The organism is Streptomyces sp. D2-8 (genome assembly GCF_023184515.1).
Lineage (GTDB): Bacteria > Actinomycetota > Actinomycetes > Streptomycetales > Streptomycetaceae > Streptomyces.
In genome coordinates this window covers 1-111,795 of record NZ_JAAHBP010000013.1, presented here as the reverse complement: position 1 = coordinate 111,795, position 111,795 = coordinate 1, and the positions used below count along the sequence as shown (strand labels likewise).

Annotated in this window: 107 protein-coding genes, 2 rRNA genes and 7 pseudogenes; 45 read left to right on the top strand and 71 right to left on the bottom strand. The window is 70.4% G+C overall.

Features of this window, described 5'->3' with window-relative positions; genetic code table 11:
* Window positions 1-527: 527 nt before the first annotated feature.
* From G3I77_RS23120 to G3I77_RS23110, 3 genes are all read left to right on the top strand, one after another.
* Complete coding sequence (locus tag G3I77_RS23120) at window positions 528-761, top strand: hypothetical protein (RefSeq protein ID WP_248506736.1); 234 nt, start codon at window positions 528-530, stop codon at window positions 759-761.
* A gap of 347 nt (window positions 762-1,108) precedes the next feature.
* Window positions 1,109-2,056, top strand: a complete 948-nt coding sequence (locus tag G3I77_RS23115; RefSeq protein ID WP_248506734.1) for a hypothetical protein — start codon at window positions 1,109-1,111, stop codon at window positions 2,054-2,056.
* A gap of 140 nt (window positions 2,057-2,196) precedes the next feature.
* Window positions 2,197-3,210, top strand: a complete 1,014-nt coding sequence (locus tag G3I77_RS23110) for a hypothetical protein (protein WP_248506732.1) — start codon at window positions 2,197-2,199, stop codon at window positions 3,208-3,210.
* Between the two features lie 91 nt (window positions 3,211-3,301).
* On the opposite strand, the gene G3I77_RS23105 is transcribed toward G3I77_RS23110, so the two are convergent.
* The 6 genes and pseudogenes from G3I77_RS23105 to G3I77_RS23085 form a co-directional block, all read right to left on the bottom strand.
* Window positions 3,302-4,204, bottom strand: a complete 903-nt coding sequence (locus G3I77_RS23105) for a hypothetical protein (protein ID WP_248506730.1) — start codon at window positions 4,202-4,204, stop codon at window positions 3,302-3,304.
* A gap of 20 nt (window positions 4,205-4,224) precedes the next feature.
* Window positions 4,225-4,935 (bottom strand): hypothetical protein, encoded by a 711-nt coding sequence (locus tag G3I77_RS23100; protein WP_248506728.1) that lies wholly within the window; start codon window positions 4,933-4,935, stop codon window positions 4,225-4,227.
* Entirely contained in the window at window positions 4,935-6,044 is a 1,110-nt protein-coding gene (locus G3I77_RS23095; RefSeq protein WP_248506726.1) for a hypothetical protein, read from the bottom strand. The genes G3I77_RS23100 and G3I77_RS23095 overlap by 1 nt, the downstream gene beginning before the upstream one ends.
* 55 nt (window positions 6,045-6,099) lie before the next feature.
* Window positions 6,100-6,243, bottom strand: a pseudogene (locus G3I77_RS41255) (hypothetical protein); the annotation flags it as partial.
* Between the two features lie 2 nt (window positions 6,244-6,245).
* Window positions 6,246-6,560 carry a hypothetical protein gene (locus tag G3I77_RS23090; RefSeq protein ID WP_248506724.1) on the bottom strand — a complete coding sequence of 105 codons (315 nt, stop codon included), beginning with the start codon at window positions 6,558-6,560 and terminating at the stop codon, window positions 6,246-6,248.
* Window positions 6,561-6,697: 137 nt separating this feature from the next.
* On the bottom strand, window positions 6,698-7,000 hold the full coding sequence (locus tag G3I77_RS23085; protein WP_248506722.1) for a WXG100 family type VII secretion target: 303 nt from the start codon (window positions 6,998-7,000) through the stop codon (window positions 6,698-6,700).
* A gap of 378 nt (window positions 7,001-7,378) precedes the next feature.
* Between G3I77_RS23085 and G3I77_RS23080 the strand changes: the two genes are divergently transcribed.
* The gene (locus G3I77_RS23080; RefSeq protein WP_248506720.1) at window positions 7,379-12,013 is read left to right on the top strand and encodes an FtsK/SpoIIIE domain-containing protein; all 4,635 of its coding nucleotides are present in this window, start codon (window positions 7,379-7,381) and stop codon (window positions 12,011-12,013) included.
* A gap of 221 nt (window positions 12,014-12,234) precedes the next feature.
* Here the strand turns inward: G3I77_RS23080 and G3I77_RS23075 are convergent, their stop codons facing one another.
* Both G3I77_RS23075 and G3I77_RS23070 read right to left on the bottom strand, forming a co-directional pair.
* Window positions 12,235-13,962, bottom strand: a complete 1,728-nt coding sequence (locus G3I77_RS23075) for a serine/threonine-protein kinase (RefSeq protein ID WP_248506718.1) — start codon at window positions 13,960-13,962, stop codon at window positions 12,235-12,237.
* A gap of 93 nt (window positions 13,963-14,055) precedes the next feature.
* Window positions 14,056-14,904 carry a menaquinone biosynthesis protein gene (locus G3I77_RS23070; RefSeq protein WP_248506716.1) on the bottom strand — a complete coding sequence of 283 codons (849 nt, stop codon included), beginning with the start codon at window positions 14,902-14,904 and terminating at the stop codon, window positions 14,056-14,058.
* A 320-nt stretch (window positions 14,905-15,224) separates the two neighbouring features.
* On the opposite strand from G3I77_RS23070, the gene G3I77_RS23065 reads away from it, so the two are divergent.
* The 4 genes from G3I77_RS23065 to G3I77_RS23050 all read left to right on the top strand — a co-directional run bounded on the left by G3I77_RS23065 (window position 15,225) and on the right by G3I77_RS23050 (window position 17,182).
* Entirely contained in the window at window positions 15,225-15,428 is a 204-nt protein-coding gene (locus tag G3I77_RS23065; RefSeq protein ID WP_004984723.1) for a cold-shock protein, read from the top strand.
* Between the two features lie 110 nt (window positions 15,429-15,538).
* Entirely contained in the window at window positions 15,539-15,811 is a 273-nt protein-coding gene (locus G3I77_RS23060) for a hypothetical protein (RefSeq protein WP_248506714.1), read from the top strand.
* Window positions 15,812-15,822: 11 nt separating this feature from the next.
* On the top strand, window positions 15,823-16,485 hold the full coding sequence (locus tag G3I77_RS23055; RefSeq protein ID WP_248506712.1) for a class I SAM-dependent methyltransferase: 663 nt from the start codon (window positions 15,823-15,825) through the stop codon (window positions 16,483-16,485).
* Between the two features lie 184 nt (window positions 16,486-16,669).
* Complete coding sequence (locus tag G3I77_RS23050) at window positions 16,670-17,182, top strand: hypothetical protein (protein WP_308311411.1); 513 nt, start codon at window positions 16,670-16,672, stop codon at window positions 17,180-17,182.
* A 112-nt stretch (window positions 17,183-17,294) separates the two neighbouring features.
* Here the strand turns inward: G3I77_RS23050 and G3I77_RS23045 are convergent.
* From G3I77_RS23045 to G3I77_RS23025, 5 genes and pseudogenes are all read right to left on the bottom strand, one after another.
* A pseudogene (locus G3I77_RS23045) lies at window positions 17,295-17,423 on the bottom strand (IS630 family transposase); the annotation flags it as partial.
* Window positions 17,424-17,582: 159 nt separating this feature from the next.
* On the bottom strand, window positions 17,583-19,364 hold the full coding sequence (kstD, locus tag G3I77_RS23040; RefSeq protein ID WP_248506708.1) for a 3-oxosteroid 1-dehydrogenase: 1,782 nt from the start codon (window positions 19,362-19,364) through the stop codon (window positions 17,583-17,585).
* Window positions 19,365-19,459: 95 nt separating this feature from the next.
* Window positions 19,460-20,581 carry a sugar ABC transporter substrate-binding protein gene (locus tag G3I77_RS23035; RefSeq protein WP_248506706.1) on the bottom strand — a complete coding sequence of 374 codons (1,122 nt, stop codon included), beginning with the start codon at window positions 20,579-20,581 and terminating at the stop codon, window positions 19,460-19,462.
* A 107-nt stretch (window positions 20,582-20,688) separates the two neighbouring features.
* Window positions 20,689-22,608, bottom strand: coding sequence for an AMP-dependent synthetase/ligase (locus G3I77_RS23030; protein ID WP_248506704.1), 1,920 nt, complete (start codon window positions 22,606-22,608; stop codon window positions 20,689-20,691).
* Window positions 22,609-22,836: 228 nt separating this feature from the next.
* A complete protein-coding gene (locus tag G3I77_RS23025; RefSeq protein WP_248506702.1) occupies window positions 22,837-24,126 on the bottom strand; it encodes an acetyl-CoA C-acetyltransferase in 1,290 nt (429 codons plus the stop codon).
* 107 nt (window positions 24,127-24,233) lie between these two features.
* On the opposite strand from G3I77_RS23025, the gene G3I77_RS23020 reads away from it, so the two are divergent.
* Both G3I77_RS23020 and G3I77_RS23015 read left to right on the top strand, forming a co-directional pair.
* Window positions 24,234-25,538 carry a 3-oxoacyl-ACP reductase gene (locus G3I77_RS23020; RefSeq protein WP_248506700.1) on the top strand — a complete coding sequence of 435 codons (1,305 nt, stop codon included), beginning with the start codon at window positions 24,234-24,236 and terminating at the stop codon, window positions 25,536-25,538.
* Window positions 25,538-26,389 (top strand): MaoC/PaaZ C-terminal domain-containing protein, encoded by an 852-nt coding sequence (locus G3I77_RS23015; protein ID WP_248506698.1) that lies wholly within the window; start codon window positions 25,538-25,540, stop codon window positions 26,387-26,389. The genes G3I77_RS23020 and G3I77_RS23015 overlap by 1 nt, the downstream gene beginning before the upstream one ends.
* Here the strand turns inward: G3I77_RS23015 and G3I77_RS23010 are convergent.
* The 9 genes from G3I77_RS23010 to G3I77_RS22975 form a co-directional block, all read right to left on the bottom strand.
* Window positions 26,377-27,042 carry a TetR/AcrR family transcriptional regulator gene (locus tag G3I77_RS23010; protein ID WP_248506696.1) on the bottom strand — a complete coding sequence of 222 codons (666 nt, stop codon included), beginning with the start codon at window positions 27,040-27,042 and terminating at the stop codon, window positions 26,377-26,379. The genes G3I77_RS23015 and G3I77_RS23010 overlap by 13 nt on opposite strands.
* A gap of 95 nt (window positions 27,043-27,137) precedes the next feature.
* Window positions 27,138-28,448: a dicarboxylate/amino acid:cation symporter gene (locus tag G3I77_RS23005; protein ID WP_248506694.1), complete on the bottom strand. Its 1,311-nt coding sequence runs from the start codon at window positions 28,446-28,448 to the stop codon at window positions 27,138-27,140.
* 67 nt (window positions 28,449-28,515) lie between these two features.
* Complete coding sequence (locus tag G3I77_RS41250; protein WP_374386294.1) at window positions 28,516-28,617, bottom strand: putative leader peptide; 102 nt, start codon at window positions 28,615-28,617, stop codon at window positions 28,516-28,518.
* A 140-nt stretch (window positions 28,618-28,757) separates the two neighbouring features.
* A complete protein-coding gene (locus G3I77_RS23000) occupies window positions 28,758-29,057 on the bottom strand; it encodes a DUF4229 domain-containing protein (protein ID WP_248506692.1) in 300 nt (99 codons plus the stop codon).
* Between the two features lie 92 nt (window positions 29,058-29,149).
* Window positions 29,150-29,674 (bottom strand): GNAT family N-acetyltransferase, encoded by a 525-nt coding sequence (locus G3I77_RS22995; RefSeq protein ID WP_248506691.1) that lies wholly within the window; start codon window positions 29,672-29,674, stop codon window positions 29,150-29,152.
* A gap of 16 nt (window positions 29,675-29,690) precedes the next feature.
* Entirely contained in the window at window positions 29,691-30,341 is a 651-nt protein-coding gene (locus G3I77_RS22990) for a UdgX family uracil-DNA binding protein (protein WP_248506690.1), read from the bottom strand.
* A 102-nt stretch (window positions 30,342-30,443) separates the two neighbouring features.
* On the bottom strand, window positions 30,444-31,607 hold the full coding sequence (gene mqnE, locus G3I77_RS22985) for an aminofutalosine synthase MqnE (protein WP_248506689.1): 1,164 nt from the start codon (window positions 31,605-31,607) through the stop codon (window positions 30,444-30,446).
* 82 nt (window positions 31,608-31,689) lie between these two features.
* Window positions 31,690-32,145 carry an Lrp/AsnC family transcriptional regulator gene (locus G3I77_RS22980; protein ID WP_248506688.1) on the bottom strand — a complete coding sequence of 152 codons (456 nt, stop codon included), beginning with the start codon at window positions 32,143-32,145 and terminating at the stop codon, window positions 31,690-31,692.
* 57 nt (window positions 32,146-32,202) lie between these two features.
* Window positions 32,203-32,886: a UbiX family flavin prenyltransferase gene (locus G3I77_RS22975; protein ID WP_248506687.1), complete on the bottom strand. Its 684-nt coding sequence runs from the start codon at window positions 32,884-32,886 to the stop codon at window positions 32,203-32,205.
* A gap of 91 nt (window positions 32,887-32,977) precedes the next feature.
* On the opposite strand from G3I77_RS22975, the gene G3I77_RS22970 reads away from it, so the two are divergent.
* Window positions 32,978-33,586 carry a rhomboid family intramembrane serine protease gene (locus G3I77_RS22970; protein WP_248506683.1) on the top strand — a complete coding sequence of 203 codons (609 nt, stop codon included), beginning with the start codon at window positions 32,978-32,980 and terminating at the stop codon, window positions 33,584-33,586.
* On the opposite strand, the gene mqnP is transcribed toward G3I77_RS22970, so the two are convergent.
* Together mqnP and G3I77_RS22960 are read right to left on the bottom strand one after the other, a co-directional pair.
* Window positions 33,587-34,489, bottom strand: coding sequence for a menaquinone biosynthesis prenyltransferase MqnP (gene mqnP, locus G3I77_RS22965; RefSeq protein WP_248506680.1), 903 nt, complete (start codon window positions 34,487-34,489; stop codon window positions 33,587-33,589).
* On the bottom strand, window positions 34,486-35,937 hold the full coding sequence (locus tag G3I77_RS22960) for a menaquinone biosynthesis decarboxylase (protein WP_248506677.1): 1,452 nt from the start codon (window positions 35,935-35,937) through the stop codon (window positions 34,486-34,488). Before G3I77_RS22960 ends, mqnP begins: the two co-directional genes overlap by 4 nt.
* A gap of 67 nt (window positions 35,938-36,004) precedes the next feature.
* On the opposite strand from G3I77_RS22960, the gene G3I77_RS22955 reads away from it, so the two are divergent.
* Both G3I77_RS22955 and G3I77_RS41245 read left to right on the top strand, forming a co-directional pair.
* Window positions 36,005-36,316, top strand: a complete 312-nt coding sequence (locus G3I77_RS22955) for a PLD nuclease N-terminal domain-containing protein (protein WP_248506674.1) — start codon at window positions 36,005-36,007, stop codon at window positions 36,314-36,316.
* Between the two features lie 166 nt (window positions 36,317-36,482).
* On the top strand, window positions 36,483-36,608 hold the full coding sequence (locus G3I77_RS41245) for a hypothetical protein (protein WP_374386280.1): 126 nt from the start codon (window positions 36,483-36,485) through the stop codon (window positions 36,606-36,608).
* 3 nt (window positions 36,609-36,611) lie between these two features.
* On the opposite strand, the gene G3I77_RS22945 is transcribed toward G3I77_RS41245, so the two are convergent.
* The 4 genes and pseudogenes from G3I77_RS22945 to G3I77_RS22935 form a co-directional block, all read right to left on the bottom strand.
* A complete protein-coding gene (locus tag G3I77_RS22945; RefSeq protein WP_248506672.1) occupies window positions 36,612-37,526 on the bottom strand; it encodes a S41 family peptidase in 915 nt (304 codons plus the stop codon).
* Between the two features lie 403 nt (window positions 37,527-37,929).
* Window positions 37,930-38,013 (bottom strand): DUF397 domain-containing protein, encoded by an 84-nt coding sequence (locus G3I77_RS41240; RefSeq protein WP_374386421.1) that lies wholly within the window; start codon window positions 38,011-38,013, stop codon window positions 37,930-37,932.
* Between the two features lie 943 nt (window positions 38,014-38,956).
* The gene (locus G3I77_RS22940; protein ID WP_248506670.1) at window positions 38,957-39,148 is read right to left on the bottom strand and encodes a DUF397 domain-containing protein; all 192 of its coding nucleotides are present in this window, start codon (window positions 39,146-39,148) and stop codon (window positions 38,957-38,959) included.
* Between the two features lie 82 nt (window positions 39,149-39,230).
* Window positions 39,231-39,443, bottom strand: a pseudogene (locus G3I77_RS22935) (Scr1 family TA system antitoxin-like transcriptional regulator); the annotation flags it as partial.
* A 179-nt stretch (window positions 39,444-39,622) separates the two neighbouring features.
* Between G3I77_RS22935 and G3I77_RS22930 the strand changes: the two are divergent.
* Window positions 39,623-39,919, top strand: coding sequence for a hypothetical protein (locus tag G3I77_RS22930; protein ID WP_248506668.1), 297 nt, complete (start codon window positions 39,623-39,625; stop codon window positions 39,917-39,919).
* 51 nt (window positions 39,920-39,970) lie between these two features.
* Here G3I77_RS22930 and uvrA read toward each other — a convergent pair whose 3' ends face one another.
* Window positions 39,971-42,463, bottom strand: a complete 2,493-nt coding sequence (gene uvrA, locus G3I77_RS22925; protein WP_248506666.1) for an excinuclease ABC subunit UvrA — start codon at window positions 42,461-42,463, stop codon at window positions 39,971-39,973.
* 81 nt (window positions 42,464-42,544) lie between these two features.
* Here uvrA and G3I77_RS22920 point away from each other — a divergent pair, with 81 nt between their 5' ends.
* The 3 genes from G3I77_RS22920 to G3I77_RS22910 all read left to right on the top strand — a co-directional run bounded on the left by G3I77_RS22920 (window position 42,545) and on the right by G3I77_RS22910 (window position 45,426).
* Complete coding sequence (locus G3I77_RS22920) at window positions 42,545-43,309, top strand: MerR family transcriptional regulator (RefSeq protein ID WP_248506664.1); 765 nt, start codon at window positions 42,545-42,547, stop codon at window positions 43,307-43,309.
* Window positions 43,310-43,432: 123 nt separating this feature from the next.
* A complete protein-coding gene (locus G3I77_RS22915; protein WP_248506662.1) occupies window positions 43,433-43,882 on the top strand; it encodes a nucleoside deaminase in 450 nt (149 codons plus the stop codon).
* A 146-nt stretch (window positions 43,883-44,028) separates the two neighbouring features.
* The gene (locus G3I77_RS22910; protein ID WP_248506661.1) at window positions 44,029-45,426 is read left to right on the top strand and encodes a condensation domain-containing protein; all 1,398 of its coding nucleotides are present in this window, start codon (window positions 44,029-44,031) and stop codon (window positions 45,424-45,426) included.
* Window positions 45,427-45,488: 62 nt separating this feature from the next.
* On the opposite strand, the gene ccsB is transcribed toward G3I77_RS22910, so the two are convergent.
* The 7 genes from ccsB to hemL form a co-directional block, all read right to left on the bottom strand.
* Window positions 45,489-46,568, bottom strand: coding sequence for a c-type cytochrome biogenesis protein CcsB (gene ccsB / locus G3I77_RS22905; RefSeq protein ID WP_248506660.1), 1,080 nt, complete (start codon window positions 46,566-46,568; stop codon window positions 45,489-45,491).
* A complete protein-coding gene (locus tag G3I77_RS22900) occupies window positions 46,565-48,307 on the bottom strand; it encodes a cytochrome c biogenesis protein ResB (protein ID WP_248506659.1) in 1,743 nt (580 codons plus the stop codon). Before G3I77_RS22900 ends, ccsB begins: the two co-directional genes overlap by 4 nt.
* Window positions 48,308-48,310: 3 nt before the next feature.
* Complete coding sequence (locus tag G3I77_RS22895; protein WP_248506658.1) at window positions 48,311-49,084, bottom strand: cytochrome c biogenesis protein CcdA; 774 nt, start codon at window positions 49,082-49,084, stop codon at window positions 48,311-48,313.
* A gap of 13 nt (window positions 49,085-49,097) precedes the next feature.
* Window positions 49,098-49,748, bottom strand: coding sequence for a TlpA disulfide reductase family protein (locus G3I77_RS22890; protein WP_248506657.1), 651 nt, complete (start codon window positions 49,746-49,748; stop codon window positions 49,098-49,100).
* A gap of 66 nt (window positions 49,749-49,814) precedes the next feature.
* Entirely contained in the window at window positions 49,815-51,110 is a 1,296-nt protein-coding gene (locus G3I77_RS22885) for a hypothetical protein (protein ID WP_248506655.1), read from the bottom strand.
* Between the two features lie 170 nt (window positions 51,111-51,280).
* Window positions 51,281-51,979, bottom strand: a complete 699-nt coding sequence (locus tag G3I77_RS22880; protein ID WP_248506652.1) for a histidine phosphatase family protein — start codon at window positions 51,977-51,979, stop codon at window positions 51,281-51,283.
* A complete protein-coding gene (hemL, locus tag G3I77_RS22875) occupies window positions 51,976-53,292 on the bottom strand; it encodes a glutamate-1-semialdehyde 2,1-aminomutase (protein ID WP_248506650.1) in 1,317 nt (438 codons plus the stop codon). The genes G3I77_RS22880 and hemL overlap by 4 nt, the downstream gene beginning before the upstream one ends.
* 198 nt (window positions 53,293-53,490) lie before the next feature.
* Between hemL and G3I77_RS40910 the strand changes: the two genes are divergently transcribed.
* Complete coding sequence (locus G3I77_RS40910) at window positions 53,491-53,811, top strand: hypothetical protein (protein WP_248506648.1); 321 nt, start codon at window positions 53,491-53,493, stop codon at window positions 53,809-53,811.
* Complete coding sequence (locus tag G3I77_RS22865; RefSeq protein WP_003974483.1) at window positions 53,802-54,239, top strand: hypothetical protein; 438 nt, start codon at window positions 53,802-53,804, stop codon at window positions 54,237-54,239. The genes G3I77_RS40910 and G3I77_RS22865 overlap by 10 nt, the downstream gene beginning before the upstream one ends.
* A gap of 168 nt (window positions 54,240-54,407) precedes the next feature.
* Here the strand turns inward: G3I77_RS22865 and G3I77_RS22860 are convergent, their stop codons facing one another.
* From G3I77_RS22860 to G3I77_RS22850, 3 genes are read right to left on the bottom strand one after another with little or no spacing between them, the layout of a single operon-like run.
* Window positions 54,408-55,472: an ArsO family NAD(P)H-dependent flavin-containing monooxygenase gene (locus G3I77_RS22860; protein WP_248506645.1), complete on the bottom strand. Its 1,065-nt coding sequence runs from the start codon at window positions 55,470-55,472 to the stop codon at window positions 54,408-54,410.
* Window positions 55,469-56,581, bottom strand: coding sequence for an ACR3 family arsenite efflux transporter (arsB, locus tag G3I77_RS22855; protein ID WP_248506643.1), 1,113 nt, complete (start codon window positions 56,579-56,581; stop codon window positions 55,469-55,471). The genes G3I77_RS22860 and arsB overlap by 4 nt, the downstream gene beginning before the upstream one ends.
* Window positions 56,578-56,886 carry a helix-turn-helix transcriptional regulator gene (locus G3I77_RS22850; RefSeq protein WP_248506642.1) on the bottom strand — a complete coding sequence of 103 codons (309 nt, stop codon included), beginning with the start codon at window positions 56,884-56,886 and terminating at the stop codon, window positions 56,578-56,580. The genes arsB and G3I77_RS22850 overlap by 4 nt, the downstream gene beginning before the upstream one ends.
* Before the next feature lie 222 nt (window positions 56,887-57,108).
* Between G3I77_RS22850 and G3I77_RS22845 the strand changes: the two genes are divergently transcribed.
* Window positions 57,109-57,528: an arsenate reductase ArsC gene (locus G3I77_RS22845; protein WP_248506641.1), complete on the top strand. Its 420-nt coding sequence runs from the start codon at window positions 57,109-57,111 to the stop codon at window positions 57,526-57,528.
* Between the two features lie 224 nt (window positions 57,529-57,752).
* On the opposite strand, the gene G3I77_RS22840 is transcribed toward G3I77_RS22845, so the two are convergent.
* The 4 genes from G3I77_RS22840 to G3I77_RS22825 form a co-directional block, all read right to left on the bottom strand.
* Window positions 57,753-58,085: a DUF6087 family protein gene (locus tag G3I77_RS22840; RefSeq protein WP_248506640.1), complete on the bottom strand. Its 333-nt coding sequence runs from the start codon at window positions 58,083-58,085 to the stop codon at window positions 57,753-57,755.
* A 64-nt stretch (window positions 58,086-58,149) separates the two neighbouring features.
* The gene (locus G3I77_RS22835) at window positions 58,150-59,409 is read right to left on the bottom strand and encodes a transposase (protein ID WP_248506639.1); all 1,260 of its coding nucleotides are present in this window, start codon (window positions 59,407-59,409) and stop codon (window positions 58,150-58,152) included.
* 294 nt (window positions 59,410-59,703) lie between these two features.
* Window positions 59,704-60,162, bottom strand: coding sequence for an ArsI/CadI family heavy metal resistance metalloenzyme (locus tag G3I77_RS22830; RefSeq protein ID WP_248506638.1), 459 nt, complete (start codon window positions 60,160-60,162; stop codon window positions 59,704-59,706).
* Window positions 60,163-60,188: 26 nt separating this feature from the next.
* A complete protein-coding gene (locus tag G3I77_RS22825; protein WP_374386418.1) occupies window positions 60,189-61,562 on the bottom strand; it encodes an FAD-dependent oxidoreductase in 1,374 nt (457 codons plus the stop codon).
* Window positions 61,563-61,714: 152 nt separating this feature from the next.
* Between G3I77_RS22825 and G3I77_RS22820 the strand changes: the two genes are divergently transcribed.
* Complete coding sequence (locus G3I77_RS22820; RefSeq protein ID WP_248506635.1) at window positions 61,715-62,092, top strand: helix-turn-helix transcriptional regulator; 378 nt, start codon at window positions 61,715-61,717, stop codon at window positions 62,090-62,092.
* Between the two features lie 7 nt (window positions 62,093-62,099).
* Here G3I77_RS22820 and G3I77_RS22815 read toward each other — a convergent pair whose 3' ends face one another.
* Window positions 62,100-63,173, bottom strand: a complete 1,074-nt coding sequence (locus G3I77_RS22815) for a LacI family DNA-binding transcriptional regulator (RefSeq protein WP_248506999.1) — start codon at window positions 63,171-63,173, stop codon at window positions 62,100-62,102.
* Between the two features lie 303 nt (window positions 63,174-63,476).
* Between G3I77_RS22815 and G3I77_RS22810 the strand changes: the two genes are divergently transcribed.
* From G3I77_RS22810 to G3I77_RS22785, 6 genes are all read left to right on the top strand, one after another.
* Window positions 63,477-64,760, top strand: coding sequence for an ABC transporter substrate-binding protein (locus G3I77_RS22810; RefSeq protein ID WP_248506633.1), 1,284 nt, complete (start codon window positions 63,477-63,479; stop codon window positions 64,758-64,760).
* A gap of 11 nt (window positions 64,761-64,771) precedes the next feature.
* The gene (locus tag G3I77_RS22805; protein ID WP_248506631.1) at window positions 64,772-65,776 is read left to right on the top strand and encodes a carbohydrate ABC transporter permease; all 1,005 of its coding nucleotides are present in this window, start codon (window positions 64,772-64,774) and stop codon (window positions 65,774-65,776) included.
* On the top strand, window positions 65,773-66,609 hold the full coding sequence (locus tag G3I77_RS22800) for a carbohydrate ABC transporter permease (protein ID WP_248506629.1): 837 nt from the start codon (window positions 65,773-65,775) through the stop codon (window positions 66,607-66,609). The genes G3I77_RS22805 and G3I77_RS22800 overlap by 4 nt, the downstream gene beginning before the upstream one ends.
* A gap of 22 nt (window positions 66,610-66,631) precedes the next feature.
* On the top strand, window positions 66,632-68,272 hold the full coding sequence (locus G3I77_RS22795) for a glycoside hydrolase family 13 protein (protein WP_248506626.1): 1,641 nt from the start codon (window positions 66,632-66,634) through the stop codon (window positions 68,270-68,272).
* 307 nt (window positions 68,273-68,579) lie between these two features.
* Window positions 68,580-68,999 carry a hypothetical protein gene (locus G3I77_RS22790; protein WP_248506624.1) on the top strand — a complete coding sequence of 140 codons (420 nt, stop codon included), beginning with the start codon at window positions 68,580-68,582 and terminating at the stop codon, window positions 68,997-68,999.
* A 5-nt stretch (window positions 69,000-69,004) separates the two neighbouring features.
* Window positions 69,005-69,436: a PPOX class F420-dependent oxidoreductase gene (locus tag G3I77_RS22785; protein ID WP_248506622.1), complete on the top strand. Its 432-nt coding sequence runs from the start codon at window positions 69,005-69,007 to the stop codon at window positions 69,434-69,436.
* Here the strand turns inward: G3I77_RS22785 and G3I77_RS22780 are convergent.
* Window positions 69,433-70,848, bottom strand: coding sequence for a HAMP domain-containing sensor histidine kinase (locus G3I77_RS22780; RefSeq protein WP_248506620.1), 1,416 nt, complete (start codon window positions 70,846-70,848; stop codon window positions 69,433-69,435). The genes G3I77_RS22785 and G3I77_RS22780 overlap by 4 nt on opposite strands.
* Window positions 70,849-71,568, bottom strand: coding sequence for a response regulator transcription factor (locus G3I77_RS22775; RefSeq protein WP_248506618.1), 720 nt, complete (start codon window positions 71,566-71,568; stop codon window positions 70,849-70,851).
* Window positions 71,569-71,611: 43 nt separating this feature from the next.
* Between G3I77_RS22775 and G3I77_RS22770 the strand changes: the two genes are divergently transcribed.
* Window positions 71,612-72,379, top strand: a complete 768-nt coding sequence (locus G3I77_RS22770; RefSeq protein WP_248506615.1) for a helix-turn-helix domain-containing protein — start codon at window positions 71,612-71,614, stop codon at window positions 72,377-72,379.
* A gap of 36 nt (window positions 72,380-72,415) precedes the next feature.
* Here the strand turns inward: G3I77_RS22770 and G3I77_RS22765 are convergent, their stop codons facing one another.
* Window positions 72,416-72,691, bottom strand: coding sequence for a zinc-binding dehydrogenase (locus G3I77_RS22765; protein ID WP_248506996.1), 276 nt, complete (start codon window positions 72,689-72,691; stop codon window positions 72,416-72,418).
* Between G3I77_RS22765 and G3I77_RS22760 the strand changes: the two are divergent.
* Both G3I77_RS22760 and G3I77_RS22755 read left to right on the top strand, forming a co-directional pair.
* A pseudogene (locus G3I77_RS22760) lies at window positions 72,638-72,796 on the top strand (transcriptional regulator); the annotation flags it as partial. The gene G3I77_RS22765 and the pseudogene G3I77_RS22760 overlap by 54 nt on opposite strands.
* A gap of 37 nt (window positions 72,797-72,833) precedes the next feature.
* Entirely contained in the window at window positions 72,834-73,169 is a 336-nt protein-coding gene (locus tag G3I77_RS22755) for a YnfA family protein (protein WP_248506613.1), read from the top strand.
* Window positions 73,170-73,186: 17 nt separating this feature from the next.
* Here the strand turns inward: G3I77_RS22755 and G3I77_RS22750 are convergent, their stop codons facing one another.
* Window positions 73,187-73,621: an ester cyclase gene (locus G3I77_RS22750; protein ID WP_248506608.1), complete on the bottom strand. Its 435-nt coding sequence runs from the start codon at window positions 73,619-73,621 to the stop codon at window positions 73,187-73,189.
* 122 nt (window positions 73,622-73,743) lie between these two features.
* Here G3I77_RS22750 and G3I77_RS22745 point away from each other — a divergent pair, with 122 nt between their 5' ends.
* Window positions 73,744-74,520 (top strand): SDR family NAD(P)-dependent oxidoreductase, encoded by a 777-nt coding sequence (locus G3I77_RS22745; RefSeq protein WP_248506607.1) that lies wholly within the window; start codon window positions 73,744-73,746, stop codon window positions 74,518-74,520.
* A 10-nt stretch (window positions 74,521-74,530) separates the two neighbouring features.
* Here G3I77_RS22745 and G3I77_RS22740 read toward each other — a convergent pair whose 3' ends face one another.
* A complete protein-coding gene (locus G3I77_RS22740) occupies window positions 74,531-75,724 on the bottom strand; it encodes an RtcB family protein (RefSeq protein WP_248506606.1) in 1,194 nt (397 codons plus the stop codon).
* Between the two features lie 171 nt (window positions 75,725-75,895).
* On the opposite strand from G3I77_RS22740, the gene G3I77_RS22735 reads away from it, so the two are divergent.
* Both G3I77_RS22735 and G3I77_RS22730 read left to right on the top strand, forming a co-directional pair.
* The gene (locus G3I77_RS22735; RefSeq protein ID WP_248506605.1) at window positions 75,896-76,714 is read left to right on the top strand and encodes a DUF3558 domain-containing protein; all 819 of its coding nucleotides are present in this window, start codon (window positions 75,896-75,898) and stop codon (window positions 76,712-76,714) included.
* 134 nt (window positions 76,715-76,848) lie between these two features.
* On the top strand, window positions 76,849-77,727 hold the full coding sequence (locus tag G3I77_RS22730) for a DUF3558 family protein (protein WP_248506604.1): 879 nt from the start codon (window positions 76,849-76,851) through the stop codon (window positions 77,725-77,727).
* Between the two features lie 327 nt (window positions 77,728-78,054).
* On the opposite strand, the gene G3I77_RS22725 is transcribed toward G3I77_RS22730, so the two are convergent.
* Window positions 78,055-78,951, bottom strand: coding sequence for an MFS transporter (locus G3I77_RS22725; protein ID WP_248506603.1), 897 nt, complete (start codon window positions 78,949-78,951; stop codon window positions 78,055-78,057).
* Window positions 78,952-78,978: 27 nt separating this feature from the next.
* Between G3I77_RS22725 and G3I77_RS22720 the strand changes: the two are divergent.
* The 4 genes and pseudogenes from G3I77_RS22720 to G3I77_RS40905 all read left to right on the top strand — a co-directional run.
* A pseudogene (locus G3I77_RS22720) lies at window positions 78,979-79,425 on the top strand (ATP-binding cassette domain-containing protein); the annotation flags it as partial.
* Between the two features lie 159 nt (window positions 79,426-79,584).
* On the top strand, window positions 79,585-80,874 hold the full coding sequence (locus G3I77_RS22715) for a DUF2637 domain-containing protein (RefSeq protein ID WP_248506602.1): 1,290 nt from the start codon (window positions 79,585-79,587) through the stop codon (window positions 80,872-80,874).
* A 74-nt stretch (window positions 80,875-80,948) separates the two neighbouring features.
* Window positions 80,949-81,689, top strand: a complete 741-nt coding sequence (locus G3I77_RS22710; protein ID WP_248506601.1) for a hypothetical protein — start codon at window positions 80,949-80,951, stop codon at window positions 81,687-81,689.
* Window positions 81,686-82,504: pseudogene (locus tag G3I77_RS40905) on the top strand (class I SAM-dependent methyltransferase); the annotation flags it as partial. The gene G3I77_RS22710 and the pseudogene G3I77_RS40905, both read left to right, overlap by 4 nt.
* A gap of 328 nt (window positions 82,505-82,832) precedes the next feature.
* Here G3I77_RS40905 and lysS read toward each other — a convergent pair.
* Window positions 82,833-84,605: a lysine--tRNA ligase gene (lysS, locus tag G3I77_RS22700; protein ID WP_248506600.1), complete on the bottom strand. Its 1,773-nt coding sequence runs from the start codon at window positions 84,603-84,605 to the stop codon at window positions 82,833-82,835.
* 149 nt (window positions 84,606-84,754) lie between these two features.
* On the opposite strand from lysS, the gene argS reads away from it, so the two are divergent.
* Window positions 84,755-86,518: an arginine--tRNA ligase gene (argS, locus tag G3I77_RS22695; RefSeq protein WP_248506599.1), complete on the top strand. Its 1,764-nt coding sequence runs from the start codon at window positions 84,755-84,757 to the stop codon at window positions 86,516-86,518.
* Between the two features lie 79 nt (window positions 86,519-86,597).
* On the opposite strand, the gene G3I77_RS22690 is transcribed toward argS, so the two are convergent.
* A complete protein-coding gene (locus tag G3I77_RS22690) occupies window positions 86,598-87,098 on the bottom strand; it encodes a DinB family protein (protein ID WP_248506598.1) in 501 nt (166 codons plus the stop codon).
* A gap of 69 nt (window positions 87,099-87,167) precedes the next feature.
* On the opposite strand from G3I77_RS22690, the gene G3I77_RS22685 reads away from it, so the two are divergent.
* Window positions 87,168-87,953, top strand: a complete 786-nt coding sequence (locus G3I77_RS22685) for a DUF4253 domain-containing protein (protein ID WP_248506597.1) — start codon at window positions 87,168-87,170, stop codon at window positions 87,951-87,953.
* A gap of 103 nt (window positions 87,954-88,056) precedes the next feature.
* On the opposite strand, the pseudogene G3I77_RS22680 reads toward G3I77_RS22685, so the two are convergent.
* Together G3I77_RS22680 and G3I77_RS22675 are read right to left on the bottom strand one after the other, a co-directional pair.
* Window positions 88,057-88,395 (bottom strand): annotated as a pseudogene (locus G3I77_RS22680) (PLP-dependent aminotransferase family protein); the annotation flags it as partial.
* Window positions 88,396-88,514: 119 nt separating this feature from the next.
* Window positions 88,515-89,417, bottom strand: coding sequence for an SAM-dependent methyltransferase (locus G3I77_RS22675; RefSeq protein WP_248506595.1), 903 nt, complete (start codon window positions 89,415-89,417; stop codon window positions 88,515-88,517).
* 86 nt (window positions 89,418-89,503) lie between these two features.
* Here G3I77_RS22675 and G3I77_RS22670 point away from each other — a divergent pair, with 86 nt between their 5' ends.
* Entirely contained in the window at window positions 89,504-89,860 is a 357-nt protein-coding gene (locus G3I77_RS22670; RefSeq protein WP_248506593.1) for a hypothetical protein, read from the top strand.
* A 16-nt stretch (window positions 89,861-89,876) separates the two neighbouring features.
* Here the strand turns inward: G3I77_RS22670 and G3I77_RS22665 are convergent, their stop codons facing one another.
* On the bottom strand, window positions 89,877-91,274 hold the full coding sequence (locus tag G3I77_RS22665; RefSeq protein WP_248506591.1) for a helix-turn-helix transcriptional regulator: 1,398 nt from the start codon (window positions 91,272-91,274) through the stop codon (window positions 89,877-89,879).
* Between the two features lie 228 nt (window positions 91,275-91,502).
* Here G3I77_RS22665 and G3I77_RS22660 point away from each other — a divergent pair, with 228 nt between their 5' ends.
* The gene (locus G3I77_RS22660; protein ID WP_248506589.1) at window positions 91,503-92,213 is read left to right on the top strand and encodes a DUF4232 domain-containing protein; all 711 of its coding nucleotides are present in this window, start codon (window positions 91,503-91,505) and stop codon (window positions 92,211-92,213) included.
* 12 nt (window positions 92,214-92,225) lie between these two features.
* On the opposite strand, the gene hemB is transcribed toward G3I77_RS22660, so the two are convergent.
* Window positions 92,226-93,224 carry a porphobilinogen synthase gene (gene hemB, locus G3I77_RS22655; protein ID WP_248506587.1) on the bottom strand — a complete coding sequence of 333 codons (999 nt, stop codon included), beginning with the start codon at window positions 93,222-93,224 and terminating at the stop codon, window positions 92,226-92,228.
* Window positions 93,225-93,416: 192 nt separating this feature from the next.
* Here hemB and G3I77_RS22650 point away from each other — a divergent pair, with 192 nt between their 5' ends.
* Window positions 93,417-94,805 carry an FAD-binding oxidoreductase gene (locus G3I77_RS22650; protein WP_248506584.1) on the top strand — a complete coding sequence of 463 codons (1,389 nt, stop codon included), beginning with the start codon at window positions 93,417-93,419 and terminating at the stop codon, window positions 94,803-94,805.
* Window positions 94,806-94,832: 27 nt separating this feature from the next.
* On the opposite strand, the gene G3I77_RS22645 is transcribed toward G3I77_RS22650, so the two are convergent.
* The 5 genes from G3I77_RS22645 to G3I77_RS22625 all read right to left on the bottom strand — a co-directional run bounded on the left by G3I77_RS22645 (window position 94,833) and on the right by G3I77_RS22625 (window position 100,612).
* Window positions 94,833-96,539 (bottom strand): bifunctional uroporphyrinogen-III C-methyltransferase/uroporphyrinogen-III synthase, encoded by a 1,707-nt coding sequence (locus G3I77_RS22645; RefSeq protein WP_248506582.1) that lies wholly within the window; start codon window positions 96,537-96,539, stop codon window positions 94,833-94,835.
* A complete protein-coding gene (hemC, locus tag G3I77_RS22640; RefSeq protein ID WP_248506580.1) occupies window positions 96,536-97,495 on the bottom strand; it encodes a hydroxymethylbilane synthase in 960 nt (319 codons plus the stop codon). Before hemC ends, G3I77_RS22645 begins: the two co-directional genes overlap by 4 nt.
* Entirely contained in the window at window positions 97,492-99,258 is a 1,767-nt protein-coding gene (locus tag G3I77_RS22635) for a glutamyl-tRNA reductase (protein ID WP_248506578.1), read from the bottom strand. The genes hemC and G3I77_RS22635 overlap by 4 nt, the downstream gene beginning before the upstream one ends.
* Entirely contained in the window at window positions 99,255-100,019 is a 765-nt protein-coding gene (locus G3I77_RS22630) for a redox-sensing transcriptional repressor Rex (RefSeq protein ID WP_248506576.1), read from the bottom strand. The genes G3I77_RS22635 and G3I77_RS22630 overlap by 4 nt, the downstream gene beginning before the upstream one ends.
* A 314-nt stretch (window positions 100,020-100,333) precedes the next feature.
* On the bottom strand, window positions 100,334-100,612 hold the full coding sequence (locus tag G3I77_RS22625) for a glutaredoxin family protein (protein WP_248506574.1): 279 nt from the start codon (window positions 100,610-100,612) through the stop codon (window positions 100,334-100,336).
* Between the two features lie 162 nt (window positions 100,613-100,774).
* Here G3I77_RS22625 and G3I77_RS22620 point away from each other — a divergent pair, with 162 nt between their 5' ends.
* The 3 genes from G3I77_RS22620 to G3I77_RS22610 all read left to right on the top strand — a co-directional run bounded on the left by G3I77_RS22620 (window position 100,775) and on the right by G3I77_RS22610 (window position 104,293).
* Window positions 100,775-101,692, top strand: a complete 918-nt coding sequence (locus G3I77_RS22620) for an HAD family phosphatase (RefSeq protein WP_248506571.1) — start codon at window positions 100,775-100,777, stop codon at window positions 101,690-101,692.
* Window positions 101,693-102,041: 349 nt separating this feature from the next.
* The gene (locus G3I77_RS22615; RefSeq protein ID WP_030840376.1) at window positions 102,042-102,812 is read left to right on the top strand and encodes an ECF subfamily RNA polymerase sigma factor, BldN family; all 771 of its coding nucleotides are present in this window, start codon (window positions 102,042-102,044) and stop codon (window positions 102,810-102,812) included.
* 236 nt (window positions 102,813-103,048) lie between these two features.
* The gene (locus G3I77_RS22610; RefSeq protein WP_248506569.1) at window positions 103,049-104,293 is read left to right on the top strand and encodes a DUF5667 domain-containing protein; all 1,245 of its coding nucleotides are present in this window, start codon (window positions 103,049-103,051) and stop codon (window positions 104,291-104,293) included.
* Window positions 104,294-104,395: 102 nt separating this feature from the next.
* Here G3I77_RS22610 and G3I77_RS22605 read toward each other — a convergent pair whose 3' ends face one another.
* From G3I77_RS22605 to G3I77_RS22560, 10 genes are all read right to left on the bottom strand, one after another.
* Window positions 104,396-105,451, bottom strand: a complete 1,056-nt coding sequence (locus G3I77_RS22605) for a 1-acyl-sn-glycerol-3-phosphate acyltransferase (protein ID WP_248506567.1) — start codon at window positions 105,449-105,451, stop codon at window positions 104,396-104,398.
* Window positions 105,452-105,465: 14 nt separating this feature from the next.
* Window positions 105,466-106,527, bottom strand: coding sequence for an NAD-dependent epimerase/dehydratase family protein (locus tag G3I77_RS22600; RefSeq protein ID WP_248506565.1), 1,062 nt, complete (start codon window positions 106,525-106,527; stop codon window positions 105,466-105,468).
* A gap of 201 nt (window positions 106,528-106,728) precedes the next feature.
* Entirely contained in the window at window positions 106,729-106,827 is a 99-nt protein-coding gene (locus tag G3I77_RS22595) for a 30S ribosomal protein bS22 (RefSeq protein WP_003948845.1), read from the bottom strand.
* Between the two features lie 154 nt (window positions 106,828-106,981).
* Window positions 106,982-107,194, bottom strand: a complete 213-nt coding sequence (locus G3I77_RS22590; RefSeq protein ID WP_004984898.1) for a helix-turn-helix domain-containing protein — start codon at window positions 107,192-107,194, stop codon at window positions 106,982-106,984.
* 129 nt (window positions 107,195-107,323) lie between these two features.
* Window positions 107,324-108,139: a phosphatase gene (locus G3I77_RS22585; protein ID WP_248506562.1), complete on the bottom strand. Its 816-nt coding sequence runs from the start codon at window positions 108,137-108,139 to the stop codon at window positions 107,324-107,326.
* A gap of 223 nt (window positions 108,140-108,362) precedes the next feature.
* On the bottom strand, window positions 108,363-109,535 hold the full coding sequence (locus tag G3I77_RS22580) for an acetoin utilization protein AcuC (protein ID WP_248506560.1): 1,173 nt from the start codon (window positions 109,533-109,535) through the stop codon (window positions 108,363-108,365).
* Window positions 109,486-110,706 carry an MFS transporter gene (locus G3I77_RS22575; RefSeq protein ID WP_248506558.1) on the bottom strand — a complete coding sequence of 407 codons (1,221 nt, stop codon included), beginning with the start codon at window positions 110,704-110,706 and terminating at the stop codon, window positions 109,486-109,488. The genes G3I77_RS22580 and G3I77_RS22575 overlap by 50 nt, the downstream gene beginning before the upstream one ends.
* 88 nt (window positions 110,707-110,794) lie before the next feature.
* The gene (locus G3I77_RS22570) at window positions 110,795-111,439 is read right to left on the bottom strand and encodes an HAD family phosphatase (RefSeq protein ID WP_248506556.1); all 645 of its coding nucleotides are present in this window, start codon (window positions 111,437-111,439) and stop codon (window positions 110,795-110,797) included.
* Window positions 111,440-111,501: 62 nt separating this feature from the next.
* Window positions 111,502-111,618, bottom strand: a 5S ribosomal RNA gene (gene rrf / locus G3I77_RS22565).
* 72 nt (window positions 111,619-111,690) lie between these two features.
* Window positions 111,691-111,795 (bottom strand): 23S ribosomal RNA (locus tag G3I77_RS22560); the annotation flags it as partial.

Genomic DNA, 111,795 nt, shown 5'->3' with positions numbered 1-111,795 from the left:
GCTGGGATCGCGTCGTGTCGAGTACGTCGTCCTCGTACCTGGCGATCAGGGCCGCTGGGTCGGCGTCGTCTTCTCCACACTCGGGGCGGGTGACCCCGAGGGCGAGATTGCCGACCTCTTTGTGGAACTGTTCGACGCGATGATGAGCACCTATCGTTGGAGTCGTTCATGAGCTGGCCATATGTGGACTACGACACTGACCCGTGGAGAGAATCCCGGATTCATGGGAGGGAACCCCTGGAAGGGGCCACGGGAATGGGGTGGCTATATGTCCGAAGCATGGTGGGGCGACAGCGACTTCAAGCCGAGCCGCAAGGGCCTCAAGGGCCTGGCCGCCACCCTGCAAGCCTGCTCGGAACAGTTCCCGCGAAGTCACCCCGGCTTCGACGTCTACCTCCACCTGCCGGACCCTCGCCTCATGCCGCTCCCTGTCTACGTCGCCTCCGTCGAGGCGGAGGACGATCGCGACGAGACCTTGCCGGGAACTGGTCGCCACGGACGATCCGGCCCTCGTGGAGGAGCCGGTTATGGAGAACTTCACCACCGAGGCTCTCGGTACCGGCCTGCGGTCCCTGCGCGACACTCAGACGGAGGAGAACTGCACGATCGTCGCGGGTGTGCGCTACGCCTGGCGCAGCCAGGAGGCGGGCTGCGACGTGGTGGTCATCGTCGCAGCCCCGGACCCGCGCCGGGTACTTGGTGCCATGGACGACATCGATGCTTTCGTCGAGCGGATCACTGTGACGGCCGGCTCGGGCTGACTGTCCCTCTGGTCCGGCCCCACACAACTTGTACCTGCCCGAGATGCCGAGAACCGCACCCGGACCGGCGTCGGCGACGACGTCCCGAACCGCACCTTCGGAATCACCTGCGGGCTGCCGTCCAGGCAGCCGGAGGTGCCCTGTACACGCCCACCGCTGCACGCATGCCGAGCCCTCGGCGGCGAAAGACGGAACGGCTCCCAGGGCACCACCGTCACGCATACGCTTCCTGCTGGCCCACCGGCTGGAGTTCCGGCAGGGAACCTGCCGACGGACGCCCTGTACTGGGCAGTCCGCCCGTCTCGACGGGCCGCATTCCGGCGCTGATCATCGTATCGTTACGCCGCATGTGGCCAGGAAAGCAGCCGCCTGAGGGCGGGCAGGAACCGCAGCAGCAGCCGTCGAATCCGTATCTGCAGCCCGGATACCATCAGCCGAGCCCATTCCAGCAGCCGCAGGCGTCGAACGCGCCCCCGCCCCAGGCCGGAATGCCGGTTCCTCGGCCGCCGAGCGGCGGGCGGAGCCGCAGCACCATCGTCGCCGCCATCGCGGCAACAGCCGTCGTAGCAGCGGCGATCGCAACCGGCTTCGTCCTACTCGGCAGCGGTGAGAACGACCGGGCAGGCACCGACCCCACCAAGGCAACTTCCCCGCCGGCGAGTCCGGACAACTCTCGGGACATGGACACCGTGGCCGCCACGGTCAAGGGCTGGCAGGTGGTGGTGAACCCGAGCCAGGGAATCGCGTTCGACGTGCCACCGCAGTGGGCGCGCCAGTCCACTGACTGGGTCACGTATGTCTCCGAGAACGACGACCCGGAAGACACCCCACTGATCGGTATGCGCGCCCCCGCGTACTTGAAGGAACAATGGTGCTCCTCGGACGAGGACAAGGACGGCACCGTGGAGCACACGCCGTTGGCCGTCGCAGGTTCCAGGGGCAACAACGGCGCTCGGAGTAGCGAGGAGATCGCCGGCTCCGACCCCGAGACCTGGGTGTACGGGCAATTCACCCAACCCGACAAGACCAAGGTGAGACCGGGCGAGGTGGAGCCGTTCACCACGAACTCCGGCATCAAGGGGAGCCTGGGAGCCGCCTGGTCCGTGGACGTGAAGAAGACGCAGAAGTGTTCGACGGACGGCAAGGCATGGACCTTCGCCTTCAAGAACACCCAAGGAGACCTGACTTCCTGGTCGTTCTTCGGCGCCAAGGGCGTGTCCGACGAGGTACCGGAAGCGACGGTACGGAAGATCGCCGCCACCGTACGGCTCTACAAGGTCTCGTCGGGTTCCTGACAGCGAGCAACACCAGGAACGGAATGGGATGGAGACCAGCAGCTCAGAACAACACCGTTGAGTAGTCGCGCCCGAAGGCTGCGGAGAAGTCGAGCTCGCGACCTGAGCGCCGCCCTCTGAGCGACGACTGCCCCGATGCCGTGGTGCTTTCAGGAACGCCACCCATCCGAACACGAGCAGGTGAGTATCGTCTGCAGCTCAGCCGGATCACGTCAGAGCGTGACGAGCGCGCCTCGCACTGGGCCGACAAAATCCGCGATGAACTCGATGACGCCATCGAGGACAGCTTCTGGGACGACGCCAAGGGCTGGCTCCACGACAACGCCGATCTCTTCAAGACGATCGGTGACCTGGTGGGAGACCTGAGCGGCATCCTGGGCATGCTGGCCATCATCACCATGCCTTTCCCGCCCCTGGGCGCCATCTTTGCCACGGCTGCGGCTGTGACCAGCGGTATCGCCCTGCTCAGCCACCTGATGGCCAAGGCAGGCGGGGCCGACGTCAGTTGGTTCAACGTTGGCCTTGACGCTCTCGGGGCTATTCCAGGCATCAGCGCGTTCGCCAAGGGGGTCAAGGCCGCCGACGGCGCGGCCGCGGTAGCGCGGGCGGCGCAACTTGGCAGAGGGACCCGTGGCGTCACGACGATCGGGCGGAACATCGTCGGTTTGGGCGACAACGTCGCGGGAGCCGTGAACTACACCTTCAAGGGTAAGAACATCGGATTGTGGGGCCTCAAGCACGGCGGCCTGATCAAGGCCGAGGGTCTCATGGGACGTATGACGCTGGTCGCCGAGCAGACCGTCCACAAGGGCCAGTGGGCCGGCACCCGCATAATCAACCTGGCTGGTGGAAACCGCTGGTCAATCGACCCGATGAGCAACCTGGGACGTGGCATCGACGCAGGCATCAAGATCGCTCCGAAGCTGGTGTCGATCCCCACGCACATCGGCGAGCTCATGGGCGTGTCCCCGACCACCCTAACGGCCCTGAGCTGCCCGGCTCTTCCCCTTCCCTCTCTTGCGAAGGCGTCGTACCGCGCCCCGATGCGGGGGTCGGCTCCCGTGTCGTCGGCCTGTCTTCGCACCCGCCCTCCCTTTTCTCGCCGCTGTGCCTCACGACCGCGTGATCTCACCGTCGCCGGGGCAGGGACGTAGAACGCAACGGTCGTGAGCAAAGGGGAGGCGCGATCCGTTCCTGTCGACCTCTTCGGCCTGTCCGCCGTGTTCGCCCCGTCCACAGCGCGACTCAGTCGTGCGGCACCTCCTCGACGACGCTCTCCTTGAAGCGCCAAGCCCCCCGGTTGCCCACCGCCTCCGCACGCAGACCCGTTTCCCAGGCAATCCGTGCCGCCCGGCCGTGCGTCAGGTCGGGGTATTCCTCCGGGGCCACCTTGATGTAGCCACGCCGGTCGGCCGGGTACGTCCGCAGGGCCTGGCGTAGTTTCTCCTCCTGCTCCGCCTGGGTGGAGTGGTCACCCGTCACGGTCTTGTACACCTTCCGCAGCCGGCCGGGCCCCTTCTGTTCGTCCCGGCGTCTCGCGGCGTCCGATCCTCGCCATGTCATCCAACCGACGGAACCGATCGCGGCAAGAGCGAAAGCACCCGCACCGACTACGTCACCCGTCGCGTCAGCCTGCCCCGGAGTCTGAGGACGGAGCTCTCCCTTGGGATCCTCAATCACGGTGAGCACCCGGCCGACATCGTAAAGGTCCGAGGTTGTTTCCATTTCTGGCCCCGGGACCCGAGTACCGTCCTGCCGCTCCAGCGTGTAGTAAGAGTTACGGCCCTTGCGTCCCTGGGGCGGGTCCAGTCGTTCCTTGACGACGGTGGCCGTGATCTCGATGCCCCGATACTGGAGCGTGAGATCATCGCGCGCTACACCGGTGACATATGCGGAGAGCACGGAAGTGAAGGCGATGAACAGGGCCGCGTACAGGCTGGACTGACCGACCCCCAGTTTCTCGATGAGGATGATCAGAACGACTCCGTGTGCAATCCACAGAGGCACCTGGACAACAGGACCGAAGTGATCCGCCAGCAGAAACATCCCTGCGATGTCAGCGAGCACGTAACAGCCGATACCGACCGCCAAAGGAATTCGATACCGTGCGCGTATGCCTCGCGCCTCGCCATTCACATCGGCGCTCATACCTGCCTCCCCATCACTTCTCACTCCGGTCCGTCGGGCTGCGAGCGGTTGTCATCGACGGTTTCCTCTGCCGAAATCGACTTCATGATGCCGCTGAGCACGTCGAGGTACTCGTCCCAATGATCGACGTCCTGGCTCATGAAGATGAAGAGGGCGGAGCCAGGGCTGGTTTTCAACGGCAGACAGACCTGCATCTGTCGGACCTTGACGGGGATGGCGTCGCCGTCCAAGCCGAAAAGTACGCCGGGCATCTGCAGATCCTGCTCGTATATGCAGATGGCGGCGATCCCGTACGGAAGCATGACGAGCCCAACCTCTGCGTCCGGGTACATGTCACGCCATTGGACGGCTGTCCGCTTGGCCGTACCTCGCCGGTCCTGGTGTGGCGGGCCCACGTCCGGCCTCTCGATCAGCACGCACAGTGTGCCCTGAGAGAGCTCCCCGTCGTGCATACGCAGGAAACAGCTCGAGACGTGCTCGGCTCCTGCCCCGATCATTGTCTGCAGGATGTACTCGCCTGAAACGATGAGGCTGAGTTTCTGCTCCGGTGTCGCGGTTGCGAAGATCGGGTCGACTGCGTCAACCATCCTCAGCATGCGCGCCTCAGCATCCTCATTCAGGTCGAACTCCATGAACCCTGGGGGAAGATCGAACCAAAGATCAGCGACGCCGGCCGAGGATGCGCCGGTCTCAGGCGACTCGGAGTTGATCTCCGCTTCTCGGGATACCATCAGTCCGTCAACTCCCACGCGCCAAGACCGACGGCGCTGGCAACAGCGACGACTCCTCCGAACTTGCCATTGCTGTGGCCCGTAGCGATATTGGCTACTCCTGTGCCCCAAGTAGCGGCGTCGTACCTACCGGTACTCGTCTCATAGGCGTTGATTGCGGTCGGCGCCGTCCACGCCACTTGCGCGGCAGCCTGAATGCCTTCCGTGGCCGTCAAGGCAGCACCCCGCGAAACCCCCAGCTTGCTGGCGGCTGCCATTACGGGCTTGTCAATTACACGAAGTACCGGATCCGCCTCTTTCGCCAGCCTCTTTGTCGCAGCAACGGCCGTCTTGATGCCGACTCTGCTGCCCGTGGTGACGCCTCCAGCCGCTCGCGCGGCCTTGTAGCCCGCCCACGCCCCGCCGGCACCGGGGATCATGCCGAGGGCGTCGCCACCCAACGTAAGCCAGTTGCCGATGTTCTGGCCGGTGGGCGGAAAGAGGCCGCTCACACCGTAGGCCGCCGCGTGCGCGAAGAACGCGACCGCGCTCAGCCCGACAGCCAACGGAGCGAGCACCGGGCAGAAGATGGCAATGACACCGACAACGGAGGCCGCGACGGTGATCCAGTCCGCGTGTGCCTTGATCCAGTTGCCGATGTCGGAGAGGAGCTCCCTCACCTGGCCCGGAAGGTCCGCGAGCGCCTTGCCCAGGCTCTCGAGCGCGTCCCCGAGCTTGTCCCATATGCCAGGCTCATCAGGAGCGATGTTCATGGCGCTCTTCAGGCGCTCGGCTATCTGCTTGCCGTACTCCCGGTAATCGCCCGCCATGCTGCGGCCCTTACGGCGAAATTCCTCCAGCTCGAGTTCCTTGGAGTTCACCGCACGATTGGCGTCCTGGACCTTGTCCTTGTGGTCCTGCGCACCCTTGGTGTCACCGTCGGCGCCCTTGAGTTTGTCGGCCTTGCTGTGCGCCTTGCTCAGCGCATCGTCTGCCTCCGCCGCCTGGGTCTCCAGCCGCCGCGCGTCCCTCTGTTTGCGCTCCATGTAGTCCGCCCAGTCCTCCAGAGCCGCGGCGGCCTTGGAGAACGAGTCGCGCGCATCGTCCATGCGCGGGCGGGCGGAACTCATCGTCGAACTTCTCACGGAAGGCTTCGGCTGCCTTCCCCTTCCAGTCGCCGACCCCCGTGCCATGCAGGACCTGACTGATCTCATCGAGCGCTTTCGCGGTCCTGCGAACCGACTTGGCCACGTCGTCGGCCACTGTGTGATCACCAGGGCAGGGCACGAATCCCAGACCGGGGAAGTCTTCCAGCTTCGCTTCGGCCATGACTACTTCCCACCCCCCTTGCCGCCTTTGCCCTGGTTCCGGTTCGCTTCAGCAAGTTCGTGATCCAGCTCCTCGAAGGCCTCCTTCACTTTGAGCAGAGCCTTCGACGCCTTCTGTGAGAACTTCGTCAGCTGCTTGATCCCGTAGGACCACTCGTCGCCGAATTCATCCATGCGCTTGGCGAGTTCAGGCACCCCCATCGCGTCACCGGTGACATTCTCCATGTCCCGGCCGGGCTTCTTCATCAAATGCGCTACGTGGTCGAGGTTGCCCCGAACTCGCATCAACACTTCATAGTCGGCCGACAAATCACTCATGTTCCCCCCGTTGTACCGCTTCTCAACACCTGGCGAACCGTACGCGGATGCACCGCATCATCGACTCTTGCGCCAGTGCGGACGGTGCGGCGAGAGCCGAGGCTCCCCGCCACACCGCCCACGACCTCAGCAGAACGTCACTTGCTCCGAGCCTGCTTCGCCAGCTCCTCGTCGATCTGCTCGAACTTGTCCGCGGCCATGGTCAGGTAGTCGCCCATGCCGTCCAGACCGTCCAGCGTGTCCTTCGAACCCTTCACGAACTCGTCGAAGTTCTCGTCGAACGCCTTGGACGAGCTCTTCGTGACGTAGCCCGACTCCACAAGGTTGCTGATGTACTTGCGGAGGCCGTCGAGCTTCTCGTGAAGCTTTTCCTTCTCCTTCACGACATGCTTGGCTGCATCCCGCATGTCCTGATATGTGACATCAAGGTCCTTGGCCATGAAGCTGCTCCCTCTCACAACGCCGCAGGGCCAACCCCCGTGGCTCCCTGTTTGCGGACTCATCGGCCCGGAAGCCGAGTTGTCGGCCGCACGTGGCAGCCGGTGTGATCGTCCGCTCTTGCGTCAGCAGCTTACGGGTGTGGCCTGTGGTGCCCCATACCCGGCTTGTGAACGAGCCGTCATGAAAGCGTGCACACCATTGCCATTGGAAACATCACGGCGCCTCCCCATTGCCCCGCCGCCGGACCGAACGGATATCGTCCCTAACGGCTGTGACCCGCGTGACTGAAGCGATCAGCACAGCAGCGATCAGCACAGCGGACGCAGCAACAGACACCACAGCGGCCGACCGGCCCAGTGGCACGGGGAGGACAAGTCGTGCGCCTGACTCTGACCGTCGTCGACCCGTACGGCGGTGGCACCGCCGACGTGGTGCTCGATGCCGATCCTGAGTCCACCGTGGGGGACATCGCGCAGGAGCTGGCCAAGCAGGTGGGGCACAGCGGGGCGCAGGTCATCCCGCTCGGGCAGCACCGGCACGCGCCGGCCAACAACGCACCCCTCGTGTACGTGGACGGGTACGCCGTCGATCCCCACGCCACCGTCGTCGGCTCGCCCCTGCGCGAGGGTGCCGTCGTCAGTCTGCAGGATCCCTCCGGGTGTCTTCCGGGGGAGCCGACCGGGCTCGTCGAGCTGCGAGTCGTCGGCGGGCCCGCGGCCGGGTTCGTGCACCGGCTCGGCGTCGGGCGTTACGACATCGGCAGCGGGGCGGCGTCGTACGTCCGGATCGACGATCCCGAGGTCGACGCCCGGGCCCTCACCCTCTCCGTCGCCACCGACGGCACCTGCCAGGTCGCCGTGCACATGGACAAGGAACACGTCACCCTCGACGGCACCTCCCTCGCAGAGAAGGAAGAGGACGAGCCGAGCGGCAAGAAGAGCGGCAAGAAGAAGGACCAGGAGAAGAAGGAAGAGAAGAAGGACGGTCCCACCGAGTGGCCCCTCGGCGCTCAGATCGCCGTCGGCAACACCCTTCTCGAACTCATCCGGTACACCCCTCCGAACGCCGCCCTCAAGTGGTCCGACGACGGCGTCGGTCTCGACTACAACCGCCCCCCGCGGCTGCGTCCGCCCGAGCGGCAGACCAACTTCCGGCTGCCGTCGCCGCCCCGTGAGTACGAGGCCAGGCCGCTGCCCTGGCTGATGGCGCTCACGCCGCTGGTCGGTGCCGTCGTGTCGGTGATGATCTTCCAGCGCTGGTACTACCTGATCATGGCGGGCCTCAGCCCGATCCTGCTCTTCGCCAACTACTACAACGACAAGAAGCACGGGCGTAAGTCGCACGCCAAGCAGGTCAAGGAGTACGAGGAGCAGAAGGAGCGGATCGAGAAGGACGCCCAGGACGCGCTCGTCGCCGAGCGGAACGACCGGCGGCAGGCCATACCCGACCCGGCGACCGTGCTCGCCCTCGGAACCGGGCCCCGTACCCGCCTGTGGGAGCGGCGGCGCACCGACCGCGACCACCTTCTGATCCGTTTCGGGACCGGGCAGTTGCCCTCCGAGGTGGTGCTCGACGACCCCGAGCAGGACGACCACCGCCGCCAGGTGACCTGGAAGATCGAGGACGCCCCGGTCGCGCTGCACCTGCGCGCCCTCGGTGTCGTCGGCATGGCAGGGCCCGGCGACTCCGCCCGTTCCCTCGGGCGCTGGGCCGTCGCGCAGACCGCGGCGCTGCACAGCCCGATGGACGTGCAGTTCTACGTGCTGAGCGACAACGCCGCGCAGGAGTCCTGGGACTGGGTGCGCTGGCTGCCGCACGCCCGGCCGTCCGGCGGGCAGGACGTCAACGCGCTCATCGGGACCGACGCCGAGACCGTGGGCGCCCGCATCGGCGAGCTGACGCAGATCCTCGACGCGCGCAAGAAGGCCGCCGAGCAGAACAAGTCGCAGGGCGGTTCGAGCTTCAGCGACCCCGACATCGTCGTCGTGTGGGACGGGTCGCGGCGGCTGCGGTCCCTTCCCGGCGTCGTACGGCTGCTGCGCGAAGGCCCGTCCGTGTCCATGTTCGCCATCTGCCTGGACGCCGAGGAACGGTTCCTGCCCGGCGAGTGCCAGGCGTACGTCGTGGCCGAGCCGAAGGCCGAGGAGTACGATCCGGCCGCCCAGCAGGTGCAGCAGTCCCCGCAGGTCGCCGGCGGATTCCCCTCCTTCCAGGCCTGGCACACCACCGCGCTCCAGCCTGAACAGGCCGAACGTCAGGAGCAGTTGCGGCTGCGCGTCGAGGAGGCCGGTGCGGAGCGCCTGAAGGACGTACGGCCGGACTTCGTCTCCGCCGCCTGGTGTCTGCGGCTGGCACGGTCGCTGTCGCCGCTGCGGGACATCAGCGGCGAGACCGAGGACTCGGCGCTCCCGGGTTCGAGCCGGCTGCTGGACGTGCTGCAGCTGGAGCCGCCGACCAGTGACGCGATCGTCGCCCGCTGGCGGATGGGCGGGCAGTCGACGCTGGCCGTCATCGGTGAGTCGTACGACGGGCCGTTCGGCCTCGACATCCGCAAGGACGGTCCGCACGGTCTGATCGCCGGTACGACCGGTTCGGGTAAGTCGGAGCTGCTGCAGACCATCGTGGCGGCGCTGGCGGTGGCGAACACGCCCGAGAACATGACGTTCGTGCTGGTCGACTACAAGGGTGGCGCGGCCTTCAAGGACTGTGTGCACCTGCCGCACACCGTCGGTATGGTCACCGACCTCGACGCCCACCTCGTGGAGCGGGCCCTGGAGTCGCTGGGTGCGGAGCTGCACCGGCGCGAGCACATTCTGGCCGCCGCCGACGCCAAGGACATCGAGGACTACCAGGACCTGGTACGCCGGGATCCGTCGCACCAGCCGGTGCCCCGACTGCTCATCGTCATCGACGAGTTCGCCTCGATGGTGCGTGACCTGCCCGACTTCGTCACGGGGCTCGTGAACATCGCCCAGCGTGGTCGTTCCCTCGGCATTCACCTGCTGCTGGCCACACAGCGCCCGTCGGGTGTCGTCTCGCCCGAGATCCGCGCCAACACCAACCTCCGTATCGCGCTGCGTGTGACGGACGGCGGTGAGTCGTCGGACGTCATCGACTCGCCCGAGGCCGGCCACATCTCCAAGAACACCCCGGGTCGCGCGTACGCCCGGCTCGGGCACGCCTCCCTGGTGCCCTTCCAGTCCGGCCGCGTCGGTGGCCGCCGGCCCGGCGCCGCCGACCCTGCCGTGCTGATGCCCTGGGTGGGCCCGCTGACCTGGGAGGACCTGGGCCGGGCGGCGCTGGTCAAGCCGAAGGCCGAGTCCCGTGAGGACGAGGAGATCACGGACCTGAAGGTCCTCGTCGACACCATCCGCGACGCCAACAGCTCCCTCGGCATCCCGCCGCAGCACAGCCCGTGGCTGCCCGCCCTGGACGAGACGCTGCTGCTGGACGACGTGGAGCTGCCCGCGTTCGCCGGTGGCCCCGGCAAGCTGCCGCCGGCCCCGTACGGCATCGAGGACCTGCCCGCGAGCCAGTCGCGCCGCCCGGTCGCCGTGGACTTCTCCACCTTCGGCCACCTCATGATCGGCGGTGCCCCGCGCAGCGGCCGCTCCCAGGTGCTGCGCACCCTCGCCGGTTCCATCGCCCGTACGCACTCCATCGCCGACGTGCACCTCTACGGCATCGACTGCGGCAACGGTGCGCTCAACGCGCTGACGCGGCTGCCGCACTGCGGTGCGGTCGTGGGCCGCAACCAGACCGAGCGGGTCGTGCGGCTGGTCAACCGGCTCAAGGGCGAGATGGGCCGCCGCCAGGACGCACTGGCGGAGAAGGGCTTCGCGGACATCGGCGAGCAGCGGGCGTCGGTCGCCGAGGACGAGCGCCTGCCGCACATCGTGGTGCTGCTGGACCGCTGGGAGGGCTGGGTGCCCACCCTCGGCGAGATCGACCACGGATCGCTGACCGACGAGTTGCAGACGATGATGCGCGAGGGCGCGAGCGTCGGTATCCACCTGGTCCTGACGGGTGACCGCACCCTCCTGGTAGGCCGTATCGCGACCCTCACCGAGGACAAGTACGGTCTGCGGCTCGCCGACCGCAGCGACTTCTCGTCGATCGGCATCCCGGCGCGCAAGGTGCCGGAGGAGATCCCGCCGGGGCGTGCGTTCCGCAACGAGTTCGGTACGGAGACGCAGTTCGCGCTGCTCGCGGAGGACACCACCGGTCAGGGTCAGGCCGCGGCGCTGGCGGCGATCGGCGAGGCTGCCGCCGCCCGCGACGCCGCCGTCCCCCGGTCGCGACGCCCCTTCCGTGTCGACAGCCTGCCCAGCCGCATCTCCTTCCCGGAGGCCTGGGAGCTGCGCGACCCGGACGCGTCCCGTTCGCGTCTGTGGGGTCTGGTCGGCATCGGCGGCGACGAGATCGTCGGCTTCGGCCCCGATCTGGCCGAGGGCGTACCGGCGTTCGTCATCGCGGGCCCGGCCAAGTCGGGCCGCTCGACGGTCCTGCTGAACTTCGCCCACTCGTTCCTGGCCCAGGGCACCCGCCTGGTCATCGCGGCCCCGCGGCAGTCCCCGCTCCGCCAACTCGACGGTACGGACGGCGTGCTGAAGGTCTTCACCGATGACGACATCGACGAGGACGAGTTCGAGGAGCTCATCGACCAGGCGTCCCTCGAGGAGCCGATCGCGGTCCTCGTCGACGACGGCGAGATCCTGGAGGACTGTGACGCCGAGAGCCAGATGAAGAAGCTGGTCTCGCGCGGCGCCGAGCGCGGCCTCGCACTCGTCATCGCCGGTGACGAGGAGGATGTGTGCAGCGGCTTCTCGGGCTGGCAGGTCGACGCGAAGAAGGCCCGCCGCGGCATCCTGCTCTCCCCCCAGGAGTCCTCCAGCGGCGACCTCGTCGGCGTACGCCTCAACCGCAGCATGGTCGGCGGCCAGGTCGCCCCCGGCAAGGGCATGCTCCACCTCGGCGACGGGGAGCTGCGGACGGTCGTCATTCCGGGATGAGGCGTTGAGCGGGGGTTCGGCGAAGCCGAAGCGGAGGAAGGCGGCGGGGTCGGCGCCGCGGTGCCGAGCACCGGCCGGGCCGCCGACCCAGCCGAGGAAGCGGGACTGGAGCTGTGCCTTCGGCTGCGTGGTGCTCCCCGGCCTCGTCGGCCTCGTCGCCCCGCTCGCGGCGGCCCCGCTGCTGATCGCCCTGCCGGTCGGGCTCAGCCGCGGGGCGCCCCCTACCCCACCTTCGACATCCGGGCCTGAGGGCGCCCCGACTCCGCGCTCTCCGACCGGTACTGGAGGTCGTCGCCCACCGGCTTGAGGTGGACGGTCGTCTTCGCCGGGTTGCAGCCGCTGTGGTTGGTCTTCGCGCCGACCGACGTCGCGACGAGCTCCTTCTTCGTCACCTGCTTCAGGGTGAGTACGTCGACGCAGACGCCGCCGATCTGGTCGGTCTGGCGGAGCCTGCCCAACTCCTCGCCGACGGCGACCTGTTCCACGGTGACGCGGAATGTGCCGAGGGGCAGTCTGCCGTCGAGGGAGACGCCCTGGCCCTCCCAGGTGCCGAGGTACGCGGCGGGCACCGTACCGGCGGGGGCGGAGCTCGCACTCGCCGCCGGAGGCGAGTCGGACCCGCTGCCCGAGTCCGCGTCGTCCTGGCCGCCCCGTCCCGGCAGCAGGTCGAACACGAACACCGACCCGATCGTCACGGCCGCCATCGCCCCCGCGACCGCCAGCGCCACGGAGCAGCTCAGCCTCCGCACCCGCCCGCCGCCCTGAGGCGTGGAGGTCGCCGCGACGGACACGGAGACCTTGCCGGGGCGGCGGCCGGAGGTCGGGGCGGTGTCCTGCTGGTGATCGCCGTCCCGGGGTTCGGGTACGGCGGCGTGGTCGGGTACGGCGGCGTGGAGGGACGCGGGTGCCCCGGCCGTCGTGGGCAGAACCGGCGGCGGCATGACCGGCGGCGGTCCGAACACCCCCAGCCCCTCACCTCCGCCCGCTTCCGGCACCCCCACCGACGGGCTGCTGAACCCGACGGGCCCGGACGGCGCCCCCGCCCCCGGCCCCGTCGCCTCCAGATTCAGCAGTTGCACGGCACTGCGGCTCACCTGCTCCACCAGCGCCCCCGGCAGCCATCCGCCCGTCACCAGCCGGGCCGCGCCCTCGGGGGCCAGCCGGCGGGCCACCTCCGCGGGGGCGGGCCGCGCGCCCGGGTCCTTCGCGAGGCACGCCGCCGTCAGGCTCCGCAACTCCCCGTCCAGCAGGCCAAGTTCCGGCTCCTCATGGACGACCTTGTAGAGCAGGGCGGCGGAGGAGTCCCCGGGGAAGGGCGGCCGGCCGGTCGCCGCGTACGCGAGGACCGCGCCCAGCGAGAAGACGTCGGCCGCGCCCGTGACGCCCTGGCCCAGGATCTGCTCGGGCGACATATAGCCGGGCGAGCCGATGGACACGCCGGTGGAGGTGAGGGACGCCGTGCCGTCCGTGGCCCGGGCGATCCCGAAGTCGATCAGCAGGGGGCCGTCGAGGGTGAGCAGGACGTTCGACGGCTTCACGTCCCGGTGCACCAGGCCCAGCTCGTGCACCGCCACCAGCGCCTCGGCGAGCCCCGCGCCCAGGGCCCGTACCGTGTGGGCCGGCAGGGGTTCGCCGTCGGTGACCGCGGCCGACAGGGACGGACCGGCGGCGTAGGCCGTCGCCACCCACGGCACCCGCGCCCCCGGGTCGGCGTCCAGGACGGGCGCCGTCCAGGCACCGCCCACCCTGCGCGCGGCCTCGACCTCCCGCCGGAAACGCGCCCGGAACTCCTCGTCCAGCGCGAAGTGCGGATGCACGATCTTCACGGCGACCGTACGGCCACCGGCGCTGCGGCCCAGGTAGACCCGGCCCATGCCGCCGGAGCCCAGCCGGCCGAGCAGCCGGTAGGGCCCCACGACGGTGGGTTCGTCGACGTCGAGCGGCCGCATGGGCGTCACCCCTCCCCCGTGGGCAAGCGGGGACGACTCCGGTCCCGGTGCGCCTGCACTCCCCAGCAGAGTAGTGCGGGAGCACCGCCCGGCTCACGGCTGGAGCAGGTCCACCTTCACGTCCGCCGGGAAGCCGGTCGTCGGGCCGACCCGCCGGGCGAACTCGGCGACGGCCGCGAGCTGCGGGCCGCCGAAGCGGAAGTCGAGGGTCGTGAAGTAGCGGGCGAGGGTCTCCTCGTCGAAGGCCTCCCAGCGGGCGGCCTGCTCGGCGACCTTGCCGACCTCCTCCAGGGAGAGGTTGCGGGAGTCGAGGAAGGCCCCGTGCACCCGGCGGGTGATGACCGGCTCGCGCTCCAGGTAGTCGCGGCGGGCCGCCCAGACCGCGAAGACGAACGGCAGGCCCGTCCACTCCTTCCACAGCGCGCCCAGGTCGTGCACGTCCAGGCCGAAGCGCGGCCCGTCGAGCATGTTCGCGCGCAGCGCCGCGTCGCCGATGAGGACGGCGGCGTCGGCCTCCTGCATCATCAGGCTGAGGTCGGGCGGGCAGGTGTAGTAGTCCGGCTGTACGCCGTAGCGCTCGGCGAGGAGCAGCTGGGCGAGGCGGACGGAGGTGCGGGAGGTCGACCCGAGGGCGACGCGGGCGCCGTCCAGCCGGTCCAGCGGGACCTGCGAGACGATCACGCAGGACATCACCGGGCCGTCGCAGCCGACGGCGATGTCGGGGAAGGCGACCAGGTCGTCGGCGTGCCGGAGGAACTCGACGAGAGTGATCGGACCGATGTCGAGTTCGCCCTGCACCAGCTTCTCGCTGAGCTTCTCCGGGGTGTCCTTGGAGAGCTCGAAGTCGAGGAGCGTGCCCGTTCTCGCGAGCCCCCAGTACAGGGGCAGGCAGTTCAGGAACTGGATGTGGCCGACACGCGGCCGGGTGCGAGGATTGTCCACATCGTGAGGCTAGCCCTCATGGCGTACGGACCGGCGCGCGGCCCCGGCGTCGGGGTGTGGCCTGCCGTGGGCGCCCCCACCGCCAGTCGGCCGAGGGTTGTTCAAACATTCGGGTGACGTGATCTTGACCCCTATTGCATTCCGGGGGCTGCGTGCTAGGCTCGTCGCAAGTTGCAGTTTGGTTTCCCTTGCAGTACAGAGCCTGCGGAGCATGTGACCGCGGGCTCTCGTCATTCACAGACATATGCACTTGTGCGGAATTCATCTTCACACTTGCTGGTTCTGGAGCAGGGCAACCCTTTTGGGCCCAAGGAGGGCTTATGGCTACCGGAACCGTTAAGTGGTTCAACGCCGAAAAGGGCTTTGGTTTCATCGCCCAGGAGGGCGGCGGCCCCGACGTCTTCGTCCACTACTCCGCGATCAACGCGACCGGATTCCGGTCCCTCGAGGAGAACCAGCAGGTGTCTTTCGACGTCACGCAGGGTCCGAAGGGCCCGCAGGCTGAGAACGTCACGCCGGTCTGATTTGTAGTACCCAAGGAGCCCCGCGCCGCCAGGCGACGGGGCTCCTGCCCTTTTCGGGCCCTTCCGCCCGGTGAATTCCCGGCGAATTCTGGCCATGGGACGATGAGCGCATGCGGAAAGACTCGGAGAACAGTGGGGAGGCCGACGGCGCTCCCGCCGACAAGTCCCTGGCCACGGGCCTGTCGGTCGGCCTGTCCCTCGGCACCGCGATAGGCCTGGTGCTCGGCATGACCGTCTTCGACAACCTCGCCCTGGGCCTGGCCCTGGGCCTCGGTTTCGGCACGGCGATCGGAGCGGGCGCGGGCGTCGGCGCCGCGCGGGCACAGGGGGGCCAGGGGGACGGGGGGCCGGAAGAAGACCGGGGAGACGAGGGCTCGCGCTAGGGTCTCCGGCCATGACCGACGCCGCTGACTTCGTGACCGAGACGCGCGTGTTCTACGACACCCTGGCCGAGGATTACGCCGCCCACTTCCAGGATCTGGGCCCGGGGACGCCCCTGGACCGGGGCGTGCTCCACGGTTTCGCGGAGCTGGTGGGTGCGGGGGGCGAGGTCGCCGACCTGGGGTGCGGACCCGGGCGGGTGACGGCGTACCTGGCATCCCGGAGGCTGTCGGTGTTCGGGCTGGACCTGTCGGAGTCGATGCTCGCGATCGCCCGCCGTGAGAACCCGGGCCTGCGGTTCGTGCAGGGCTCGATGCTGGAGCTGGACCTGCCGGACGGCTCCCTCGACGGTGTCGTGTCCTGGTACTCGATCATCCACACACCCGATGAGCACCTGCCCGCCCTCTTCGCCGGTTTCCACCGCGTCCTGCGGCCCGGCGGCCACCTCCTCCTCGGGTTCCAGTGCGGTGACGAGCCCCGCCGTTACGAGGAGGCCTTCGGCCACCCGGTGGCCCTGACCTTCCGGCGCCGCCGGCCGGAGCACCTCTCGGCCCTGCTGGAAGCCGCCGGTTTCACCCTTCGTGCCCGGACGGTGCGCGAGCCGGACGAAGCGAGCGGCGAGCCGGTCGCCCAGGCGAGCCTCGTGGCCCGCAAGCCGGCCGAGACGGCCCCCTAGTGCCATGACCGCGAACGTTCACCGGGTTGGTCGCGATGTGCTCGATCGCCGGACGGTTGGACAACCCGGCTCGTCCGGCGATCGAGCCATCCTCAGGTCCTCCCTCAACGGGTGCGCCCTCATCCGCAGGGCGGATACGGTCCGCCGTAACGGACGAAGCGTGGCCGCCATGTCCAGGGCCAGCATGTACGTCATGACGACAGCGACCGCCCCTCTCCCCGCCTCCGTACCTGCGCCTGTCTGGGCTCGCCGCGCCGCACACGCCATCGCTCTGTGCGCCGTCCCGTCCGGCCTGTGGCGGATCGCCATGGCATCCGGTGTCTATGTGGGCTACAGCGACCAAGTGCTGCGCGACGTCTTCGACATCCCGGGCTGGGGCATCGCATACGTCGTCGGCCTCTCCGTCCTCACTGAGCTGGCCGCTCTGTTTCCGCTGCTGCTCGTCAGCGACCGGTGGAGGCCGCTGCACCCCAGGGTCCTCGCCCCGCTGGCCTGGACCGCCTCGGGCGTCCTGGTCCTGGTGGCACTGTGGCAACTCGTGGTCGCCTTCACCGTCGAGAGCCAGACGTACATGTCGAGCGGTACGGCACAGACCGTCTGGGGGTTCGCTTTCGCCCCGCTGTTCGCCATCCCGGCCCTGATGACCGCGGTGACCTGGTCGTACGCAAAGCGGCACCAAGCACGGGGACAGGCGTAACCCCTACCACGTCCAGGACATCGGCTCACCCTGTCCCACTGCTGCCCGGCCCGACAAGCGTGGCCCATGGCTGAGCTGCCCAGTGATCGGTTCCGGTCACCGGGTTGAGCGGTCAGGCTGCTGTGGCGAGGGGGCGCCCGCCCCAGCGGATGCCCTTCTCCTTGCGGACGCGGGCGCGTTCCTTGCGCTGGGCGGCGAGGACATCGGGGTTGCGGGCGTTGGCGTTGCGCCGACGCAGGTAGCGGCAACCAGGGCGGAGCCTCACCCGCCGCGAGCCGTCGTGAGCGGCCGCTCGGGCATCGCCCAGCCCCACGTGCGATGCCCGAGCGGCCCCCGCAGCGGGGTGCACTCTCCCCAGAGCGGACCCGCCGCCGGCCACACGCCCCCGGCGGCCCGGCCCCTAGAGGAGCCCCGCGATGTCCCTCGCCGCGATGTACCCGAACGTCATCGCCGGGCCGATCGTCGACCCCGCCCCCGCGTAGCTGTGGCCCATCACGGCCGCGCTGGCGTTGCCCGCCGCGTACAGCCCCGGGATCACCGAGCCGTCCTCCCGCAGCACCCGGGCCCGGGCGTCCGTGCGGAGGCCGCCCTTCGTGCCGAGGTCGCCGGGGACGATGCGGAAGGCGTGGTACGGGGGGAGCCAGAGGGGGGCCAGACAGGAGTCGGGGAGGACCGACGGGTCCGTGTAGTAGTGGTCGTAGGCGCTGTCGCCCCGGTGGAAGTCGGGGTCCTCGCCCCGTCGCGCCTGGGCGTTGAAGCGGTTCACGCTGGTGCGCAGGGCCGCCGCGGGGACGCCGATCGAGGCCGCCAGCGCGTCCAGGGTCCACTCCTTGTGCGCGGCCCCCGAGTCGTACCAGGCGTCGGGGAAGGGCAGCGTCGGCAGGACGTCCTTGAAGAGGTACCGGTTGCGGTAGTTCTGGTCGACGACGAGCCAGCACGGGATGGCCGGTTCGGTGTCGTGGACGTCGTACATGGTGTGCACGACGTCGCTGTAGGGCGCGGCCTCGTTGACGAAGCGCCGGCCCGAGCCGTTCACCAACAGTCCGCCGGGCAGGGTGCGTTCGGCCAGGCAGAAATAGGGCTGGCCGGGAAGGGGGATCGCGGGGCCCCACCAGGCGTCCTCCATCAGGTCGAGGGCCGCGCCCAGCCGCTCCCCCGCCCGGATGCCGTCGCCGGTGTTCTCCTTCGCCCCGACGGTCCACTCCGTGCCGATGGGCTGCCGCTGGTAGCGGTTCCGCATCGCCGCGTTGTGCTCGAAGCCGCCCGAGCCGACGATCACGCCCCGGCGGGCGCGGACCAGGCCGGGGGCGCCGTCGCGGGTGACGACGGCTCCCGTCACCGTGCCGTTCTCGACGTGGAGGTCCGTCAGGGGCGTGTTCAGCCATACCGGGACCCCGGCCGAGCGCAGCCCCGCCCGCAGGCCCGCCGCCAGCGCCTGGCCCATCGTCAGGGGCTTCTGGCCGAGCGTCGCCGCCTTCGCGCCACGGGCGAGGCACTGGGCGGCGACGGCGGCGCCCCGGGCGTTCACGGCGGCCAGGGCGACCCACTTGTAGTCGGCGCTGAACACCACCATGCCGGCGGGGACGTCCATGTACGGCGGGTTCAGGTGCGCCAGCTCGGCGCCCAGGACGTTGCCGTCGAGCTGGTCCGGCTCGATGGAGCGGCCGTTCGGCAGGCCGCCGGGCAGCTCGGGGTAGTAGTCGCTGTAACCCTCCATCCATCGGAACCGGAGCGGGCTGTTCGCCATGACGAGGGAGAGCGTCGCCGGGCCGTGGGTGAGGAAGGCCCGCTGCCGGTCGGCGGGGACGTCCGGGCCGACGACCGCGGCGAGGTAGGCGGCGGCCTTCGCGGGGGTGTCCGGGACCCCGGCAGCAAGGATCACCGGGTTGTTCGGGATCCAGATCCCGGCACCGGAGCGGGCGGCCGAGCCGCCGAAGGTCGGGGCCTTCTCCACGACGACGCAGCTCAGGCCCTGGCGCGCGGCCGTCAGCGCGGCGGTCATGCCGGCGGCGCCGGAGCCGATGACGACGACGTCGTAGGTGCCGAGCGGGGGTAAGTCCGCCGCCCGGGCGCCCTGTTGCACTCCCGCCGCGACCGCGAGACCGGCACCGGCGGCCCCGGCCAGCAGTCGTCTTCGGGACGGGGATCCGGCAGTGTCCGAGGTGTCGGTGCGTGGGGTCATGGCGGCTCCAGCCCTGCGAGAACGCGAAAGGGGTGGGGAATGTCGCGCGGGGGTCTTGCGAAGTCAAGACCCGTGCGGCCCCCACCGCGCGTCCGCTACTCGAGGCCGATCGCCGCGCAGTCCGCCTTGTACTCGGAGGTGCAGATGTTCTTGACGGTGTACACGCCGTCCGTGATCACCGTCTCCTTGATGTTGTCCTTGGTGAGGGCGACCACCGGCACCAGCATCGCCGGGATGTTCTTCTGCGTCGGGCTGTCGACCGTCTCGCGGGTCAGCGCGGCGAACTCGATGGCACGGCCCTGGACCTTGGCCACCGCGATCTTCGCCGCGTTGGTCGCCTCCAGCAGGAAGGACTTGTACACGGTCATGTACTGCTCGCCGGAGACGACCCGCTGTACCGCGTCGAGGTTGGCGTCCTGTCCGGTCACCGGCGGCATCCTGGTGGCCCCGGCGTCCTCCAGCGCCTCGATGACGGCGCCCGCCATGCCGTCGTTGGCCGAGTAGACGGCGGCGATGTTGTTCAGCCCGACGGTCTGGATCGCCTTCTTCATGTTCGCCTTGGCGATCGCGGGCTTCCACTCCTTGGTGTCGAACTGCTCGACGATGTCGACCTGGCCCTGGAGTTCGCTGAGCGCGCCGTCCTTGAAGCGTGCGGTGTTGGGGTCGGCGGGGTCGCCGTTCATCATGACGACCTTGCTCTTCGCGGCCTTGTCGCCGAGTTCCCCGACGATGGCGCGGCCCTGGACCTGGCCGACGAGTTCGTTGTCGTGGGAGACGTAGGCGTCGATCGGGCCCTCGGCGAGCCGGTCGTAGGCGATGACCGGGATGCCGGCGTCCTTGGCCTTCTGCACGTCCGTGGCGATGGTCTTGGAGTTCAGGGCGTCGACGAGGATGACGTCCACCTTGTCGGCGATCATCTTCTGGAACTGCTCGCTCTGTCTGGTCGCGCTGGCCTCGGCGTTGGCGTAGCGGACCGTGCCCTTGTTCTGCGTGAGGGACGCGACCTCCTCCTTGATCAGCGGGTAGTCGAACTTCTCGAAGCGTGCCGTGTCCCGGTCGGGCAGCAGCAGGCCCACCGTGATGTCGTTGCCCTTCTTCGCGGCGGTGTCGTCACTCCCGCCGTCGCCGCAGGCGGCGAGAGACAGGGCCGATACGGAGACCGCCAGGGCCACGGAGATGTGCCGCACGGCGGCCTGACGGGTGTTGCGCGCTATCACTGGTGGTGCCTTCCGATGGGGGGAGCATCGTGACGAGATGGTCGAAAGCCAACGGGCAGACGCCGTGCGTCGTCAAGAACCACGTGTGAAGAGATCGCAAAGGTGCCTCACTGCGTGTACAGACCCTCTACTTCTGCGGCGAACGCGCGCAGCACGGCCTCCCGGCGGAGTTTCATCGACGGGGTCAGATGGCCCGCCTCCTCCGTGAAGTCCTCGGGGAGGACGGCGAAGCGGCGGATGGACTCCGGGCGGGAGACCAGTTTGTTGGCGTCGTCGACGGCGCGTTGCAGGACGGCGCGCAGTTCCTCGTCGTCGACGAGGAGCGTGGGCGGGACGGGATGCTTGCCGTTCATCTGGCGCCAGTGGGTGATGCCGTCCGGGTCGAGGGTGATCAGCGCCGAGACGAAGGGGCGGCCGTCGCCCAGGACGAGGCACTGGGAGATCAGCGGATGCGAGCGCAGCCAGTTCTCCAGCGGGGCCGGGGCGACGCTCTTGCCGCCCGCGGTGATCAGCAGTTCCTTCTTGCGGCCGGTGATCGTCAGGTAGCCCTCGTCGTCCAGTTCGCCCAGGTCGCCGGTGGCGAGCCAGCCGTCGGGGGCGGCGGGGACGACGCCGCCGGCCTGCGGGTCCCAGTAGCCGCGCAGCACGTGGTCGCCGCCGACGAGGATCTCCCCGTCGGCGGCGATGCGCACGCGGGTGCCGGGCAGCGGCCAGCCGACGGTGCCCAGCCGGGGTTTCAGGGGCGGGGTGACGGTGCTCGCGCCGGTGGTCTCCGTCAGGCCGTAGCCCTCGAAGATCTCGATGCCGGCACCGGCGTAGAACGCGGCGAGACGGCGGCCGAGCGGGGAGCCGCCGCAGATGGCGTAGCGGACTCTGCCGCCCATGGCGGTGCGGATCCGGCGGTAGACCAGGGGGTCGTAGAAGGCCCGGGCGGTCCTGAGGGCGCGGGAGGGGCCGGGGCCGGTGCCCGTCTGCTGGGCCTCCAGGGCCTCTCCGTAGCGCTGCGCCACCGACGCCGCACGGTCGAACGACGAGACGCGGCCGCCGGCCTCTGCCTTGGCGCGGGCCGAGTTGAAGACCTTCTCCAGCATGTACGGGATGGCCAGCAGACACGTCGGACGGAAGCTGGCCAGGTCCGGCAGCAGGTGCTCGGCCTTGATGCTGGGCGCGTGGCCCAGCCGGACGCGGGCCCGGATGCAGGCGATCGCCACCATGCGGCCGAAGACGTGGGACATCGGCAGGAACAGCAGGACCGAGGCCTCTTCGCTGGTCTTCGCCCGGAAGACGGGGTAGAGCAGCTCGATGGCGTTGTCGACCTCGGCGAAGAAGTTGCCGTGGGTGAGCGCGCAGCCCTTGGGGCGGCCCGTGGTGCCGGAGGTGTAGACGAGGGTGGCGAGGGTGTCGGGGCCGAGCATGCCGCGCCGCACCTCGACCTCCTGGTCGGGCAGGTGCGCCCCGGCTTCGGCGAGCCGGTCCACATGGCCCTTCTCGACGATCCACAGGTGCTGGAGGTCGGGCAGCCGCTCCCGCTCCGGGCCGAGGGCGGCGGCCTGCGCGGCGGTCTCGGTGACCAGGGCGACCGCGCCGGAGTCCTGGAGGATCCAGCGGGCCTGGAAGACGGAGGAGGTGGGGTAGACGGGGACGGTGACCAGTCCGGCCGCCCAGGCGGCGAAGTCCAGGACGGTCCACTCGTAGATGGTGCGGGCCATCACGGCGATCCGGTCGCCCGGCATCAGGCCCTCGGCGATCAGGCCCTTCGCCACGGCCCTCACCTGGTCGGCGAACTGTGCCGCCGTGACGTCGCTCCAGGACCCGTCGGCGTCCTTGCGGCTGAGCACCACGGCATCCGGATGCGCGGTCGCGTTGTCGAAGGGCAGGTCGGCGAGCGACCCGTGCGTCCACGGCGGGGCCAGCGGCGGTACGGAGGCCTCCCGTACCGCCCCGTCCATCCGCCGCACCTCGGGCTCGACCAGGACCGGCCCTCCGTACACGTCGCCGTAGGCGGAGGAGGGATACGCAGTGGACACGGGCGGCTCCTGGGGCGTGCAGCGAAGACTGCTTGCTGCATGACGTACGTGCCTCGCACGCCGAGGCGCTCAACCGGCTGAACCCCCAGAAAGGGGTTACTGACGGTAGGAACGGGATCGTACGGCGCTCACGTGGCGGGTCTGTGCGGGTTCGGGGGTGGTCCGGAGCCAGGCCTGTGCAATCTCGGGGGTTAGGTGAGAGTCCTTCAGGTTTTGTACGCCGTGCTCTCAGGCCCGTTCCAGGATCGCCGTCACCCCCTGCCCGCCCGCCGCGCAGACGGAGATCAACCCGCGGGCGGGGGCGTCCCGTTCGGTGAGGAGCTTGGCCAGGGTGGCGACGATCCGGGCGCCGGTGGCGGCGAAGGGGTGGCCGGTGGCGAGGGAGGAGCCGGCGACGTTCAGCCGGGCGCGGTCCACCGTGCCCAGGCCCCGCTTCTCCCAGGCGGCGAGCGTGGCCAGCACCTGGGAGGCGAACGCCTCGTGGATCTCGACGAGGTCGAAGTCGTCCAGGCCCATCCCGGCCCGCTCCAGCATGCGCGGGACGGCGTGGGCGGGCGCCATGAGCAGGCCGTCCTCGCCGCCGGCCACATCGCCGCCCACGAAGTCGACGGCCGCCGTCTCGTACGCGGTGAGGTACGCCAGCGGCTCCAGGCCGCGCTCGCGGGCCCACTCCTCGCTCGCCAGCAGGACGGTGGCCGCGCCGTCCGTCAGCGGGGTGGAGTTCCCGGCCGTCATGGTCGGGTCGGGGTGGTCGAGCCCGAACACCGGCTTCAGGGAGGCGAGTTTCTCCACCGTCGAGCCGGGGCGCAGGTTCTGGTCGCGGGCCAGGCCGCGGAAGGGGACGACCAGGTCCTGGAAGAAGCCGCGTTCGTAGGCCGCCGCCAGCCGCTGGTGACTGGTGGCCGCGAGTTCGTCCTGCGCCTCGCGGGCGATGCCCCATTCGCGGGCGGTGACGGCGGCGTGTTCGCCCATGGACAGGCCGGTGCGCGGCTCGGCGTTGCGCGGGATGTCGGGGGCGAGGTGGCCGGGGCGCACCTTCGCCAGGGCCTTCACGCGGCCGCCGAGCGACTTCGCCCGGCGGGCCTCCAGGAGGATGCGGCGCAGGGAGTCGTTGACGCCGAGGGGCGCGTCGCTGGCGGTGTCGGCGCCGCCCGCGACGGCCGACTCCGTCTGGCCGAGGGCGATCTTGTTGGCGGCGGCGATGACGGCCTGGAGGCCTGTGCCGCAGGCCTGCTGGATGTCGTAGGCGGGGGTGCGCGGGTGGAGTTCCGAGCCGAGGACGGTCTCGCGGGCGAGGTTGAAGTCGCGGCTGTGCTTGAGTACGGCCCCGGCGACGAACTCGCCGACCGCGCCCGGCTCCCGGAGCCCGTAGCGCTCGACGAGGCCGTCGAGGGCGGCGGTGAGCATCTGCTGGTTGGAGGCGGTGGCGTAGGGGCCGTCGGAACGGGCGAAGGGGATGCGCGCTCCGCCGACGATCGCCACGCGCCGCACCGACGGCGACAGCTGCTGGGGGCTCATGTCGACCTGCTCCTCGCCTGTGACGTAGCCTTACCTCCGGTAACCTTACTCCAGAGTAAGCAGGAGTGGGGCGTCACTGAGCCGTCGTCGGGAACTGGGAGTTGTCAATGGCCGACCGCTATCTGAGCTTTACCGGTACCGCGCCCGGCCGCTTCCTCACCCGCCGGCTGGGACTGCCGCAGCCCGCGGCGCTGACCCGCTGGTCCCCCGAGCGGCCCGCCCTGGACGGCGGCCTGCGGCACCTCACCGTCGGCCGGTCCACCCTCGGCCTGGCTCCGGTCCTGGCCCGTGCGGGGAACGGCCCGGCCGGCTCGGACCGCGTGGCCGCCGTCGCCCTGGACGCGACCGGGGTGCGGGACGTCGAAGGCCTGGCGGAGGTGCATGCCGCCCTGCATCCCGCCGTACGGTCGGTCGCAGCGAGCGGGCGCGTGGTGGTGCTCGGCGCGCCGCTCGACCCCGCCGACCACCACCAGGCCGCGGCGCAGCAGGCCCTGGAGGGCTTCACGCGCTCCCTCGGCAAGGAGATCGGCCGGGGCAGGACGGTGAACCTGGTCCGGCTCACGGACGCCGCCGCCGCGGAGTCCACCCTCCGCTTCCTGCTGTCGCCGAAGTCGGCGTACGTCAGCGGGCAGGTGATCGAGGTGGGAGCACCCCAGGAGACGACTCCTCCCGACGGGGACCGCCCCCTGACCGGCCGCACCGCCCTCGTCACCGGTGCCGCGCGGGGTATCGGCGAAGCGGTCGCCGAGACCCTCGCCCGGGACGGTGCCCGGGTCGTGGTGCTCGATGTGCCGCAGGCCGAGCAGGACGCCCGGCGCGTCGCCGACCGGCTCGGCGGTACCGCGCTGCTGCTCGACATGACGGCCGCGGACGCGGGTGCGCGGATCGCCGAGGCCCTGCCCGACGGCCTGGACCTGCTGATCCACAACGCGGGCATCACCCGTGACCGGCGCTTGGTGAACATGCCCTCCGAGCGCTGGATCTCCGTCCTCGAAGTGAATCTGGCGAGCGTGCTGCGCACCACGGACGCCCTGCTGAAGGACGGCACGCTGAAGCGCGGCGGCCGGATCGTCGCCACCGCCTCGATCGCGGGGATCGCCGGCAACGCCGGCCAGACCAACTACGGGGCAAGCAAGGCGGGCGTCGTCGGCATGGTCCGCTCCCTCGCGCCGCGCGCGCTGGCGGAGCACGGCGTGACGGTCAACGCGGTCGCGCCCGGCTTCATCGAGACGAAGATGACGGCCGCCGTCCCGCTGTTCATCCGCGAGGCGGGCCGCCGGATGAACTCCCTCGCCCAGGGCGGCCTCCCGGCCGATGTCGCCGAGACCACCGCCTGGCTGGCCCACCCGGCCTCGGGCGCGGTCAACGGCCAGGTCGTCCGCGTGTGCGGCCAGAGCCTGCTGGGGGCGTGATGGCCGGCCCGAGCGACGTCGCCCTCGCCCAGTCCCCCTCCCTCGCCCCGCTCCTGGCCCGCGGCGCCCTGCTGTCCCCCTTCAAACGCCCCAGCCCCGACGCGGAGTTCCCCCGCACCCGGCTCGTCCTGCCGGGCCTGCGCGTCGACCTCGCGCGGCTCGCGGCGTACGAGCGGGTCTGCGGGTTCCCGACCGGGGAGGACGCACTGCCGGTGACGTATCCGCACGTGCTCGGCTTCCCCCTGGCCATGCGGCTGATGAGCGGCCGGGGCTTCCCGCTGCCGCTGCTCGGTCTCGTCCACACGTCGATCACCGTCACCCGGCACGCACGGATGCCGACCGGCGGCTCGTACGAACTCTCCGTGCATGTCGAGGGGTTGGTCCCCCACCGGCGCGGCACGGAGGCCAGGATCGTCACCGAGGTGCGCGGCGGCGGGGACGTCGTATGGGAGTCGAGGAGCACGTACCTGGCCCGGCACCGCACGCACCGGCCGGCCGCGGCTCCCCGGGAGCCGGAGGTACGCAAGCCGCCGCCCGCGGTCGCCGAGTGGCGGCTCGCCGGGGATGTCGGGCGCCGCTACGGGGCCGCCTCCGGGGACCGCAACCCGATCCACCTGCACCCGCTCACGGCCCGGCTGTTCGGCTTCCCCCGGGCCATCGCCCACGGCATGTGGACGGTGGCCCGCTGCCTCGCCGCGCACGGCGTCACGGAGTGCTGCCATGTGCGGGCGGAGTTCAGGGCACCGGTCCTGCTGCCCGGGACGGTGACGTACGCGGCGCAGGACGGCCGCTTCGAGCTGCGCGGCCGGGAGGACCGGATCCATGTGACGGGGGACGTCTACCCGGCGTGAGGGCCCGCCGGCTCCTCCGGAGGTGCCCAGGGCCGCCCGGCCATGAGGTCGCCGAGCCCCGCCCAGGCGAAGTTCATCAGGGTGGCCGCGGCCTGGCGGGCCGTGACGCCCGGGGTGGCGTTGGCCCAGGCGGCGAGCGACTCGGCTGCGCCGACCAGGGCTTCGGCGAGCCCGGCGACCTCACGCTCCGGCAGGTCGGGGTCGCGGTGGGCCTCCCGGGCACCGGCGAGGATCAGCTGGGTCACGAACGCGACGATCTCCTCGCGCATCGCGGTGATCTCGGCGGCGAACGGCTCGCCGTGCGTACGGGCCTGGAGGTGCAGGACCGACCACGCGTCCGGGTTCTCGCCGGTGTGCGCGAAGAAGGCGCGGAGGCCTTCCCAGAGTTGCCGGTCGGCGGGCAGGTCGCGGCGGACCCCGGCCCGCACCGCCTCGACGAGGGCCCCCGCCTCCCGGCGGATGCAGGCGGTGAAGAGGTCTTCCTTCGAGTTGAGGTACAGGTACACCAACGGCTTGGACACGCCGGCGAGTTCGGCTATCTCGTCCATCGACGCGGCCATGTAGCCCCGTTGGCCGAAGGTCTGTACGGCGGCGTCCAGCATCTGCTGTTCACGGACCGCACGCGGCATCCGCTTGGTCTTCACGGCACCCATACCGCTTAGCGTACGGGCCCCCTGGACGGCCCTCGCCCGGGAAACCGGAGGAGGACCGCCAAGGGGGCCCGTCGACGCGTCCGTTCCGTCGGCTGTCAGGCGGTCGCGGGGACCGGCTCGGCCTTGTCGCGCGGCTCGTCGAGCGGCTCGTCCAGGGAGGAGCCGTCGGCCGTGGCGTACGCGTCGCGGTCGAGCAGGTTCTCGCGGGCCGAGACCAGGACCGGGATCAGCGCCTGCCCGGCGACGTTGGTCGCGGTGCGGATCATGTCCAGGATCGGGTCGATCGCGAGGAGCAGGCCCACGCCCTCCATCGGCAGGCCGAGGGTGGACAGGGTGAGGGTCAGCATGACCGTCGCGCCGGTCAGACCGGCCGTGGCGGCGGAGCCGACCACCGAGACGAACGCGATCAGCAGGTAGTCGCCGACACCCAGCTGGATGTCGAAGATCTGGGCCACGAAGATCGCGGCGATCGCCGGGTAGATCGCGGCGCAGCCGTCCATCTTGGTCGTCGCGCCGAACGGCACCGCGAAGGACGCGTACTCCTTCGGCACGCCGAGCCGCTCGGTGACCTTCTGCGTCAGCGGCATGGTGCCCACGGAGGAGCGGGAGACGAAGGCCAGCTGGATCGCGGGCCAGGCACCCTTGAAGAACTGGACCGGGTTGACCTTGGCGACGGTCGCGAGCAGCGTCGGGTAGACGCCGAACATCACGATGAGGCAGCCGACGTAGATGTCGGCGGTGAACGTCGCGTACTTGCCGATCAGGTCCCAGCCGTAGGTGGCGATGGCGTAACCGATGAGGCCGATCGTGCCGAGCGGGGCGAGCCGGATGACCCACCACAGCGCCTTCTGGAGCAGGCTGAGGACGGACTCGCTCAGGGTGAGGATGGGCTGGGCCTTCTCGCCGAGCTGGAGGGCGGCGATACCGGCGACGGCGGCCATGAAGACGATCTGCAGCACGTTCAGCTCGGTGAACGGCGTGATGACGTCGGTCGGGACGATGCCCGTCAGGAAGTCGATCCAGGAGCCGGTGTCCTCGGGCTTCCCGCCGTCCTTGGGCGTGAGGCCGGTACCGGAGCCGGGGTTGGTCAGCAGACCGATGACCAGGCCGATGCTGACCGCGATCAGCGACGTGACCATGAACCACAGGAGGGTACGCGAGGCCAGGCGGGCCGCGTTGTTGACCTTCCGCAGGTTGGTGATCGAGACCAGGATCGCGAAGAAGACGAGCGGGGCGACCGCGAGCTTCAGCAGCCCGATGAAGGTGTCACCGACCTTCTCCAGGGTCGTGACCAGCCAGGACAGGTCCAGGTCGCGGGCGAGCCAGCCGAGCAGCACGCCCAGGACGAGACCGGCGAGTATCTGGGCCCAGAAGGGCACCTTGAAGGACTTCGTGTGTGAGGACACGGACTGACTCCGTTGGGGGGACGCGTAGGGAAGCTGACGTGGGATACGGCGGGGGGGTTGCGTTACGTCAGGGACGACAGAAAGCGGACGCGCACCGACAGAGATCCACGTGCAGGCGCGCCACGAGCGGAACGCTCAGGGGCGAAAGGGGCGCGACTGCTGACTTCATACAACGACCTTAACACCTGAGCTTTGGGGACCCCAAAGCCTGACTTTGACAGGTGATGACGCACACACACCCATACAACGCAAAGCGCCCCGTTTCCGAGCATGTACGGAAACGGGGCGCCGGAACGCGCGTACAGGACCTTACGAGGTCTGCCCCTGGGCCCGGGTGGTGTCGTCGCCCACGTCCTCCTGGTTGCGGTTGGCGTCCAGGTTGGCCTTCATCCGGTCGACCCGCTGCGCGACCTGGACCGACGCCCGGTCCCGCTCCTTGCGCAGCACGACCAGGCTGATCGGCGCGGAGATGAGCAGGGCGAGGGCCACGATCCACAGCCCGTTGCTGTTGCCGAGCCCGCGCGGGGCGATGCCGGAGTAGACGGCGCCCCAGACCACCACGAGGCAGCCCACGAAGATTCCGAGGCGCATCAGCGTGTAGCGGAGCATCTCAATCCACTCTTCCGGTTCGAACGGCCAGAACGCACCCAAAGGGGCACCGTCCAGTGAAGCACGCCGAGCGGACGGTCTCGCACGGGGGTTCAGGCGAGGGGCAGCAGCATGATGACGTCGTCCCGGTCGTCTCCCGGCGCCACCCGGATCGCCCCGGGGATCCGCCCGACCTCCTTGTATCCGCAGGAACCGTAGAACCGCTCGAGGCCGAGACCGCCCCGGCAGGTGAGCCGGATCGACTCGATCCCGTCCATGCCCCGGGCCGCGTCCGCGGCGGCACCCAGCAGATCCCGGCCGTAGCCCTTCCCCTGGTGCCGCGGGTGCACCATCACGGTGTACAGCCACAGCCAGTGCGTCATCAGGTGATGCGTGTTGAAAGTGAGGAACGCGGTCGCCGCGACCCGCCCCTCCTCGTCGTGCCCGACGAGGAGTTTGACCCGGCCCTCCGCCATCGACGCGAAGTGCTGCACCAGCGCGGGGCGGATCTCCTCCCGCGTCACCGGCGGCACGTACCCGACGGCTCCGCCGGCGTTGGAGACATCGGTCCACAGATCGAGCAGGCCGTCACGCAGCTCGGGGGTGACGGCGGGGTCGAGCGTGAAGGTAAGGGGCATGGACCGATTGTAGCTATTACGACAGGGCGTCCGCCGCCACTTTCAGGTCCGACACCAGCCCCCGGTACGCCGCCTCCCGATCGTCGGACCGCAGCACCGACGACGGATGCACGGTCGGCACCAGTCGCTCGGCCCGACCGTGGATCTCCTCCTCCAGCACCGTCCCCCGCACCTGCGTGACCCGGAACGAGGACCCGAGCAGCGCCTTCCCGGCGGTGGCCCCCAGGACGACGATCAGCTCCGGCTCCACGACCGCGAGTTCAGCCGCCAGCCAGGGTCCGCACGCGGTCGTCTCCCGCAGGCTCGGCGCCTTGTGGATCCGCCGCTTCCGGGGCTCGGACTGCGTGAACTTGAAGTGCTTCACGGCATTGGTGACATAGACCTCGGAGGGGTCGATGCCGGCCTCCTCCAAGGCCCGGTCCAGCAGCTTCCCGGCGGGCCCGACGAACGGCTTCCCCTGCCGGTCCTCCTGATCCCCGGGCTGCTCCCCCACGAGCATGACCCGAGCGTCCGTGCTGCCGGCCCCGAACACGGTCTGGGTGGCGTCCCGGTGCAGCGGACACCCCCGGCACTCGGCAGCGGCCTTCCGCAGAGCGGGAAGACCGCCTCGCTCGGGCAAGAAGGGCTCAGCGGTGTAAGCGTCCTCAGGCGCCGAGGTCCTGACCATGCCCTCCGGGTACCCCACTCAGGGGCGCGGGACCCTGCCGAATTGCGGCTCCGCCGCGGGGCGCGAACAACCCCCACGCGCCCGCACCCCCCATCGACGGAGTCAGACCCGCATCGGCTGCGGCGACTCCCGCCGCTCCGGGTCGGACCCCTCGTACTCCCGGATGATCTCGTACCGGGTGTTCCGCTCCACGGGCCGGAACCCGGCATCACGGATCAGATCCAGCAGATCCTCACGCGTCAGCTTGTTCGGCGTCCCGTAGTTGTCCGCGTCGTGGGTGATCTTGTATTCGACGACCGACCCGTCCATGTCGTCCGCACCGTGCTGCAACGCAAGCTGCGCCGTCTGCACCCCGTGCATCACCCAGAACACCTTGACGTGCGGCACGTTGTCGAACAGCAGCCGCGACACCGCGAAGGTCTTCAGCGCCTCCGCCCCCGTCGCCATCTGCGTCCGCGCCTGGAGGCGATTCCGCACCTTGCCGTCCTGCATGTCGACGAAGTCGTGCTGGTACCGCAGCGGAATGAAGACCTGGAAGCCGCCGGTCTCGTCCTGCAGCTCACGCAGCCGCAGCACGTGGTCCACCCGGTGCCGGGGCTCCTCGATGTGCCCGTACAGCATCGTGCACGGGGTCTTCAGACCCTTCTCGTGCGCGAGCCGGTGGATCCGGGACCAGTCCTCCCAGTGGGTGCGGTGGTCCACGATGTGCTGCCGGACCTCCCAGTCGAAGATCTCGGCGCCACCACCGGTCAGCGACTCCAGCCCCGCGTCGATCAGCTCGTCGAGGATCTCGCTGGCGCTCATCCCGGAGATCGTCTCGAAGTGGTGGATCTCGGTGGCCGTGAACGCCTTCAGCGAGACGTGCGGCAGCGCCGCCTTCAGCTCCCGCAGCGACCGCGGGTAGTACCGCCACGGCAGGTTCGGGTGCAGCCCGTTGACGATGTGCAGCTCGGTGAGGTTCTCCGACTCCATCGACTTCGCGAGCTTCACGGCCTCCTCGATGCGCATCGTGTACGCGTCCTTCTCCCCCGGCTTGCGCTGGAAGGAGCAGTACGCGCAGGAGGCCGTGCACACGTTCGTCATGTTGAGGTGCCGGTTGACGTTGAAGTGCACGACGTCGCCGTTCTTGCGCGTCCGCACCTCGTGCGCGAGGCCGCCGAGCCAGGCCAGGTCGTCCGACTCGTACAGCGCGATGCCGTCCTCACGGGTCAGGCGGACACCCGCCCTGACCTTCTCCTCCAGCTCGCGCTTGAGCCCGAGATCCATGCCCACACCTTTCATCGACGACGTCCCCAACCGTACGCCCCCACCCTTCGGGCGGGAGGTGCCCCCAGACGGCCCTTCGGGCCTACTCCTCTTCGGGCAGCTCCCCGACCCGGTTCTCCCACTTCGTGGAGAGCACGATCGTCGTACGCGTGCGGGAGACGCCCTCGATTCCGCTGAGCCGCCGGATCATCTTCTCCAGGCCGTCCACGTTCGCCGCCCGCACCTTGAGCATGTACGAGTCGTCGCCCGCGATGAACCAGCAGTCCTCGATCTCCGAGAGGTCCTTCAACCGCTGGGCCACGTCCTCGTGGTCGGTGGCGTCGGAGAGTGAGATGCCGACCAGGGCGGTGACGCCGAGGCCGAGCGTGGCGGCGTCGACGGTGGCCCGGTAGCCGGTGATGACACCGGCCGCCTCCAGCCGGTTGATGCGGTCGGTGACGCTGGGTCCCGACAGTCCGACGAGGCGTCCCAGCTCCGCGTAGGAGGCCCGGCCGTTCTCCCTCAGGGCCTGGATGAGCTGCCTGTCCACCGCGTCCATTGCGATCGAAGCCTTCCGCTGAAGTTGTCGTTGAGTCCGATGAGGTTCGGGTGCTGCTCAGCCGTCGCGGTGTGCGCCGCCGAGTTCACCCTGCCAACGGCGGTAGAGACCGTGCGGCACGCCCGCCGCGTCGAGTACGCGTCCGGCGACGAAGTCCACCAGGTCCTGGATGTGCGTCGCGCCCGCGTAGAAGGCGGGTGAGGCGGGCACCACCGTCGCGCCCGCGTCGTCGAGGGTGACCAGATGCCGCAGGGTCTGGCCGTTCAGCGGGGTCTCGCGCACGGCCACGATCAGCTTGCGGCCCTCCTTGAGGGTCACGCTCGCCGCCCGTTGCAGCAGGTCCTTCGACAGACCGAGCGCGACTCCGGCCACGCTCGCCGTCGAGGCGGGCACGATGAGCATGCCCTGGGTGGGGTACGACCCCGAGGAGGGCCCGGCGGCCAGGTCGCCGGCGCTCCAGTGCCGTACGGCGCCGATGTCGACGGAGAAGGTGTCCGGCTTGCCGTCGGCGCCCCGGGACAGCCATTCGCGCAGGTCAGCCTGCCAGTGGGCGTCCCGGAAGGAGATCCCCGTCTCGTCCAGCAGGGTGAGCCGGGAGGCCCGGGACACCACGAGGTCGACGCTCTCGCCGGCGGCGAGAAGGGCCCGCAGCACGGCAGCGGCATACGGGGTGCCGGAGGCGCCGGACACCCCTACGATCCAAGGCGTACGCGGCGTCTCGCCTGGCTTGACTGGGTTCACAAGACCGAGCCTATCCGGCGTCCCAGGGTGGGAACCGGCCAAGGGGTACGGGCCGTTGCATGGAGGGGACGAGCGAGCACTGGGGGTCGCCATGTCGGATCCGCAAGCCGGGTGGTCACAGAGCGACCGCGCGCTGGCCGCGGGCAAGCTGATGCTGGCCTGGGTCGCGCTGCTGTGGCTGCTGGAAGTGGTGGACGTGGCGACGGGCCACGCGCTGGACGGCTTCGGCGTCACCCCGCGCGACCCGTCCGAGCTGGTCGACGTCGTCCCGTCGTCGTTCATCCACTTCGGCTTCGCCCATCTGGCGGCGAACACCGTGCCGCTGCTGGTCCTCGGCTTCCTCGCCGCGCTCGCGGGCCTGCGCCGGTTCCTGCTGGTGTGCGCGCTGATCATCGTCGTGGACGGCCTGGGCGTGTGGCTCATAGCCCCGGCCCACTCCAACACCGCGGGCGCTTCCGGCGTGATCTTCGGCCTCTTCGGCTTCCTCCTGGTCACCGGCTTCGTCGAGCGCCGCCCCTGGGGCGTCCTGGCGGGCGTCCTGATCGCCTCGATCTGGGGCGGCTCGATCCTGGCGGGCCTGGCCCCGACTCAGACGGGCGTCAGCTGGCAGGGCCATCTGCTGGGCCTGCTCGCGGGAGTGGCGGCGGCGTTCCTGTTCCGCCGCCGCCCGCAAGGGGGCCGCGCGCTCACCGCACCGTGATCAGACCGTCAGACCCCGCACCAGCAGATCCAGCAGCGCGCACACGAACAGGGCAATCCCGATGAAGCCGTTGACGCTGAAGAACGCGCGGTTCACGCGGGACAGGTCGTGAGGGCGGACGATCGAGTGCTCGTAGAGGAACGCGGCGGCGACGATCAGCAGGCCCAGCCAGAAGAAGGCACCGGCGCCGGTGGCGAGGGCGTACCAGACGAAGAGGGCGGTCGTCACCGCGTGGCAGACCCGCGCTCCCCAGACGGCCGCCGGGATGCCGAAGCGGGCCGGGACGGACATGACGCCGATCTCGCGGTCGGTCTCGACGTCCTGGCAGGCGTAGATCAGGTCGAAGCCGCCGATCCAGACGCCGACGGCGAGACCGAGGAGCACCGCGTCCCAGGACCAGGAACCCGAGATCGCCAGCCAGCCGCCGACCGGGCCCATCGCCTGGGCGAGGCCGAGGATGGCCTGCGGGAAGTTCGTGAACCGCTTGCCGTACGGGTAGATCACCATCGGGATCACCGCGATGGGGGCCAGCGCCAGGCACAGCGGGTTCAGCAGGGCCGCAGCGCCGAGGAACACGGCCAGGGCGATCAGCGCACCCGTCCAGGCGTGCTTCACCGACATCGCGCCCGTCACCAGCTCGCGCTGCGCCGTGCGCGGGTTACGGGCGTCGATCTCCCGGTCGATGATCCGGTTGACCGCCATCGCGAAGGTGCGCAGGCCCACCATGCAGACGGTGACCAGCAGCAGCTTGCCCCAGTGGATGTTCTTGTCCCACTGGAACATCGCCGTGAGCGCGGCGATGTAGGCGAAAGGCAGCGCGAAGACCGAGTGCTCGATCATCACCAGCCGGAGGAAGGCCTTGGTGCGTCCCGGCTGCGGGATCGCGGCGGAAGCGGAACTCACAGGCCGTACTCCTTCCAGCGGCGGTCCACCTTCGCCGCCGTCTCCGGATCCGACTCCACCATGTCGGGCCAGCCGCCGTCGCGCGTGTAGCCCTCCTCGGGCCACTTCTTCGTCGCGTCGATACCGGCCTTGCCGCCCCAGAACTGCTGGTAGGAGGCGTGGTCCAGATGGTCGACCGGGCCCTCGACGATGCTCAGGTCCCGGGCGTAGTCGGTGTTGCCCAGCGCCCGCCAGGCGACCTCGTGCAGGTCGTGCACGTCGCAGTCGGAGTCGACGACCACGATCAGCTTGGTCAGCGACATCATGTGCGCGCCCCAGACGGCGTGCATCACCTTCTGCGCGTGCTTCGGGTACTTCTTGTCGATCGAGACGATCGCGCAGTTGTGGAAACCGCCCGCCTCCGGCAGGTGGTAGTCCACGATGTCCGGCACGATGATCTTCAGCAGCGGCAGGAAGAAGCGTTCCGTCGCCCGGCCGAGGGGCCCGTCCTCCGTCGGGGGCCTGCCCACGACGATCGACTGGAGCAGCGGCCGCTTCCGCATCGTCACGCAGTCGATCTTCAGCGCCGGGAAGGGCTCCTGCGGGGTGTAGAAGCCGGTGTGGTCGCCGAACGGCCCCTCGGGGAGCATCTCGCCCGGCTCCAGCCAGCCCTCGATCACGACCTCGGCCTGCGCCGGCACCTGGAGCGGCACGGTCTTGCAGTCGACCATCTCGATCCGCTTGCCCGCCAGGAACCCGGCGAACAGGTACTCGTCGATGTCCCCGGGCAGCGGCGCGGTGGAGGCGTACGTCACGGCGGGCGGACACCCGAAGGCGATCGCGACGGGCAGCCGCTCGCCCCTGCGCGCGGCCACCTGGTAGTGGTTCCGGCTGTCCTTGTGGATCTGCCAGTGCATGCCGATGGTGCGCTTGTCGTGCCGCTGGAGCCGGTACAGCCCGAGATTGCGGACGCCGCTGACCGGGTCCTTGGTGTGGGTCAGCCCCAGATTGAAGAACGACCCGCCGTCCTTCGGCCACGTGAACAGGGCCGGGAGCTGGTCGAGGTCCACGTCGTCCCCGGTCAGGACGACCTCGTGCACGGGACCGTCCTTCACCTTCTTCGGCGGCACGTGCGTCATCGCGCCGAGCTTGCCGAAGGCCTCGCGCACGCCGACGAAGCCGTGCGGCAGCTCGGGCTTGAGCAGCCCGCCGATCCGCTCGGAGATCTCGGCGTACGACTTCAGGCCCAGGGCCTTCAGCAGCCGCCGGTCCGTGCCGAACACGTTCATCGCGAGGGGCATGCTGGAGCCGCGCACGTTCTCGAAGAGCAGGGCGGGACCGCCGGACTTCTGGACCCGGTCGACGATCTCCCCGACCTCCAGATACGGGTCGACCTCGGCCTTGATGCGCTTGAGGTCACCCTCGCGCTCCAGCGCCCTCAGCAGGGAGCGAAGATCGTCGTAAGCCATGGGGTCCAGTATCCCCGAGCCGCTACCCTGGCCTGGAACCACCCACCCGATTTCGCTGAGAGGCCACATGCTCCGGGTACTGATGTTTCTCGTGCCACTGGCGCTCAGCGTCTACGCGTTCATCGACTGCATCAGCACGAAGGACGACGACATCCGTCACATGCCCAAGCCGCTGTGGGCGCTGCTCGTGCTGGTCTTTCCGCTCGTCGGGTCGATCTCCTGGCTCATCGCCGGCAAGAAGCGGAGCCCCGCCGCCGACGGCTGGTCCGGGGCCCGCGGCGGCCGCTCCCGGCAGTGGGTCGCCCCCGACGACAACCCCGACTTCCTGAAGTCCCTCGACGAGGACAAGGACGACGACCCGAGGCGCGACGAGTCCTGAGGGGGTCCTGCGGGGCTTTCGGGAAACGGGTTGCCCTCGGAGACACGCATGGTCGTCAACGCTCCACAGAAAAACCTACCTACGTAGCGGTCAGGCGGTACGGCGGCATGCCGTACAACCGCTGAGGGCGCGCCGGCACTGCCGTGACCACGAACGCCTCCCCGAGATGAGCGAAACACTCATCACATGGGCCGCCACCACGCTCATGACCAGGCGACTCACCCGCCACAAGCCCCGCACCGCCGAACGCTGCGACGTCGCCCACGGCTACGCACTCCCCACGGCCGCTTGAGCCCTACTCGCAGGCAGGATGATCGGACAACCATGCGGTTGCAGCCTCCAACACCGGATCCCGCTTGCTACCGCGGCCCAGGTTGTCGGCCACTTCTTCGTCGGGCGGAATGGGGCCGTCATATGTGCGGCCCGTGCGGTCGGCATCCTTGAACACGGTCAGAAGGAGGAGAGCCCCATCGGACAGCCGATACGACGTGTTGCCGGTGGGAATACCCGTCGTTTCCTCGCCGAACGACCGCGTATCAGGGCGTCCGCGCAATGCCACGGTCACCGCTTCCCCGGAGCTAGCCGTAGAACGGCTGGTGAGCACAGCAACCGGCGCAGATCCCGCGCCTATGGGCGTGCTCGTTCCCCAACCCTGCGATTCCCCGTCAACGAGAGGGCTCCCCTTCTCGATCGACCACACGGACTTTTTACCCTTGGCGTCGACGAACCCTCCGGCGTCACCGTCACCGAGGATCGGCCCAACGACAGCGAGCATCGGCCACATGTTTCCACCGCGGTTCCGGCGCAGATCGATCACCCAGCCGCATGCGGTCGGCCGATTGGCTTTCGCTACGGCCGCCCGGCCTTCCCGCACGTACTGCTGATAGATCTCATCGGACCCCAGCACTCCGGGAAGCGACAGGTACCCAACACGCCCGGGAAGGGCCCGTCCCTCGACAGGTGAACGGACCGGCGCGCCGCTGAACAGTTCCTTCGCGCGATCGGGGTGGAAGAGCTGGCTGTGCCCGTCTGCCAGAGCGCTGATCGCCAACTCAATCACAGGGTATGTGTCGACTGGATGTTGGGCGCTGCCAGCCTGCGTGAAAGCCGCCCGTCGCACCTCCGCCCAGTCGACGTCATCTCGACGCAGGGCGTTTCCTTCCATGATGTTCAACGCCTTGGACAGATAGGACCGGGCCTCGGCAGACATCTCCCCACCGGGAGACGACGACTCGCCACCTGTGCACCCGCTGCCAGCAGCAAGAACCCAAGCCAAGCCGACAACTTTCAAACGCAGCGAACGTCCCCGCCTCATGTATCCCCCCAAAGGCCAGCTCCTTGATCCATTGCCGACCGTAGCGGCTGACGATCACGGCGCCCATAGGCTCTCTGGTTCGGAAACAGGCTCACGGCCTCAACCTCTACACCCTCCAGCACTCAGACCACCTCCGGTCCGAACTCACCATCGCGGACCATCCACGCCGACATACCGAACCCACTCGCCGAGATCCCTCAACGGCCATCCCGCGCGCAGGTTTCCTCACGCTCCCGTCCAGGAATCCGCGAACCCGCGTGCTTTCAACCGGATCCTGCAGATGGTGAGCGGGCAGTAGTCAGCGCACGGAACCGATGAACGCCGACCAGGCGGACCGGCCTACGAGCAGGACCGGTCCGTCAGGGGTCTTGCTGTCGCGGATGATGCATCGGGCCGCCCCGAACAGGCCGGAAACCCCGACCTGCCCAGGACGGCTCCCTCGGACAAGCGGTCATACCGCCTGCAGCGCTCGGCTGACGGGGAGCCCCCTCAGCGATACAGCCTCCTGCGGACCCACAGGAACCCGATGATCCCGCCCACAACGACCATGTACGCCGTCAATGGGCCGTCGTTCAGGATGAGTCCGGGCAGGGCGATGACGGCCACGATCAGGAGCCATCCGCATCCTGCTACGACGAGGTCCGCTGAATCAGGGCGTCGGCGTTCGTCTTCCACCCGTTCTCCATTCGCTGGGTTGCGCCCGGTGCATCACGTGGCAGTTGGGCGTGCACAACACCAACACCTCACACCGTACGACACGTCGGATTCGGGCGGTGATCGGCAGCATCCTCTGAAGGCCGACGACAGATGTCGTTCGCCTAGGCGCAGTGGATGGTGGCCGTCTCGGAGAACACGTTGTGGTCGCCCCAGTAGCCGTTGCCATTGCGCAGTGTTGCGTTGCCTATGTTGCTGCGGTATCTCCAGCCGCTCACGGTGAGCTTTGAGCACTCGAAGCGCAGGACGACCGGGAACGACTTATCCCGCTCGTTGACGTAGCCCCTGGAGTCCTTGGTCCGGTGCGGTGGCCACGCCCGTCGGCTGGGAGTCGTCGGCCGCGAGAGCCCCGGCAGTGGTACCGGCCATGACTGCGGCAGTGAGCACGGCTATCGCGCCTGCCCGTACGGCACAGCGGACAGTGTCCCTCTTCAAGTTGTTTCCCCTCCGTAGAAGTCAGCCGCCCGTCTTCTGGTGCTGGTCAGGCACCGACGGCAGCGGCCGAGCGGAGGTCAACTTATGTGATCTTCATGCTCAGATCCATCGATTTGATCGCGTTGGCGTGTCGAGTTTCCGCGAACTGGATCCTTCAAGTGCCGAGCGGCAGTAGTTCAGCGCACGGACCCGACGAACGCCGACCAGGCGGACCGGGTGACGAGCAGGACCGGTCCGTCAGGGTTCTTGCTGTCGCGCACGGGGACGGTTTCGGGGAAACCGGGGGCTATTTCTATGCAGTTGCCGCCGTTGCCGTCGCTGTAGCTGCTCTTGACCCAGGTGATCGCGCCGAGCTCGTTCCGGTCCATGATGCTCGTACCTCTCCATCGTCTCGTGGATCAGAGCGGCGGACTGGGGAGCTGACAAGGCGTCCGCCCTGAGCACATCATAGAACTGGTTATAGCGCTCGTAGAGGGCCGGATCGTTCGTGAAATGGCCGCGGTTGAGGGATTCCGAATACAGCCAGTGGCGCCCTTCGGGCAGCGTGATCAGGGACATGGAGCCACTGGGGCGGACGATCTCGGCGGGCCCGGCAGGGGCGAACTGGATGCGGACGTTGGGACGCCGCGCAACGCTGAGCAGGTACGCGCACTGCTCTCGCATGACAGCCGGACCACCGACCACGTTGCGCAGGCAGCTCTCGTCGACCGCTCAACGACCGTTCCAGGGAAGGACTGTCGGCCGATCCGACCCGGCCCCCGTCCCCCGTGCCCGGGTGCGCGGCCTGTGAGGAGCTGGCGCTCCGGCGGGACAGAGCGCGGGCGGCGTTCGACGGGAGCGCGGTGACGGACGCGAACGTGCTGCTGCGCCAGCACCAACGCGACGAGCACGGTGGGGAATCGACCGGCCGCAGGATCTTCCGCTACGTGCCGTACACGATCGTGCAGGACGCGTCGGCCCAGCCCGAGTACGAGGCGTCCTGCGTCTCGGGCGAGGAGGAGGACTGCGGGGCGGGTTCGGGCCCGTGCCAGGCGCCCGGCGAGGTGGAGGAGTGGCAGCGCAGGCACACCCAGGAGACGAGGCACCTGCGCTACCGCCGCAGCTTCGCCGACTACGCGGTGCTGGAGAGGCAGGGCTGACGGGGCACGACGCCGCCGAAGAAGCGGGCGGCCCCGAGAGCACGGCGTACGTCACTCAGCCAGAAACCCACCGGTCCGTGACGCCCTCACCGCCGCCACCTCCCCCGGGGCCCCCTCCGCCACGACCCGGCCGCCGCCGGCCCCGCCGACCGGCCCGAGGTCGATCAGCCAGTCCGAGGCCCGCATCACCTCCACGTTGTGTTCGATGGTGATGACGGAGTGCCCCGCGTCCACCAGCCGTTGCAGCACCCCGAGGAGCCGTGCCGTGTCCGCCGCGTGCAGTCCGGTCGTCGGCTCGTCGAGGACGTAGAGGGTGCGGCCCGCCGCCCTGCGGCCCAACTCCTTCGCCAGTTTGAGGCGTTGGGCTTCGCCGCCCGAGAGGGTGGGCGCGGGCTGGCCCAGCGGGAGGTAGCCGAGGCCGACGTCCGCCATGCGGCGCAGCCGGCCGACCACGGTGGGCACGTCCCGGAACACCTCCAGTGCCTCGTCCACCGTCGCCTCCAGCACCTGTGCGATGTCACACCCCTCGTACCGGACGCCCAGCACCTCGGGCCGGAAGCGCCTCCCCCGGCAGGCGGGGCACCGCACCTCCACCGCCGGGAGGAAGTGCATGTGCACCGACAGCACCCCGGCCCCCTCGCAGCGCTCGCACCGGCCGCCGGCCGTGTTGAAGGAGAAGTGACCCGCGGTGAGTGCCCCCTTCGAGCGCGCCGCGAACACCTCCCGGATCGGTGTGAACACTTCGGCGTACGTGGCCGCGTTGGAGCGCGGCATGCGGCTGACCGGCTCCTGGTCGACAGTCACGATCTTGCCCAGGTGCTCCCAGCCGTCGATGCCGTCGTGCTCACCGGGCTGCTCCCCCGCCCCGTTGAAGCGCCGCCGCGCGGCCCGGTCCAGGATGTCGAGGAGCAGGGTGGACTTGCCCGACCCGGAGGGGCCCGTGACCGTGACCAGCCGGCCGAGCGGGAGGCGTACGGTCAGGTCCTTGAGATTGTGGGCCCGGGCGCCCCTGATGACCAGGGCTGCCGCGGCGTCGCCCCGCCCCCGGGAGACCGGGTGCGCCGCCCGTCCGGACAGGTACGCCCCGGTCGGTGAGCCCTCCGTCGCCGCGACCTCGTCCGGCGTGCCCTCGGCGACGATCCGCCCGCCGTCCCGGCCCGCCCCCGGCCCGACGTCCACCACATGGTCCGCCGCCTTCAGGACGTCCAGGTCGTGCTCGATGACCAGGACCGTGTTGCCGAGGTCGCGCAGCCGGCGCAGGACGTCGACCAGGCGGGCGGTGTCCGAGGGGTGCAGGCCGATGGTCGGCTCGTCCAGGACGTAGAGGACGCCGGTCAGGCCGGAGCCGAGCAGGGCGGCCAGCCGCAGCCGCTGGGTCTCGCCCGCGGAGAGGCTGGGTGTGGCCTGGCCCAGGGTGAGGTAGCCGACTCCGACGTCCAGCAGGCGCCGGACCCGCTCCTCCAGGTCGGCGACGACCGGCTCCACGAGCAGCCACTCGTCCCCGTCGGAGCGCTCGCGCAGGCCGGTCAGCCAGCCGGCGAGGTCGGTCAGCGGAAGCCGGACCGCCTCGACGACGGTGAGGCCGTGCACGGTCACCGCCCGGGCCTGAGCCCCCAGCCGGGTCCCGCCGCACTCCCCGCAGGGCTGCTTCACCAAGCCCTGCTGCTCGGCCCGTTCGCGGTACTCGGGGTCGTCGGCGCGGTCGCTGTAGCGGCGCAGCAGCGCCGTCGCGACTCCTTCGAAGCGGCCCGCCGCCACGGTCGCGGGCGGGTCGGTGTCGGGGAAGTGGCGTCGGAACTCGGGGCTTTCGACGCCGTGGAGCAGCAGGTCCCGCCCCCTGTCGTCCAGTTCGCCGACCGGTGTGTGCGCGTCGAAGGTGAAACCGTAGTGGCCGGCGGCGGCCCGCAGCACGGGGATGCTCCAGTCGGTGAACTTGGCGTTCCAGCCCTTCACCGCCCCGTGCGCGACCGACTTCCCGTCGTCGACCAGGCGCCGTATGTCGGGCCGGATCACCTCGCCGAGGCCGGTGCAGGCCGGGCAGGCTCCGGCGGGCTTGTTGAAGGAGAAGGAGCCCATGACCAGTTCGGGTACCGGGGTGCCGCAGTGCGGGCAGGGCCGCTGCTCCGCCTCGGCGTCCTCATCGGCCTCGGCGCCGTCGGCGTAGGACGGCGGGATGTCCTTGCCGCAGCCGGGGCAGGGCCGGACCCCGATGCGCGACCACAGCAGCCGCAGGTAGGTGAAGACCTCGGTGACCGTGCCGACGGTGGAGCGCGGGCTGCGGTTGGTGAGGTGCTGGTCGACGCTGATGGACGGGGACAGGCCGGTGATCGAGTCCACGGCGGGCTTGCTGACGAAGCCGGTGACCATGCCCAGCGACTCCATGTACTGCCGCTGGCCCTCCCGGTGGAGGGTGTCGAAGGCGAGGGTGGACTTGCCGGAGCCGGAGAGGCCGGTCAGGACGACCAGCTTGTTCTTCGGCAGGGAGAGGGAGACGTTCCTGAGGTTGTTCAGGCGTGCGCCGGTGACGCGGATGCAGTCGTCCATTCCTTCAAGTCTTCCATTGAAGTGCGGTGTTGAGACTTGAGAGGCTTACGCGCCCTGACTCCTGCCGTAACCTTCAAATCGATGACGAACGACCGCCGCCTCCGCCCCGTCGACCTGGCCCGGCTGGCCGGTGTCTCGACGCAGCAGATCCGCAACTACGAGGACGCCGGTGTCCTCCCGCCGGCCGCGCGGACCGCGTCCGGCTACCGCGTCTTCGGGGAGGTGCACCGCGGCGCGCTGCTGGCGTACCGGACGCTGATGCGGGGGTACGGGCCCGTGACGGCGACGGCGATCATGCGGACCGTGCACGAGGGGGACGTCCCGGGCGCGCTCGCGCTGCTCGACGCCGCCCATGCCGCCCTGCACGAGGAGCGGGTGTCACTGCGGGCGGCGAGCGAGGCCCTGGAACTGCTCGCGGCCGAACCACCCGCCCCGCTGCCGCGTTCGGGCGGGCTGCGCATCGGGGAGGTGGCGGTGCTGCTGGGCGTACGGACGTCCGCGCTGCGGGTGTGGGAGGGGGCCGGGCTGCTCACGCCCGGGCGGGAGCGCGGGACGGGGTACCGGGTCTATGAGCCGGCCGATGTGCGCGATGCCCGGCTCGTGCACACCCTGCGCCGCAGCCACTATCTGTTCGACCAGATCAGGCCGGTGCTGGAGGGGCTGCGGCGGGAGGGCGGCAGTGCGGCGCTGCGGGCGGCCGTGGCGGCGCGTGGGGAGGTGCTGACGGCTCGGAGCAGGGCCATGATCGAAGGCGCGAGTGCCCTCCACGCCCACCTCGACCGGCTCACCGAAGCCGGGACGGCGACTGGATCGCCGGCGGACGGGCCGGAACGCTCACCCGGGTGACCGACGGCCGGCGTGGCCAGTGCCCATGACCGTTCGTCCGCCCCCGGCACCACGTCCGCCGCACGCGCAAAAGATGATCGGGGCCAGGTTACGGAGTGGCTCGGGCAGGTCATGGATGAGGCCATGGACGAGGCACAGGCCCGCGCATGGCTCGCCACCGCCGTCGAAGAGGCCCGGTCCGGCCTCTTGGAGGGCGGCATCCCCGTCGGCGCCGCGCTGTACGGCCCCGACGGCATCCTCCTCGGCCGGGGACACAACCGTCGCGTCCAGGACGACGACCCGGCGATGCACGCCGAGACAGCGGCCTTCCGGGCGGCGGGGCGGCAGCGGTCGTACCGGGGTACGACGATGGTGACCACCCTGTCGCCGTGCTGGTACTGCTCCGGACTGGTCCGGCAGTTCGGCATCTCCCGGGTGGTGATCGGCGAGGCGACCACCTTCCAGGGCGGGCACGACTGGCTGGCTCGACACGGTGTGGAGATCGTCCTGCTGGACGATGCCGAGTGCGTCGAGCTGTTGCGCGGCTTCGTCATCGAGCGCCCGGAGCTGTGGAGCGAGGACATCGGCGACTGAGACGGATGTCCCCGGCCGCCGTCCAGAGCACTCGCCGCCGGGGGGACGCCATCCGTTCCACCTAAAAGTCGCGCCATCGGGTGTGGGACGTTCGCCCCCACGGCACACCTGATCGGTAAACCCTCATCGGCGATCGGAGTCGCCTCGTGCGCATGACGGACATTCAGCACTGTGAGATCCGGCCCGGGCGGCTCGTGGAGTGGACGCTCGATCCGGCGGTCGCGGCGACGGCTCAGGGCCTGCCGGAGGACTCCAGGCCGCCGGCCTACATCCAGGAGTCACACCTCAGGACTTCCCGGTCCGTGCGTGAGGACGGGCTGTTCGTACCGACCTGGATCGGCGTGTGTTTCGACCTCCCAGGCCGGACGGAGCTGGATGTGCTCCAGGACGCGCTGCGCACCTGGACACTGCGGCACGAGACGCTGCGCAGCGGCTTCACCTGGTCCGGGCCGCGCGGCGACGAGCTCGTCCGGTTCACGCTCGACAGCGAGGAGGTGCGCCTGCGCCGGGAGGAGATCGGCGACTTCACGGACGAGACGGAGCTGGCCGAGCATCTCCAGAAGCGGTTCGACACCGTGGCGGACGCACTCCGGTGGCCCAACTTCATCTACGCGGCGGTCGTCCGGGACGACAGCACCAGCGTGTACATGGCCTTCGACCACAGCAACGTCGACGCCTACTCACTCCAGAACATCCCCGTCGCCCTCCACGAGCTCTGTGCGGCGGTATCGGCGGGCCGCTCCCCCGAGCAGGAACCCGTCGCCAGCTACGTCGACTTCTGCCAGGCCGAAAGGGCGAACGCGGACAAGGTCGACGACGGCCACGACATCGTCGTCCGCTGGCGGGAATTCATCAAGAACTGCGAGGGGCGGCTGCCGAACTTCCCCGTCGATCTCGGCCTGGACGCCGACGGCGCACTGCCCCGGCAGAAGGCGCTGTGCGGGCCGCTGGTGGACGCCGACGACGCCGCCGCGTTCGAGGCGCACTGCCGGCCCTACGGCGGCAGCCTGGTCGGCGTGCTGGCGGCCACTGCGCTCATCGTCCGTGAGATCGAGGGGGAGCCCGTCTTCCGCACCGTCGTGCCGTTCCACACCCGGGCGACGTCGCGGTGGTCGGACTCCGTGGGCTGGTATGTCGGCGGGGCACCGGTCGAGATCCCGTTGACGGAGGTCCATGACTTCCACGGAGCTCTGGAGAACGCACACGCCGCGCTGCGCGCCAACCGGCGGCTGGCCCGCACCCCCCTCGAGCGGGTACTCCGACTGCTCGGAACGGACTTCCGCCCCACGTCTCCCGACCTGTACTCCCTGGTGTCCTTCCTCGACGCCCGCGACATCCCCGGCTCCGAGCGGTGGGCCGAGCTGAAGGCCTACGGACTGGTCAGGGTGTCGTACGGCGACCGGGTCTGCGTCTGGGTCAACAGACTCCATGAGGGCCTGTGGTTCGCCTGCCGCTATCCGGACACCGACATCGCGCACAAGAACCTGTCCCGGTACGCGACCCGGCTGCGGGAGGTGATCACGAGCGTCACACGCCAGGGCTAGGGGGTTTCTCACGGCTCAGCCCCCAGGCAAGCCCTCCCCGTCCTGCCGTCGCGCCGGGAGCGCTACACACCGGCGTAGGAGTGCTTGCCCGAAACGAAGATGTTCACGCCGTAGTAGTTGAACAGCCAGCAGCCGAAGGCGATCAGGGCCAGGTAGGCGGCCTTGCGGCCCTTCCAGCCGGCGGTGGCGCGGGCGTGCAGGTAGCAGGCGTAGGCGACCCAGGTGATGAAGGACCAGGTCTCCTTCGGGTCCCAGCCCCAGTAGCGGCCCCAGGCGTCGCCGGCCCAGATGGCGCCCGCGATGATCGTGAACGTCCACAGCGGGAAGACGGCCGCGTTGACGCGGTAGGAGAACTTGTCGAGGGAGGCGGAGGAGGGCAGCCGCTCCAGGACGGAGGTCGCGAAGGTGCCGGGCGTGCCACCGCTCGCGAGCTTGCTCTCGTAGGAGTCCTTGAACAGGTACAGGATCGTGCCGACCGCGCCCACGTAGAAGACCGCGCCGCAGAAGATCGCCGTCGAGACGTGGATGTACAGCCAGTACGAGTGCAGGGCCGGAACCAGCTGGTCGCTGGCGGTGTAGAGGACCGTCACCGCCAGGCCCAGGTCGAGCAGGACCGAGGTGATCAGGAACAGGCCGAGCCAGCGCACGTTCTTCTTCAGCGCCAGCAGCCCGAGGTACACGCCGACCGCGACCGTGGAGAACGTGATGTTGAACTCGTACATGTTGCCCCACGGGGCACGCTCCACCGACAGGGCGCGGGTGAGGACACCGCCGAACTCGATCAGGAAGGCGAGCGCCGTGAGGGAGATGGCGATCCGGCCGTACAGGTCGCCCTGCTCGTCCCCGCCGTGCGCCCCGGGGCCGTCCGGCACGTCGCGCTGACCGGCAGCGGCCCGCACGGTCACCTTCGGCCGCTCCAGCACGGCGGTGCCGCCGGCCCGGTTCACGGTGACGGCCGGTGCCTTCCCGGCGTCCGGCGCGGTGGTGAGCGCGGCGGCGGTCCGGGCGACCTTGCTGCGGCTGCCGAAGAGCCATTCGGCGATGTACGCGAAGAAGGCCAGGGTGTAGACGGCCATCGCGGAGTAGATCAGCACATTGCTGATCTCCGCGAGGTTTTCGTTGGTGGCGGCGGCGAGAGTCACTTCTCAGCCCCTTCGGCAGGTACGGGGGTTTCGGTACCCGGCTCCTGGTCGGTGTCGGGGGAATCTACGGGGTCGTCGGGGCCGGGCGCGCCCGGTGCCTGCTCGTAGAGGGTGCCGGCGAGGTCGCCCAGTTCCTCGGGGACCTTGGCGGACTCGCTGCGGCCGAGGCCGGCCATCTCGACGACGGTGACGCCGTCGGCGCCCTTGACCGCGCGCACCCAGACGCGGCGGCGCTGGATGAACAGGGAGGCGGCGAGGCCGCCGATCGCGGCGAGGGCACCGGCCAGCGCCCAGCCGCTGCCGGGCTGCTGGACGACCTGGAAGCCGGCCCACTCCTTGACGTCCTTGCCGAAGGTGACCGAACCGGCGCCGTTCGGGAGCTTCATGGTCTCGCCGGGCCGCAGCAGCTTCTTGAACAGCTTGCCCTCGGAGTCCTTGAACTCCTTCATGTTGCTCTTGTCCATCTGGTACACGCTCTGCGGGATGCCCGAGTCGGCTCCCAGGTCGCCGTGATAGGCGGACAGCGCGAGCACCGGGGAGTCCAGCGCGGGGAACTGCGACAGCATCGTGCCGCTGGCGGAGCCGCCGAAGGTCGGTACGAAGAACGCGTTGAAGCCGAGCTGTTCCTTCTTGCCCTGGGTGTCGCGGTAGCCGTCGAGGACCTTGACGACACCGGAGGAGGTGACGTTGGCGTCCAGCGGCAGCAGCGGTACGGCGTCGTCGAAGACGACCGTGCCCTTGGCGTCGCGGACGGTGATGACGGGGGCGTAGCCGTGGCTGACGAGGTAGACCTTGGAGTCGCCGATCTCCAGGGGGTGGTTCACCCGGACGGTGGTGTTCTCGTCCTTGCCGTAGGGGCCCGAGCTGTAGGTGAGGTCGGCCTTGTAGACGCGCGGGGTGCCCTTGTTGGGGCCGGTGCGCTCGTAGGTGCCGGTGAACTTCTTCAGGTTGAAGCTGAACGGCACCAGGTCGTCGGACGTGAAGAGGTTGCCGGACTTGAAGTCGTCGTACTGGGTGAGGGTGTTGGAGAAGCCGTTGCCCTCGACGACCAGCTTGTTGCCCTCCGACTTGTACAGCTGGCCCCAGGCGAAGGCGACCAGCATCACGATGAGGGCGATGTGGAAGGCGAGGTTGCCCAGCTCGCGCAGGTAGCCCTTCTCGGCGGCGACGGCGTCCCCGGTGAGGTGGGCGCGGAAGCGGCGCTTCTTCAGCAGGGCCAGGGCGGCCCGGTGGACCTGCTCGGGTTCGGCCGTGGTGCGCCAGGTGGTGTGGGCGGGCAGCCGGTTCAGCCGCCGGGGCGCGCCGGGCGGCAGGCCGCGCAGCTGGCCCACGAACTGCCAGGTGCGGGGCACGATGCAGCCGATGAGGGAGACGAACAGCAGGATGTAGATCGCGGAGAACCACACCGAGCTGTAGACGTGGAACATGCCGATCTTGTCGTAGACGTCCGAGAGGGCCGGGTGCGCCTTGCGGAAGTCGGCGACCTTCGTCTCGTCGCTGCCGGACTGCGGGATGAGCGAGCCGGGGATCGCGCCGAGGGAGAGCAGCAGGAGCAGCAGCAGGGCGACCCGCATGGAGGTCAGCTGCCGCCAGAACCAGCGGGCCCAGCCGATGACGCCCAGGGCGGGCAGGTGGGGCGCCTCCTCCTTGGGGGCGGTGGACAGCTGGGAGCCGGCGTCACCCAGCTCCTGGTCCTCGGCGGCGGACGGGGCCGGGTCGGAGGCGGTGGTCTTGCTCATCGATCAGATCCCCACAGTGAAGCCGTCGGACCAGACCTGCATCTCCTGCACGATGCGGTCCCACGCGCCGGTCAGCAGCAGCAGCCCGGTCACGATCATCATGGTGCCGCCGACCCGCATCACCCAGACGTAATGGCGCTTGACCCAGCCGAAGGCTCCGAGGGCCTTGCGGAAGGCGACCGCGGCGAGCACGAACGGCACGCCCAGGCCCAGACAGTACGCGATGGTCAGGACGGCACCGCGTCCGGCGCTCCCCTGGTCGGAGGAGAGGGCCAGCACGGAGGCGAGGGTGGGGCCGATGCAGGGGGTCCAGCCGATGCCGAACAGCGCCCCGAGCAGGGGCGCCCCGGCCAGTCCGGCCACGGGCCGCCGGTGGAAACGGAACTCGCGCTGGGTGAACCAGGGCATCAGGCCCATGAAGAAGACACCCATGAGGATCATGAGCACGCCGAGCACCGTGGACAGGACGTCCTTGTGTTCCTGGAGCGTGGCGCCGAAGTAGCCGAACAACGCCCCGGAGGAGACGAACACCGCGGTGAAGCCGAGCACGAACAGGGAGGCGCCCGCGACCATCCGGCCGCGCCGCGCCTCGGCGAGGTCGGTGCCGGCGACCCCCGTCACATAGGACAGGTAGCCGGGCACCAGCGGCAGGACGCACGGCGAGAAGAAGGAGACGAGGCCGCCGAGCAGCGCGATCGGCAAGGCCGCCAGCAGGGCGCCCTTGAGCACCGTGCCGTTGGGGTCCGCGATGGCGGCGAGCGTGGTGACTGCGCTCACGTCACTACTCCGCTCACTTCTCGGCGACGACCGGCTTGAGCATCTTCAGCAGCCGTTCCTCGCTGAGCGCGGACAGCGAACGGGCCGCGATCTCGCCGTCCCGGTCGAGGATGAGTGTGGAGGGGATCGCCTGCGGGTTGAGCGTGCCCTTCTTGAAGCGCAGCAGCAGCTTGCCGGTCGGGTCGTAGAGGCTGGGGTAGGTGATGCCCCAGTCCTTCTCGAAGGCGAGGGCCGCGCCGGTGGAGGTGTCCCGGGTGTTGATGCCTACGAACTGCACGCCCTTGCCGGCGTACTCCTTGGAGACCTTCGCGAAGTACTTGGCCTCGGCTCGGCAGGGGTTGCACCAGGAACCCCACACGTTGAGGACGACGACCTTGCCCTTGTAGTCGGCGACGTCGAGGGTCTTGCCGGCGATGGTCTCGCCGGACAGGTCGGGCGCCGGGGTGCGCTTGCCCTCGGCGACGGTGGCGACGCCGTCGGTGCCGGTGACGAAGTTGGTGTTGCCGCCGCCGCCGGAGGTGCCGCCGGAGCCGCACGCGGAGACGAGCAGCGCGACTGCGGCGAGACCGGCGGTCAGGGCGGCGTTACGGCGGACCCGACGCGTGCGCCCGGTGGGGCGGGGCGACCGGTCCGAACGCTGGGGGGCGCGGCTGGCGGCACTCATGTGAAAAGTTTCGCATGTCCGTTCCGGGGATCTCTTCCACCCCCCTTGCGGGCGGAAAACCGCATTTCAGGCGGCGTTTTGCGAGGCGTCTCGGCTGGGCGTGGACGTCTGACCGGTGAACTCCCGCCAGCCACCGGCCGGCTGCTGCCCGACCCCGAGCGTGCGGAGCCGGTCGAGCACCTCGGGCTTTTGCGCGTCGAGCCAGTCGGTGAACTGCCGGAAGGAGACGAGACGCACATCCGCGCCCTTCTCCTTCTCGCGCGCGATGTGCTTGATGGCCTCTTCGACGGCGTCCATGTAGATGCCGCCGTTCCACTGCTCGAAGTGGTTGCCGATGAAGAGAGGAGCCCGGTTTGTCTCGTATGCCCGCTTGAATCCCTGGATGTACGCCTGGGCCGACTGCTTCCGCCAGCCCGGGTAGTTGTGGGCCGGGGCCTTCGTGGAGTTCAGGGACTGGTTGGCCAGCATGTTGTAGTCCATCGACAGGACCTCGAAGCCGCGCCCGGGGAAAGGTATCTGCTGGAGGGGCAGGTCCCATATGCCCTGGCGCTTGGCGGGCCAGACCTGGAGACCGCCGGGCGAGGAGGCGTCGTAGCGCCAGCCGAGCTCGCGGGCGGTGGGCAGCAGGTTGTCCTGGCCGAGCAGACAGGGCGTACGGCCGCCGACGAGTTCCTTGTCGTAGTCGAACGGCAGCGACGGCAGGTCGGTCCAGCCGGTGTTGGTGCGCCACTCCTTCACGAAGGACTTGGCCTGGTCGATCTCGCTGCGCCACTGCCGGGGCGTCCAGTTCTTGACCGAGCCGTGGGCCTCGCCGCAGAAGTGGCCGTTGAAGTGGGTGCCGATCTCGTGGCCCTCGAGCCAGGCGCGGCGGACGTTCTTCAGCGTGTCCTTGATGTGCGCGTCGGTGAGGTAGCCGATGTCGGAGGCGCCGCGCGGGTTGTTCGGCGGGTCGTAGAGGCGCTTCTTCGACTCGGGCAGCAGATACAGCCCGGACAGGAAGAAGGTCATGCTCGCGCCGTGCTCCTCGGCGAGGTCCAGGAAGCGCGGGAAGAGGCCGTTGCCGACCTCGCCGGCGCCGTCCCAGGAGAACACGACGAACTGCGGCGGGGTCTGACCCGGCTCCAGCGGCTCGGGCTTCGCGGGCTGGTGGGGCTGCTTGCCGGTGTTTGCGGTGGAGCCGTCGCCGATGGGGCGGGCGGTGGGCTCCGGCTTCGGCTTCGATCCGCCCTGCGCGGAGTCGCCGGAACCGTTGGCGTGGCTGGAATCGTCCGAGCCCGTGAGACCGCCGCATCCGGCGAGTGAGACGGCGGCGGCGGCTCCCGCGCCGAGTCCGAGCATTCCCCTGCGGGAGAGAGCGCGCATGGCATCCCCGATTCATCACGTCGTGCTGGTCACCCAGTCAGAGGACGTGATGAACGGGGAGGTTCCGCTGATATTTGCAGATTCCGTAACGAAAGCGTCGTAAACGATCAGAAAGGGGCGTTCGGCAAGCGCTCACGCGCCTGCCGAACGCCCGGGCCGGGTCGGCGCGACTACGCGCCGAACGCCTTGTCCTGGCCCTTCACCGGCTTCGCACCGGCGAGGAGGTGGGCCGGGACCAGGTCGCGGGCCGGCTCGGTGTAGCCGACCGAGACGATCCGGTCGCCCTGGTAGGTGAAGGTCGTCAGCGAGGCGAGCGTGCACTGGCGCTTGCGCGGGTCGTGCCACAGGCGGCGGCGCTCGACGTACGACCGGACGATCCAGATGGGCAGCTGGTGGCTGACCACGACCGCCTCGTGCCCCCGGGCCTTGTCCTTCGCGGCGCTCAGCGCACTCATCATGCGGACGACCTGGTCGACGTACGGCTCGCCCCAGGACGGCCGGAACGGGTTGACCAGGTGCTTCCAGTTGCCGGGCTTGCGCAGCGCCCCGTCCCCGACGCCGAACGTCTTGCCCTGGAAGATGTTGCCGGCCTCGATCAGCCGCTCGTCGGTGGCGAGCCCGAGCCCGTGCGCCTTGGCGATCGGGTCGGCCGTCTCCTGCGCCCGCTCCAGCGGCGAGGCGACGACGTGCGTCACATCGCGGCCGGACAGGTGCTCGGCGACCCGGTCGGCCATGCGGCGGCCCAGGTCGGAGAGGTGGTAGCCGGGGAGGCGGCCGTAGAGGATGCCGTCCGGGTTGGCGACCTCGCCGTGCCGCATGAGGTGGACGACGGTGATGTCTTCGGCGCCGTTGTCGGTCCGGTCGCTCATGCCGTCGCCTCCGCAGCCGCCCGGGCCGCCGCCGGAAGGGCGTCGGCGATCCGCTGCACGGCCCGCTCGTCGTGCGCGGTGGACACGAACCACGACTCGAAGGAGGACGGCGGCAGGTAGACACCGGCTCCGAGCAGCGAGTGGAAGAAGGCGGTGAAGCGGAAGGACTCCTGTGCCTTGGCGTCCTCGTAGTTCCGCACGGGCCGGTCCGTGAAGAACACCGAGAACATGTTGGAGGCACTCTGCAGCCGGTGCGCGACGCCCTCCTTGGTCAGGGCGTCGGTGACGAGGCCCTGGATCTCCTTCGACACGGCGTCGACCTTGGCGTAGGCGGCGTCGTCGAGGAGCCGCAGCTGGGCGAGCCCGGCGGCGGTGGCGACGGGGTTACCGGACAGGGTGCCGGCCTGGTAGACGGGCCCGGCCGGGGCGAGGTGCGCCATGACGTCCGCGCGCCCGCCGAAGGCCGCCGCGGGGAAGCCGCCGCCCATGACCTTGCCGAAGGTCATCAGGTCGGGGACGACGCCGTCGACCCCGAACCACCCGGCGCGGCTGGTCCGGAAGCCGGTCATGACCTCGTCGGAGACGTAGAGCGCGCCGTGCTCGGCGCAGAGGTCCTTCAGGCCCTGGTTGAACCCCTCGGCGGGCGGTACGACGCCCATGTTGCCCGGCGAGGCCTCGGTGATCACGCAGGCGACCTCGCCGGGGTGGGCCCGGAAGGCCTCGCGGACGGCGTCGAGGTCGTTGTAGGGCAGGACGATCGTGTCGCCGGCCTGGGCGCCGGTGACGCCCGGGGTGTCGGGCAGCGCGAAGGTGGCGACACCGCTGCCTGCCGCGGCGAGCAGCGAGTCGACGTGCCCGTGGTAACACCCGGCGAACTTGATCACCTTGGTGCGCCGCGTGAATCCGCGCGCGAGCCGGATGGCGGACATGGTCGCCTCGGTCCCGCTGGACACGAGCCGCACCTGCTCCAGCGGCGCGACCCGGGCGGTCATCTCCTCGGCGAGCGCGACCTCGCCCTCACCGGGCGTACCGAAGGACGTGCCGCGGGAGACGGCGTCCTGCACGGCGGCGATGACCTCGGGGTGGGAGTGCCCGAGGATCATGGGCCCCCAGGAGCACACGAGATCGACGTACTCCCTGCCGTCGGCATCGGTCAGATAGGGGCCGGTGCCGGACACCATGAACCGCGGCGTGCCGCCGACGGCTCGGAAGGCCCGCACCGGTGAGTTCACGCCACCGGGCGTGACGGCCGCCGCGCGGTCGAAAAGTGCCTGCGAGGCCGGTGCTTCGTACGGATATGCCAGTTCACTCATGACCTGCGACTTCTCCGACCTTCTCCGACGCTGTCGGGCTCCGGGTGCCAGTGACCTGTTCAGGGTAGGCCAGGGGCGCGGGCGGGCGGGGCGTGGGACAACCGGCCCCCCGTTCTCCGTCGTCTGCGAGACTGGACCCCGGTACACACAGCTCAAACGGCCCGGGGTGGTCGGAGGCTGAGGAGATCCTGCGGGCAGATGTTTCAGCGCACGTTTCGGCGGGCGGCCGTGGGGGAGGTCACTGACACGATGATCGGGTTGCGCGGCGGGGGCGACGCGTTCTGGAAAAGCAGTCGGGTGGAGATATGCATCGCGGTGGCGGACTGGGCGAGGGGACTGATGACCTGGGTCCTCGACGTGCCCGGCGGGGAAGGCACCGGCGCGAGGCGGAGGACGCTCAGGAACCGCGTCAGACACAGGGTCGGCCGGGTGAACCGGAGCGTACCGCCGGACGTACTGAACGCCGGGTGGAGGATCTTCGGGCCGGGAGCAGCGGGAATGGTGGTCGGGTGGGGGTGACGTACAAGTACTTCGGTGCGCCCGACGGCGCGACCGCGGCCCGCGTCCCGATCTCGATGCGCCCCGAGGAACTCGGCGGCGACGAGCTCGGCATGAACGGCATGTTCACGAAGATCAAGCCGGAGACCATGGCGGCGATGGTCCTCACGGGCATCGAGGGCGTCCCCCTGCACAAGGTCCCGCCCCTGGAACTGGTCGTCCTGCACCCGGACTACGCGGTGGTCAAACTCCCCATGACGGTCGTCGACCCCCTGCGCGGCATCGGCGAGGAGGCGGTGGGCGCGGCGGCCTTCATCTGGTCGACGGTCCCGGACCGCGGCGGCCCCCGGGACGCGTTCAACGTCTACCAACTGCTGCACGAGTGGCAGGACTTCAGCCATCGGTTGCATGAGGCGGGGCATCAGCCGTACTGCCTGGTGTGGCCCTGAGCCGGGGTTTCGTGGGGTGCGGGCGGGGTCTTCGGGCCTCGCCCTTTTGCGTGCTGACCTTGTCGCCGAGGGCGTCGGCGAGCGCCCGCAGGTACTGCTCGGCTTGCCGGGAGCGGCGGCACTCCCGGCAGCCGGTCTCTGGGCGTGCCGTACGGGCTGGTTGCGGGGTCAGGGGTCGAGCTGACGCGCGATCCGGTGGGCAGCCTCGCGGGCAGGGCGGCCCACACCGATGAGGGTGGCGGAGGCAGGGCCGGTCCAGTCGCCGTAGCCGAGCAGGTGCAGGCGGGGCTCACCGACCGCCCGGGTCCCGGAGGTCCTGACGTGGCCGCGCGGGCCGCGCAGCCCGAGCGGGGCGAGGTGAGCCAGAGCCGGGCGGAATCCGGTGCACCAGATGATCGCGTCCGCCTCCGACCGGCTGCCGTCCGCCCACTGAACGCCGGTGGCGGTCAGCCGGCGGAACATCGGGCGGGTTCGCAGGAGCCCGGCGTCGCGGGCGGCGCGGACCGGCGGGACGGCGACGACGTCTCCGAGGGAGGCGACTCCGCCGGTGTCGCCGCGGCCCTCGTCGAGGGCGCGGCGGCGTGCGGTGGCGACGTCGAACAGGACGCGGCCGTCGATGTCGTCGGGGAGGAAGCGGGGCGGTCGCCGGGTCACCCACGTCGTCTTGACGTGGCCGTCCAGAGCGAGGTCGGCGGCGATCTGGGCGCCGGAGTTGCCGCCGCCGACCACGAGGACGCGCTGACCGGCGAAGTCGGCCGGGCGACGGTAGTGCACGGTGTGCAACCGCCGACCGGTGAAGTCGCCGCTGCCCGGAACGGCGGGGACGAAGGGCCGCGACCAGGTGCCGGTGGCGCTGACGACGGCGCGGGCCCGCCAGGTGCCGGAGTCGGCCTCCACCAGGAGCCGGTCGCCGTCGCGGTGCACGGCGTGCACGCGGGTGCCGTGCTGGACGGGCAGGTCGTAGCGCTTCTCGTAGTCGGTGAGGTAGTCCACCACGTGCCCGGCGTCCGGGTAGGTCTCACCGGGCTGGGCGGGCATGAGCCGGCCGGGCAGGGAGGAGTGGTCGGCCGGGGAGAACAGGTGCAGCGAGTCCCACATGTGCTGCCAGGACCCGCCCGGCGCCGGATCGGCGTCGAGGAGGGTGAAGGCGAGGCCCTGGCGGCGCAGGTGGTAGCCGGCGGCGAGCCCTGCCTGGCCGCCGCCGACCACCACCACGTCCACGTGCTGTGTCACGGGGCCGTGGTCACCGCGCCGGTGGTGAACTTCTTGCGCCAGGCGAGCGCGACGTAGACCAGGCCGATCAGCACCGGGACTTCGATGAGCGGTCCGACGACGCCGGAGAGGGCCTGGCCGGAGGTGACGCCGAAGGTGGCGATGGCGACCGCGATGGCCAGCTCGAAGTTGTTGCCCGCCGCGGTGAAGGCCAGCGTGGTGGTGCGGTCGTAGGCGAGCCCCAGGCCCTTTCCGAGGAGGAAGGTGCCGAAGAACATGACCGCGAAGTAGACCAGCAGCGGCAGCGCGATCCGGGCGACGTCCCACGGCTGGGAGGTGATGGTCCTGCCCTGGAGGGCGAAGAGGATGACGATCGTGAACAGCAGCCCGTACAGCGCCCACGGCCCGATCTTCGGCAGGAAGCGCCGCTCGTAGGACTCGCGGCCCATCTTCCTCTCACCGACCCGGCGGGTCAGGAAGCCGGCCAGCAGCGGAACGCCGAGGAAGATGACCACGTTCAGGGCGATCTCCCCCGTCGAGATGTCCAGGTGCTCGCCATCGCCCAGGCCGAGCCAGCCGGGCAGCAGGTCGAGGTAGAACCAGCCCAGCAGGCCGAACGCCAGAACCTGGAAGACCGAGTTGAGCGCGACGAGCACGGCCGCGGCCTCGCGGTCGCCGCAGGCGAGGTCGTTCCAGATGATCACCATGGCGATGCAGCGGGCCAGGCCGACGATGATCAACCCGGTGCGGTACTCGGGCAGGTCCGGCAGGAAGATCCACGCCAGGGCGAACATGACCGCGGGACCGAGGACCCAGTTGATGACCAGGGAGGAGATCATCAGCTTCCGGTCGCCGGTGACGGCGTCCAGCCTGTCGTAGCGCACCTTCGCCAGGACCGGATACATCATGATCAGCAGGCCGAGCGCGATCGGCAGGGAGATGCCGCCGATCTCCACCTTCGCCAGCGCGTCGTTCAGCCCCGGGACAACCCGTCCGAGTCCGAGACCGACGGCCATGGCGATGAGGATCCACACCGCCAGGTAGCGGTCGAGGGTGGAGAGCTTCCTGACGATCGAGTCGTCCCCGCCCCCGGCCTGAGCGGAGGCGGTGGTGGGCTCGGTGGAGGTCACGGGCAGGCCCTCTTGTTCTCGGCGGCGGTGCGGGCGGACTCGGCCAGGTCGGCGAACTGCCCGGCGAGCTGGGCGATGACGTCGGGGCGCAGCTTGTAGTAGGTGAAGCGGCCGCACGGCTCGGTCTCGACGACCCCGGCCTCGCGCAGCACCCTCAGATGGTTGGAGAGGTTGGTCTGCCGGGCGCCGGTCTCCTCGACGAGGTGGGTGGTGCACAGCGTCTCGCGGGCGAGCAGGGTCACGATCTGGAGCCTGAGCGGGTCGGCCAGCACCCGGATCAGGTCAGTGTCGACTGACGTCATCATGGGCTGATACTGTCACATCACCCGGTACTGATACCAGCCGGGGCTGACCTGTGCCCGGCCGTCGCCACCTGGACCGGCCGGTGGCCGACCCCGAGGGCGCCCCGCTCGACGTCGTCCGCCGGATCCGCGACGACATCGACCATCGGATCACCGACCTGCTCACCGACCTGCCGAGCACCTGAACCCCGCACCACCTGCCACCACTCCGTGAAGGAAGAACGCATGTCCTCCGCTCCGCTCGCCTCCGTGCTGTTCGTCTGCGTCCACAACGCCGGCCGCTCCCAGATGGCCGCCGGCTTCCTCCAGCACCTCGCGGGCGACCGCATCGAGGTCCGCTCCGCCGGCTCCGTCCCGGGCGACCAGGTCAACCCGGCCGCTGTGGAGGCGATGAAGGAGGCCGGCGTCGACATCGCCGGCGCCGAGCCGAAGATCCTGACCACCGAGGCCGTCCAGGCCTCCGACTACGTCATCACCATGGGCTGCGGCGACGCCTGCCCGATCTTCCCCGGCAAGAAGTACCTCGACTGGGCCCTGGAGGACCCGGCCGGCAAGGGTGTCGAGGCCGTCCGCCCCATCCGCGACGAGATCAAGACCCGCATCGAGGCCCTCATCGCCGAGATCGACGCGAAGCGAGAGGCGTGACCTCAGTGACCGGCAACGGAGTACGTGAGGTCATCGTCATCGGCTCCGGCCCCGCCGGATAACCGCTGACTTCAGCCGTCGGTTGCAGAGGGCGGGCACCAGCCTTATGGCCTGGTGTGGCCTTGAGCTTGGGTTTCGAGGGGATCGGGCGGGGTCTTCGGGCCTCGCCCTTTTCAGTCTCGGAGAGGGGCCGAGGGGGCCCGGCTCAGGCTCCATGGCGCTGATCACAACCGCGCGCTGCCGTCACTGTCCGACCTGGGCGCCGGAGGTTTACGGTGCTTGCCGGTGCCGGAGCCGAGTGGCTTCGGCACCGGGCCACAAGACGGGTTCGAGGGCTCCCCGGCCTCCGGGTACAGGACCGCCTTGGCCTCGGCCAGGTTGGCGGCGAAGCCGTGCGGCTCCCACGCGTGTCCGTTCCATCGCTCGATGGCGCGAGGTGCCTCCGGCCGCAGATGGGATGCCCTCGGGCCGTCACCGGAGACAACAGGCACGGCGCGCAGACGGCCGATCTTCGCGTCACGGCGTTCCGCCCAGTCCTTCAGCGGTTCGTCGTCCATCGTGGCGTTCCTCGCGTCGGTGGTGGTCGTGTCAGGAGGTTGACTTGCACCTCGGGCTGAAGCCCTAGGATTCTGGCCTTCCCTTACTGGCTGCCGTGCCGCTGCGCGGCACGGTTCCCGGTGGGAATCCGTGGCTTCCTGTTTCTTCGCGCTGTGCCGGGATTACTCCCGGTCTTACCGGCGCTCCGCAGGCCGATACCGCCAGTCCGGCGGCCGTCTTCACGTTGATCGCGGCGTTGGTGTCCCGGTCGTGGACGGTACCGCAGGCGGTACAGGTCCACTCCCGGACGTTCAGGGGTTTGGGTCCGTCCACGGCGCCGCAGGTCGAGCAGGTCTGGGAGGTCGGTGTGAACCGGCCGATCTTCACCAGGGTGCGGCCGTACCGTTCCGCTTTGTACTCCAGCATGTTCACGAACGACGACCAGCCCGCGTCATGAACGGACTTGGCCAGCTTCGTGCGGGCCAGTCCCGCCACCGACGGGTCCTCCACGGCGATCCCTTGGTTCTCGCAGATCAGCTTCGTGGAGAGCTGGTGGTGGAACTCACGGCGTGCGTCAGCAACTTTGGCGTGGGCGCGGGCGACCTTCAGGCGGGCCTTGGGCCGGTTCTTTGATCCCTTCTGCTTGCGGGACAGCTCCTTTTGGGTCTTCTTCAGCTTCTTCTCCGCGCGCCGCAGGAAGCGCGGGGAGTCGATCTTCGCGCCGTCGGAGAGGACGGCGAAGTGGGTGAGGCCGAGATCGACGCCGATGGTGCGGTCGGTCTCCGGCGTCCGCGCCTGGTCGACGGCGGGGTCGGTGTCGATGACGAAGGAGGCGAAGAATCTGCCGGCCGCGTCCTTGATGACGGTGACGGAGGTGGGGGCGGCGGGCAGCGTGCGGGACCATTTCACCTTCACCGCGCCGATCTTCGGCAGGCTCAGACGGCCACTGCCGGTGATGCTCCAGCGGGCGTTGGCGGTGAACCGGATCGACTGCCTGCTGTCCTTGCGGGACTTCAACCGTGGCGGGCCCACCTTCGGTCCCTTGCGCGTGCCCTTGAGGGAGGCGAAGAAGTTGCGGTACGCCTTCTCGGCGTCCCGCAGGGACTGCTGGAGCACCGCGGCGCAGACCTCGCCGAGCCAGGACCGTTCCGCTGTCCGCTTGGCCTCGGTGATCAGCTTCCGGGACAGCTGACCGGCCGTCGGGAACAGCTGTCCGGCCTTCCGGGCGTCCTCGCGGGCACGCAAGGCGTCGTTGAACACGACGCGCGCACACCCGAACGCCCGGGCCAGCGCGGCCTGCTGAGCGGCGTCGGGGTACAACCGGAAGGCGTACCGCAGCTGCATGACGATCACACTAGGCACGTCGAACCCACGTCGTCACCGGGAACGTGTGGACGATCCGTCACCGTCACGAAGCAGGGTCCGGCTCCGCCGGAACGACACCGCGACGCTCCGCGTCACGGCCACACGATCCGCTTCACCTCCGGCCTGAAGACCGGAGCACTGCGAATGATGTCCGGTAGCGGCCACTGCGGGCCGTTGCGGTTGCCGAGCCGGACCAGGTGGCAGGCGAGCTCGATGGGCTGCCCGCCGGCCGCCTCCGCCTCCGCCCGGCAGGCCCCCTCGGCGAGCCTGCGGTCAGCAGCAACCGCCCGCGACGGCGCGTTCCTCCGCGGTGCTCTCGGCGGAGCCCTCGCAACACGTGCTGCCCTGCTGCTTGGCCAGGGAGTCCGCGTCCGCCTTGACCACGTACACCTCCCAGGGTTCCTGACCGGGGCCGTGGACCCAGACCTTGTCCTGGAGCGCGTAGCAGCAGGTCGTGTCGTTCTCCACGTCGGTGGTCAGACCGGCCCCGCTCAGGCGGGTCGTCGCGGCCCGGACGGCTTCGGTGTTCTCCACCTCGACGCCGAGGTGATCCATGCGGGTCGCCTCCCCCGCCGGGCCCTCGATCAGGACGAGCTTGAGCGGGGGCTCGGCGATGGCGAAGTTGGCGTAGCCGTCGCGGAGCTTCGCGGGCTCGGTGCCGAACAGCTTGCTGTAGAAGGCCACGGACGCGTCGAGATCCGGGACACGGAGGGCGAGTTGTACACGGGACATGACGGACTCCCTCTTGAGGTGTGGCGTCAGCAGCCGCCGGTCGAGGCCGGGGCGCCGACGCCGATCTGCAGGGTGGCCGGGGCGGCGCAGCATCCGCCGCCCTCGACGTTCTGGGCGGCGTCGGGCTCGTCGAACAGGCCGGCGCCACCGCACACGCCGGTCTCCGGGAGGGTCAGTTCGACGCGCTCTGCGGCCTCACGGTCTCCGGCGATGGCCGCGGTGATGGAGCGGACCTGCTCGTAGCCGGTCATCGCGAGGAACGTGGGGGCGCGGCCGTAGGACTTCATGCCGGTCAGGTAGACGCCCTGCTCGGGGTGGGACAGCTCGTTCACGCCGTGCGGGTAGACGGTGCCGCAGGAGTGGACGTTGGGGTCGATCAGTGGGGCGAGTGCGGTCGGGGCCTGGAGGCGTTCGTCGAGTCCGAGGCGGATCTCGGAGAGGAAGGACAGGTCCGGGCGGAAGCCGGTCAGGACGATGACCTCGTCGACCGGGTCGAGGCGGCGGCCGTTGTCGTCCACCAGGACGAGTCGATCGCCGTCGCGCTCCACAGCCTGTGTACGGAATCCGGTCGCCGTGCCGGCGTGGCCGGCCTCGACGGCGGCCTTGGCGCGCAGGCCCAGGGCGCCGCGAGCGGGCAGCTGGTCGGCCTCGCCGCCGCCGAAGGTGGAGCCGGTGACACCGCGGCGCAGGATCCACACGGCGTGGGTGCCCGGCTCGTCCCCGGCCAGGTCCGCGAGCTGGGCGAGGGCGGTGAAGGCGGAGGCACCGGAGCCGACCACGGCGGTGCGCTTGCCCGCGTACCGGGCGCGGACGGCCGGGTCGCCCAGGTCGGGGACGCGGTAGGAGATGTGGCCGGCGGCGGACTTCTCGCCGAGGGCGGGCAGGCCGTCGGCGCCCATCGGGCCGGGGGTGGACCAGGTGCCGGAGGCGTCGATGACGGCGCGGGCGCTGATCCGTTCCTCGCGGCCGTCGGCCTGCTGGATGTGCACGGTGAAGGGCTGCTCGTCACGGCCCGAGTCGACGATGCGGTCACGTCCGGCGCGGGCGACGCCGACCACGGTCGCCCCGTAGCGGATCTTGTCGCCGAGGACGTCGGCGAGGGGCTGCAGGTAGTGCTCGGCCCAGTCGCCGCCGGTCGGGTACGCGGAGCCGTCCGGGCGGGTCCAGCCGGTCGGGGCGAGCAGCTTCTCCGCGGCCGGGTCGGTGATCTCCGACCAGGGCGAGAACAGCCGCACGTGCGCCCAGTCGCGCACTGCGGTGCCGGCCGACGGTCCGGCTTCCAGGACCAGCGGTTCGATGCCGCGCTCGACGAGGTGGGCCGCGGCGGCCAGGCCGACCGGGCCGGCCCCGATGACCACGACGGGCAGCTGATCAGTGCCGGGCACGCTGTTGATGGACACGGCCACGAGATTCCCCTTTGCTTCGACATTCGTCGATGGCTTGCACGGCCAGCATGGCACTTGCTTCGACGAGCGTCAACATAGACATCTATCGAATTACACGAGTCAGCGCCGACCTCCCCGCATGGTTCGACGTATGTCAACATAGATGCATGTCGAATACGAAGGTGCTGCCGCTGCTGGACCCCGAGGTTCCCGAGGCCGTGGCGCCGTGCTGCCCGCCCCTCACCGAGCGCCCGTTCACCGCCGAGGAGGCCGAAACGGCCGCGCGGATGTTCAAGGCCCTCGGCGACCCGGTGCGGCTGCGACTGTTCTCGGCGGTGGCCTCCCACGAGGGCGGCGAGGCGTGCGTGTGCGACATCTCCGACGTCGGCGTCTCCCAGCCGACGGTGAGCCACCACCTGAAGAAGCTGAAGGAGGCCGGGCTGCTGACCTCCGAGCGGCGCGGCACCTGGGTCTACTACCGCGTCGAGCCGTCCGTACTGGCCGCGATGGGCAAGCTGCTGACCACGGCACCGGCCGCGGCCTGACCCGCCGTTACCTCGCGGACTGATCCGCCGGACGGGTCGCAGCCGCAGTCGCGGGCTCGGTCGTAGTCGCCGTCGCACTCGACGGCCCCGCCACCGGGGCCGTCGTGCCCCGGGGCATCACATGCGTCGGCAGGACGATGTGGCGTTCGTGGTCGCCGTCCGAGTCGTCGATGAGCTTCAGGGCCAGTTCCCCGGCCAGCCGGCCCATCTCCGAAGGAGACTGCGCCACCGTCGACAGGTCGAACCAGTCCGCCAGCGGCTGGTCGTCGAAGCCCAGGACCGAGACCCGCTCGGGCACCGCGATCCGGGTCTTGCGGAGGTTCCAGATGAGGGCGACCGCGATCTCGTCCTGCTCGGCGAAGATCGCGGTGGGCGGCTCGCGCAGGCTGAGCAGCGCGCCGAGGGACTCTGCGGCGGCGCGCTTGCCGTTGCCCCGTACGAACACCACCAGGTCGTCGTCGAGCGGCACCCCCGCTTCGGTGAGCGCCTGCCGGTAGCCCAGCAGCCGTTCGTTGGAGCTGAAGGTGAAGCCGCTCGCGCCCTCGGTCGGGACGAACGCGATGCGGCGGTGGCCGAGGTTGAGCAGGTGCCGGGTGCCGTGCAGGGCGCCGGCGACGTCGTCGACGTAGACGCTCGGGCGTCCGTCGACGTGCTGGCTGACGTAGATCACCGGCATGCCGAGGTCGTCCAGCCGGGCCGTCTCCTCGTCGGTGAGGTCGAAGCAGAACACCAGCAGCGCGTCGGCGTTGCGGCGGGCCGGGAGGTGCTCGAAGAACGCGGTGCGCTCGGCCAGGTCCGGGATCTCGTAGACGTTCAGCTGCATGCCCGCCGCCCGCAGCAGCGGGGCCAGGCTGGACAGGGCGGATCCCGTGAACCACGAGTTGAGCGTCGGGACCATCACCGCGACCGTGCCGGTCCTGCCCGTGACCAGGCTTGCCGCCTGCCGTGACACCGCGAACCTGAGCTCGCGCGCGGCCTTCTCGACGCGGGCGCGTACCTCCGGCGAGACCGTGGACAGGCCGCGCAGCGTGCGGGAGACGGTGGAGGTGGAGACCCCGGCCCGTTCGGCGACGTCGGCCATCGTGGGGTGCCGTTGCTGGGCTGGAGGCATGGGCCGGACGTTAGCACAGGGATTCGCTCTCCGACCCGGGATGGTGACAGCGCTTTCATGGGATGAAGGCCCGGCTGGTCAGCCCATTACCTCCGAGTAACGCATTGACTTCACCTCGGCACGCCCCTAGCTTGCAAGCGTTGTCTCGACGGCCTCGAAGGCTTCCCGGCAGGTTCGCTCTCATGCTTCTGGCCTGCGGATTTGATCAACGATTTTCCGTGACAACGCAGTCTCACCATCCCTGAACCCGGTTCCGCACGACCAGGAGAGACAGTGACGACCAGAACCACCAGCAGAGCAGCCGCGATCGCCGCCGCCGGGCTCCTCCTCACCGCCTGCGCCTCCTCCGAGGGAAGCTCCGGGCAGGCCGGGACCCCGTCGTTCGAGGGGCGCGGCCCCATCACGTACGTGGCCGGCAAGGACACCACCGGCACCGTCCAGCCGATGCTCGACCGCTGGAACAAGGCGCACCCCAAGGAGAAGGTCACCTTCATCCAGCTGCCGACCGACGCGGACGCGCAGCGGCAGCAGATGATCCAGAACGCGGAGACGAAGTCCGACGCCTACACGGTGCTGTCCCTCGACGTCGTGTGGACCTCGGAGTTCGCCGCCCACCAATGGATCGACCGGCTGCCCGGCGAGCGGTTCCCGCTGGGGAAGATGCTGAAGCCGGTGGTGGAGACCGCGCGGTACCGGGGCGGCCTGTACGCGGTACCGGCCAGTTCGGACGGCGGCATGCTCTACTACCGCACCGACCTGCTGAAGAAGGCCGGGGTCGCCCAGCCCCCCACCACCTGGGCGGAGATGACCGCCGCCTGCGCCAAGGTGAAGAAGCTCCCCGAGGCGAAGAGCATGTCCTGCTACGCGGGGCAGTTCCAGAAGTACGAGGGCCTGACGGTGAACTTCGCCGAGGCGGTGAACTCCGCGGGCGGCACCGTGACCGACGCGAGCGGCAAGCCGGACGTCGACACCCCCGAGGCCAGGAAGGGCCTGGACTTCCTCGCCCGTTCCTTCAAGGACGGGACGATCGCGAAGAAGGCCATCACCTACCAGGAGGAGGACGGCCGGCAGGCCTTCCAGTCCGGCAAGCTGATCTTCCTGCGCAACTGGCCCTACGTGTACTCCCTGGCCCAGAAGAGCGGCATCAAGGGCAAGTACGAGGTCGCGCCCTTGCCCGGCCTGAACGGGCCCGGCTCCTCCAGCCTCGGCGGCCACAACATGGCGGTGTCCTCGTCGGCGAAGAACAAGGCGACGGCCCTGGACTTCATCGAGTTCATGACGAGTGAGAAGAACACCCGGACCCTCCTCGAGGACGCCTCCCTGGCCCCGCCGTACGCCTCCCTCTACGACGACCGGGAGCTCATCGGGCAGTACCCGTACCTGCCGGTGCTCAAGGAGTCCATCCTGCGAGCCGTCCCGCGTCCCCGGGTGGTGCCGTACGGCGATGTCACCGCGGCGGTCCAGCAGGAGGCGTACGCCGTCCTGAACGGGGAGAAGAGCAGCGCGCAGGCGCTGAGGGACCTGCAGAAGACGCTGCGGAAGACCGCGGCGCGGTGAGGGCCGGGGTCATGACCGAGGCGACGGCCCAGGCCGACGCCCCGGAGGGAGTTCAGCGGCCGGTGCGGCGGGGGCGGGCGACCGCCGGTGCCGGGCGGCTGGCCGCGCTGCTCGTCTCCCCCACGCTGCTGGTGCTGACGGTCGTCGTGCTCTACCCGACCCTGATGGCGCTCAAGGAGTCGCTGTACGGGGCGAAGGGCCTGGACCCCGCGACCGGGTTCATCAGCGACACCGAGCCGTTCGTCGGGCTGGGGAACTACGCCGAGATCTTCGGCGAGGCCGGTGCGCGGTTCTGGAACGCCTTCTGGAACACCACGTTCTTCGCCGTCGTCACCGTCGGCCTGGAGACGGTGATCGGCGTGGCCATGGCACTGATCATGCACAAGGCGTTCAAGGGACGGGGGCTGGTGCGGGCCGGGATCCTGGTGCCGTGGGCGGTGCCGACGGCGATCTCGGGGCTGCTGTGGCGGTGGATCTTCAACAGCGACGGCGTCGCCAACGCGCTGCTCGGGCAGCAGATCCTGTGGACCACGGAGGGCGTCCACGCCAAGATCGCGGTCATCGTCGCGGAGGTGTGGAAGACCGCGCCGTTCATCGGGCTGCTGGTGCTGGCCGGGCTCCAGGTGATCCCGACGGAGGTCTACGAGGCGGCCCGGATGGACGGGGCCCGCTCGGTGCGCCGGTTCTGGCACATCACCCTGCCGCTGGTGAAGCCCGCGCTGCTGGTGGCGGTGCTGTTCCGCTGCATGGACGCGCTGCGGATGTTCGACCTGCCCTACATCCTCGTCGGCGCGCAGAAGCACTCGGTGGAGACGCTGTCGATGCTCGCGCAGAACGAGGCGTCCAACGTCCGCTTCGGACCGGCCTCCGCGTACGCGGTGATCCTCTTCCTCTACGTCTTCCTGATCGCGCTCGCCTTCGTGCGGCTGCTCGGCGCCGATCTGGTCGGGGGCGGGGGCGGCCCGGGCGGGCGCCGGCGGGGCCGCCCGCTGCGCCGCGGGGAGGTGGCGGCATGACGACGAGCGCGGCGAAATGGCGCAGCGGCCTGGTGTACGCGGGTGTCGTCGCGGTGGTGGCGTACTGCCTGGCCCCGTTCTACTGGATGCTGGTCTCCAGCCTCCGGCGCACGAGCGACATCTTCGACACCTCGCTGCTCCCGTCCCCGCTGTCCTTCGAGAACTACCGTGCCGTGTTCGACCCCGCGCAGGGCTTCGGGCGCGCGCTGCTCAACAGCCTGATCGTCGCCGGGACCACGACCGTGCTGGCGCTGGCGCTCGCCACCTTCACGGCGTACGCGATGGCCCGGCTGGAGTTCCGCTTCAAGGGGCTGATCCTGACGCTGATCATCGCCACCTCGATGTTCCCGGTGGTGTCGATCGTGGTGCCGCTGCTGAAGCTGTTCACGGACATCGGCTGGATCAACACCTACCAGTCGATGATCGTGCCGAGCATGTCCTTCGCGCTGCCGCTGGCGGTGTGGAACCTGACCACGTTCTTCCGGCAGATGCCGGGCGAGCTGGAGCACGCCGCGATGGTCGACGGCTGCACCCGCGGCCAGGCCTTCCGCAAGGTCATCGTGCCACTGGCCGCGCCGGGCATCTTCACCACCGCGATCATCACGTTCATCGCCGCCTGGAACGAGTTCCTCATCGCCCTGTCGATGACCAACAAGCCGGACATGCAGACCGCCACGGTCGCCATCTCCAAGTTCACCGGCGCCACGACGTACGAGACCCCGTTCGGCAGCCAGATGGCCGCGGGTGTTCTGGTCACCGTCCCGCTGGTGGTCATGGTGCTGCTCTTCCAGCGCCGGATCGTCGCCGGGCTCACCGCCGGCGCGGCCAAGTAGCCCTACAGAAGGAGCCTTCTCCGTGTCCCCCACCGCACCCTGGTGGCGCAGTGCCGTCATCTACCAGGTCTACATCCGCAGCTTCGCCGACGGGAACGGCGACGGGGTCGGCGACATCGCCGGTATCCGCTCCCGCCTGCCGTATCTGAAGTCGCTGGGCGTGGACGCCATCTGGATCAACCCCTGGTACACGTCGCCCATGGCCGACCACGGCTACGACGTCGCCGACTTCCGTGAGATCGACCCGCGCTTCGGCACCCTGGCCGACGCCGAGCGGCTCATCGAGGAGGCGCACGGGCACGGGATCCGCGTGATCCCCGACATCGTGCCCAACCACACCTCCGACCAGCACGCCTGGTTCCGGGCGGCGCTGGCGGCGGGCCCCGGCAGCGCGGAACGCGAGCGCTACGTCTTCCGGCCCGGGCGCGGACCGGACGGCTCCGAGCCGCCGAACGACTGGGCGTCCTGCTTCGGCGGCCCGGCCTGGACCCGGCTGCCCGACGGGGAGTGGTACCTGCACCTGTTCGCGCCCGAGCAGCCCGACCTGAACTGGGAACACCCCGAGGTGCGGGAGGAGTTCGAGTCGATCCTGCGGTTCTGGTTCAGCCGGGGCGTCGACGGTTTCCGCATCGACGTCGCCCACGGACTGGTCAAGCACCCGGAGCTGCCCGACCTGCCGCCCCGCCGGGATCCGGACGGCGGGCAGCCCCGGCAGCACGTCGACCATCCGCACTGGGACCGGGACGAGGTGCACGAGATCTACCGGTCCTGGCGCAAGGTCGCCGACGAGTTCCCCGGCGACCGCTCCTTCGTCGCCGAGGCGTGGGCGGACACCCCCGAGCGGCTGGCGGCGTACGTCCGCCGGGACGGCCTGCACACGGCCTTCAACTTCGACTTCCTGATGGCGAGCTGGGACCCGAAGGACCTGCGCGCGGTCATCGACGGCTCCCTCGGCATGCTCGGGGCGGTGGGCGCGCCGGCCACCTGGGTCCTGTCCAACCACGACGTCATGCGCCACCCCAGCCGCTACGGCCGCCGGACGGTCAGGCGCTGGGTGGCCAACGAGAGCTACCGCCCCGACGGCCCCCTGGACCTGGAACTCGGCACCCGGCGGGCCCGTGCCGCCGCCCTGCTCATGCTGGCCCTGCCCGGCGGCGCCTACGTCTACCAGGGTGAGGAGCTCGGTCTGCCCGAGGTCGAGGACCTGCCCGAGTCCGTTCTCCAGGACCCCACCTGGGAGCGCTCCGGCCACACCGAGCGCGGCCGTGACGGGTGCCGTGTCCCGATCCCGTGGACCGGCGGCGGGACGGCGTTCGGCTTCAGCCCCGACGGCGCGACGGGCGAGCCCTGGCTGCCGCAGCCCGCCGACTGGGGCGGACTCAGCGTGGCGGCCCAGACGGGGGACACGACCTCCATGCTGGAGCTCTACCGGGCCGCTCTGCGCGTCCGCCGCGACCACCCCGCCCTCGGCGACGGCACGATGAGCTGGCTGGACACCCCCGACGGGGTCCTGGCCTTCCGCCGCGAGCCCGGCTTCGTCTGCGTGGTGAACCTCTCGGCCGAGCCGTGCGAGCTGCCGTCCCACTCCGCGCTGCTGCTGTCCAGCGGTCCGCTCGGGAACGGGCGGCTGGGACCGGACCAGGCGGTGTGGCTGGCGGTCTGACGGACGCCGGGCCGCGCTGCACAACCCTGCACTGCACGCCTATGACCCTTCCGGGCGCCCGGTGGGCGCCAGCACAGTCGTTCTGCGTCCAGCCCCGTACGAACGACTTCGAGGAAGGCCCGTATGAGCACCGAGTTGGACACCTCTCAGCACCCAGTCAGCGCGGCCGCCCTGCTCCAGGGCGCCCGCAGTGCCGTGGAGCAGAGCTACCCCTGCGACGACTCGCTCGCCAGGGCGGCGCTGCATCTCATCGAGTGCGCCACGGACGTGGTGGTGCGGCTGCCCGAGCGCGATCTGGCCTCCGCCCGTGACGTGCTGGGCGCGGGTCGGCGGCGCCGAGATCGCCTTCGTGTGGCGCGAGGTGCACGGATACGACCTGATGCACGCGGCCTTCGGCTTCCAGCTGGAGCGCCCCCTGCCGCCCGGCGCACCGAAGCCGGACCGCGAGTTCGGCGGCTACCTCCTGATCCCGGCCCCGGCCGCGCGCCCCTGCCGCATCACCGAGGTGACGCCGATGACCGGCCGCACCCCCGGCCCCTACGCCGAGGCCCTGCTCGGCGTGGGCGAGGTCCTGCCGCTCGCGGACGCCTACTACGAGCACGTCGGCGGCCGGTTCCGCTTCCGCGGGCGCGGCAGCAGGGAGGTGGAGTCCGCGTTGAAGGAGACGGCCACCGGGTTCCGGGTGTCGGCGGTGCCGATGCCGGCGGCGGAGACGGTCGCCGCGTGAGGCCGATGTCCGAAGGGCAGTGGAGGTCGTTCGTCCGCACCGGCACCCGTACGGGGAAGCTGGCGACCCATCGCAAGGACGGACGGCCCCACGTCACCCCGGTGTGGTTCCTCCTGGACGACACCCCCGGCGGCCCGCCCCAGGTCCTCTTCACGACCTGGCACGCCTCCCTCAAGGCCAGGTCACTGCTGCGCTCCCCCCGCTTCGCGCTGTGCGTGGACGACCAGGAACCGCCGTACGCGTACGTGATGCTCGACTGCACGGCGCAGCTCACCGAGGACCCCGGTGAGCTGCGCCGCTGGGCCACCCGCCTCGGCGCCCGCTACATGGGCGAGGACCTGGCCGAGCGGTACGGGGAGCGCAACTCCGTGCCCGGCGAGTACCTGGTGCGGGAGACCGTGCACGAGGTCGTCGCGTACGGCGGGATCGCGGACTAGTCGAGCCCGCCCACCGTGAACCCGATCACCGTCCCACCCCCGTCCCGCCGGTACGCGAACGGCGCTCCCCCGTGCGCCAGAGCCACCTCACGGACGATGGACAGCCCAAGGCCCGAGCCCGGCAGGGAGCGGGCGTCGGCGGCGCGGTAGAAGCGGTCGAAGACCCGGGCGAGGTCGTGACCGGTGATGCCGGGGCCGCGGTCCAGGACCTCGACCCGGATCGTGCCGGGCCGGGCGGGCCCCGAGACGGCGATCTCGACGGGGGCCCTGCCGCCCTGGTCGAACTTCACCGCGTTCTCGACGAGGTTGGACAGCGCCCGGCTCAGCATCCCCGGCCGGCCGTCGGTCGTGGTGTCGCCGCTCGCGCGCAACAGGATCTCCCGGCCGCTGCGGCGCCGGGCCGCCCCCGCCACCTCCTCGGCGATGTCGGCGATGTCCACCCGGCGCGGCGGCTCGGTGTCGGACTGCCCGGCCGCGAGATCCACCAGCTCGTTGACCAGGTCGGTCAGCTCCCGGGCCTCCTGGCCCAGGTCGGCGACCAGCTCCTCACGGGCCTTCGGCGGGAGTTCGTCGATCCGGCGCAGCAGGGAGATGTTCGTGCGCAGCGAGGTCAGCGGCGTGCGCAGCTCGTGGCCCGCGTCCTGGACCAGGCGGCGCTGGTCCTCCTCGGACTGGGCGAGCCGGCCCAGCATCCGGTCGAAGGCCCGGCCGAGGCGGCCCACCTCGTCATGACCGGCCACCGGCACCTGAATGCCCAGCCGGCGGGTGCGGGCGACGTCCTCGGCGGCGTCGGTCAGCACGACCAGGCGGCGGGTGATCCGCCGGGCCAGCCACCAGCCGAACAGGCCGGCGCCGACCACCACGGCGGCCATCAGCAGCAGCGTCCGCTGCTGGAGCGCCCGCAGCAGATCCTCGACGTCGCTGAACTCCTGCGCGACCTGCACCGCGCCCCGGCCGCCCCCGAGGGAGACGGTGGCGACGCGGTAGACGTCGCTGCCCACGTCGACGTCCTTGTGCTCGGCCACCTCCCCGGACAGGGCCGCGGCGGCGATCCGCGCGTCGGTGCCGGTGACCGGCAGCCCCGGACTGCCCGCGTCGACGACGTGCCCGTCCGGGCCGAGCACCTGCACGTCCGTCCGGGCCGGCCGCACCAGGTCGTGGCCCGGCGCGGAGGACGAGAAGTCGCCGGGCGTCATGTGGTTCTGCCGCACCTCGTCGCGCAGATCCTGCACGACCTCGTCGAACACCGTCTGCTGGTCCACCCGCACCAGCCGCGCGGCGGCGCTGTAGGACAGGATGCCGACCAGGATCGTCACGGCCGCCGTCACCGCCGCGAACGACACCGCGAACGTGGTGCGCAGCGAGACCAGCCTCGGCCGCCGCCCGACCAGCAGCCGGCGCGGGCGGCCCACTCAGTCCTCCCGCAGCACGTAACCCACGCCCCGCACCGTGTGGATCAGCTGCGGCGCGTCCGGCTCGTCGAGCTTGCGGCGCAGATAGCCGACGTAGACGGCGAGGTTCTTCGAGCCGGGCCCGAAGTCGTAGCCCCAGATGCGGTCGTAGATCGTCGAGTGGTCGAGGACGATGCCCGCGTTGCGCACCAGCAGCTCCAGCAGCTCGAACTCGGTGCGGGTCAGCTCCAGCTCGCGCGCGCCCCGCCAGCCCCGGCGCGCCTGCGGGTCCATGCGGATCCCGGCCGCCTCGACGAACCGCTCCGGGGGCTGCCTGGGCGCCTCGGCCGCCGGTGCGCTCCCGGCAGCCACCGGGCTGGTGCGGCGCAGCAGGGCGCGCAGCCGGGCGAAGACCTCCTCCACGTCGAAGGGCTTCACCACGTAGTCGTCGGCGCCCGCGTCCAGGCCGGCGATGCGGTCGGCCGTCTCCACCAGGGCCGTCAGCATCAGCACCGGCGTCCGGTCCCCCTCGGCGCGCAGCACCCGGCACACCTGGAGCCCGTCGATGCCGGGCATCATCACGTCCAGGACGAGCACGTCCGGACGGTTGCGGTGGGCCTGCGCCAGCGCCTCGACACCGTCGGCGACCGCCATGACCTGGTAGCCCTCCAGGGTCAGGGCACGCTCCAGGGCGTTGCGGATGGCGCGGTCGTCTTCGGCGAGCAGCACGGTGTGGGGCACGCGTCCAGTGTGCCAAGCCGCCCGGCCCCCCAGGCCGTACGCGTTGCGCCGGGGCGTCCTTCTTACTCCCCTCTCACCAGGGGCCGGGCAAGCGTGGAGCCGGGCCCTGCCGTCCCCTCACATCGACTGGGACCTGCCCGCCCCCTACGCCTCCCACGTCGTCCCGCACCCCGCCGTCAACCTCACCTTCCAGTGGGACGAGGACGAAGGGCCGCCGTACGCCGAGGTCACCGGCGTCGCGCTCGGCCTGTACACCAGGAAGCTGACCGGGCGGGGCCGGGTCTGCGGGGTGAAGTTCCGCCCCGGCGGCTTCCGGCCGTACACCCCCGGGGTGCCCGTCTCCCGGTGGACGGGCCGCGCACTGCCCGGCCAGGAGGTGTTCCCGCAGATCACAGGTGACACCGCCCGCTCGGTCGTCACCGCCGCCGGCGACCGCGCCCGGGTGACCGCCCTCGACGCCTTCCTGCTCTCCCTGCCCTGCGCCCCGGACCCGCAGGCCGACCTCGCGATCGATCTCGTCCGGCAGGTCCGCGCCGACCGCACCGTGCGCCGCGTGGGCGACTTCGCCCACGCCCAGGGCCTGTCGGTGCGGGCCCTGCAACGGCTGTTCGCCACTTACGTGGGGGTGAGCCCCAAGTGGGTCATCCTCCGCTACCGCATCCACGAGGCCCTGGAACAGGCCGGCACCCGCGACGACATCGACTGGGCCGACCTCGGCTACGCCGACCAGGCCCATCTCGTACGGGACTTCACGACGACGGTGGGGGTGCCCCCCGCGGCGTACGCCGCAGGGGCCCGGGGCGGGCGCTGAGGAACCGGGCCGGGTGCTGAGGAACCGGGCCGGGCGTCAGGGCACGAGCACCAGCCCCCGCACACCGCCCTCGTCGAGCCGGGCATGCGCCTTGGCGGCGTCGTCCAGGGCGAACGTCTCGGCGACCCGCGTCGTCAGCACCCCCTCGTCCACCAGCCGCACCAGCTCCGCCAGCTGAGCCCCGTCCGCGCTCACCTCGACCGCACCGGTCCACACCCCCCGGACGGAGGCGGGCTGGGCCTGCGGGATGACGCCGATGTCACCCCGTCCGTCCCGGTCCGCGTCGACTGTGAGCTCACGTCCCTGGGCCAGAATCCGGCGCTGCTGCTGACCGCCGTGAAGGACTGGGCGGAGCACCACTTCGACGAGGTCAAAGAGGCCCGCGAACGCTACGACGCCGAGACCCCGGACGACTGACGCCGGTGTCCCGACGAGGGCATGCGAAGCTGACGCCATGTCCGTGCTCCGCTCCGCCGCCCTCTTCGTGCTCGCCGCGCTGCTGGAGATCGGCGGCGCCTGGCTGGTCTGGCAGGGCGTGCGCGAGAACAAGGGCTGGCTCTGGGCGGCCGGCGGCGTCCTCGCGCTCGGCGCCTACGGCTTCGTCGCGACGTTCCAGCCCGACGCCCACTTCGGCCGCGTCCTCGCCGCGTACGGCGGGATCTTCGTCGCCGGTTCGCTCCTGTGGGGCGTGGTCGCGGACGGCTACCGCCCGGACCGCTGGGACATCACGGGCGCACTGATCTGCCTCACGGGCATGGCCGTCATCATGTACGCCCCGCGGGGAAACTGACCGGACCCCTCAAAGCCTCAGAACGGCTCGTCGGGCAGCAGCCCCAACTGCCCGAGGAAGTCCATCTCGTCGAAGTACAGCCGGTAGTCGACGATCCGCCCGTCCTTCACGGTGGCGATGTCCACCCCGCGGATCCGCACCTCCTTCTGCGTCGGCGGCAGCGTCTCGCCGTTGGGCAGCTCCAGCGGGCCGGTGTTCCGCCCGCGGAACACGCCCTCGTCGATGGCCGTGTCACCGGACTCGTAGGAATGCAGCGTCTCGAACGTCGCCTCGGGGACCGCCTCGGTCATCGTCCGCCAGTACTCGACGATCGCGTCGCGCCCGCGCAGCTCACCCTCGTCGGGAGTGAAGGCGACCGCGTCCTCCGCGTAGAGCTCGCCGAGGACCTTCAGATCGGCGTGTGTGGTGACCGCGTCCGTGAGCCGGTCCATGACCTCACGTGCCTCGCCCATGATCCACCTCCGGGAGAACAGGGGACCACCCAGCCTCATTCTCCCACCCGGGGGCCCACCTATCCTGGCCGGAAGCGCCGGCGCACGATCCGCCCCGCCCCACCCACGCCCGAGGAGCTCCCATGGCCACCGCAGCCCCGCCCGCAGCCTCCCGCATCGCCGTCGTCACGGGTGCGAGCAGCGGAATCGGCGCAGCCACGGCCCGGCAGCTCGCCGCGGCGGGCTACCGCGTCGTCCTCACCGCGCGCCGCAAGGACCGCATCGAGGCCCTCGCGGAGGAGATCACCAAGGCGGGCCACCAGGCCACGGCCTACCCCCTCGACGTCACGGACCGCGCGGCGGTCGACGAGTTCGCCACGGCGTTCAAGACGATCGGCGTGCTGGTCAACAACGCGGGCGGCGCGCTCGGCGCCGACCCGGTCGCGACCGGCGACCCGGCCCACTGGCGCCAGATGTACGAGACGAACGTCCTCGGTACCCTCAACCTCACCCAGGCCCTGCTGCCCAAGCTGATCGCGAGCGGCGACGGCACGGTCGTGGTCGTCTCCTCCACCGCCGGCCACGGCACCTACGAGGGCGGCGGGGGCTACGTCGCCGCCAAGCACGGCGCCCACGTCCTCGCCGAGACGCTGCGCCTGGAGATCGTCGGCCGGCCGGTCCGCGTCATCGAGATCGCCCCCGGCATGGTCAAGACCGACGAGTTCGCCCTGACCCGCTTCGGCGGCGACGAGGACAAGGCGGCCAAGGTCTACCAGGGCGTCGCCGACCCCCTCACGGCCGACGACGTCGCCGAAACGATCACGTGGGCGGTCACCCGCCCCGCCCACGTCAACGTGGACCTCCTGGTCCTCCGCCCCCGCGCCCAGGCGTCGAACACGAAGGTGCACCGGGAGTCGTAGAGCCGCCCGGTCAGCCCTTCACGCAGACGACCTGCTTGATCTGCGCCACGACCTCCACGAGGTCGCGCTGCTGGTCGATGACCTGCTCGATCGGCTTGTAGGCGCCGGGGATCTCGTCGACGACCCCGGAGTCCTTGCGGCACTCCACCCCCTGGGTCTGCTGCTCCAGGTCCTTCGTGGTGAACCGGCGCTTGGCCGCGTTGCGGCTCATGCGCCGGCCCGCGCCGTGCGAGGCCGAGTTGAAGGACTTGGCGTTGCCGAGGCCCTTCACGATGTACGAACCCGTGCCCATGGAGCCGGGGATGATCCCGTACTCGCCGGAGCCGGCCCGGATCGCGCCCTTGCGGGTCACGAGCAGGTCCACCCCGTCATAGCGCTCCTCGGCCACGTAGTTGTGGTGCGCGCTGATCTCCGGCTCGAAGGCCGGCTTGGCCTTCTTGAACTCCTTGCGGATCACGTCCTTCAGGAGCGCCATCATGATCGAGCGGTTGTACTTCGCGTACTCCTGCGCCCAGAACAGGTCGTTGCGGTACGCCGCCATCTGCGGGGTGTCCGCCACGAAGACCGCGAGGTCGCGGTCGACCAGGCCCTGGTTGTGCGGGAGCTGCTGGGCCACGCCGATGTGATGCTCGGCCAGTTCCTTGCCGATGTTCCGGGAACCGGAGTGCAGCATCAGCCAGACAGAATCGGTCGTATCCGTGCACACTTCGACAAAATGATTCCCTCCGCCGAGGGTTCCCATCTGCTTCGTGGCGCGTTCCTGACGGAACTTGACCGCCTCGGCAACCCCGCCGAACCGCTCCCAGAACCCGTCCCACCCCGCCGTGCCGAACCCGTGCAGCCGCCCCGGGTCCACGGGGTCGTCATGCATCCCCCGCCCCACCGGAATCACCTGCTCGATCCTCGACCGCAGCCGGGACAGATCGCCGGGCAGGTCGTTCGCCGTCAGGGACGTCTTCACCGCCGACATTCCGCAGCCGATGTCGACGCCCACCGCCGCCGGGCACACCGCGCCCCGCATCGCGATGACGGAGCCGACCGTCGCGCCCTTGCCGTAGTGCACGTCGGGCATGACCGCCAGGCCCTTGATCCACGGCAGCGTGGCGACGTTCTGGAGCTGCTGGAGCGCCGAGCCCTCGACCGAGGCCGGGTCGGCCCACATCCGGATCGGCACCTTCGCACCCGGTATCTCTACGTACGACATAACGCCCTCAATCCCCCGTAAACGAACAGAAGTCCTCAACAGCAAATACCGGAGCCAAGGTCGACGAAAGGGAAATCGGACCGGCGTTCACGGCAGTGCGTGCGATACACATTGTGTTCATCGCCCGCCCGACGGCGGCAAGCCAATATCCGTGTCGAGAGGAGCCACCACGTGCAACGGAAGGCGTGTGTACCCGGTATCGCCGTGCTCCTCGCGGCGGTACTGGCCGGCTGCACCGGCGGCTCGGGCGACGACGACCCGACGGACGACTCCAACCCGGGCGACACCGGCACGGCATCGGCCGCCGCCGAGCCCGGCCGTTACCGCACGCTCCCCGAGCCCTGCACCGAGGTCGACGAGAGCACGCTCGACGAACTCCTCCCGGGCATCCGGCAGATCCGCGACCAGGAGCAGCGCGAGAAGGCCTACGAGGGTGAGCCGACGAGCACGTTCGACACCGACCGCAAGGTCGGCTGCCGCTGGAAGGTGGACTCCCCGGCGGCCACCGACCATCTGCTGATCGACTTCGAGCGGGTCGTCTCGTACGACAACGCCGTCAGCGACGACAGCCAGGCCGAGCAGCTGTTCGCGGAGCGGGAGGCGTCGGCCCACCTGCCCGAGCCGACCGCCACGGAGACGGCGCCCGCCGCCGGCACGCCGGCGGGCGGTTCGACCGCGTCCCCGAGCGGCTCCCCCTCCCCGTCCGGCTCGTCCTCGCCCTCGGCGTCCGCGTCCGCTGCCCCGACCGATCTACAGCCCCGGGTGCTCGAGGACCTCGGCGACGAGGCGTTCCTCGACGACGGGCTGAGCAGTTCCGGTTCGACGGCCAAGCAGCGGACGGTGACTGTGGCGTTCCGCACGTCCAACGTCATCGTGACCATCGAGTACGCGGAGCAGCCGGCGACCGTCGGCGTCGTCCCGGACAGCAAGGAAATGCAGGACAGGGTGCAGAAACTGGCCTCCCAGCTGGCGGATTCGCTGGGCGACTGAGGCCCCTTCACGGCCCTTTCACGCGTACCCGCAAGGCGTGCGAAGAAGGAACACACGGTTGCCTCACCGCGTACGGTGACCACTCGGACCCGTTCCGACCGCAGGGAACCACGAGCGTCATGAGTGAAGGAACCATGCAGCGACGAGCACAGCGAGAGCAGCGAGACCAGCGAGCGAAGCGACTCAACCGCGTCCTTGTCTGCGCGGCCGCCGTACCCGTGATGCTGGTCGCCGCCGGCTGCTCCTCGGACTCCGGCTCCGGCGACAGCACGGACAAGGCCGCCGAGGCCGCCGCGTCGGCGTCCGCGAGTCCGTCGCCGACCGTGGAGGCGGCGGCGTACGGCAAGCTTCCGGAGTCGTGCAAGGCGCTCTCGAAGAAGATGCTGAAGGACCTCGTTCCGAAGAGCAAGTCCGGCAAGGAGGGCAAGTCGGACGACATCTCGACCCGGGGCAGCTGCTCCTGGAACAGCCTCGACAACAACGGCGTGAAGGGTTCGCAGTTCCGCTGGCTGAACGTGTCGATGCTGCGCTTCGAGTCGGACGCCACGCGTGGCGCGGCCGACAAGCTGGCCGGGCAGTACTTCGACAAGCAGGTCCAGGAGGCCCAGGCCGTCGAGGGCGCGAAGGGCGTCAAGACGGAGCCGGTGGCCGGTACGGGCGACCAGGCGACGGCCGTGCACTACGACCTGAAGAAGAAGGAAGGCACCTTCAAGCAGCAGACGATCGTGGCGCGCGTCGAGAACGTCGTGGTCACGCTCGACTACAACGGCGCGGGCCTGGCCGGCGACAAGACGCCGAGCGGCGACGACATGCTGAAGGACGCGAAGAAGGCCGTCAAGGAGGCGGTGGACGCGGTGTCCGAGGCGAACGGCAAGGGCGGCGGCAAGGCGGGCGGCGCCCCGTCCAAGTCGGCGTCGAAGTCGCCGTCGGAGTCTCCCTCCAAGGGTGCGTCGGACGAGCCCTCGAAGGACACCGAGGCCTCGCCGTCGAAGAAGCCCGCGTCGCAGAGCTGAGCGAGCCCGGCCGGCACCGCCCCACCCGTCTCCCGTCCGCCGGGGGGCGGGTGGCCGCGTCTCGGGCATCGCGGTCCGGCCGACGGCTCTGTCGGCCAGGATGACCGCGGGTTCGTCGGGGACCGGGGAAGGAGCCTGCGGGGCCCGGACCGCGTGCCGCCCGCCTTCCCAGTCGCTCAGCACCCTGTGCAGCACGGTGTCCACGTCGAACCGGACCAGGTCCCCGGGAGACGATCAGGCGCGGGCCGTTGGGCAGCGTGGGACTTCGGGTTTCACGTGCACGTGTGGCTCCTGCGGTCACGTGGTCGTGGGCGGGTTCCGGTCTGCTCAGGCGTCCCCGGCGGCTGCCTCGTTCTCCTCGTCGTCCGGCAGACGGATCAGGGAGCGTACGGGGCTGAACAGCGGCCACAGGGCCGAGGCGACCAGGCCGGCCGACGCGAGCACCATCACCTCGACGAGGCCGAGCCAGGTGCCGAGCCAGCCGCCGAGGAGGGCACCGATCGGCTGGACTCCCCAGCTGATGAAGCGGGTGGAGGCGGTGACACGCCCGAGCAGGTGGTCCGGCACGAGGGTCTGCTTGACCGTGTCGCTGATGACGAGGTTGACCACCACGGCGCAGGTGTAGACGAAGGTCGAGACGGTGACCAGGGTGACGGCCACGACTCGGCCGGTGCCTGCGGCGAGCGGAACCAGGACGGCGGCCAGGCCCGGTACGGCGTACACGAGGATCAGGGCTCGGCCTTGGCCGAGGGTGCGGGTGAGGAGGGGGGTGCAGGATGCTCCGACCAGTCCCGCTATTCCGCCGGCCATGCTGGTGGCGCCCAGGAGGCCGGGGCTGAAGTCGAGGTTCTTCAGGAGGAACAGGACGTTCACCGCGAAGAACATGGAGTGGAAGATGTTGAAGTGTGCGGCTGCCAGGGTCATCGGCCGCTGAAGGCGGTCGTGACGCAGGACGCGCAGGCCCGCGAGCACCTGTTCCCGGTGGGTTTCCTTCGGCCGGGCGCACCCTGGCTCGGCGGCCGGGCCGGGTTTTCCCTCCGGGGCGTCGCTCTCCTCGACCGGGTCGGCCGAGGGAGGCGCCTTCGGGAGCCGGGACAGTGTCGTGTAGCTGACGAGGTAGCTGACGCTGTCGACGACCAGGGCGACCGGTGCGCTCATGATCTGGACGAGGATGCCCGCGAGGCCCGGTCCGGCGACCATGCCGACCGAGGCGCTGCCCTCCATCCACGAGTTGGCCCGCTCCAGTTGGCTCGTCTGGGGTCCCGGGTCCGTCCTGGCTGGTTTGCGCAGACCCAGAGCAGGCCCGACCTGGACGACCGCACGCTCGTGGACGTGCTGGGGCGGGGCGACGGTGACCGGGAGGGCCGCGACCGAGGGGCGGCAGTCTCCGCACTGCGCAGGTACGAACTCCAGGCCCAGGCCGACCAGCCCTTCGGTTCCCTCTCCGGCGGGCAGCAGGCCAGGTTCCAGATCCTGCTGCTCGAACTGCAGGGATCCACCTTGTTGCTGCTGGACGAGCCGACGGACAACCTGGACCTGCACAGCGCCGAGGCCCTGGAGACGGCACTGGACCGTTTCGAGGGAACCGTCCTCGCGGTGACCCACGACCGCTGGTTCGCCAGGACCTTCGACCGCTTTGTCGTGCTGGACTCCGACGGCCGGGTGCGGGAGACGGACGAGCCGTACTGGGAACGGTGAACGCGGCGCGGCCCGCCCCTGCAATCTCCGCCGACCTGGCCGAATAAGGCCGCACTGGAACCGGCCACCCGTCCTCCGCACATGTGTGCCACCCTGTTGCGCGCAACACCATGCAAGGGGAGGGGAGTACGGGTGGCCGCGCCACTGCAGCTGACTCGGATGCACCGCGTTCTCATCGGGGTGGTCGTGGCCGGTGCCGTGATCATCGCCGGTATCGGCTTCGCCGGTTCGTACGCGGCGGTCCGCGAGTTGGCCCTCAAGAAGGGCTTCGGGAACTTCTCCTACGTGTTCCCGATCGGCATCGACGCGGGCATCTGCGTCCTGCTGGCCCTGGATCTGCTCCTCACCTGGATCAGGATCCCGTTCCCCCTCCTGCGTCAGACGGCCTGGCTGCTGACGGCGGCGACGATCGCCTTCAACGGCGCGGCCGCGTGGCCGGATCCGCTCGGCGTGGGCATGCACGGGGTGATCCCGATCCTGTTCGTGGTCTCGGTCGAGGCGGCCCGGCACGCGATCGGCCGCATCGCCGACATCACGGCCGACAAGCACATGGAGGGGGTCCGCCTCACCCGCTGGCTCCTCTCGCCGCTCCCCACGTTCCTTCTCTGGCGCCGTATGAAGCTCTGGGAGCTCCGCTCCTACGAGCAGGTCATCAAGCTGGAGCAGGAGCGGCTGGTCTACCAGGCGCGGCTGCGGTCGCGGTTCGGGCGGGCGTGGCGCAGGAAGGCTCCGGTGGAGTCCCTGATGCCGCTGCGGCTGGCGCGGTACGGGGTGCCGTTGGCGGAGACGGCTCCGGCGGGGCTGGCGGCGGCGGGCATCGAGCCCGCGCTGATCCCGCCGGCTCCCAAGCAGGCTCTGGACGCGGCGGCCGCACCCGCCCCGGCCGCGGGCAGGCGTGCCGCTTCCGGGCCGCCCGTCCCGCAGAGGACGGCTTCTCCCGGCGAGCAGCGCCTGGCGCTCGACAGCACCCCCGGCGTCGAGCACGTGGCGGCAGAACCCGAACCCGACCAGAGTCCCTGGTTCAACACCCCCCGCGAGGTCGAATACCAGGGCGGCTACGACCCGGCCTACGACCCGGAGCAGTACGCCCAGTGGTTCGCGGAGCAGCAGCAGGCCGAGCAGTACCTGGAGGACCAGCCGCACGAGGGCCCGTCCTCGGAGGACACGGGCAGCTTCCCCATCCCGGTGGGCCCGGGCCGTACCCGTGAACTGGGTGAGGGCGGCGGCACTCCGCCCCCGGGGGCCGTACCCGTCCCCGAACCGGACGAGGAGTCCTTCTACCAGGTCTTCAAGCAGTCGATCAACGGCAGCTACCCGACGCCTCGTGAGCTGATCGACAACGTGGAGGCGGAGTTCGGCATCGGCCTGCCCCCGGAGGACGCCAAGCGCATGGTCAACCGCTTCACGAACCGCCACAACGCGGAACTGGAAGAGGACCACATCGCATAGTCGGGGGCAATTTCGGAATCGTCTATTCCAGCGCCGATCCCCCCGGCCGACACACGGCCGAATTCAGGCACGCGATGGTGCACTGCCTCTACGAGACCGGCCGGAACGAGGAGGGCGCCCGCTACATCCGCGACTACATGCGCGGCCGGAACGCCTCGACGCCCATGCGGATCCACGTCTGGTGGCACTACGCCCTGTTCGAGCTCTACGCGGACAACATCCAGGAAGTACTGGCCTGCTACCGCATCGGCATCCGCAGGAAGACGTCCCTGCGCTCGGCCGAGGACCTGGACGCCGTCACCCTGCTCTGGCGCCTGGCCCTGATCAGGCCGCAGCTCGACCTCTCCGCCTACTGGCGCTCGCTCTACCAGGACTGGGAGCCGTACCTGGAGGAGAGCTGGTACCTCTTCAACGACTTCCACGCGTACCTCACCTACTGCCAGGTCGGCGAGTACGGCCGCGCCGACGCCCTCCTGGACGCCGTCCTGGCCCGCGGCAAGGAGGTGCCCGAGGAGATGGTCGACGTCTTCCTCGGCTTCCGCTCCTTCACCACCGGCGACTACGCCGACGCGGCGGACCGGCTGGCCAGGTCCTACCACCGCTCGTTCGCGATGGGCTGCAGCAACGCCCAGCGCGACGTCGTCGAACTCACCGGGATCGAGGCGGCACTTCGCTCCCGGAACTACGAACTCGCCGAACGGCTGCGCGAGTCCGGCCGGATCTTCCGCCACCGCAGCCCCGTACTCGACGAGTACGCGGCCCGGCTGGCGGCTCTGCGCACATCCGAACGCCACACACAGGGGGTACTGAAGTGAGCCTTTACCAAGCGATACTCGACGAGACCGCGCCCGGTGACCTGCCGCTGAGCACGATCAAACTCGCCGACCGGACCACCGTGTGGCAGCTGGACAGTTCGGCCGGCTTCGCCGCCAAGGTGACCCAGGGCCGAGCCGCGGTCTTCGTCTGCGAGAAGGCGGCCGCCCTGACCCTGGACGCGCTGAAGGAGTGTTGCGCGCCCTTCGGGGTGGGCGAGGCGGTCGAGTGCTCCGAGTCGCAGTACCTGCTGGCGATCGGGCTGCTCGACGACACCGCGCTCCTGGTGCTGGGCGCGGACGTCACGGCCGCACCGGTGGAGTTCTCCCCCACCAGCGACGACGTCCGGAGCATCGTCGGCACACTCGACGACTACTACTACGGCTACGAGGACCGCTACCGGACCGTGTACGAGCACGGCGCCGAACTGTGGGAGTCTGCGGAGCCGAACGCCTCGCTGCGCCTGCTGATGCAGGAGCGCCCGGACGTCTTCTCCGGCCGGATCATCGACCTGGGCTGCGGCGAGGGCCGCGACTCCCTCTACCTGCTGTCGCAGGGGCACGACGTCGTCTCGGTCGACGTGTCGCACTCGGCCCTGTCCCGCGCGCGGGAACGGGCCGCCGCCGCGAACCTGGACGCCTCGGGGTTCATGGAACGCGACATCATCTACCTGCGCGGCTTCGAGGAGGGCGGCTTCGACCTCGCGATGAACATGGGCTGCCTGCACATGCTGGTCGACGAGGAGCAGCGGGCCCGCCACATCTCCCGCGTCCACGACATCCTCCGCCCGGGCGGGCACTTCGTCGTGGACCACTGCGCGAGCGAGTGGGGGAAGGGCTTCTTCTCCATCCCCGACTACGCGGAGATCTCCTCCGACCTCGTCCCCGGACGGATGATCTCGCGCAGGATCCGCGTCGAGGACGGCGAGAAGGACATCGGCCTGGAGGTGCTCCCCTACTCGGAGCGGTCCGGTGACGCCCTCACCGAGGAGATCAGCGGGCACGGCTTCCGCCTGGTGAGCAGCACGCACACCGACACGGAGGCGCTCGGCTCGTCGACGATGCTGCTTCCAGAAGTCCTGACACGAACCGAAGTCCTGACACGGAAAAGGGGGGCCCTCGCAGGAGGGCCCCCCTTTTCGCGGCTCAGTCCCCGAGCAGGGACCGCACCCGGTCCTGCCCCACCGCCAGCAGCAGCGTGGGCAGCCGGGGCCCGGTGTCCCGGCCCACCAGCAGGTGGTACAGCAGCGCGAAGAAGGACCGCTGGGCGGTCTTGATCTCCGGCGGCAGCTCCTTCGGCGTGGCGTCGGCGGAGAACCCGGCCTGCACCTTCGGCACGCCGTACACCAGGTGCGTCAGCCCGTCGAGGGACCAGTGATCGGCCAGCCCGTCGAGCAGCAGCCGCAGCGACGCGCGGCCCTGCTCGTCGAGCGACTTCAGCAGCTCGGCGTCCGGCTCGGCCCGCACGATCGTCCGCTGGTCGGCGGGGACGTGCGTGTTGATCCAGGCCTCGGCCTTGTCGTAGCGCGGCCGCGCCTCGTCGAGCGAGGTCAGCGGCTGCTCCGGGTCCAGCTCGCTGAGGATGCGCAGCGCCTGGTCCCCGTGCCCGGCGGTGATGTCCGCGACGGACGCCAGCGTCCGGTACGGCAGCGGCCGGGGCGTCCGCGGCAGCTCACCGGCGGCCGTACCCACCGCACGCGCGTACGCGGCCACGTCGGCCGGCAGGGCGCTGCCGTCGGCGACCTTGGCGTCCAGCCGGTCCCACTCGTCGTAGAGCCGCTGGATCTCCTGGTCGAAGGCGACCTTGAAGGACTGGTTGGGCCTGCGGCGCGCGTACAGCCAGCGCAGCAGCTGCGGCTCCATGATCTGCAGGGCGTCGGCCGGGGTGGGTACGCCGCCCTTCGAGGACGACATCTTCGCCATGCCGGAGATACCGACGAACGCGTACATCGGCCCGATCGGCTGCTTCCCGCCGAAGATCCCGACGATCTGCCCGCCGACCTGGAACGACGACCCCGGCGAGGAGTGGTCGACACCCGAGGGCTCGAACACGACCCCCTCGTACGCCCACCGCATCGGCCAGTCGACCTTCCAGACCAGCTTGCCGCGGTTGAACTCGCTCAGCCGGACCGTCTCCGAGAAGCCGCACGCGGTGCAGGCGTACGTCAGCTCGGTGGAGTCGTCGTCGTAGGAGGTGACGGTGGTGAGGTCCTTCTCGCAGTTGCCGCAGTACGGCTTGTACGGGAAGTACCCGACGCTGCCGGAGCTGCCGTCGTCCTCACCGGCCGCGCCGGAGCCCTCGGCGGCCTCCAGCTCGGCCTCGTCGACCGGCTTCTGCCCCTGCTGCTTCTTGGCCGGGGCCTTCTTCGTGCGGTACTGGTCGAGGATCGCGTCGATCTCGCCGCGGTGCCTGATGGCGTGCAGGATCTGCTCACGGTACACACCCGAGGTGTACTGCTCGGTCTGGCTGATCCCGTCGAACTCCACGCCCAGCTCGGCCAGCGACTCGATCATCGCGGCCTTGAAGTGCTCGGCCCAGTTCGCGTGCGCGGAGCCCTTCGGCGCCGGGACGGACGTCAGCGGCTTGCCGATGTGCTCCTCCCAGGCCTCCTCGTCCACGCCGGCGATGCCCTTGGGCACCTTGCGGTAGCGGTCGTAGTCGTCCCAGGAGATCAGGTGCCGCACCTGGTGGCCGCGGCGGCGGATCTCGTCGGCGACGAGGTGCGGGGTCATGACCTCGCGCAGGTTGCCGAGGTGGATGGGGCCGGACGGGGACAGACCGGACGCGACGACGACGACCGGAGCGGTGGCAACTGATGTCACTTTGCCCGGGGCCCGGCGCTCCGACTCCTCGATGACCTCATCCGCGAAACGGGAGACCCAGTCGGTGGTCTCGGTGCTCTGAGCCACGATCGGCACGTCCTTCTTTCTGCATCGGGCAGCCGGTACGGTCGCACGGCTGACCGCACCATTGTCCCAGACCGGGTTGCGCCCGGAAAAACGGCTTTACCCGCATGGAATACTGAGTGTGTCTATCGATTCCCTCGAGGAGAACGGCACCCTTACCTATGGCCTCGGTCACGTCCCTCAGCGACTCCGTCCACCAGCGCCTCGCGGCGGCCCTGTCGGCGGCTCTGCCGCAGGCCGGCTCCGCGGACCCGCTGCTGCGACGAAGCGACCGGGCCGACTTCCAGGCCAACGGGATCCTGGCCCTCGCCAAGAAGGAGAAGGCCAACCCGCGCGAGCTGGCCACGCAGGTCGTCTCCCAGGTCGAGTCGGGTGAGCTGATCAAGGACGTCGAGGTCTCCGGACCCGGCTTCCTCAACATCACCCTCACCGACCGGGCGATCACCCGGAACCTCGCCGCGCGCTACGCGGACGACACCGGCCGCCTCGGCGTGCCGCGGGCCGAGCAGCCGGGCACCACGGTCATCGACTACGCCCAGCCGAACGTGGCGAAGGAGATGCACGTCGGTCACCTGCGCTCCGCGGTGATCGGCGACGCGGTGGTGCAGCTGCTGGAGTTCACCGGCGAGCACGTGGTCCGGCGTCACCACATCGGCGACTGGGGCACCCAGTTCGGCATGCTCATCCAGTACCTGGAGGAGCACCCGCACGAGCTGGACCACAAGGCCGACGAGGTCTCCGGCGAGGAGGCGATGTCGAATCTCGACCGTCTCTACAAGGCCGCCCGCAAGCTGTTCGACGCCGACGAGGAGTTCAAGACCCGAGCCCGGCGCCGGGTGGTGGACCTCCAGGCGGGCGACCCGCGGACGCTGGCCATGTGGCAGAAGTTCGTCGACGAGTCGAAGATCTACTTCTTCTCCGTCTTCGAGAAGCTCGACATGGAGATCCGTGACGCGGACATCGTCGGCGAGTCGGGGTACAACGACATGCTCGCCGAGACCTGCCGCCTCCTGGAGGAGTCGGGCGTCGCGGTCCGCTCCGAGGGCGCCCTCTGCGTCTTCTTCGACGACATCAAGGGCCCGGACGGCAACCCGGTCCCGCTGATCGTGCAGAAGTCGGACGGCGGCTACGGCTACGCGGCGACCGACCTCTCCGCGATCCGCGACCGTGTCTTCCAGCTCAAGGCGAACACGCTCCTCTACGTCGTGGACGCCCGCCAGTCGCTCCACTTCAAGATGGTCTTCGAGACGGCCCGCCGCGCCGGCTGGCTGAACGACGACGTCGAGGCGGTCCAGCTCGCCTTCGGCACCGTCCTCGGCAAGGACGGCAAGCCGTTCAAGACCCGTGAGGGCGAGACGGTCCGTCTGGTCGACCTCCTCGACGAGGCGATCGACCGCGCCTCCGCGGTGGTCCGGGAGAAGGCCCAGGACCTCTCCGAGGCGGAGATCACCGAGCGCGGCACCCAGGTGGGCATCGGCGCGGTGAAGTACGCGGACCTGTCGACGTCGGCGAACCGCGACTACAAGTTCGACCTGGACCAGATGGTCTCGCTCAACGGCGACACCTCCGTCTACCTCCAGTACGCCTACGCCCGTATCCAGTCGATCCTGCGCAAGGCCGGAGCCACCCGCCCCGCCGCGCACCCCGAGCTGGAGCTGCACGAGGCGGAGCGCGCGCTGGGCCTGCACGCGGACTCGTTCGCGGCGACGGTCGCGGAGGCGGCGAGCGAGTACGCCCCGCACAAGCTGGCGGCGTACCTGTTCCAGCTGGCGTCCCTGTACACGACGTTCTACGACAAGTGCCCGGTCCTGAAGGCCGAGACGCCGGAGCAGATCGAGAACCGCCTGTTCCTCTGCGACGTCACGGCCCGCACGCTCCACCGGGGCATGGAACTGCTGGGCATCCGGACGCCCGAGCGGCTCTGAGCCCGGACGGCTCTGGATCCGGGCTCTCCCGCGACCGCCCCGAGGGCGGCACTCCTCCGTGGAGGGCCGCCCTCGGGCGTCAGCGCCGGGCCGTGGTGCTCGCGCCGTCCAGGGCCTCGCGGATGATGTCCGCGTGCCCGGCGTGCTGGGCGGTCTCCCTGATCAGGTGCAGCAGGATCCGGCGCGCCGACCAGTACTCGGGCTCCGGCGGCGACCAGGGAGTCCTCGGCAGGGGCACGCTGACGTCCAGGTCCGGCAACGCGGCCACCGCCTCCTCCGTGGCCTTTGCGGCCGATGCGTAGCGCTCCAGCACCCCGGCGAGCGTGTCGCCCTCGGCCATGCGGTACTGGCCCATGTCGAGCATGCCGTCGGGCAGTTCACCGTCGCCCTTGACCATGATCTGCGCCCACACCTCCTCCCCCTGAGCGAGGTGCTTCACGATGCCGCCCAGGGTCAGTTCGCTCACGGTCGTGCGCCGCGCGGCCTGGGCGTCACCGAGTCCGCGGACGGTGATCAGCAGCAACTCCCGCTGCTCCGCGAACGCGTTCATCAGGTCCGTCTTCTCCGGGGAAGTGGTCATGGGAGGAACGTAGAGGGCGATTAGGCCAGTCCATGTCCTCTGTCAGTGGCCGGCTCTACAGTCACCACCATGGCGACTCTTCCCAACCCGCTGCCGACGCTGGCGGCCGACCCGGGCGGCCGCGCGCTCGGGATGCACCTGCCCGCCGGGACACTGGTCGACGCGACCGACGACGGCCCCTGGCACGAGCCGTTGCTGTGGTGCGCGGACGAGCGGACCGGGCCGGGTGGCTGGACCGCGCTGGAGCCGGCACGGCGGGTGGGGCTGCTGCCGGTTCTCCTCGACGTGGGCGGCGGCCATGGCGGGCCGGACCGCTGGCAGTTGCTGCCCGGCGAGGTGTCGTACGCCGGGGACCACGACGCCGAAGAGGTCCTCGCGGAGTACTGGGAGGAGTACGCCGCGGAGGGCGATCCCTGGCCCGGACCGGCCCGGCCGCTCCCACGGGCCGGGGACCCGGACGTGACAGCGGCACGCACCGCGGACGCCCTGCTCGACGACGGCGGCCCCCTCAAGGACCCCCGCCTCGCCCTCGTCCCGGCCCGCCGCAGCGCGGACATCCCGACGGCGATCGGCTGGACGGGCCCGGCGCACCACGAGGGCGACACGGCCCGGCTCAGCGCGGTGCTCCGCTCCTGGGAGGACCGCTTCGGCATACGCCTCGTCGCCCTCGGCTTCGATCACCTGCTGGTGTCGGTCGCCGCCCCGCCCGCCACGACGGCCGACGCGGAGGCCGTGGCCGCCGAGCACTTCGCGTTCTGCCCGGACAACATCCGGCAGGGCGGCGACGCGGCCCTCAGGGCCTACGCCGAGCACCAGGTCCTCAACCAGCGGGCGTGGCAGTTCTGGTGGGACTGATCCCCTCCCCCAGCCGGCGCAGCCCCGCCTCGATCTCCTGCGGTGTCTGCGTCACGAAGCACAGCCGCGGGGTCGTCCGGTCGGGCGTGCCCGCGTAGAAGGGGGCGCCGGGGCTGCCGGTGGTGACGAGCAGATCGTCGGGGCCGGTCGGCAGGCCGCGCGCGGTGGTGCGGGCGGCGAGCGCGTCCCGCAGCGCGGGTTCGCCCTCGGTCGTGGAGTACTGCGCCCGCTCGGGAGCCTCGGCGAGCACGGCCTCGTACGCGGCGGCGATGCCCCGGGCGTCGAACAGCTCCGGTGCCGGGAGCCCGCCCGCGAAGTTGATCACCTCGGGGCGGGCGGTGACGGCGAGGATGTCCCGTACGGGAGAGCCGCCGACGGCCCGTGCCCGCGCGGCCAGGGGCGGCACCGGAGAGTGGGGGGGCAGGGGCTCGGCGACGGTCATGACACGGCTCCTTCGGCTGCGGTGACGCCTGGTGCCCCGCGGCCTAAGGAAGTACGTGCCGCCTACAAGCAGGTTTCCGGGATCCGGACGCCCCGCCGGTCACGCGGCGGAACCGTGGCTCACGCCTTGGCGCCGATCGCCGCGTACACGTTGATGTCCGCGTCCGTGACGTCGTTGATGTCGCGGTACCGCACCTTCTCGATCTCCTCCAGTCCGGCGAGGAAGGACTCCTCCGGCTGCTCGGGGACGGGAGCGGCGTGGTCGGGCCGCCAGCGGTGCGCGGGGACGACCCCCGGGGCGGCGATCTCCACCCGGTTCTCCGTGAAGAACCGCTCGACGTCGGCCCGGGAGCGCAGCACGAAGGTGAACCCGCGCTCGGTGTACGTCCGCTGGACCGCGCGGATGTTCTCGGGGTTGAGGTCCTCGGTGAGGTGGCTCAGCACCAGCCGGCTGCCGCCGGGCAGTCCGTCGAGCAGCCCGCTCACCAGGGGATACGCCTCCTCGTCCGCGACGAAGTGCAGGATCGCGACCAGGCAGAGCGCGACCGGCCGGTCGAAGTCCAGTGTCTTGGCGGCCTGTTCGAGGATGCCGGCCGGGTCCCGCAGATCGGCGTCGATGTAGTCCGTGCGCCCCTCGGGGCCGCTGGTCAGCAGGGCGCGTGCGTGCGTGAGCACCACGGGGTCGTTGTCGACGTACACGACCCGCGACTCGGGCGCGATGCGCTGCGCGATCTGGTGCACGTTCTCGGCGGTGGGCAGCCCGGTCCCGATGTCGAGGAACTGCCGGATACCGTCCTGCGCCACGAGCGTGGTCACCGCGCGCCGCAGGAAGTCGCGGTTGTGCCGTACGTCGAGGTACCCGCGCGGGTTGGCGGCGAGCGCGGCAGCGGCCGCGTTCCGGTCGGCGGGGTAGTGGTCCTTGCCGCCGAGGAAGACGTCGTAGACCCGGGCCGGGTGCGCCTTGCTGCTGTCGATCCTCCTCTGCAGCTCGGCCGGATCCTGGCTGAGGGCGTCACCGGACATGGACGTCTCCCTGAAGAGTAGGTGGTTCAATCAGCAACCACTACGGCGGTCAACAACCTAACGGTTCAACTGATTTGATGGTGCCCGTGCAGAACGACCTCCGAGCGACGACGACCCTCTGGCGCCCCACCGGACCCAAGGAGCTGGACCTGGTCCTCGACCTCGACTGGCGCGCCTGGCCACCCCGGCTCCCCGAGCAGCCGATCTTCTACCCGGTCCTCAACGAGGACTACGCGATCAGGATCGCCCGCGACTGGAACGTCAAGCACGACGGCGCCGGTTTCGTCACCCGCTTCGAGGTCGACACCGACTTCCTGGCCCGCTACCCCGTCCAGCAGGCCGGCGGCCGCACCATCCTCGAACTGTGGGTCCCGGCCGAGGAACTCGACGAGTTCAACGCCCACATCGTCGGAAAGATCGAGCTGGTCCACGAGTTCCACTGAGCCTGCCCCTTCAGGACTACTCCGTGGTCCCCTCCTCGACCCACTTCTCGCCGCCCAGCGGGAACTCGTACGCCGGGCGCCCGTTGTTGCCGCTCGTGCGGAAGGGCCGGCCGTGGTCGTCCACGGTGAGCGTGCCCGTCCGGCTGCCGCTGGACCAGGTCAGCTCCAGATACCAGCTGACGTCGTACGCGGAGGCGTCGGCCCGGATGTAGTACACCTCCGGGTCGGACTCGCTCACCTTGAACGGGAAGTTCGCGTGCCCCGCCTCGGGCACGACCGACGGGCGCGCGGCGTCCAGCGCGACCGTGAAGAACCGGGTCGGCACGCCGCCGCCGCAGCCGACGCCCGGGTACCCCATGGCGTAGTCGTTCCAGGCGAGCGGCGCACGCTTCCCGGCCATACGGACCGTCAGCCCCTTGACGACCACGGTCTCCTTGCCCGTCCCCTGCACGGTCAGCTTCAGGAACTGCTCCCCCGACGGCACGGCCCCCATCGCCGACACCCAGCCGGGCGCGTCCTGCTCCAGCGGCGGCGGCACCACCCGGCCCGGCGGCAGATTCACCAGGTAGCGCTGAGAGCACGGGCTCTCCCAGGCGTGCGGCTCGGTGTCCACGGTGAGGGGAGCGGAGGCGGGGGCGGCTTCACGCCCAGGGCGGTCCTCGCCGGTGCCGGTGCCGGTGCCGGTGCCGGTGCCGGGGGAGGCTGAGGTGGAGGTCGCGGAGGCAGCCCCCTCCCCCTTGTCTTTCCCCTTGTCCTTGTCTCCGCCGGCCGCGGAGGACGAACCGGCCGAGGGCGACACGGAAGCCGCCCCGCCCTTCTCCTGCCCGCCACCACCGCCGGAGACGGCCGCGCCGCGCCGCCCGTCGTCGTCCGTCCCGCCCGAGGGAACGGCCACGGCGAGACCGACCCCACCGAGGACCACGGCCACGGCGACACCGGCGAGGAGAGCGCGGCGGGGACGCCGACCGGCGTGCTGCTCCGGCGCAGGGGCGTCGGGATCCGCGGGTCCGGCCTGCGGCGCGAGAACGTCGGCCCCCGGAGCGGTCACCTCCGGTGTGGTCACCTCCGGAGAGCGCGCCTCCCGGGAGCTCACCTCCGGGGAGGCCGCCTCGGAAGGACCACCCCCCGCACCGCCACCCCCCGTGCCACCACTCCCCTTGCGCACCCGCCCCGCATCCGCCAGCACCCACCGCCGGTGCAGCTCGACGAGTTCCTCCGGCGACGCCTTGCACAGCCGGGCGAGCCGCTCCACCGGCGCGTAATCGGTCGGCACGGCCTCCCCGTTGCAGTACCGGTGCAGCGTCGACGTACTCATGTGGAGCCGCTTGGCGAGCACCCCGTAGCTCAGCCCCGAGCGCTCCTTCAACTCCCCCAGCAGCGCGGCGAAATCCGCCGCGGCCGTGCCTTCCGACACCGTTCCTCCATGCCCCGTGTCCCGTTCCCCCGTTCCAGGGAATGGCTGTTCTCCCTGGTCAAAGCATGTGCGGGCGTTCCAACGTCCCTGATCGTCCGCCGGGTCTGGCGGCCGGGACGGACCACCGCACAAGCTCTGGTCATCCAAGCACGCCGCTCCCGGCCCACCGGCGGCGCGACCCGCCTGGGCCTGCTTCCCAACCGCCTTTGTCCGAAAGGAAACGCAGTCATGCGCAAGTACCACGCCCTCCCCGTCGCCCTCCTGGCCGCCCTCGCCCTGACGGCATGCCAGGACGGCACGGGCATGAAGGACGAGGGCGCCGCCCAGCCCGAGCCTGCGTCGGCGACTGTCACGGCGACGCACCCGGCGGAGGGCGGAAACAGCGGGAAGGGCACGAACGGCGGGACGTCTGCGAACGGCGGGACGGCCACGAACAGCACGCAGGACACGAGCAGCGGGACGGGCCCGCAGGCCACCAAGGGCGGCAAGGCCCCGAAGGGCACCACGGCAACCCGCGTCTCCTGCAACGGCTCCAACACCACCGTCACCGCACAGCCGGTCCCCCGCCCCCTCAACCACATGCTGCTCACGGTCAAGAACACCGGCTCGAAGATGTGCGACCTCACCTACTACCCGGTGCTGCGCTTCGACGAGATGCAGTGGGTCCCGCGGCCCATCAAGGACTCCAAGCCGCAGGCGGTGACGACCCTTGCCCCCGGCGAGTCCGGCTACGCGGGTGTCTCGCTCTCGGCGGCCGACGGCAGCGGCGAAGGGGGCACCACCGGCCACAAGCTCACGGTCGGCTTCCAGGGCCGCACGCCGAACAGCGACGGCGGCCCCTCGGCGATCCCGGCCCTGCCGGCCGAGGGCGTGTACTACGACAGCACGCTCACGGTCACCTACTGGCTGCGCGACAGGGACGACGCGCTGACCTACTGAGCGCCCTGTCTCCTACCGCTCCTTGAGCTTCTGGGCCACTTCGGTGGCCCAGTAGGTGAGGATGCTGCGCGCGCCGGCCCGCCGGATGCCGGTCAGCGTCTCCATGATCGCCCGGTCCCGGTCGATCCAGCCCTTCTCGGCGGCGGCCTCGACCATCGAGTACTCGCCGGAGATCTGGTAGGCGGCGACGGGCACGTCCACGGCGTCCGCGACCCGGGCGAGGATGTCCAGGTAGGGGCCGGCCGGCTTGACCATCACCATGTCGGCGCCCTCCTGGAGATCGAGGGCGAGCTCGCGCAGCGACTCCCGGGCGTTCGCGGGGTCCTGCTGGTAGGTCTTCCGATCCCCCTGCAGGGACGAGGCGACGGCCTCCCGGAAGGGCCCGTAGAAGGCGGAGGCGTACTTGGCGGTGTAGGCGAGGATGGCGACATCCTCCCGCCCGATCTGATCGAGGGCGTCGCGGATGACCCCGACCTGTCCGTCCATCATCCCGCTGGGCCCGACGACATGGGCGCCGGCGTCGGCCTGCACCTGGGCCATCTCGGCGTACCGCTCCAGGGTCGCGTCGTTGTCGACCCGCCCTTGATCGTCGAGGACGCCGCAATGCCCATGATCGATGGTCTCGTCGAGACACAGGTCGGACATGACGAGCAGATCGTCGCCGACCTCGGCCCGCACATCCCGGAGGGCCACCTGGAGGATCCCGTCCGGATCGGTCCCCGGCGTGCCGAGCGCGTCCTTCTTCGACTCCTCCGGCACGCCGAACAGCATGATCCCGGAGATCCCCGCGGCGACCGCCTCCGCGGCGGCCTTCTTCAGACTGTCCCGGGTGTGCTGCACGACCCCCGGCATGGCGGCGATCGGCACGGGCTCGCTGACGCCCTCCCGCACGAAGGCCGGGAGGATGAGGTCGGCAGGGTGCAGCCGGGTCTCGGCAACCATCCGACGCATGACGGGGTTGCTCCGCAAACGCCGCGGCCGGGAACCGGGAAAAGATCCGTACGTCGACATGGCCTCTACGCTACGCCCGCCCGAAACCCCCCGATACCGACGCACTGTCGGCGCACGGCGGCCCCTCCCACCCGCAATGCGCCCGCCACCCCCCAGGTCCATCCTGAGAACAACAAGGACATGCACAAGGACCCCGACGGCCCGCCCCCTCGCCGCCGCCGTCCCTCCGTACCCGCCCCCACGGAGGACGCGATGACCGCCCCCCACCACACGCCCGACCTCTTCGCCCTGTCAGAGATGAACGGCCCCGTCCTGCGTCCCGGCGACCCCGCCTACGCCGACGAAGTCACCGGCTTCAACCTGGCCGCCCTCCACACCCCGGACGTGGCCGTGGGAGCCACCGGCCCGGACGACGTCGTCACCGCCATGCGCTGGGCGAACGCCACCCGGACCCCCGTCGCCGTCCAGGCCACCGGCCACGGCGCCAACTTCCCCATCGAGCAGGGCCTTCTGATCAACACGACCCGCATGACGGATGTCCAGGTGGACCCCACCACCCGCACCGCCAGGATCGCCGCGGGCGCGAAGTGGAGCCACGTCATGGCCGCGGCCGCCCCGCACGGCCTGGCCGGTCTCTGCGGCACCTCCACGGACGCGGGCGTCGTCGGCTACGTCCTCGGCGGCGGACTCCCGGTCCTCGGCCGTGCCTACGGCTACGCCGCCGACCTGGTCCGCTCCTTCGAGGTCGTCACCCCGGACGGGCGGCTGCGCGAGTCGGACCCCCGGAACGAACCGGAACTGTTCTGGGCGCTGCGCGGCGGCAAGGGCAACGTGGGCGTGGTGACCTCACTGATCACCGAACTGCTCCCGCTCCCCCGCCTCTACGGCGGCGGCATCTACTGCCATGCCGAGCACACCGAGGCCCTGCTGCACGCCTGGACGGACTGGACCCGCACCGTCCCGGACGAGATGTGCAGCATGTTCTCGGTCCTGCGCCTGCCGCCCATCCCCCAGATCCCGGAGCCCCTGCGCGGCGGCTTCTGGGCCCGGGTCGCGATCGCCTGGCCGGGCGACACGGCCGAGGGCGAGGCACTGATCGCCCCGATCCGGGAAGCCGCCCCGGTGGCCGTCGACCTGGTCGAGGAGATGGACTACGCGGCCCTGGACCGCATCCACATGGAACCCCAGGACCCGCTCCCGGCACGGGAGTGCTGCCTGCTCCTGCGCGACCTGCCCCCCGACGCCGTCGGCGCGTTCCTGGAGCAGGTCGGCCCCACGGCCGGCGCCGACCACCCCCTGCTGGTCGCCTCGCTGCGCCACATGGGCGGCGCACTGGCCCGCCCGGCCCCCGTGGAGGACGCCGTCTGCGCCCGCGACGCCCGCTACTTCATGGAGTCGGTCGGGATCATGCCCGCCCCACCCGTGGCCGAGGCGGTCGAACAGGCGACCCGCCGCCTCTACACCGCCATGGCCCCCTACGGCACGGGCCGCACCATGGTCAACATCCACGGCACCCCGGGCGACGAACAGGACCGTGCCCGCGCCTGGAGCCCCGAAGTCTACGAACGCCTACGCCACGACAAGGCCACCTACGACCCGGCGAACCTGCTGCGCTACGGCCACGCGGTGACACCCGCGTAGCCGCAGCAGGCAGAACCAGCCCGGACCTCAGGTCGTCGAACGCCGCCGCCGAGCCCCCGGCCGCCTCTCACTCGGCCGCGTCACCGGATCCCCGGCCTCCACAGCGGCAGCTCTCCGCTTCGCGCCGAAGTCGGCCAGCGCCTCCGCGAGCTTCAGCACGGACGGCTCCGGAGCCATCACGTCCACACGGAGCCCGTGCTCCTCGGCGGTCTTCGCCGTGGCCGGGCCGATGCACGCGATCACGGTGACGTTGTGCGGCTTGCCGGCGATGCCGACCAGGTTCCGCACGGTGGAGGACGACGTGAACAGCACGGCGTCGAAGCCACCGCCCTTGATCGCCTCGCGGGTCTCCGCCGGCGGCGGCGAGGCCCGCACGGTCCGGTAGGCCGTGACGTCGTCGACCTCCCAGCCGAGCTCGATCAGCCCGGCGACCAGCGTCTCCGTGGCGATGTCGGCACGCGGCAGGAAGACTCGGTCGATCGGGTCGAAGACCGGGTCGTAGGGCGGCCAGTCCTCCAGCAGACCGGCGGCCGACTGCTCACCGCTCGGCACCAGGTCCGGCTTCACACCGAACGCGATCAGCGCCTTCGCCGTCTGCTCGCCGACGGCCGCGACCTTGATGCCCGCGAAGGCACGCGCGTCGAGCCCGTACTCCTCGAACTTCTCCCGCACGGCCTTGACCGCGTTCACCGAGGTGAAGGCGATCCACTCGTAGCGGCCCGTGACGAGCCCCTTGACCGCACGCTCCATCTGCTGGGGCGTGCGCGGCGGCTCGACGGCGATCGTCGGCACCTCGTGCGGCACGGCCCCGTAGGACCGCAACTGGTCGGAGAGCGACGCCGCCTGCTCCTTCGTCCGCGGCACGAGCACCTTCCAGCCGAACAGCGGCTTGGACTCGAACCACGCGAGCTGGTCGCGCTGGGCGGCGGCGGAACGCTCACCGACCACGGCTATCACCGGCCGGCCACCCTCGGGCGAGGGCAGCACCTTGAGCTGCTTCAGCGTCTGCGCGATGGTGCCGAGCGTGGCGGTCCAGGTGCGCTGCCGGGTGGTCGTACCGGCGACGGTGACCGTCATCGGGGTGTCCGGTTTGCGCCCGGCGGAGACGAGCTCGCCGGCCGCCGCGGCGACGGAGTCCAGCGTCGTGGACACGACGACCGTGCCGTCCGACGCACCGACCTCCGTCCAGCACCGGTCCGACGCCGTCCGCGCGTCCACGAACCGCACGTCCGCGCCTTGCGCGTCCCGCAGCGGCACACCGGCGTACGCGGGCACACCGACGGCGCTCGCGATACCGGGGACGACCTCGAAGGGCACCCCGGCGGCGGCGCACGCCAGCATCTCCTCGGCGGCGTACGTGTCGAGGCCCGGGTCCCCGGACACGGCACGCACGACCCGCCTGCCGCCCCGTGCGGCCTCCATGACAAGATGTGCGGCATCCCGCACCGGGGGGACGGCCGCGGTGGTTGACGTGCCGTCAACTACCGTCAGCTGGGGCGCTCCTGTGCCCGGAGCCGGATCCTGGGATGGATCCGTGTCCGTGTGCACTTCGGAGACGCCCTGCCTGGCGTGCTGACGTACGACGTCGAGCACCTCGTGCTCGGCGACGAGGACGTCCGCGTTCGCCAGCGCCTCCACGGCGCGCAGAGTCAGCAGTCCCGGATCTCCGGGTCCGGCACCCAGGAAGGTGACGTGCCCGTGTTCAGGACCGGCGGAAAGGGTGGTGGGGCTCAATGTGCTCGCTCCCCCATCAGACCGGCCGCGCCCTGGGCGAGCATCTCGGCCGCGAGTTCGCGACCGAGCGCCATTGCCCCGTCGTGCGTCTCGGGCACGGGACCGGTGGTGGACAGCTGCACCATGCGCGTGCCGTCGGTGGTCCCGACGACCGCGCGCAGGCGCATTTCCTTGACAATCTGCCCGTCGGCCAGCAGGTCGGCCAGCGCACCCACAGGTGCACTGCAACCGGCCTCCAGGGCGGCGAGCAGTGATCGCTCGGCCGTTACGGCGATCCGCGTGAGCGGGTCGTCGAGTTCGGCGAGCGCGGCGATGAGGTCCGCGTTGCCCGCGGCACACTCGATCGCCAGTGCCCCCTGGCCGGGGGCGGGCAAAACCGTGTCGACCGACAGGAAGTCGGTCGCTTCGTCACCGCGGCCGATGCGGTTCAGTCCGGCGGCGGCCAGCACGACGGCGTCGAGTTCGCCGCTGCGCACGTATCCGATCCGGGTGTCGACGTTGCCGCGGATCGGGACCGTCGCTATGTCCAGTCCGTGGCTGCGGGCGTACGCGTTGAGCTGCGCCATGCGGCGCGGCGAACCCGTACCGATGCGGGCCCCGGAGGGCAGGTCGGTGAACTTCAGCGCGTCCCGGGCGACGATCACGTCGCGCGGGTCCTCGCGCACCGGCACGGCGGCCACGACCAGCTCGTCGGGCTGCGTGGTCGGCAGGTCCTTCAGCGAGTGCACCGCGAAGTCGACCTCGCCCTTGAGCAGCGCGTCGCGCAGGGCGGTCACGAACACGCCGGTCCCGCCGATCTGGGCGAGCTGCTCGCGCGAGGTGTCGCCGTACGTGGTGATCTCGACGAGCTCGACGGGCCGCCCGGTCACCTGGCTCACGGCTTCCGCCACCTGGCCGGACTGGGCCATGGCGAGCCTGCTGCGCCGGGTGCCGAGCCTCAGCGTCTTGTCGGTCATGCCGGCCCTCGGTCTTTCTCGGTGGTGCTGTCCTCGGCCCGGGAGACGGCGGCCACCGTCTCGGGGTCGAGGTCGAACAGGGTCCGCAGTGCGTCCGCGTACCCGGCGCCGCCGGGTTCGGCCGCGAGTTGCTTGACCCGCACGGTCGGCGCGTGGAGCAGTTTGTCGACCACGCGCCGCACGGTCTGGGTGATCTCCGCTCGGTGCTTGTCGTCGAGTCCGGGCAGCCGCCCGTCCAGCCGGGCGATCTCGCCGGCCACAACATCGGCGGCCATGGTGCGCAGGGCGACCACGGTCGGTGTGATGTGCGCGGCCCGCAGTGCTGCCCCGAAGGCCGCGACCTCGTCGGAGACGATACGCCGGACCTGGTCCACATCGGCAGCCATCGGAGCGCCCGCGGTGGCCTCCGCCAGCGACTCGATGTCCACCAGCCGCACCCCGGCCAGCCGGTGCACGGCCGCGTCGATGTCGCGCGGCATCGCGAGGTCGAGCAGGAAGAGCACGGGCTCGGGCCGCTGCGGCTCCTCGACCGGCTCGGGCCGGCGCCGCTCGGGGATCCGGCCGACGGTGGCGACGGTCGCGGCGAGCGCGGCGATGGCGTCGGTGTCCGTGGCCGGGTCGAGCGTACCGGCCGATCCCGGCCGGGCCGAACCGCCCGCCGCACGCTGGGCGCCGCCCACCGTGCCCTTGTCCACCCACGCCGCGTGCTGCTCCAGCTCGGCGGCTGCCATCCCGGCCACGGCCGCCTCGCCCAGCACGGAGAATCCGGCGGTGCCCTGCACCGCGGACAGGTCCAGCGGACAGCCGTCCTCGCTGCCGAGGCCGGTGCCCGACGGGCCCCTGCGCTGCGCCCCGGCTGTACGGCCGGACTCGCCGCCCGGCGCCGACGGTCCGTCCTCGCCGGGCCCCGCCGACGGCGGCGTACGGCCCTCGGTCGCCTCGGCGACCGACTCGGCCGTCAGGACCAGGCCCGTCGCGCCGGTGCAGGAGACGGTGACGTCGGCACGTGTCAGCTCGGCCGGCACCGACTCCATCGGTACCGCGCGGGCCGCCACGTCCGTGTCGTCGCCCTCCATGAGGATCTGGGCGAGGCGCTCGGCGCGGTCGACGGTGCGGTTGGCGACGACGATCTCGGTGACACCGGCCCGCGCGAGCGTGGCGGCGGCCAGGGAGGACATCGACCCGGCCCCGATGACCAGGGCCCTCTTGCCCCGCGCCCACTGCTGTACGTCCCCGCCCCGGGCCAGCTGCTCCAGGCCGAAGGTGACCAGGGACTGGCCGGCGCGGTCGATGCCGGTCTCGGAGTGGGCGCGCTTGCCGACCCTGAGGGCCTGCTGGAACAGGTCGTTCAGGAGACGGCCGGCGGAGTGCAGGTCCTGGGCCCGGGCCAGGGAGTCCTTGATCTGGCCGAGGATCTGTCCCTCGCCGACGACCATGGAGTCCAGCCCGCAGGCCACCGAGAACAGGTGGTGGACGGCCCGGTCCTCGTAGTGCACATAGAGATAGGGAGTGAGCTCCTCCAGGCCGACCCCGCTGTGCTGGGCGAGCAGCGTGGACAGCTCGGCGACACCGGCGTGGAACTTGTCCACGTCGGCATAGAGCTCGATGCGGTTGCACGTGGCGAGCAGCGCGGCCTCGGTGGCCGGCTCGGCGGCGACCGTGTCCTGGAGCAGCTTGATCTGCGCGTCCGCGTTCAGCGAGGCCCGCTCCAGCACGCTGACCGGGGCGCTGCGGTGGCTGAGTCCGACGACGAGGAGGCTCATGCCGGCATCACGGCGGGCATGTCCCCGTCGGGTCCCTGGTCGGCGGAATCGCTGCGGGCGGCGGCGACCGGGACGCCCCCGTCGGAGGCGGCGGCCTCCTCGCCGGCCTTGCGCTGCTCGTGGAAGGCGAGGATCTGCAGCTCGATGGAGAGGTCGACCTTGCGCACGTCGACGCCGTCCGGGACGGACAGCACGGTCGGCGCGAAGTTCAGGATGGAGGTGACACCGGCGGCCACGAGCCGGTCGCAGACCGCCTGAGCGGCACCGGCGGGGGTGGCGATGACGCCGATCGACACGCCGTTGTCCTGGATGATCTTCTCCAGGTCGTCGGAGTGCTGCACCGGGATCCCGGCGACGGGCTTGCCGGCCATGGCCGGGTCGGCGTCGATGAGCGCGGCGACCCGGAAGCCGCGGGAGGCGAAACCGCCGTAGTTGGCGAGGGCCGCGCCGAGGTTACCGATACCGACGATCACAACCGGCCAGTCCTGGGTGAGCCCCAGTTCGCGGGAGATCTGGTACACGAGATACTCGACGTCGTAGCCGACACCCCTGGTCCCGTACGACCCGAGGTAGGAGAAGTCCTTGCGCAGCTTCGCGGAGTTGACCCCCGCCGCGGCCGCGAGCTCCTCGGAGGAGACCGTGGGAACCGAGCGCTCCGACAGTGCGGTCAGAGCGCGGAGGTACAGCGGAAGCCGGGCGACGGTGGCCTCGGGAATCCCTCGGCTGCGGGTCGCCGGTCGGTGAGTTCGGCCAGTTGCCACGGTGCTCCTGCGGGTAGAGCGGGGCTGTAGGCGGTCATACGTCCCTACATGACCGCCCCGTCGAATGCAGGCTATGTCTTTGTGAACGCGTGCACAAAGATGGTGTCCGATTTGCCCGCCCAACGTGACCGGGCTCACGCGCCCCCGGCGCGCGCGCAGGGAACCGGCGCATTCGCACCACCGTTCCTTGTCTTCTGGGGGCAAAACCGCACACTCTCCTCAGTGAATCCCGCCCCCGAGATCAAGCCACCATCGATCCTAAGCGACCCGGCGGCCGCTTTGGACTGATCGGTCAGTCGCTCGCCCGGGCGGGATCAGTCGGTCAGCGCCTTGCGCAGGCGGTCCTCGTTCACGCGCCAGAACGTGTGCTGCCTGCCGTCCACCAGTACGACCGGGATCTGCTCCCAGTACTGGTCGTACAGTTCCCGATCCTCGGTGATGTCCTTCTGCTCCCAGGGGACTCCGAGATCACCGCACACCTTCTCCACAACGACCTGTGCGTCATCACACAGATGACAGCCGGGCTTGCGGATCAGGGTGACGAGCCGGTCCCGAGGGGGCCTGCGACGGAAGAGGGGACTCATGTCGGCCATTGTCGCGCGCCCGCGGCCAAGCGGAACCCCCGCGAAAGGGCCAGGGGACGCGCCGGCCGCGTTCATATCGCACGGCATCTTTAACGACACGCTTGCCGAGAGTTCACACGCTCCCAACCTCTCGACTCCGGAACCCCCGAACAAACTGGCTATGCTCACGCCATGGCCGCTCTAGGATGGCTCACTCCCCGTAGGCGCTCCGCCACGGCGCGGAGCGTTTTGGCAGGCGAGGCCTCGGCGGAGGCAGCCCGCAAGTCCACGCAGGAAGCCGCCGGCACGACCGAGGAACCGCAGTTCCCGGTGCACGGCGACGACCAGGCCGCCGCCTTCTTCGACCTGGACAACACCGTCATGCAGGGCGCGGCCCTCTTCCACTTCGGACGCGGCCTGTACAAGCGGAAGTTCTTCGAGACCCGCGAGCTCGCGAAGTTCGCCTGGCAGCAGGCGTGGTTCCGGCTCGCCGGGGTCGAGGACCCCGAACACATGCAGGAGGCCCGCGACTCGGCCCTGTCGATCGTCCAGGGCCACCGCGTCGCCGAACTCCAGTCGATCGGCGAGGAGATCTACGACGAGTACATGGCCGAGCGCATCTGGCCCGGTACCCGCGCCCTCGCCCAGGCCCACCTGGACGCGGGCCAGAGGGTGTGGCTGGTGACGGCCGCCCCCGTCGAGATCGCCCAGGTCATCGCCCGGCGCCTGGGCCTGACCGGCGCCCTGGGCACGGTCGCCGAGTCCGTCGACGGCGTCTACACCGGCAAACTCGTCGGCGAGCCGCTGCACGGCCCCGCGAAGGCCGAGGCCGTACGCGCCCTGGCCGCCGCCGAGGGCCTGGACCTCGGCCGCTGCGCCGCCTACAGCGACTCGCACAACGACATCCCGATGCTCTCGCTGGTCGGCCACCCCTACGCCATCAACCCGGACAGCAAGCTGCGCAAACACGCCCGCGAGCTGGACTGGCGCCTGCGCGACTACCGCACGGGCCGCAAGGCCGCCAAGGTCGGCATCCCGGCCGCGGCGGGCGTCGGCGCGGTCGCCGGCGGCACGGCGGCCGCCATCGCCCTGCACCGCCGACGCCGCTGACCATCTGATCAAACCGGGACACCATCGTTTACGGGATGACAAACCCCGTAAATCCAACTGGCGTACCCCCGCAACCCCGTATCCAGTCCTCTTGGCTGCACACGGCCACAACACGCCCTGGACTCAGCCGCAATCCGAACCATTCCGATCAACAACCGTTCACCTTCCGGCACTTGATCGGGCGTCAATCGGTTACGGAAGCGACGTAATCGATGATTTGAGCAACTCGGTGTAGCAGTGCCTGCACGAAGCGTTATTCTCCTCAGACGCAAACCGGTACCCCTCCGTCGCTACGACGGGTGAAAGGTCCCGCACTGCACGTGATGGAAGCTCTGCCTCTGGGAGTCCCGTGTACCCACACGTCGGGGTTGACGCCTCGGGCCTGGCTACGCTGCGCGCAACGGTCCAAGACCTGTTGCGCGGCTTCGTCCCCACCGCGTACGCCGTCCCCGCATTCGCCACCGCCGCGCCCGTCGGCCCGTGCTACGCACTGGCCGACGGCAGCGCTGCGGTCGGCAGACGAGGCCGCCCGTCCGGGGCGGCCACCGCGCGCCGGCCGGCCGCGGACAGCGACAGCGCCCGGATGATGGACCTCGTGGAGCGTGCCCAGGCCGGCGAGTCCGACGCCTTCGGACGCCTCTACGACCAGTACAGCGACACCGTCTACCGGTACATCTATTACCGAGTCGGAGGAAAGGCGACAGCCGAGGACCTCACCAGCGAGACCTTTCTGCGTGCCCTGCGCCGCATCGGCACCTTCACCTGGCAGGGCCGTGACTTCGGCGCCTGGCTCGTCACCATCGCCCGCAACCTCGTCGCGGACCACTTCAAGTCCAGCCGCTTCCGCCTCGAGGTCACCACCGGCGAGATGCTCGACGCCAACGAGGTCGAGCGCTCCCCCGAGGACTCCGTCCTGGAGTCCCTCTCCAACGCCGCCCTGCTCGACGCCGTACGGCGGCTCAACCCCCAGCAGCAGGAGTGTGTGACGCTCCGCTTCCTCCAGGGCCTCTCCGTCGCCGAGACCGCCCGGGTCATGGGCAAGAACGAGGGCGCCATCAAGACCCTCCAGTACCGGGCCGTCCGCACCCTCGCCCGGCTCCTCCCGGAAGACGCCCGCTGATCGCCCCGCACGCTCGGCGACATCCAACTCACGGTCCGTGAAAGTCCGTTGACTTCGGCATCCGATCAGCCGACGTCCGTAACCCAAGTGCCACGCCACTCGTTGTGCGGGATGCAGGCTCCCTGTGGTCACCCCCTGGCCGACTCCGATCACTCGATCGTGTGGTCGTGGTCAGGGTGTGCAACCCTCAGGACCCCCTGGGGAGTCGACCGTCATGACGAGAGGAGGTGCCGCCAGTGATCGCGAACGTATCGGCGCACCGGCGGGCGAACGCCTTCGCCCAGGCCCTGGAGGAGCAGTCCGAGCAGGGCACGGCGGCCGAGCAGCCCGAAGGATCGGCACCGGCCCCGGCAGTCGCGGAACCGAGCGAACAGGCCCGCCATCTGGCGCTCGCCTCGGGTCTCGGCGCGTTGCCCAAGCCGGAGCTCGACCCGGAGGTCAAGGTCGTCCAGCGGGCCCAGCTCGTGGCCGCTTTCGAGGCCATGCTGCAGGAGGGCACCGCGGGCGGCGGGGCGACGGACCGAGCGCTCCCCGAGCAGCGATCCCGGGCTCGCGGCGCACACCGCGCGAGTTCGCTGAAGAAGTTCCGGCCGCGTTCCCGGCTCGCCAAGGGCCTCACCGCGGGCGGACTCAGTGTCGGAGTGGCCGCGAGCGCCTTCGGCGGTGTGTCCGCCGCCAGCTCGGACGCCCTGCCCGGCGATTCGCTCTACGGACTCAAGCGCGGCATCGAGGACGTCACGCTCGGCCTCGCCGACGGGTCGGACGAGCGCGGCCGGGTCTACCTCGACCACGCCTCCACCCGGCTCAGCGAAGCCCGCCGCCTGATGGAGCGCGGCCGCAGCGGCCCCCTGGACCACGAGTCCCTCGGCGAGATCCGCCGCGCCCTGTCCGGCATGCGGCACGACGCGTCGGAGGGCCACCGGCTGCTGAGCGAGGCGTACGAGCGCGACCCGGACTCGCTGGCCCCCATCCAGGCCCTGTCCGCGTTCTCCCGCTCCCACCGCGAGGCCTGGGGCGAACTGCGCGAGCGACTGCCCGTCCAGCTCGGGGACGTCAGCGAGCAGGTGTCGTCGGTGTTCGACGCCATAGACGAGGACGTCGCCCCGCTGCGGTCCCTGCTGCCCGAGCCCCCGGCCACGAGCGGCGGCGACGGCAAGCGGCAGGGCGCCTCCGAGTCGGCCCCCAGCGGCTCCTCGGGCACCGACCGCTCGACCCGCCCCAGCGACAGCGGCGGCGGGCACAGCGGCGACCGCAGCACCGGCAGCGGCAGCCCCAGCCGCTCGGCCGGCTCCGGCAGCGACAGCGACGGCCTGCTCGGCGGCAACACCGGCGGCCTGCTCGACCCGCCGACGGACAGCGAGGCGAGCACCTCCCCGTCGGCGGAGGACAACACACCCGTCCCCGAGCCGGATGTGACACTCCCGCCGCTCCTGCCCGGTCTGCTGCCCGGGCTGGGCATCGACAGCGAGGACGCGGACTAGACGGAGACGGTGGGGGCGCCCCTCGGCCGAGGGGCGCCCCCACCGTCGTACGCGGGCAGGGTCAGAAGAACACCGACCGGCAGGCTGTTGCGAACGTCGGCCTCAGAAGAACACCGACCGCCGCTGCACCAACAGCTTGTACAGGGTGTGCTGGATCTGCTCCCTGACCTGGTCGGTCAGGTTGAACATCAGCATCGGGTCCTCCGCCGCCTCCGGCGGATAGCCGTCCGTGGGGATCGGCTCGCCGAACTGGATCGTCCACTTGGTCGGCAGCGGAATCGCCCCGAGCGGCCCGAGCCACGGGAACGTCGGCGTGATCGGGAAGTACGGGAAGCCCAGCAGCCGCGCGATCGTCCTGGCGTTGCCGATCATCGGGTAGATCTCCTCCGCCCCGACGATCGAGCAGGGCACGATCGGCGTCCCCGCGCGCAGAGCCGTCGAGACGAAACCGCCGCGGCCGAAGCGCTGCAGCTTGTAGCGGTCCGCGAAGGGCTTGCCGAGGCCCTTGAAGCCCTCCGGCATCACCCCGACCACTTCGCCCTGCTCCAGCAGCCGGGACGCGTCCTCGGCGCACGCCAGGGTGTGACCCAGCTTGCGGGCCAGCTCGTTGACCACCGGCAGCATGAACACCAGGTCCGCGGCGAGGAGACGCAGATGCCGGCCCGCCGGGTGGTTGTCGTGCACGGCGACCTGCATCATCAGGCCGTCCATCGGCAGCGTGCCGGAGTGGTTGGCGACGATCAGGGCGCCGCCCTCGGACGGAATGTTCTCGACGCCCTTCACCTCGACCCGGAAGTACGTGTCGTACAGCGGGCGCAGCAGGGACATCAGGACCTGGTCGGTGAGCTCCTCGTCGTAGCCGAAGTCGTCGACCTCGTAGTCCCCGGTGAGGCGGCGGCGCAGGAAGGCCAGGCCGCCCGCGATCCGCCGTTCCAGCCCGCCCACGCCGTCCCGGGAAGGCTCCGGCTGCTGTTCCTCAGAAGTCACAGGAACATCATCCTGCGGAACAGCCCTGGTGGGCAGGGGCTGCACCTCACGTACCGGCACGGACTCCGCGCCCGGGCGGCGGTTCCCAGCGCTCCGGCGCCGCTGGGGACGCTGCACGGCGCTCCCCCGGGACCGGTCGTCGTCGAACGGAATGACCTTGGCGTCCGCCATCGTTGATGCGCTCCTCAGTTGGCGCTCTGCGTCGGAGGGTGTCCGCCGCCCGCGAGAGGCAGGTCGGCGATCCGGTCGACGGCCCCCGCAAGGGCCTCCGGCGGAAGAAGTCCGGGGCCCTGGCTGCGGGCGAAGTCCGCGAACGTCTCCGCGGTCGTGTACTTGGGCTGGAATCCCAGCGTCTCGCGCATCTGGCCCGTGGCCACCACCCGGCCGTGCGTGAGCAGCCGGATCTGCTCGGGCGAGAAGTCCGTCATCCCCAGCGTACGCACCAGCGAGCCCGCCCAGGTGACGGCCGGGAGCAGCAGGGGCACGGTGGGGCGGCCGAGGCGCCGCGAGCACTGGGAGAGCAGCAGCACACCGTCGCCGGCGATGTTGAAGGTGCCGCTGTTGAGCGTGCCCCGCCGGGGTTCGTGCGAGCCGATCCGCAGCACCTCGATCACGTCGTCCTCGTGCACGAACTGCAGCCGCGGGTCGTAGCCGAACACGGTCGGCAGCACCGGCAGCGCGAAGTACGAGGCGAGCGGGGTGTCCGCGGTCGGGCCCAGGATGTTGGCGAACCGCAGCACGCACACGGCCACATCGGGCCGGCGGCGCGCGAAGCCGCGGACATAGCCCTCGACCTCGACGGTGTCCTTGGCGAAGCCGCCGCTGGGCAGGGACTTGGGCGGGGTCGTCTCGGTGAACACGGCCGGGTCGCGGGGCGCGGAGCCGTAGACGTTCGTGCTGGACTTCACGACCAGCCGCTGCACGGAGGGGGACTTCTGGCAGGCACCGAGCAGCTGCATGGTGCCGATGACGTTGGTCTCCTTCAGGGAGGCCCGGTTGCCGCTGCCCAGCGGCGTCCCCGTCACGTCCAGGTGGACGATCGTGTCGGCGCCCGTCTCGGCGAGCACCCGCGCGATGCCGGGCTGCCGGATGTCGGCCTGGATGAAGTCCGCACCGCCCAGATGGTGCTCGGGCGGCACCGCGTCCACGGCGACGACCCGGTCCACGTCGGCGTCCCGCTGGATCCGCCTGACGAACCGGCCCCCCAGCTGGCGGGCCACTCCGGTCACGAGCACGACCTTGCCCAAGATCAGCGCCTTCCTTCCAGAACCTCGTGCCCCCGCCGCGTTCCCCCGTGGGGCCAACTTAGCGGGTTGTTGTTGCGCTGTGATGACCGCCCGATGCGCGAAGTGACCGAAGCAGCCAGACGATGGAGCGGATACGCGTGTGGCCCCCCACCGGTGGGTGGGGGGCCACAGCAACGCTCTCGCGGCGTGCGCGTCGCGAACTTACTTCTTGTTGCGACGCTGAACGCGCGTGCGCTTGAGCAGCTTGCGGTGCTTCTTCTTCGCCATCCGCTTGCGCCGCTTCTTGATAACAGAGCCCACGACTACCCTCGCTCACTTCTCATCACTCGGTGTTTGGGCGCCATGGGCCCATACGACCTACGAGGGGCCAGCCTACCCGTCCGAGCGCTGAGGTCGTAATCGAGGAGGCCGGGGGATCCCGAAGTGCCCTGGGGGGATCGCCCCGACCCTGCCGTCAGGCGGTTTCCACCCCCACGTAACTCTCGCGGAGGTACTCGTGAACCGCTTGCTCCGGGACGCGGAATGACCGCCCCACACGGATCGCGGGCAGATGACCGCTGTGCACCAGCCGGTACACGGTCATCTTCGACACTCGCATCACCGAGGCGACTTCCGCCACGGTAAGGAACTGAACCTCGTTCAGAGGCCTCTCGCCAGCTGCAGCCATGACACACCTGAACCTTCCGCACTCGACGGCCACCGGCTTCCCCTTCCGGTGACTCTTCGTCGCTGCGTGCTCACTCCCCAATGTAGGTGCCAGTGATGCGAGTGGGGAAGAGGTGGAGCCATCGGCGACCTACTGTGACAGACACGCCCGATTGAGTACGTAGCGGGTAAGCGGCAGGTAGTAATCAGACCGCACGCCGTCATCAAGTGGAACGACGACGGACACGCACCCCTCGGCCTCCCCCACGAACAGCGCCGGATCGTCCGTATCGGCCGGCCCGATGGCCTCGAACCCCAGCTGACCTGCTCCGCAGACCCACCCGTGGTCCCCGATCACCAGCTCGGGAAGGGGCCCGCCGGCCTCCGCGCAAGCGGCCAGTACGGTACGAACCGGGAGCGGTGAGTGCGTATGTGCGCCGGGCTCACAACCGGGGCGTTCCGCGTCGGGGGTCCGCACCAGCGCGACTCCTCGTACGTAGTCGAGGTTGTACGTGCGTAGGCCGAACCGGGTCGTTATGTCGATACGGCGACCCTGCGCAGGGGTGAGAACGGCACATCCCGCCGCCGACAGCGCGTCTGCCAGAGCGCCGTAGAAACCGAGCAGCCGGTGCGGATGCCCGGTGCCGAGAAGCACGGGAGCACCACGCCGGGCGGCCTCGGCGAGGCGTTCCGCGAAGGCGTCCAGCGCCGCCAGGGTCCGCTCCGGATCGATCACGTCCTGGCCGGAAACCTGCCGGGAATCGGCCGAAACACCGCACCGGTCCGCCATCAGCTCGATCAACTCCCGCTGCTGCCAGGCACCTTCGGGATCGATACCGAGCAGCACCCGGGGGTCCCGCGCGGCGAAGAGCCGGTAACTGCGCAGGCTCTCCTCCCGCGAGGTCGCCACGGTCCCGGCGAGCCGCGCGCCCACCAGGTGCGCACGCAGGGCTTCGGTGGTCAGCACAGAAAGATCGTGCGTGACCGGAACGCCACCTGTCCCGGAAACCCGCGAACACCGCACGGTCGGCCCAGGGCCTGTCGTCTGGATCACGCCGCAGACGCGGGGCCTGGCACGCACATCTGCCGCGTTGTCGTCACTCGCCGACGCTCCGCGTCACCGGCGCTGAACGGCACCGCCGAGTTCCTGCGGCCTGATCCACGCCAGGCCCTACGCCCGGCGGCACCCCCTACGCCAGCAGCCCCCGCAGCGGGAACACCGCCCGCCGGGCCGCCAGCACCGCCTGGTCCAGCCGGTCCGCGGGGTCGTAGCCCTCCTCCCAGCCGGACCAGGCGACGGGCCAGCGCCCGTCCGTCATCCGGGCCGGGGCCAACTGCCGCGTCCTCGCGAACACTTCCTGCCGCCAGCCCTCGGGGATCATCGCCTCGGGCTCCACGGCCCGGCCCGCCGCGATCGCGACCAGATGCGTCCATGAGCGCGGCACGACATCCACCACGGCATAACCGCCCCCGCCCAGGGCCACCCACCGCCCGTCGGCGTACTCGTGCGCCAGGTCGTGACAGGCCACCTGCACCGCCCGCTGCGCGTCCAGCGACACCGCCAGATGCGCCAGCGGATCCTCGAAGTGCGTGTCGGCCCCGTGCTGCGTCACCAGCACCTGCGGCCGGAAGTCGGCGATCAGCTCCGGCACCACCGCGTGGAAGGCCCGCAGCCACCCCGCGTCCCCCGTCCCGGCCGGCAGGGCCACGTTCACCGCCGAACCCTCCGCGGAGTCCGCCCCGGTCTCCTCCGGCCACCCGGTCTGCGGGAACAGCGTCCGGGGATGCTCGTGCAGCGAGATCGTCAGCACCCGCGGGTCCTCCCAGAACGCCGCCTGGACCCCGTCCCCGTGATGCACGTCGACGTCGACGTACGCGACCCGCTCAGCCCCGAGCTCCAGCAGCCGCGCAATGGCCAGCGAGGCGTCGTTGTAGATGCAGAACCCGGACGCACCGCCCGGCATCGCGTGGTGCAGCCCACCCGCGAAGTTCACCGCGTGCAGCGCCTCACCGCGCCACACCGCCTCCGCCGCCCCCACCGACTGCCCGGCGATCAGCGACGACACCTCGTGCATCCCGGCGAACGCCGGATCGTCCATCGTCCCCAGCCCGTACGACTGGTCCGCCGCCGCCGGATCCGCCGACGCGGCCTTCACCGCCCCGATGTAGTCCTGGCGGTGGACGAGCCGCAGCGTCGACTCCCCGGCCGCCTTCGCGGCGACGACATCCACCTCACGGTCCAGCCCGAAGGCATCGACCAGTCTCCGGGTCAGGGCGAGCCGGACCGGGTCCATCGGATGCCCCGGTCCGAAGTCATAGCCCGTTACTGCCTCGTCCCACATCAGCTGTGCGCGGCCGCTCATGCCCGCCACCGTATCGGTCCGGTTGAGCAGCGAACGACCGGGCGTACACGAGCGTCACCAGCACCAACACCATCGGCACGAGCATGGCCCCGCGATAGCTCCACAGATCACCGAGCGCCCCGACCAACGGCGAACCGATCAAGAACCCCACATAGTTGAAGACATTCAGCCGCGCGACGGCCGCATCCGAAGCCCCCGGGAACAGCCTCCCGGCCGCCGCGAACGTCTGCGGCACCAGCACACACAACCCCACCCCCACCAGCGTGAACCCCAGCATCCCGACCCACGCCCCGGGCGCCCCGGCCACCACGGCGAACCCACCCGCCGCCACCAGCGCACCGCCCCGCACCACCGCGACCGCCCCGAACCTCCGCACCCCGAGGTCCCCGATCGCCCGCCCCAGCAGCGTGGTGACCATGTACACGTTGTACGGCACCGTCGCCGTCTGCTCCGAGCTCCCCAGCACGTCCTGCAGGTACTTGGCGCTCCAGTTGGAGACCGTCGAGTCCCCGATGTAGGCGACCGTCATCACCAGACACAACGGCAACAGCCACTTGAAGACGACGGCCTGGCCCTCCCCCGCCGTCTTCTCCACCTCGGCCGCCGCACCGCCCCGGTCGTCGACGTACCACCGGCTCCCCACCAGCACAGCCGGCAGCAGCACCAGCACGACCGGCAGATACGACACCCACAGGGCCAGATGCCAGTGCGCACCCACCCACGCCAGCGAGGCCCCGGCGATCCCGCCCAGGCTGTAGGCCGCGTGGAAGCTGAGCATGATGCTGCGCCCGTACGAGCGTTGCAGGCTCACCCCGAGCATGTTCATCGACGCGTCCAGCACCCCGACGGCGAGCCCGAACGCCGCGAGCGCGACTCCGAGCTCCACCATCCGCTCCCCGGCCCCGACGCCGAGCAGCGCCAGCAGCACCACGGGCTGGGACCATCGCAGCAGCCGGCTCGGCGGCACCCGCTTCACCAGCCGCTCGGTGGTCACACTCCCGACGCCGGCGAGGATCGGCACGGCGGCCAAGAACGCGGGCAGCAGCGCGTCGGAGACCCCGTACCGGTCCTGGATGGCCGGGATCCTCGTCACGAGCAGAGCAAAGGCGACACCCTGCACCAGGAAGCTGAACGCCAACGAGGCCCTGCCGCGCCGCAGCACATCTGTCATGGCGGCGAGCGTAGGGCCCCGGCCTACCCGTGGGTAGATCCAGCCAAAGATGAATTCCCCTCAGCTTCGGCGGGAGTTCGGGTACGGCTCACACCAGCAGGTCGGCCAGCTCCCCCATGTCGGAGAAGAGCCGGCGGGCCCCCGCCAGCTTCTCCGCCGGTGTCATGGCGGTGAACCCGTAGACGTCCATCCCCGCCGCGACGGCCGCCTGCACGCCCAGGGGACTGTCCTCGACGACGACGCACCGCTCCGGCGCGACCCCCATCCGCTCGGCCGCGTACAGGAAGAGATCGGGAGCCGGCTTCCCCCGCCCGACGTCCTGCGAACTGAAGATCCGCCCGTCGTCGAACCACCGGTCGAGCCCGGTCGTGCGATGCCCCACGCGAATCCGCTCATGACTCCCGGAGGAGGCCACGCAGTAGCGCTCCCCGTCCGCGGCCAGCTTCTCCAGGACTCCGGTGGCCCCGGCCACGGCCACCAGTTCCTGCTCGAACGCCGCGAACACCCGCGCGTGAAAGACGTCGTCGAAGTTCTCCGGCAACCGCTGCCCTGTCCGGTCGAGGACCAGTTCGTGAATCCGGTGCATCGCAGATCCCATGTAGTCCCGAATGGACTCCTCATACGAGGTGGGGTGCCCCAGCTCGGTGAGGTACGTCGCGAGCAACCGGTTGGAGATGGGCTCGCTGTCGACGAGCACACCGTCATTGTCGAAGATCACGAGGTCATAGCGCATGGCTTCGAGCCTAAACGCAGAAAACCCCCGTATCCGAAGATACGGGGGTTTTCCCAAAGATTGTTCGGCGGCGTCCTACTCTCCCACAGGGTCCCCCCTGCAGTACCATCGGCGCTGTAAGGCTTAGCTTCCGGGTTCGAAATGTAACCGGGCGTTTCCCCTACGCTATAACCACCGAAACACTATGAAACTGACAACCGGCACTTTGGTTGTTCGTGGTTTCAGAACCAACACAGTGGACGCGAGCAACTGAGGACAAGCCCTCGGCCTATTAGTACCGGTCAACTCCACACGTTACCGTGCTTCCATATCCGGCCTATCAACCCAGTCGTCTACTGGGAGCCTTACCCTCTCAA

Bases quoted from the DNA above. Each gene is read 5' to 3' on its own strand.
- G3I77_RS23120 (WP_248506736.1), top strand. From the start codon at position 528: ATGGAGAACTTCACCACCGAGGCTCTCGGTACCGGCCTGCGGTCCCTG.
- G3I77_RS23115 (WP_248506734.1), top strand. From the start codon at position 1,109: ATGTGGCCAGGAAAGCAGCCGCCTGAGGGCGGGCAGGAACCGCAGCAG.
- G3I77_RS23105 (WP_248506730.1), bottom strand. From the start codon at position 4,204: ATGAGCGCCGATGTGAATGGCGAGGCGCGAGGCATACGCGCACGGTAT.
- G3I77_RS23100 (WP_248506728.1), bottom strand. From the start codon at position 4,935: ATGGTATCCCGAGAAGCGGAGATCAACTCCGAGTCGCCTGAGACCGGC.
- G3I77_RS23095 (WP_248506726.1), bottom strand. From the start codon at position 6,044: ATGAGTTCCGCCCGCCCGCGCATGGACGATGCGCGCGACTCGTTCTCC.
- G3I77_RS23090 (WP_248506724.1), bottom strand. From the start codon at position 6,560: ATGAGTGATTTGTCGGCCGACTATGAAGTGTTGATGCGAGTTCGGGGC.
- G3I77_RS23085 (WP_248506722.1), bottom strand. From the start codon at position 7,000: ATGGCCAAGGACCTTGATGTCACATATCAGGACATGCGGGATGCAGCC.
- G3I77_RS23075 (WP_248506718.1), bottom strand. From the start codon at position 13,962: ATGCGGCCGCTCGACGTCGACGAACCCACCGTCGTGGGGCCCTACCGG.
- G3I77_RS23065 (WP_004984723.1), top strand. From the start codon at position 15,225: ATGGCTACCGGAACCGTTAAGTGGTTCAACGCCGAAAAGGGCTTTGGT.
- G3I77_RS23060 (WP_248506714.1), top strand. From the start codon at position 15,539: ATGCGGAAAGACTCGGAGAACAGTGGGGAGGCCGACGGCGCTCCCGCC.
- G3I77_RS23055 (WP_248506712.1), top strand. From the start codon at position 15,823: ATGACCGACGCCGCTGACTTCGTGACCGAGACGCGCGTGTTCTACGAC.
- G3I77_RS23050 (WP_308311411.1), top strand. From the start codon at position 16,670: ATGTACGTCATGACGACAGCGACCGCCCCTCTCCCCGCCTCCGTACCT.
- kstD (WP_248506708.1), bottom strand. From the start codon at position 19,364: ATGACCCCACGCACCGACACCTCGGACACTGCCGGATCCCCGTCCCGA.
- G3I77_RS23025 (WP_248506702.1), bottom strand. From the start codon at position 24,126: ATGAGCCCCCAGCAGCTGTCGCCGTCGGTGCGGCGCGTGGCGATCGTC.
- G3I77_RS23020 (WP_248506700.1), top strand. From the start codon at position 24,234: ATGGCCGACCGCTATCTGAGCTTTACCGGTACCGCGCCCGGCCGCTTC.
- G3I77_RS23015 (WP_248506698.1), top strand. From the start codon at position 25,538: ATGGCCGGCCCGAGCGACGTCGCCCTCGCCCAGTCCCCCTCCCTCGCC.
- G3I77_RS23010 (WP_248506696.1), bottom strand. From the start codon at position 27,042: ATGGGTGCCGTGAAGACCAAGCGGATGCCGCGTGCGGTCCGTGAACAG.
- G3I77_RS41250 (WP_374386294.1), bottom strand. From the start codon at position 28,617: ATGAAGTCAGCAGTCGCGCCCCTTTCGCCCCTGAGCGTTCCGCTCGTG.
- G3I77_RS23000 (WP_248506692.1), bottom strand. From the start codon at position 29,057: ATGCTCCGCTACACGCTGATGCGCCTCGGAATCTTCGTGGGCTGCCTC.
- G3I77_RS22995 (WP_248506691.1), bottom strand. From the start codon at position 29,674: ATGCCCCTTACCTTCACGCTCGACCCCGCCGTCACCCCCGAGCTGCGT.
- G3I77_RS22990 (WP_248506690.1), bottom strand. From the start codon at position 30,341: ATGGTCAGGACCTCGGCGCCTGAGGACGCTTACACCGCTGAGCCCTTC.
- mqnE (WP_248506689.1), bottom strand. From the start codon at position 31,607: ATGGATCTCGGGCTCAAGCGCGAGCTGGAGGAGAAGGTCAGGGCGGGT.
- G3I77_RS22980 (WP_248506688.1), bottom strand. From the start codon at position 32,145: ATGGACGCGGTGGACAGGCAGCTCATCCAGGCCCTGAGGGAGAACGGC.
- G3I77_RS22970 (WP_248506683.1), top strand. From the start codon at position 32,978: ATGTCGGATCCGCAAGCCGGGTGGTCACAGAGCGACCGCGCGCTGGCC.
- G3I77_RS22960 (WP_248506677.1), bottom strand. From the start codon at position 35,937: ATGGCTTACGACGATCTTCGCTCCCTGCTGAGGGCGCTGGAGCGCGAG.
- G3I77_RS22955 (WP_248506674.1), top strand. From the start codon at position 36,005: ATGCTCCGGGTACTGATGTTTCTCGTGCCACTGGCGCTCAGCGTCTAC.
- G3I77_RS41245 (WP_374386280.1), top strand. From the start codon at position 36,483: ATGAGCGAAACACTCATCACATGGGCCGCCACCACGCTCATGACCAGG.
- G3I77_RS22945 (WP_248506672.1), bottom strand. From the start codon at position 37,526: ATGTCTGCCGAGGCCCGGTCCTATCTGTCCAAGGCGTTGAACATCATG.
- G3I77_RS22940 (WP_248506670.1), bottom strand. From the start codon at position 39,148: ATGGACCGGAACGAGCTCGGCGCGATCACCTGGGTCAAGAGCAGCTAC.
- uvrA (WP_248506666.1), bottom strand. From the start codon at position 42,463: ATGGACGACTGCATCCGCGTCACCGGCGCACGCCTGAACAACCTCAGG.
- G3I77_RS22920 (WP_248506664.1), top strand. From the start codon at position 42,545: ATGACGAACGACCGCCGCCTCCGCCCCGTCGACCTGGCCCGGCTGGCC.
- G3I77_RS22915 (WP_248506662.1), top strand. From the start codon at position 43,433: ATGGACGAGGCACAGGCCCGCGCATGGCTCGCCACCGCCGTCGAAGAG.
- G3I77_RS22900 (WP_248506659.1), bottom strand. From the start codon at position 48,307: ATGAGCAAGACCACCGCCTCCGACCCGGCCCCGTCCGCCGCCGAGGAC.
- G3I77_RS22890 (WP_248506657.1), bottom strand. From the start codon at position 49,748: ATGAGTGCCGCCAGCCGCGCCCCCCAGCGTTCGGACCGGTCGCCCCGC.
- G3I77_RS22885 (WP_248506655.1), bottom strand. From the start codon at position 51,110: ATGCGCGCTCTCTCCCGCAGGGGAATGCTCGGACTCGGCGCGGGAGCC.
- G3I77_RS22880 (WP_248506652.1), bottom strand. From the start codon at position 51,979: ATGAGCGACCGGACCGACAACGGCGCCGAAGACATCACCGTCGTCCAC.
- hemL (WP_248506650.1), bottom strand. From the start codon at position 53,292: ATGAGTGAACTGGCATATCCGTACGAAGCACCGGCCTCGCAGGCACTT.
- G3I77_RS40910 (WP_248506648.1), top strand. From the start codon at position 53,491: ATGTTTCAGCGCACGTTTCGGCGGGCGGCCGTGGGGGAGGTCACTGAC.
- G3I77_RS22850 (WP_248506642.1), bottom strand. From the start codon at position 56,886: ATGATGACGTCAGTCGACACTGACCTGATCCGGGTGCTGGCCGACCCG.
- G3I77_RS22845 (WP_248506641.1), top strand. From the start codon at position 57,109: ATGTCCTCCGCTCCGCTCGCCTCCGTGCTGTTCGTCTGCGTCCACAAC.
- G3I77_RS22840 (WP_248506640.1), bottom strand. From the start codon at position 58,085: ATGGACGACGAACCGCTGAAGGACTGGGCGGAACGCCGTGACGCGAAG.
- G3I77_RS22835 (WP_248506639.1), bottom strand. From the start codon at position 59,409: ATGCAGCTGCGGTACGCCTTCCGGTTGTACCCCGACGCCGCTCAGCAG.
- G3I77_RS22830 (WP_248506638.1), bottom strand. From the start codon at position 60,162: ATGTCCCGTGTACAACTCGCCCTCCGTGTCCCGGATCTCGACGCGTCC.
- G3I77_RS22820 (WP_248506635.1), top strand. From the start codon at position 61,715: ATGTCGAATACGAAGGTGCTGCCGCTGCTGGACCCCGAGGTTCCCGAG.
- G3I77_RS22815 (WP_248506999.1), bottom strand. From the start codon at position 63,173: ATGGCCGACGTCGCCGAACGGGCCGGGGTCTCCACCTCCACCGTCTCC.
- G3I77_RS22805 (WP_248506631.1), top strand. From the start codon at position 64,772: ATGACCGAGGCGACGGCCCAGGCCGACGCCCCGGAGGGAGTTCAGCGG.
- G3I77_RS22800 (WP_248506629.1), top strand. From the start codon at position 65,773: ATGACGACGAGCGCGGCGAAATGGCGCAGCGGCCTGGTGTACGCGGGT.
- G3I77_RS22785 (WP_248506622.1), top strand. From the start codon at position 69,005: ATGTCCGAAGGGCAGTGGAGGTCGTTCGTCCGCACCGGCACCCGTACG.
- G3I77_RS22755 (WP_248506613.1), top strand. From the start codon at position 72,834: ATGTCCGTGCTCCGCTCCGCCGCCCTCTTCGTGCTCGCCGCGCTGCTG.
- G3I77_RS22750 (WP_248506608.1), bottom strand. From the start codon at position 73,621: ATGGGCGAGGCACGTGAGGTCATGGACCGGCTCACGGACGCGGTCACC.
- G3I77_RS22745 (WP_248506607.1), top strand. From the start codon at position 73,744: ATGGCCACCGCAGCCCCGCCCGCAGCCTCCCGCATCGCCGTCGTCACG.
- G3I77_RS22740 (WP_248506606.1), bottom strand. From the start codon at position 75,724: ATGTCGTACGTAGAGATACCGGGTGCGAAGGTGCCGATCCGGATGTGG.
- G3I77_RS22730 (WP_248506604.1), top strand. From the start codon at position 76,849: ATGCAGCGACGAGCACAGCGAGAGCAGCGAGACCAGCGAGCGAAGCGA.
- G3I77_RS22725 (WP_248506603.1), bottom strand. From the start codon at position 78,951: ATGGAGGGCAGCGCCTCGGTCGGCATGGTCGCCGGACCGGGCCTCGCG.
- G3I77_RS22715 (WP_248506602.1), top strand. From the start codon at position 79,585: ATGCACCGCGTTCTCATCGGGGTGGTCGTGGCCGGTGCCGTGATCATC.
- G3I77_RS22710 (WP_248506601.1), top strand. From the start codon at position 80,949: ATGGTGCACTGCCTCTACGAGACCGGCCGGAACGAGGAGGGCGCCCGC.
- argS (WP_248506599.1), top strand. From the start codon at position 84,755: ATGGCCTCGGTCACGTCCCTCAGCGACTCCGTCCACCAGCGCCTCGCG.
- G3I77_RS22690 (WP_248506598.1), bottom strand. From the start codon at position 87,098: ATGACCACTTCCCCGGAGAAGACGGACCTGATGAACGCGTTCGCGGAG.
- G3I77_RS22685 (WP_248506597.1), top strand. From the start codon at position 87,168: ATGGCGACTCTTCCCAACCCGCTGCCGACGCTGGCGGCCGACCCGGGC.
- G3I77_RS22675 (WP_248506595.1), bottom strand. From the start codon at position 89,417: ATGTCCGGTGACGCCCTCAGCCAGGATCCGGCCGAGCTGCAGAGGAGG.
- G3I77_RS22660 (WP_248506589.1), top strand. From the start codon at position 91,503: ATGCGCAAGTACCACGCCCTCCCCGTCGCCCTCCTGGCCGCCCTCGCC.
- hemB (WP_248506587.1), bottom strand. From the start codon at position 93,224: ATGTCGACGTACGGATCTTTTCCCGGTTCCCGGCCGCGGCGTTTGCGG.
- G3I77_RS22650 (WP_248506584.1), top strand. From the start codon at position 93,417: ATGACCGCCCCCCACCACACGCCCGACCTCTTCGCCCTGTCAGAGATG.
- hemC (WP_248506580.1), bottom strand. From the start codon at position 97,495: ATGACCGACAAGACGCTGAGGCTCGGCACCCGGCGCAGCAGGCTCGCC.
- G3I77_RS22635 (WP_248506578.1), bottom strand. From the start codon at position 99,258: ATGAGCCTCCTCGTCGTCGGACTCAGCCACCGCAGCGCCCCGGTCAGC.
- G3I77_RS22625 (WP_248506574.1), bottom strand. From the start codon at position 100,612: ATGGCCGACATGAGTCCCCTCTTCCGTCGCAGGCCCCCTCGGGACCGG.
- G3I77_RS22620 (WP_248506571.1), top strand. From the start codon at position 100,775: ATGGCCGCTCTAGGATGGCTCACTCCCCGTAGGCGCTCCGCCACGGCG.
- G3I77_RS22605 (WP_248506567.1), bottom strand. From the start codon at position 105,451: ATGGCGGACGCCAAGGTCATTCCGTTCGACGACGACCGGTCCCGGGGG.
- G3I77_RS22590 (WP_004984898.1), bottom strand. From the start codon at position 107,194: ATGGCTGCAGCTGGCGAGAGGCCTCTGAACGAGGTTCAGTTCCTTACC.
- G3I77_RS22580 (WP_248506560.1), bottom strand. From the start codon at position 109,535: ATGAGCGGCCGCGCACAGCTGATGTGGGACGAGGCAGTAACGGGCTAT.
- G3I77_RS22575 (WP_248506558.1), bottom strand. From the start codon at position 110,706: ATGACAGATGTGCTGCGGCGCGGCAGGGCCTCGTTGGCGTTCAGCTTC.
- G3I77_RS22570 (WP_248506556.1), bottom strand. From the start codon at position 111,439: ATGCGCTATGACCTCGTGATCTTCGACAATGACGGTGTGCTCGTCGAC.